We start from the raw sequence: 113,163 nt of genomic DNA, 5'->3' as shown, positions 1-113,163 counted from the left end.
CCCGGCGCCGCCGCTGCGAGCAACTGCAGCAGCCGCATGCGATCGGCCGAGCCGAGCACCTCGGTCACGAGCCGCAGGTGGTCGGTACGACGTTGGGCGCGTTGCGCCGCAGCCGCGTTCACGAGCTGCGGGAGTGCGCTGAGCACCGAGCCCGCGAGCCCCGCGAGGATCGCGTCGTCGATGCCGGCGATCAAGGCGCGCGCCGGTGCGACGCCCCAGTCGATGCGCATCGACTCGGGCGTGGCGAACAGGTCGCCGCCGGCCGGAACCGGGTCGTGCGGCGTCGCGAAGAGGTCGGCGCCCGGCGCCGCGGGCGCGGGCGCGGCGTGGGCCGCCGAGGCATCCGCCGTCGCCGGTGCCGTCGCCGACGGAGCCGGCACCGGCGAGACCGGCGCCGCAGCCGCCGCCCCTGTCGCGGGCGACGCGACGGCCCCGAGCACGCTGCGCAGCAGTTGCGCGAGCGCGTCGGGCGAGAGGGCGGATGCCTCGCCGCCGGTGCCCGACGCACCGCCGGCGCCGCCCGGGCCGAGCAGCTGCTGCAGCACGGGCCCCGCGACGCGCACGAGCGTGCCGAGCAGGTCGTCCATCGACGCAGGCCGGCTGTACGTCTCGCGTGCGCTGCAGGTCGCGACCGCGGTGCGGGCGCTGCGCGGCATCGGCGCCGCGCCCGGTGCGCCGACCGGCGCCGGCTCGCTCGACGACGCGCTCATCGCGAACCCCGATTCGGGAGCGCTGCCCCAAGCGTCGACGCGGTCGTCGTCGCCGGGCGCGTCGACGAAGGCGCCCAGCCGCACCGGCCGCGAGAATGCGGGTGCGCGACCGTCGGGCGCCGCGGCGCTCTGCACCTGCACGAGGCTGCGCGGCTCGGTGACCGCCGACCCCTCGAGACGGTACCGGGTGCGGGTGTCGAGATGACGCCCGGCGCGGGGGTTGCGACGCCATTCGCTGCGCCAGTACGGGCCGTCGAGCACGACGACCCCGTCGACGGCGCGCACCTGGGTGCCGAGCAGCACCCGGAAGTACGGGCTCGTGCCCGTGTCGATCTCGAAGACCCGTGCCTGCCCATCACCGTCCTCCTCCCGAAGCAGTGCCAGCGCCATGAGCGGTCGCCCCTATCGGCGGGCGGGGGCCGCCCCTCCCGGTGCGGCGCCGGGGGCGGCGCCCTGCCCGGGCGGCAGCGCCGCGACGCCGCCGTCGGCGTACATGGTCGCGAAGTTGTCGAGCTTGAAGTAGTCGGTCTTGAACTGGATGTTCACCTTGCCGGTGAGCTTGGCCGACAGCGTGTCGGTCGCCTCCTTCTGCGAGGTGTTCACCTGGATGTTCGTGTTCGTCATGCTCATGCTGCCGCTCGGGCCGCCGAAGAGGCCGCCGAGGGGCGGGTCGTACGACGCCTCGACGTTGACGACGTTGACGTTCTGGTCCTGGTGCGACGCCTGCGACTTGCGGTTCGCGGTGATCATGAACTCCACGCCCGCCTCGATGACGCCCTTCTCGACCACGAGCCGGGTGACGCCCATGAGCAGCACCTCGCGCAGTGCGGCGCGGTGCTCCTTGGCCATGTTGATCTTCGCCTCGAGGATGTGCCGCTTCACCTCGGAGTCCTCGGGGTCGACCTTGTCGCCCTCGGGCGTGGTGAGCGCCATCTTCTGCGAGCCGTCGGCGGCGCGCTCGGTCGTGACGCCGTACTGCGCCCCCCGCGTCTCGGCGAGTTTCAGGAACGACTCGTCGTCCTTGATCTTGGTGATGAAGTCGGCGGTCGACTTCGTCGCCTCCTTCATGAGCTTGATGTACGAGTCGGTCTGCTCCTTCATGACCTTCAGGTTCGCGTTGAACACCGCCTTCATCAGGTCGGCGACGAACTGCGGGAAGTCGACGCTGTCGACGAGTTCGTTGAACGCCTCGGTCGAGCCCTCGAATCCCGGGCGGTACCCCTCGAAGCCCATCTCCTCGCCCGAGTCGGTCGCCATCGCCTTGGCGACGTCGCGCGGGGCGAGACCCCGGCGGGCGCGTTCGCGATCGATCTCCTCCTCGACGAGGGAGAGGTAGACGCTCTGCTGGTCGGCCAGCGACATCGCCTGGAAGGGCCCGCTCGGCGCGAGCACCTCGACGGCGGTGGCTCGGGCCAGCTGCAGGATCTCCGCATCGGAGGGCCGCGTGCTCTCGTTCATGCTCTGCTCCGTTTCCGTGCCGGCTCACCCGGAGCTCAGAAGTCCCAGTCGTCGCCGGAGGCCGGTGCGCCCGCCCCGGTGCCCGGTGCGCCGGTCGGCGGCGAACCGAACGACGGCATGCCGGGCATTCCGCCGAGGTCCGGCATGCCGGGAAGGTCGGGAATCGACGGCATCCCGGGCAGCGGGCCCGACCCGCCGCCGGCCTCGGCCTCGTCGTCGCCGTGCTCCGAGGCATCCTCTTGCAGGATGCTCTGCGTCGTGATGAACGCGTCGACGTTCGAGATGAATCGCGAGAACGCCTCGTCCTGCTCGAAGGCCGACGGCGTGTACTCGGCGATCGAGGTGAGCAGTGCGTGCCCCAGCCGCGCCTTGTTGTTGAGCACGCTGGCCCGCGCCCGCTGGCCGCGGGTCGCCGCGAGCTTCTCGATGACCTTGAGCCAGGAGCCTCCGGCCGGCACGAGGTGCGAGCGGATCTCCTCGTGGCCCAGGATGCGGGTGATGACGAAGTCGAGCTCGGCGTTCATCATCGGGGTCATCACCGTCGCGAGGCCGACGCAGCTCGTCGAGAGGTTGTACTGCAGGTCCTCGACGGCCTGCATGACGTTCTGCCTCGACACGAAGTTGTCGGGGTGCGGGCTCACCTGGGCGCGCTCGAGGTAGCGGGCCGACTCGAGGATGAGGATCTTCCAGAGCCGGCCGAACTCCTCGTTCGCGGGGGCGTCGGCCGGCGTCGGCGCCTTGCCGAGGTCGAAGACCTGGCGGTAGTACGCCCGCCGCATCGGCTCGCGGGTCGCGTCGACCTTGTCGGTCGTGCCGCTGCGCGGGTCGAGCACCGGGAACCGGTTCGAGAAGACGTAGTCCTCGAGGTCCTTGCGGAGCACCGGGTCCTCGACGGCGAACCCGTCGTGGAAGAGGTACGTCGAGGTGAAGTACCGCACCGCGTCGAACACGCCGAGCTCGTCACCGAGCGTCATGACGTAGAAGAGCTGCGCCGCGCAGCGCACGGCCGCCGAGTTCACCGACTGGGCTGCGGCGTCGTCGCCGTAGAACGTCACGGCGAACGGGTCGTCGGGGCCGGCGCTCGGCATCGCGCCGCTCGTCGCCGCCTTCGCGAGGTACATGGGCACCATGTACGGCGCGTTCTCCTTCGTCACCGTGATGTGCGAGGTCTTGAGGTACTCGACGAGCGTCGGCACGAGCTCGGGCGGCACGTCCTTCACGCCCGAGGCGGCGATGAGCCCCGCGTACTTGTCGTGCTCGAGGTGGTCGCCGACCACGTCGAGCACGATGGCCTTGAACGAGTCGACCGAGAGCTTCGGCGCCCGCGCCAGGATGGCGGTGACGACCGTGCTGTCGTCGTCGTCGAGCTTCGGCACGCGAAGCTGAGCTTCCTGCACGAGGTCGCGCGCGGCTCCGACGGTGGCGTACGCGACGACGTCGCGCGCGCCGTCGCGGTGCGAGACGACGAAGTTGATGAGGCTCGTGCGCTGCCGGATGCCGTAGACGAGGTAGGCGCGGGCGAAGACCAGGTCGCGGATCCCCTCGTACGCGAGCACGGTGCGCACGTCGAAGTCGAGCGTCGACCACCGGGCGTCGAGCTCGTCGTCGAGCTCGTAGCGCAGGTCGGTGAGGTCGGTCTCGCCGTCGAGCACCTCGCCGATCGTGCGTTCGCCCGCGCCCGGCTTGTTCGCCCGCAGTGCGCTGACGAGGCTGTCCTCGGCCCACCGGCCGACGCCGATCGCCGCCGACCGGCGCGGGGTGAGCGGGCGCTCGACCCACTCGCGCACCGTGTCGAGCGCCTCGTCGCCGGGTTCGACGATCGCCTTCTGGAGGAACCCGTCGAGTTCGGCGAGCTGCGCGGCGACCTTCTGGTCGACTGCGGCCTGGTACCCTTGCACGGTCGCGAGCGTGCGCTTGATGCGGAACCCGCTCGGCGCGGACTTCCCGTCGGCGTTCAGGGAGCTGAGCGTGTACGGCATTGCGGTCTCCTCGGTGCGTGCGACCTGGCGCGGGCGGCGTTCACCGCCGGGCGCGCCCCAGCCACTTGAATGCGTCGGTCAGGTTGATGCGCCCGTAGCCCGCGTGCGGGTTGCGCGGGCGGGCGTCGATGCGGTCGGATGTCTCGCGGAGCACGCGCAGCACGGTGTCGGCGTCGAGGTCGAACCCGTGGTCGCGCGCGTACGACTTCATGAGCGCGACGGCGCCGGCCACGTGAGGTGCGGCCTGCGAGGTGCCGGAGGCGACGGCGTAGCGGCCGCTCGCGAACGAACTCAGGATCCGCACGCCCGGGGCCGTGACGGTGATGTCGGCGCCGTAGGAGCTGAAGCCGGCGACGGCCCCCGCGTCGTCGCACGCGGCGACGGCGATCACGCCCGGCAGCGCTCCCGGGTAGTACTTGGTCGGAGCCCCGTCGTTGCCGCTCGCTGCGACGACGGTCACCCCGCGGCTCTGCGCGTAGCGCACGACGTCGGCGTGCGGGAGGCCGCCACCGGTGTGCCGGATGCCGACGCTCATGTTGACGACGTCGGCGCCCCGGTCGACGCACCACTTGAGCGCCGGGTTGATGTTGTCGACGATCCCGGCGCCCTGGAACCCCGTCGCGGTGCGCATGGTCGCGAGCACTCGCACGGCCATGAGCCGGCAGTCGGGGGCGACGCCGGGCTCCATCGCCCGACCGGCCCCGGCGATGATGCCCGCGACGTGGGTGCCGTGGCCCACCTCGTCTTCGGGGTCGGCGTCGGCGTCGAGCACGTCGCCGACGAATCCGCTCGTGTCGAGCCCCTCGAGGTTCACGAAGTCGGCTGCGGCGACGATCGTGCCGCGCAGTTCGGGGTGGTCGAGGTCGACGCCGGTGTCGAGCACCGCGACGAGCACGTCGGGTCGCCCGCGGGTGATCGCGTTGGCGAACGGCACGCCGATCTGATCGCCCGCCGACAAGGTCGTGCCGAGCGCGGTCGCGGGCTGGGGCACCGGAAGGTCGGTGCCGGCGACGACGAGCTGGCTGCAGCGTTCGACCGAGCGCAGCGCGGAGAGGCGCGCGAGCACGTCGGCCGACAGCGGGGCGAGGTCGTCGAAGATGATCCGGTACGTGCGATCGAGCCCGTGCATCGTCTCGGGGGGAGTCCAGACATCCATCGCGGGCACGTACTCGTGCGTCACCCAGTACTCGCGGCGCACCTCGTGGAGGACGGCGTCGACCTCGGCGACGACCGAGGTGACGACGTGCGTCTTGTCGCCGATGAACGTGATCCAGTCGGGAATGACGGGCGGCTCGGGCAGCCGCTCGCGCATCTTCAGGATCAGGTGATGCCTCACGTTCACGATTGAACGACGGCGCCGACCGCCCGACAATACGCAGTTGTGACACTATGCCGATGCGGCCGGCGGTGGTAGCGCGGGCCGTCGCCCTTCCGCCCCCGCGATGGGCGCGCGCCCGACGGCGCCCGCTCCGAGCAGTCCGAGCGACTCGGCTCGCCGCACGGCCAGCAGCCGGTCGTGCACGCCGAGCTTCTCGTAGACGTTGCCGAGGTGCTTGTGCACGGTGCGCTCGGAGACGCCCATGCGCGCCGCGATCGTGCGGGCGAGCAGCCCGTCGCCGAGCATCTGCAGCACCTCGAGCTCGCGGGCGGTCAGCCGGCGGGCGCCCGTTTCGACAGGGTCGACGGGGTCGATGGGGTCGACGGCGGGCCGCGGCGGCTGCGGCCCCGGCGACGACCCGGCGGCGCCGAGCCCGTGGCCGGACGCCACGGCGAGCGCGGCCGACGTGCGTTCGAACACCTCGAGGTGGCGGCGCAGTTCGCCGAGCCGGGTCGCCTCGCGCTCGTCGGGTCGCCCCGCGGTCGCGACGACCACCACGACGAATCCCTCGGCATCGGCGAGCACGGGCAGCTCGGCGAGGTGCGGGGTGGCGAGCCAGTCGAGCATGAAGCGGCGCGCGGTCGAGGCGTACCAGGCGTCGTCGATGCGGGCGCCGCGGAACCGCTCGAGGAAGGCGATCTCGATCGTCGACGCGAGCTTCGGCGTCTCGCGCCGCCAGAGGCAGAGCTCCGAGCGGTCGGGCTCGACCGCCCGGCCGCCGTCGCGGGCGTAGCGCACGCGGACGTGCCCGACCGCGCGGGCGTCGAACGCGACGCCGATGCGCGCCGCCAGTCGCGGGCGCGGATCGGCGCCGCCGCCGGCTTCGATCAGCGCGTCGGCGTACAGATCGAGGAGCGATCTGGCGAAGACCGCGTCGTCATCCGCCGCGCGATCCATCGGCGTACGCCCTCGATGCCACGACGCTCCCCCCGAAGCCGTCCACCGCTCGGGGCACGTCGGCGCACCCCGGCCTTCGCCGTCGTGGCAACCTGTGCGTCGGTCATTCGTTCGGGTCGGAGGAGGCGGCGTCGCCGGTCCACATCGGTAGCGCCAGAATATGGGAGTTCCTCAGCTTCCACAGCCGTCGGCGGGCCCCGCTTTCGGGGGTCAGCGTCGGCGGCGACCCCGTGGCATCCGCCCGCCCCCTCGGTAAACTGGCGCGCATGGCAGATGCAACGTTCGACATCGTGAGCAAGGTCGACAAGATGGAGGCCGAGAACGCCGTCAACCAGGCGCGAAAAGAGGTCGAGCAGCGCTACGACTTCAAGAACGTCGGCGCCTCGGTCGAGTGGAGCGGCGAGAAGGTGCTGCTGAAGGCCCAGACCGAAGAGCGCGTCAAGGCCGTGCTCGAGGTCGTCGAGTCGAAGTTCATCAAGCGCGGCATCACCCTGCGTGCGCTCGACACGGGCGAGCCCTACCCGTCGGGCAAGGAGTTCCGCATCGAGATCGCGCTCAAGAACGGCATCGACAGCGAGAACGCGAAGAAGATCTCGAAGATCATCCGCGACGAGGCGCCGAAGAGCGTGAAGAGCCAGATCCAGGGCGACGAGCTGCGCGTCTCGTCGAAGAGCCGCGACGACCTGCAGGCGACGATGGCGCTGCTCAAGGGCAAGGACCTCGACGTCGCGCTGCAGTTCACCAACTTCCGCTGAGTCGGGTGCCCGCGCCGCGCTGAGTCGGGTTCGGCGCGCTGAGTCGGGTTCGAACCTCGTTCCGCGTGCCGAACCCGACTCAGCGGGCGCGGCTGCGCGTGGAGCGCAGGGCCGGCTCGTCGGGGCGACCGATCAGCGCACGACGGCGCCGCGTCCGCGGCACGCCCATCGCCGCCAGCCGTTGTTCGAGCGGGCGCTTGCGCACCATCTCGCCCCAGTCCCACCGGTCGAAGGCGTCGGCCCGTCGGCGCAGGGCGTTCTCGCGGTCCTTCTCCCGGATGACGCGCTGGGCAGCGGCGCCGGGGCCGACCGACTCCCGCCGATCGTCGACGGTGAGGTACTTGCCGCGTCCGTCGGCCTCGCCGATCGCGCGCACCGACGGCCACCAGAAGTCGACGTCGGCCGTCGTGCCGAGTTCGCCGAGCCAGAACCGCTGCTGCAGCACGGGCGGTTCGAAGCCGAACTCCTCGATGACGAGACGGCTGGCCGTCTCGAAGACCGTCTCGGCCCGTGCGGTCGCGCGTTCGAGCACGGCCTCGGTGCGACGGCTGCCCGGATACGGCAGCAGGCGCTCATGCTCGGCCCGCAGTCGCTCGAGGGTCGTGCGCGGACCGCCCGACGACCGACGCGGCACCCACAGCGCGGCATCCACCGCGGCGAGCGCAGCCGCAACCGTCGCGACGCGGCACACCTGGATCAGCGTGTACTCGACCGAGGTGACGACCCGGTCGCCGACCCGGACGAGTGACGGCGCCCGGCTCACCCCCACGCCGACGACCCCGCCACGGCGGAATCCGGTCGGACCCGGCGAGAGCACCGAGACCTCGTGCGGCCAGCGACCGTAGGTCGGGAGCCCGAACAGCGCGAGTGCCGAGAGCCCGGTGAACACCGGAGCATGCATCGCCTCGGCGGCGCCGTGCACGAGGTGCAGGTGGCGCAGCTCGTCGCGCCGCCAGGCGGGCGTCGTCGCGGCGGGCGCTTCGGCGTAGAACCCGCGTCGCACCCGTTCGAGGCGGCCGGCCGACACCTCGGCCGCGAGGCGCCGTTGCAGCCCGGCATCGCGCACGTCGGCGAACCTGATGAGCCCGGAGGGCAGTCGGGGAAGATCCATCGCCCCAGCTTCCGCTGACCCGTGGCCCACGGATGCCGCATCCCTCCGCCACGTGGACACCAGCCGCCGCGCTCCCCCTGTGCAGGACGAGTCGCCGCTCACCTGAGTCGGGTTCGACCCGCTGAGCATGTTTCGAGCACCGCTCAGCGCGCCGAACCCGCTTCACGCCGGCGCGTAGCCGCCGAGCCACCGGGTCATCGCGGCGTACGCGGCCGCCCGGGCGGGCTCGGCCGAGAGCATGACGTCGTGCAGCGCGCCGTCGATGCGCTCGATCGCGACGGTGGGCCCGAGCTTCGTCGCCCGCTCGGCGATCTCGTCGACGACGAGCACGCTGTCGGTCGACCGCATCGCCTCGTCCCACCGGGTGAGAATGGTCGATCGTGCCGACAGCAAGGTGAGCACGGGCGCGCCGACGTCGATGCCGGCGGCGACGGTCGCGTGCCCGGTGAGCACGGCCGAGAGCCACACCGAGTTCGTCGCGAACCCGCGGTCGGGGCGCCAGTCGTGGTCGTACTCCCACTCGCCGCCCTGCTCGCGGGCGACGGCGCGCGTGTAGAACCCGAGGTCGACGTTCGGCAGCGGCGCGAGCGGATGCACCCGGGCACCGAACTGCATCATGGGTGCGATCGCCTCGCGCCCGATGCGCGACAGCTGGAACTCGAGCCACGGGCTGTTGAGCACGATCGCCGACGCGACGCCCGGGTGCCGCGCGGCCCACAGCGACAGCGTCAATCCCCCGGTCGAGTGCCCCATGACGAGCAGGCGCCGGCCGGAGGCATCCCCGCCGTGCCCCATGGCCGCGAGCGCGGCCGCGATGTCGGCGTCGTAGTCGGAGAGGCTCGTGATGAGTCCGGGCGTCTGGCCGGGGCGCAGGCTGCGCCCGTACTTGCGCAGGTCGAGCGCGAAGAAGCGCGCGCCGAGCCCGGCCCAGTACGCGGCGAGCTCGGGGTTGAAGAAGTAGTCGCTCCAGCCGTGCACGTAGAGCACGTCGATACCGGATGCCGCGGCCCGGCGCCACCGCCACCGCCATGCCGGCCGGTGCCTGACCAGGGTCGCGACCACCTCGCCTTCGGCGTCGTCGCCGAGCGGGAGGGTCAATTGTTCGAAGCCGGGGCCGAGGATGTCGGGGCGCCACGTCGGGGTCTCGCCAGACCCCGCGGGCAGCGTCTCGGAGGGCGTCGCGTCGGCTGATGTCGGCTCGGCCACGGCTCCCCCCTCCCCAGGCGGCGTGTGTGGGGTCAGCCTATCGAGGCAGGGTGGCGAGTGATCGTGGCCCCGCTCGAACGTGCCGCTGATTCAACCGCGCCGATTAGCGATTGAATGCCTGCACAATCCCGGCGACAGCAGGTGTCATCACGATGATGAACAACACAGGTAGGAGGCAGAAGATGAGCGGGAAGAGGATCTTCACTGTCACTTTCTGGGCTTGCTCTTCGGCGCGCTGCCGACGCTTGAGACGCATCTCGCTGGCCTGAATACGCAGCACATCCCCGAGGGCGATGCCATATGCATCAGCCTGGACAACGGCGCGAGCGAACCGACGAAGGTCCGTCGAACTCGACCTCTGCTCGAGCTCGCGAAACGCATCACGACGGGTTCGCCCGATCGACATATCCTGCAGCACACGCACGAGCTCCTCGGTGAGCGGCCCGATACCGCCGCGAGCAGCCTTCGCCATCGCTGCATCGAATCCGAGGCCAGCTTCGACGGCGATCGTCATCTGATCCAACGTGTCCGGTAGCGCAACGCCGATCGCCTCCTGTCGATCGTGCGCGCGAGAGTTGATGAGCACATCGGGCAGAAAGAACGCCAGTATCGTCACGAAGAACGCAAGAAAGACGATCAGCGGTTGCGGCCCGGACCGGGAGATCACGAGCACGCTCAACAACAGCGCGACGATCGGGAGCACGATCTTCCAAACAGCCAACGCGTTCGGCGTCCAACCGCTCGGGCGGCCGGCGTAGACGATCTGTTTTTCGAGCCAGCCGATGTAGCCCTTCGGGGCGGCCGAGACGATACGAGCACCGATCGACCCCTGCTGGACCGGCCCTACGTGTGGCGCAACCGCGGGGCCCTCCTCCGTTGCAACGCGCTTCGATTCTTTGGGAAACAGCAGGAAGACGAAGAGCCCGAAGCACGCGGCAGTGATGACCGCGATGAAGATCACAACGATTGACATCTCAGAACTTCACTCTCGCTGCGAAGAACACCCAGATCGAACCGACGACGAGCAATACGAACGCTACAAACAACGCGATCCAGCCGACCACGTTCGTAAAGAAGAACGACACGTAGGTGGGATTCACCAGGAGTAGAAAAAGGAATACGCCGATCGGAAGCGCAACGAGGATGATTGCGGAGAGTCGACCCTCAGCACTCAATGCTCGAACATGGCGGCGGATCTGGTTGCGCTCGCGGATCGTCTTGCCGACTTGGTCGAGGACTTCCGCAAGATTGCCGCCCGTCTCCTGGTTGATCGCGATCGCCTGAGCGACCCACTCGAAGTCGGCGCTCTTCATTCGGAGGGCAATCGCGTGCAGGGCATCAGACAGTGGCCGACCAAGTCGAGTTTCATTGACGACACGTGCCAATTCCTCCGACACTGGAGCTTCTGCCTCGACGGCAACCGCTGCAAGGCTTCGATTGAGTCCATGACCCGCGCGAAGCCCTCCAGCGATCATCTGCACGAGGTCATCGATCTGGTCGGCGAACTTCGCACGCCGAGACGAGGTGCGCGACGCCACGATGAACTTCGCGATCACGGGGCCAAGGAAGCCGAAAAGCAGTGCAAGCCAGATCGAGGTACCGCTCGTCAGGCCGAGGAGTGCGCCGAGCAAGGCAAGCACAGCTGAGCCCGCGAATACGAAGATCGCGAACCCCGACGGCTCCGTCTTAATGCCGGCGAGCTCGAGTTCTTCCTCGCCGAAGAGCTGGCGCTTCTGCTTCGCAGCTGCATTATCGAGTGCGGCCGTCGTCGCCTGTGTCATTCGAGTGAGCGGCGAAACATACTCGGCCCCGGGGGCGAGCCGTCGGTCTCGGGCGACGCGAGGTGCCGGAGGGGCGATCACGAAGAAGATCAGAGCGAGCAACGCCAGCAGCACGACGACGAGGCCGCCAATGAGCAGCCCCGGATTCATCGAATCTCTCCCAACGGCACGTCGTCGAAGATCTGGTCTTGGAACAGCGCCATCGGCAGCGCGATCCCGGCATCGGCGATGCGCTCCGCGAAGCGAGGGCGCACCCCAGTCGGGCGAAGACGCCCGAGCAGCCGACCGTCACGGTCGTAGCCTGCCGAGTAGTCGAACGTGAACGCATCTTGGAGCGTGATGATCTCACCTTCCATGCCGTGCACCTCGGTGACGTGCGTGATGCGGCGCACACCGTCTTTATGCCGGCTGATCTGCACGATGACGTCGATCGCCGAGGCGATCTGCTCACGGATCGCACGCAAGGGCAGTTCCATGCCGGCCATCAGCACAAGCGTCTCCATGCGGGAGACCGCGTCGCGCGGCGAGTTGGCATGCAGCGTCGAGATCGACCCTTCGTGGCCGGTGTTCATGGCCTGAAGCATGTCGAGCGATTCCGCGCCACGAACCTCACCGACGACGATTCGATCGGGCCGCATACGAAGCGAGTTGCGCACGAGGTCGCGGATCGTGATCTCACCACGCCCTTCGACGTTCGCCGGGCGCGATTCGAGTCGTACGACATGCTCCTGTTGCAGTTGCAGCTCGACGGCGTCTTCGATCGTGATGATGCGCTCGTCACCAGGGATGAACGCCGAAAGCACGTTCAGCAGCGTCGTCTTACCGGTGCCCGTACCACCGGAGACAAGAATGTTCATCTTCGCCCGTACGGCCGCGTCGAGTACGGTCGCGACTTCGCGATTGAGGCTGCCGAAACTAATGAGGTCGTTGACCGTATAGGGGGTACCTGCGAACTTTCGAATCGTGAGGGAGGCTCCATCGACGGCGAGCGGCGGGATGATCGCGTTCACACGCGAACCGTCTTCGAGTCGCGCGTCGACAAGGGGCGAGGACTCGTCGATGCGCCGGCCGACCTTCGCAACGATCCGTTCGATCACGCGGCGAAGCTGCGGCTCACCCGTGAAACGGTGCGGCGATTCCTGCAACCGACCATCGCGCTCGACATAAAGCCGGTCGAAGCGATTGACCATGATTTCACTCACGGTCGGGTCGGCGAGCAGCGGCTCGAGCGGCCCGTATCCGAGCACATCCGCACCGATGTCGTCGATCAGACGATTTCGCTCGGCTGTCGAGAGTGCCAGTGGCTCGCCAGCGACGATGTCGGCGAGTTCGGCCCGAGCGAGCTGGTGCAGTTGCTCCTCGGTCAGCGAAGCGTCGTTCAGACGAGCACCGATCCTGCCGAAGAGCTCCTCTGCCGCCTTCTCCTTTACGGCAGCGAGCGGGTCAGGTACACCCGCCGAGCGGGTCTTCTGCGCCCGGGACTCAGCCGACGGTTGGAAGTACGACGATTCCGTAGCTCCGACGAAGAGTTCCGCGGTCGGCTCGGCCGACTGATCGGAGTGTTCGGGCGCTGGCTCGACGGTGGGAGCCACGAGCGGGGCAGCCAGCGGCGACTGAGCCGCTACATCGTGGTCGCCACGGAGGGCATTCAGTCGATCATTCAGGTTCATTCGATCGCCGCCTTCTCTGGATCTTGCTGCGCTTCGGGAACGCGTCGGGCGCGATGCGGAGCACGATCGATCGGATCGCCTTCGCGGCAGGGTCGCGCACATCGTCGTGGATGAGCGGCACTCCGCGGTTCGAGGCGAGCAGCACCGCCGACGACTTGGGCACCTCGATGTCAACTGGTGCGCCGATGATGCTCTCGACGTCTTTGATCGTAAGACCGCTGTTCTTGTCGGTCTGGTTCACGACGATGTGCCGGTTGCCAGGCATGAGCCCCAGCTTCGTCAGCAGTTCGAACTCGGTTCGTGTGGCACGCAGACTAGGCACCCCCATGTTGCTCACGAACACGGCATCGGTGACGTGCTCGAGGGTCACCAGCGTGTGCTCGCCGAGCCCCGGGGTCGTGTCGATGACGACATAGCGGAACGTCGCGCGCAACCTCGTGATGAGCTCGGCAAGCGCAGCCGGTGCCACTTGATCGCCGAGCTCGGGTGACGGTGCGCTCGCGACCACGAAGAAGCCGTCGTCGTGGTGGGTAAGCGTGGTCTTCAGAACGAGCTCGTCAATCGCCGCGTCGGCCACAGCATCGACGATTGTCCCTTCTGGCTTGAGTGCGAGTGCAGCTGTGATATCACCGAACTGGAGATCGGCGTCAACGAGCACCACCGAGTTCGGGGCGACCTCGGCAAGCCCAGTTGCGAGGTTGATCGCGATGGTGGTTTTGCCCTGGCCTCCTTTCGGAGCGACGACGGCGATGGCCTCGGTCGGCACACCTGCCTCGATCGGAGGGAACTCCCACTCAGGCAGCTGCGGCTCGGGTTCAGGCTCAGGTTCGGGCTCGCTGGCTATCGGAGGAACGTCCGCGACCGTCTCAAGACCCGTGTCGATTCCCTCGAGGATCTCCTCATCGATCTCCAGTGCCAACGGCGCATCGAAATCGTGCTCCCCGGCCCGCCCGTTGGCGATGAGCCATCCAGCCAAGCGATCGAGCAGGCCCACGGTCGTGTCATCGCTCGCGTCGGGGCTCAGTACCGCATGCAGCTCGAGCTCGTCCACCCAATCCTCGAGGTCGGAGCGCTGCTCCCGCACGACGATCAGGCCGAGATCGCGATGCTTCGCAGTGAGCGCTTCGACGAGGCCCTTCGTCTCCTCGTAGTTGAGCACGGGCCCGAGCAGCGCGATGCGAGGGCTGTCAGGCACCCGACTCACGACCGCCTCCGGCCCGAACGTGAGGAATTCGCCAGGGATCACGGCAAGTCGTTCGCCGAGCAGAGACCGCAGACGGGTCTCGTACTCGGCGGAGCGACTGACGAGAAGGAACGGAACCACTATCTGAAGTTGATCTCGTTGACCGGTGCGGAACCGGAGGTGTCGGTTGCATCATTCTGCAGCGTTGCCCAAATCCCGACGTACGGAATGTAGTCGCCCTGCTGTTCGTAACCTTCCATCGCCCAGACGAGGCGCTCGGCATCGTGGGTGGCGAGCGCAACCGTCAAGAGGATCGTGTCGCCGCTCGTCTCCTCTTCCGACGAGTCGCCGTCACTCACGTTCTCGCCGATCTGCGCATTGGTGACCAACACGTTGTTGAAGGAGAACTGCGTCTCAGGTACGAATGTCGGAGTCCCGTCCTTGATGTCCGCGCCGACCTCGTACTTCGTGACGACAAGCCCGATCTGACTGCCCGCTCGGACGGCGCCGCCCACCATCCGCTGCACGGGGAGGGCGAAGCTGACTTCCTGCATCCCGGCCGGCACATCGACGTCTCCGCGCGACGCCTTCACCGCTGGGTCCACGAATTGCGCCTGCAACAACTGCTCACCGACGAGCACCTTGCCGTCCGCAACCAAGCCATCAAGCTCAGAGAGTTCGGTCACCGCGTTCTCGGGGATGTTCTTCTTCGGCGCAGTATCGAGCTTGACGAAGTCGCCAACCGATTCACCCGGTGTGCCGCTCGGGATCTCTTTGGTGACCACGTAGACGTCAGCGAGCTCCGCGCCCTGCTGGGCGCGTGCATCGGCGTTGCGCACGTAGCTGATGAGGAAGAACGCACCGACGACAGTGAGGACGAGCGCGATGATCGCGCCAATGATTCGGGTCTTCATGATGTACGGGTCTTTCGGGCCGGGTCGAGCGTGCGGCTACTCGATCAAACTGACTGTGGTCGAGATGTCGGTGCCGGGGACGGACCCGACTGGTACGTATCCCTGGAATTCGACAAGGACGCCGCGGCAACTGCCAGTGCAGTTCAGGTTGTTAACGTCTCGCCGAGTCTCGTCCCAGACTTGCGGAAGGTTAGGGGTACCGCTGAACGCCCACGAGTACAGGGTGACCTTGGCGTACTCCTTGATGTGCCAGATCGCCTTGCCCCCGGGCCTGTCTCCGATCTTGTAGTCAGCGAGGGGAATGTAAACGGTGCCTCCAGAGAGAGATTCTGTGAAAGCCGCATGGCAGACCGGAATGTTCGGGATACCGGGGTTGCCAGGGTCGCTCCCAACGGAGCCGTCGGCGTCGATATCAGCGATGCAACCGACCGGGTTCCCATCGTCATCCAGCATCAGGTCGAGCCAACCAAAGCTCCCCTTTGCGGGGGGCTCTGCAGGGTCACCCTTGCACTCCTTGTTTCTGTCGTAAGTGATCCAGTGAAGGCGACCGTCACCTGCGGCCGTGATATCGAACTCGCACGTGGTAATCGCCAGCGGGAGGGTGATGTCGCCGGCAGCCCATTGCGCGGTCGCAGTCGCAGTCACAGGGCTGTCATCGGTCACTCCGATCACCGCCGCAAACGGGTGATATGGCGTCGTCGTACCGTCACCGTTCAGCGTGCTGACATCGATCCGGACAGTGCGCGCCGACCGATCGATCACCTGATCGTCGATCGCGACGGTGGCGTCCTTCGCGTTGCCATTGGCGAAGTTCGACGCAATGGTCGTATTGCCGCTCGATGGGCACCGGCTGACCGAGCACTTCGTGGCGACGGCGAGAGCCGCCGAATCGGCGGCATTCTGCAACTGCGCGCGCTCGTAGTAGAGCATGCCGGTATCGACGCCGATCGCAGCCATGCCGAAAAGCGGCACGAGCAGGATCACAATGAGCACGGCGCTTGCGCCACGCTCACGGCGAAGTCTTTCCATCAACCGCCGCATATCATCTTGCTTTCTGCGGTGAGCACCCGACCGGGTGCAATGAGCCAGTTGAGCCACCCGGTGAGTCCCGGAGCTTCGAGCGATGCGACCGCCGTGACCGAGAGGGGCGTATCGTCCGGATTCGTCGGTGCGCACTCCATTGATGAGAACGTGATCGTCGCGCCGGGAGTGAGTGGTGCTGCCGCAAGCCCCTCCGCGATCGCCTCCGAATCGGCTCCAGGTTCGGCCCAATGGATCGCCATCGTCCTCGCGGCTTCACGAGCCGCGTTGCCGAGGGAGACCTGCTGCCCAAACGCCCAACCGAACTCGACGATGCCGAATACGACCGTGAGCAGGAGCGGCAGGATCAACGCGAACTCGACGGCCGCAGCGCCACGGTCGATCGCTCGATGCTTCGCCATGCGATGCCCTCTCTACACGCATCTACGATGCGCCGGAGTGGCGAACCGCATCTTGCGGCCCGCCACTCCACGTGAATCTCGCTTAGAGCGCGTCGACGACGGTCTGGAACGCGGCCTGGATCTGCGTGCCCAGAGTCGCGACGACCGCAACGATTACTGCAGCGATGAGCGCGACGATGAGGCCGTACTCGACGCCGGTCGCGCCGTCTTCGGAACGGACCGAGTTGATGCGCGCCTGGAGACGCGTGTATGCCTTCAGCATGGTGGATCCCTTCGGGATTTGCAGGAATTCCTGCACCTCCCGCGGAGGGGTGGTGCATTCCGCATGCGGGTACATGCGGTGGAATGAAGTTATCCGCCGTTCTTCGGGTGACCTATGCCCCCCTTTGGGGGAGACATCACGGGATAGGCGCAAGAAATGGCCAAAATCCGCGGCTCTGCGCGCAAGATGCGGCCGCGTGCCCCCCGGTCTGGGGGTTCATCGGGGTACAAGAATGGGGTACAAAAGTACCCGCTCGACGGGGTACACATGTACCCCGACGCTGGTGACATAGCTCACCCTGAACGTGTTTGACCTGGTCGGCATCTGCGGTCAACCGACGCTCCACGGCCGGAGCGCATCCAGCCGCGCGGTCCACGGCGCGGCCATCATGCCGGCGTTCGGGCGGCGCTCGACCTCGGCGACGGTGACCCACTCGGCGGCCGCGACCTCGCTGACTTGCAAGACGAGTTCCATTCCGGGCACCTCAATGGAGGTGACGTAGAAGTCGAGCAGGGCCGACGCCTCGGCGAACCGACCGACGAGTTCGAGTGCATCGAGCTCGAGGCCGGTCTCCTCACGGAGTTCGCGACTTGCCGCCTCGCGACTCGTCTCGCCGGCCAGGGCGCTGCCGCCGGAGAACTCCCACGCGAGCGGGAACTCCTGCTTCTGCGCCGCGCTGGGTGAGGAGCACCCGTCCATCCTCGCGCTGCACGCAGACGGCGACGATCAAGTGGAAGCGCCCGCTCGGCCAGCCGGGCGCACCACGACGAAAGCGCTCACCGGTCGGCACGCCGTCGGCGTCGACGACGTCCCACCACTCCTCGTCGAGGTTCACGAAGGTCAGTATGCCGGTGGGTCGCCGCTGCCATGATGGGGCGATGATCCAGCGCAACGACCTGCTCGCGGTGCTCATCGACGCCGACAACGTACCGCCATCGAAGATCGGCGCAGTGCTCGCCGAGGTCGCGCGTCTTGGCACCGCATCGGTGAAGCGCGTCTACGGCGACTGGACCAAGCCGAATCTGGGGAGCTGGAAGTCCGTCGCGAGCGAGCACGTGATCCAGCCGATGCAGCAGTTCTCCAACACGACCGGCAAGAACTCCACCGACAGCGCGCTCATCATCGATGCGATGGACCTGCTCTACACCCGACGATTCCAGGGATTCTGCATCGTGTCGTCTGACAGCGACTTCACACGTCTCGCGTCTCGAATCCGGGAGGAGGGCGTGGCCGTCTACGGGTTCGGCGAACGGAAGACGCCCGAGTCGCTCCGCAACGCGTGCGATCGGTTCACGTATCTGGACGTGCTCGAAGAGCCCGAGGCTGAAAACGCAGCGGCCGTACTCACACCGGTTCCGACCCCGAAGCTGCGCACCCACGGCAAGCTCGTCTCCGGACTCCGCGCGAGCGTCGCCTCGGCATCTGGAGAGGACGGCTGGGCGAGCCTCGCCGCTGTCGGTAGCCTGATGCGCAGTCAGCAGCCCGACTTCGACTCGCGCAACTGGGGCTACGCGAAGCTCTCCGAGCTCGTGCGAGCGACGGACCTTTTCGTGGTCGCAACGTCGCCGACCGGTGTCATCCGTGTTCGAGCGAAGGGCAAGAACGGGAGCTGACGGCTCGTTTCCTTCGACGGACCCTGGCCAGAGCGGCATCCGGCCGAGCGTCAGGCTCAACGCAACGGTATCCGGAACGTCGCAAGCACAGCCCCGGTGCCTCCCATCGCCGCAGTGATGACACCGAATCCGAGCAGAGCCCAGACGATCACGATGTTCTCGGTGATGAGCCCCACCGGAAAGCAGAACGCGGGCACTGCGATCATCAACGCCTGCCACCACGGAGCGCCGAGGAACAGCGTGATGACGGCGGCCGCGGCGACGAGCCCGGCGCCCACCGCGAATGCCACGTAAGCGGTCGCCGCGCCTTCCGGCTCCACCGGCGTGACTCTGAACAGTGCTGCGAACGACTTGATGAAGATCAGCCACATCCCGTAGATGACGAACAGTATCCAGACAGCGGTGAGGATGATCCGGATCGTCCGGTGACGAACGCGGGTCGGTGCGGCTCGTCCGGCTTGTGCCGCGTTCGCGCCAGTGCGCGAGCGGTCCGTGCCCGAGGCATCCGGCATGAGCCAATTCACCTGCTAGAGCCGTCGGGCGGAGGGAACGCACGAACGAACGTGACGACGCCTCCGATCGCCAGGGTGACGAAACCGAACGCCAGCGCGATCCATACGTAGCCGGGTTCCTCGCCGCTGAGAAACCAGAGCGGCAGGCCGAGCGTAGGCAGCGCGATGAGCAGCGCCTGCCACCAACGCGCCCCGAGCACCAAGGCGATGATGGTCGCGACGACGAAGCAGCCGAAGCCGAGCGCCATCTCGCGAATCGCGAGGGCCCGCTCATCGGGCGTCGGGTACTCGCCGAAGAACACGATCGTTCGTGCCGCACCCGACCACGACTGCGCGTAGCCCAGTGGAATCAACAAGGCCCAGAGCAGAATCAGTCCGACGCGCGCCGGCCACGGCAGCCTGCCGCCTCGCGCTCGTCGAGTCGGTGCGACCCCGGTTGGTTCGCTCATAAGGCTTATGCAACTCGCGCTTCGTCGGGTTCTCTACCCCCAGTTGCGGCATCCGCGCCCAGATGCCCCGGGAACGGGGGCTGCCCTCGCCATTCGCCCGGCAGGTAGGACTGGAGCAGCAGGGCCGGCCGCTTGCGGTGCGAATTACCCGGTGCAGCGCAGCTCCCACCCAAGGGGAGCCGATGCGACGGGCTCTGCCCCTCCAACGGGGTGTACCCCTCGACCGGTCTGATGGGGGACACTCGGGGGCAGGGTGAGTCGGGGATCCGTGGCAGGGCGCCGGACCACCTCGGAGTTGCTCTCGTGGGTTGATGCCGGGTAACGCGATCCTCGCGGGTTCAACTTCCGGTCTGCGTGATTCCGCCAGTTGCGTCCGGCAAATCCGCGAGCTGAGTTCCGCGAATCCGCGAGTTAAATTCCGCGAATCCGCGAGTTGAGTTCCGCGAATCCGCGAGTTGCGACTAGGTTGGCGTCATGGAGACACTCCTCTCCCGCCATATCCGGGGTTTCGCCGCCGAGGCTCTCGGAGCGTTCCCTGCCGTCGTTCTCGAAGGCGCTCGACAGGTCGGCAAGAGCACGCTGGCGAGTCAACTCGCGACGACGCAGACTTCGTTACTGCTCACACTCGACGATGAAGATTCGCTCCGCGTCGCTCGCGACGACTCGAGAGCGTTCGCCGAGCAGCTGCCGGCCGGCACCCTCGTCATCGACGAACTGCAACGCGCGCCCGAACTCATCCTGGCGATCAAGGCTGCGATCGACCGAGACCGGCGCAACGGGCGGTTCATCATGACCGGCTCGAGCAACCTTCTGCGCCTCACCCGCACGCCCGACAGTCTCGCGGGCCGCGCGATCACCATCCAACTCCGGCCGTTCAGCCAAGGCGAGATCGAAGGGCGAGCCGATGACCTTCTCGCCGAACTTCGCGCAGGAGCCGCGCCGAACACCTTCACGACCGAGATCGACCGCACGGGATACGCGCGGATCATCGCGCGCGGCGGCTACCCCGATGCCCGGAGGCTGACCACGCGGCTTCGCAATGCGTGGTTCGACAGCTATGTCTCCCGGCTCATGGAGCGCGATGTCGCCGACCTCGCGCCACGCGTCGACCCCGGCCGGATCAGCACCGTGCTCAAGCTTGCGGCAGCGAATCAGTCTGGCGAGTTCGTCAAGGCACGCGTCGCGCGTGCAGCGAGCCTCCCCGAGACGACCATCACGAGCTACACCGACCTGCTCGAGACGATGTTCCTGCTCGAGCCGCTGCGACCGTGGGGGGCGAATCTGACGAGCCGTGCTGTGTCGCGGCCGAAGATGTTCGTCACCGACCCCGGCCTCGCGTTGCGCCTTTCACGCGTCACCGAAGACCAACTCACACCGATCGACAGCACCTTCATCGGGGCCGCGATGGAGGGGTTCGTCGTGACTGAACTCTGGAAGCAGCGCAGTTGGAGCGTTGAGGACTACGAGCTCTTCCATTACCGCGACCGCGACGGCGTCGAGGTCGACGTCATCGCCGAGTTCGCCGACGGCAGCGTCATCGCGTTCGAGGTGAAGTCCGGAAGCACGCCGAAACCCGAGCATGTCAAAGGCCTCGCGTTCTTGCGCGACCGGCTCGGGGACCGGTTCATCGGAGGATACGTGCTGAACACCGCGCGGCAGGGCGCAGTGCTCGGCGACCGATTGTGGGCACTGCCTGTGGCCGCGCTATGGGAGTTGCAGGCCGGTCGTTCCGCTGACGATTAGCGGCTATTCGTCGTGCCACGGGCGCACGGAGAGCCAGCGAGCGTGCAAGCTGCAGGGCGCCGCCGGTCGGCCTGCCAGTCTCTGACGCGATCCCTCGGGCGTGAGAACCTCGCCCAACGGTGTGTCGGTGAATCATCCGGAAGATCGTTAGCCAGCTATTCGCAGCGAAGAGCTGGCTGAATGGCAGTTGGGCTGGCGACATGGCGAGCATGACTGCTGCTTCCGCGGCGCGCCGGGCCGCGATACAAGCTCGGCGGGCAGCTGTCGACGCTGTGCTCGTGCGCTATCACGCATCGAACCCACGCGTCTTCGGTTCCGTCGCCCGAGGGGATGCGACGCCCGCCAGCGACGTGGATCTTCTCGTCGATCTCGAGGCGAACGCCGGCAACCCGCTCCTCCGCATCGCCGGAATCGGCGAGGAACTGAGTGAGCTTTTCGACTTCCGAGTCGATGTCGTCGCTGAGCAGTTGCTCAAAGACGGGGTGGCAGCAACCGCTCTGAGTGAGTTCCATATCGACCTTCTTAGCGCGGTTCCAGCCTCGATCACTCAGCCCCTCAGCCCGCCGCCAGCCACACCGCGACGAGCGCGCCCGCGAGCATCGACGGCCCGAACGGAATCGAACCCCGCAGCGTCACCCGCTTGAGCGCGAGCGCGATGAGCGAGATCACCCCGCCGATCACGAATGCGGCGAGCAGGGCGACGAGCCAGGCCGACAGGCCGAACCACCCGGCGACGAGGCCGATCACGAGGGCGAGCTTCACGTCGCCCATGCCCATCGCCGACGGCGAGATCAGGGCGAGCACGAAGTAGGCGGCGAACATCGCGGCGGCGCCCGCGAGCGCCCAGACGAGCCGCATCCACTCCCCCGTCGCCCACGTCGCAGGCACGAGCAGCACGCCCACCACGGCGAGCGCGGGGAACACGACCGCGTTCGGCAGCCGCTTCTCGGCGAGGTCGACGATCGCGAGCACCGTCGCGAACGCGGCGAATGCGACGAGCGCCGGCAGCAGCCACTCGAGGCCCACCCGCAGGGCGAGCAACCCGAACGTGACGGCGGCGGTCACGGCCGAGGCGACGCGGATCGTGCGCCGAGGCATCCGCCCGTGTTTCATCGAGTGCTCGGCCCACGCGGCCAGCGGCCACCAGCCCAGCACGAAGCCGACGACCGCCAGAACGACCGCGATGAGCAGCGCCGGGGGGTCGAGAAGCATGGTGAGCAGCGTAGCGGCAATACGGGGTGTGCGGATCGGGTGTGGATGACTCGCGCGCCGGTCATCGAGACGCGTCAGCGCTGCGCGTGGGCGCTACTCTGCCGCCGGTTGGGGGCGCCGCCGCACCGCGTTCGCGTAGACCCACACGTAGTTGTCGTGGCGGGTCGCGGGGTCGGGGTACTGCACGAGCACGGCGCCGCGCGTCCACGCGATCGCCGTACCCTCGACCTCGCGGGGCTCCTCGAACGCGACGCGATACCGGATCGTCGCCGTGACCGGCACCGCCTCGCGTGCGTCGTTGCGGCGGCCCGTGCGACGCACCTCTGAGGTCGTGAGCGACACCGGTGCGCCACGCTTCGCCTGCGCGAGCAGGAGGTCGTCGGACCGCTCGTCGGCGCGCTCGGGGTAGCGACGATTGGTGCCCATCTACGCCGCACCCGATCGACTCGTCGCGGGCACCACGTGAAGGTCGCCGGTCGCCTGCACGTGGCCGTTCACGTGTAGGTCGCTTCGACGACCCACCCGGAGGGCGCGAGCCGCAAGTCGAACACGAGCACGTCGTCGCCGTCGGAACGGCCGGTGACCCGCCAGCCCGGAGCGAGCAGCACCTCGGCCGGCGGATGGCTGATGCCCGAGGGCCACTCGGGCTGGCGCGTGAGCGGCGTCGGGGTGTCGATGACCCGATACCTCGTGCCGTGATAGACGAGCCGCGCCGGCCGATCGGAGCCGTCGAGCCAGACGGCCACCGGTTCCGCCTCACTGAGCGTGAGCATCATGACCTCCCCACGAGTTCGAACAGATATTCGAAACTGTAAGCGAGATGTCCGCGACACGCCAAGACGTACGTTCGCCTGCGGCGCCTCGGGAACCTCGCGCAGCGAACGACGCCGCCCGCATCTCAGGGGCGATACTCAGGTGCAGGTGGTGATCTCGGTGCTTGACTCGCATAGTCTGAGCAGACCCGTCACCGATGGAGGAGCCATGAGCGCATACGTCATCGCCCTTGTTTCGACCAGCGCGATCACCGCTGCCGGCGCCCTGGTCGCCCTCACCGCCGTGATGGGCCACCGTCGACGACTCGCCGCCCCGGCACGCGACCCCCGACTGCAGCAGGAGCTCGCCGAGGTCCAGCGGCAGATCGATCAGGGTCGACGCAGCTTCTGACCCGTCGACGCGCGCCGGCGTTGCCCGACCGACGATAACGTGCGCGCGCCGCTCCTCGACCGACGGTGCGGCTACGCCACCTCGTCGCGCGACACGTCGACCATCTCGTCACGGGGCACGACCTTGACCCGCACGCGCTCCTCGGCCGCGCCGAGCGCCAGCTCGTGCTCGTCGAGGCGGTGCCAGCCGTCGAGATCGGTCCAGCGGATGCCGCGCGAGTCGAGCATCTCGATCACCGACTCCTCCGACGGCGACTCGGGGTGCCACCAATTTCCGAGGTCGTTGATGACGTGCTTGATGGTCTCCATCGCGTCCGACTTGGTGTGGCCGATGAGGCCGACGGGGCCGCGCTTGATCCAGCCGGTCGCGTACACGCCGTACATCTGGCGCGCCTCGCCCGTCTCCTTGTCGCGAATGAGCACCTGGCCCTCGTGGTTCGGGATGACGCCGAACTTCTTGTCGAACGGCACCCCCGGCAGCGGCGACCCGAAGTAGCCGACGGCGCGGTACACCGCCTGGATCGGCAGCTCGCGGATCTCGCCCGTGCCGACGACCCCGCCCGCGCCATCCGACTTCGTGCGCTCCCAACGGATCGCGCCGACCTTGCCCGTGCCGTCGTCGACGATCTCGAGCGGCTTCGCGAAGAAGTGCAGGTGCAGCCGGCGCGACGCCTGGCCGACCTCTCGCTGACGCCACTGGTTCAGCACCTTGTCGATGACGAAGACCTGCTTGTTGCCCGATACGGCGGCACGCGCGGCGTCGTCGTAGTCGAAGTCCTCGTCGTAGACGATCATGTCGACGTCGCGCAGCTCGCCGAGCTCGCGCAGCTCGAGCGGCGTGAACTTCACCGACGTCGGGCCGCGACGGCCGAACACGTGCACGTCGGTCAGGGGCGAGGCGGCGAGACCAGCGGCGACGTTCGCGGGGATCTCGGTCACCATGAGGTCTTCGACGTGCTTCGCCAGCATGCGCGACACGTCGAGCGCCACGTTGCCGTTGCCGATCACGGCCACCTCGCGCGCCTCGAGCGGCCACGTGCGCGGCACGTCGGGGTGCCCGTCGAACCAGCTCACGAAGTCGGCTGCACCGTACGAGCCCTCGAGGTCGATGCCCGGAAGGTTCAGGGAGGCGTCGCGCACCGCACCGGTCGCGAAGATGACCGCGTTGTAGTGGTGCTTGAGGTCGTCGAGGGTGATGTCCTCGCCGAAGCGCACGTTGCCGAAGATGCGGATGTCTCCACGGTCGAGCACCTCGCGAAGCGCCGTGATGATGCCCTTGATGCGCGGGTGGTCGGGCGCGACGCCGTAGCGCACGAGACCGTACGGGGCCGGCAGGTGGTCGAACAGGTCGATCGAGACGTCGAAGTTGCGCTCGGCCTTCAGCAGGATGTCGGCGGCGTAGATGCCGGCGGGGCCGGCACCGACGATCGCCAGTCGCAGCTTGTTCCTCGTCACGTCTCTCCTCGTAGGTCTGTCGATGCCGCTCCAGCCGATCGGCCGGGACGGCATCGGTCTAACTCTGCCGGTCGACGACCGTCTCGGCGAACCTCGTCAGCGCCTTCTTCACGCTGCCGTCGGGCAGCGGGGCCAGCGCCGCGACCGCCTCGTGCGCCCAGCGGTGCGCCTCGGCGAGCGTCGCCTTCGTCGCCTCGTGCTCGCGCAGCTCGGCGACGATCGCGTCGACCGTCGCCCGCGACGGCACGATGCGCGACGCCATGGTGTTCGTGTCGAGCGCGTCGCCGAGCTCGGCGGGCTTCGCCGGCAGCACGTCGCGCTCGATGCGGGCGTGGAGCTCGGCGGCCGAGGCATCCGTCTTCGCCATCTCCGCCAGCCGCAGCAGCGGCAGGGTGACGACCCCGGCGCGCAGGTCGGTGCCGGGCACCTTGCCCGTCTCTTCGGGCTGGGGCGACAGGTCGATGACGTCGTCGATGAGCTGGAAGGCGACGCCGACCTTCTCGCCGAACTCGATGATGGGCGCTTCGAATGCCGGGTCGGCGCCCGAGAAGACGATGCCCGACTGCGCGGCCGCCGCGATGAGCGAGCCCGTCTTGTCGGCGAGCACCCGGATGTAGTGCTCGATCGGGTCGTCGGCGGGCGTCGGGCCGACGGTCTCGTGCAGCTGGCCCAGCACGAGCCGTTCGAACGTGTCGGCCTGCATCTTGATCGCCCGCTCGCCGAGGCTCGCCATGAGCTGGCTGGCACGTGCGAAGAGCAGGTCGCCCGTGAGGATCGCAACCGAGTTGCCCCACACCGAGTGGGCACTGGGTACGCCGCGACGCCGGTCGGAGTCGTCCATGACGTCGTCGTGGTACAGCGAGCCGAGGTGCGTGATCTCGATCGCCTCGGCGGCGGTCACGACGTCGTCGGTCACGCCGGCGCCGAGCTGCGCGGTCAGCAGGGTCAGCATGGGGCGGACCCGCTTGCCGCCCGCCTCGAGCAGGTACCGCGTCGAGACGTCGGCGATGGAGTCGGCGAACAGGACCTCGCGCACGAGACCCGCCTCGACGCGTTCGATGCCCTCGTCGATCGCTCGCGCCATGGCCTTGTCTGCGGCGGACGCGAAGACCCGCTCGCTCAGCCCGAGATTGGCGGCGAGCGCTGAGCCGCGACGTGCGACCGGGTGGCTCGGATTCACGCCTAACAGCCTACCGGTGCCGATATGCGGGCCCGTGTCACCGACGGCGAACGGATGCCTCGTGCTTCGCCGCTCAGGCGAGCGGCTTCGTCGCCCGGTGCAGTGCGACGACCCCCATCGTGAGGTTGCGCCACGCGACCTTCGTGTAGCCGGCCTCGCGGATCCAGCTCGCGAGGGCGGGCTGGTCGGGCCACGCCCTGATCGACTCGTTGAGGTACTCGTATGCGGTGTCGTTCGAGCTCGAGAGCTTCACGAGCGGGGGCATCACGTAGCGCTGGTAGACGTCGTAGCCGAGTCGCACGAACGCGACCGGCGGGTGCGAGAACTCGCAGATCACGAGGCGGCCGCCGGGCTTCGTCACGCGGAAGAACTCGTCGAGCGCGCGCTTGGGCTCGTTGACGTTGCGCAGGCCGAACGAGATCGTGACGGCGTCGAACGAGGCGTCGTCGAACGGCAGCTTCGTCGCGTCGGCCTCGACGAACACCAGGTTCGGCACGTGCGCCTGACGGCTGCGGCCGACCTCGATCATGCCGGGCGAGAAGTCGGCGGCGACGACCGAGGCCCCCGACTTCGCGAGACTCGCGCTCGAGGTGCCCGTGCCGGCGGCGACGTCGAGGATGCGCTCGCCGGGCCTCGGGTCGACCGCGCGTGTCGTGGCGACCCGCCAGAGCGGGGCGTTGCCGACCGAGAGCACGTTGTTGGTGCGGTCGTACGCGGCGGCGACGCGATCGAACATCGCCGACACCTCGCGAGGGTCCTTGCCGAGGTCTGCGCGCGTCATCCCTCGAGTCTACCGGCGGGCGTCGCGCGCCGATGAGCCCGGTGCCGGTGCCGGATATGCCGGGTGCCGGCTACCCGCCGAACGCCTCGACGATCGGACGGAACTTCATGTCGGTCTCGGCGAGCTCCTCGGCCGGCACCGAGTCGTGCACGATGCCGCAACCGGCATACGCCGTCACCGTGCCGTCGGGGTCGACCTGCGCGCAGCGCAGCGCGATCGCCCACTCGCCGTCGCCGTCGCCGTCGACCCAACCCACGGGCCCCGCGTAGCGGCCCCGGTCGAAGCCCTCGAGCTCGGCGATCGCGCGCAGCGCGACCTTGCGCGGGGTGCCGGCGACCGCGGCCGTCGGGTGCACCGCGCGCACGAGGTCGAGCGAGTTCGACCCGTCGCCGAGCGTGCCCTTGAGGTCGGTCGCGAGGTGCCACAGGTTCGGCAGCTGCAGCGTGAACGGCTCGGGACTCGTGTCGAGCCGGGTGGTGTGCGGTGCGAGCCGCTGCACGGCGCTCGCGACCGCGAGCGCGTGCTCGGCCAGGTTCTTCTCGCTCGCCGCGAGGGTGGCGGCATGATCGCGGTCGGATGCCTCGCCGGCACCGCGCGGCGCCGTGCCCGCGAGCACGCGCGCCGACACGGTGCCGTGATCGACCCGCACGAGGGTCTCGGGGCTCGCGCCGATGAGTCCGTCGACGGCGAAGGTCCACGTGTCGGGGTAGTCCTCGGCGAGCCGGTTGATCGTGGCTCGCAGGCCCGCGTCGTCGCTCAGCGTGCCGACGAGCTGCCGCGCGAGCACCGCCTTCTCGAACTCGCCGGCGTCGATGCGGCGCACCGCCTCGGCGACGGCGCCCTCGTATGCCTCGGGCGGCATCGAACCGGGCTCGAAGGCGACCCGTGGGACCTGGCGCTTCGGCGACGGCTCGGGAATCGTCACCTCGGCGGGCGTCTCGAAGCCGATGCGGGTGACCCATGCGCGGCCTTCGCGACGACCGATGACGAGCTCGGGCACGATGAGCACGCTCGTCGCCGTCGACTCGTCGGCGAATGCGAACGCACCGAACGCGACGAGCCCCGTTCCCGGCAGGCCGACCCGGTCGTCGATGTCGGCGGCCTCCGCGAGCGAGGTCCACGCCGACGCGGCATCCTCGATGCGGGTGGCGCCCGACGACTCGATGCGCAGCACTTCGCCGAGTCCGACGATGCCCTCGCCGCGACGCAGCCAGACGAGCGGATGGCGGGGGTCGGTGCGCGGAATCAGGGGTTCGGTCTCGTCGACGGCCACCGTTCTGACCACGAGGCGCGCCCTGGCGTGCGTCTGACTCACCGCACCAGCCTACGCCCGCGCCCGACCGCGCCCGCCGGTCAGCTGGCGGCGAGACGCGCGCGCTCGGTCGCGAGGTCGAAGTCGGCCAGCGGCCACGACAGGTCCATGGCCTCGAGCGCGTCGATGAGCAGGTGCTGCACCGCGAGCCGCGCGTACCACTTGCGATCCGCCGGAATCACGTACCACGGGGCATCCGGCGTCGAAGTGCGGTCGAAGACCGCTTGGTAGGCCTCCTGGTAGGCGGGGGCGAGCACTCGCTCGTCGATGTCGCCGGGGTTGAACTTCCAGTGCTTGTCGGGGCGGTCGAGCCGTTCCTGCAGGCGCTCCTTCTGCTCGTCGCCCGAGATGTGCAGCATGACCTTGATGACGGTGGCGCCGCCCGCGACCTGGCCGCGCTCGAACTCGTTGATCGCGTCGTAGCGGCGCTCGATCTCCTCGGGCGGGGCGAGTTCGCGCACCCGGCCGATGAGCACGTCCTCGTAGTGCGATCGGTCGAAGACGCCGATCATGCCCGGTCCGGGCGTCTCCTTGCTGATGCGCCAGAGGAAGTCGTGGCCGAGCTCCTCTTCGGTGGGCTTCTTGAACGATGCGAGCTGCACGCCCTGCGGGTCGACGGCGCCCATGACGTGCTTCACGATGCCGCCCTTGCCGGCGGTGTCCATCGCCTGCAGCACGAGCAGGATGCGGCGGCGGTGCCCGCCCATGCGGCTGCCGGCGAACAGCTTCTCCTGCAGCTCGGCGAGGATGCCGGCGCCTTCGTCGAGCGCGTCCTTGCCCTCGGACTTGCCGCCGTCGAAACCCGGGTGCGTGTCGGTCGGCGCATCGGCGAGGCGGAACCCCTCTCCCACGCGCAGCAGTTCGGAGGGATCGGCGGTCCAGAACGATTCGCGGCTCATGCGGCCATCCTGCCGGTGCCGCGGCGACCGCGGCAAGGGGTGGCCGAACGCCTCAGCGCGGGAGCGGCACCTCGAGGATCGTCGGCCCCTCGACCCGCTTCGCGAGCGCCTCGTCGAGCTCGCCTCGGGTCGTCGCGCGCAGGTATCCCCAGCCGTACGCGGTCGCGAGCGCGGCGACGTCGACGTGCTGCGGCGTGTACTGCACGCGGTCGAATGCGTCGGTCGGTGCCGTGCCGGCCACTTCGAGCGAATCGAAGATGGTGCCGCCGCCGTCGTTGCCGACGATCACGAGCAGCCGCGGCCGCGCCTCGCCGGCGCCGATCAGCATCGACCCGACATCGTGCAGCAGGGTCAGGTCGCCGATGAGGGCACGGGTCGTGCTCGAGTCGGCAGCACCGCCGCGGGATGCCTCGGCCGAGGCCGCGATCGACCGCTCGACCTGTTCGGCCGCGGCGAGCATGGCGGCGAGCTCTCCGCCCGCGGGCCGAGGCGCGGAATCCGAGTGGGTCGAGGAGCGAGAGGCGGGCGTCTGGGAACCCGGCTGCGGCTGGACTCGAGACGCGTCCTCCTTCGCCGGGCGCTCGTCGACCGGCTCTTCCGCCGAGGCATCCAGCTGGCTCGCGATCGCGATGCCGAGCGCGGTGGCGACCGTTCCGTCGATGCCGGCGAGCCCGCGGTTCGCATGCGCCGCGATGCGGCGGCCGGGCACCGCCCGGTCGGCGTCGCGGATCAACCGCGACGCCCCGAACACGAGTCGGTCGTGCGGCCACGTCGCAGCCCAGACCGCGTCGACGAGCATGCGGCGCGTGATCGGCGCGCGCACCCCGTCGAGCTGGGCGCGCATGAACTCGCGATGCGCCTCGAAGTCGTGCACGTGCCCCGTCTCGTCGATGCCCGGCGAGACCGGCGGCGGCGCGGTCGGCAGGCCGGCGTCGACGACGATGCGGCTCGCATGCACCCAGCGCCGGACCCAGGCGCGCTCGTCGGGGGTCGGCGATGCGGGGTCGGCGTGCACGGCGCGTTCGAAGCGGCGCACGCGACGGCCCGGGTTGAACCATTCGACGCCCGACGGAGCGACGACGATCGACTCGACGTCGTCGCGCTGCACGAGCGCCGGCACCTCGCGCGACAGCGTCGGATGCCCGAACACGACGACCCGCTGCACCTGGTCGCCGAAGCCGGGCTCGCGCAGCAGTTCGCGGTAGGCGACGACGAGGTTCGGTCCGAAGTGCGCACCGCTCGTGACCTCGGCGATGAGCGGCCAGTCGCCCGCACGTGCGAACGCCTCGGCCTCGGGGCCGGCTCCGGCGCCCGCGACGACGACGGTGCGCGGGCCGCGGGCGATGAGGGCGCCGGTGGGGCCGCCCGGGTTTCGAGACGCTCCGACGCCGCTCTCCGACCCGCTCGAGGCGGCCGGGTCTCGTGACGCTCCGTCGTCGCTCGACGACCCGCTCCACGCCGACGACAGCGGTTCGCGCAGCTGCAGGTTCACGTGCACGGGTCCGGGCCCGGGGTGCGCGATGATCCCGCCGTCGAGGTCGCGCCCGAGCGCCGCGGCGAGTGCCTCGCGCGCGAGCCGCTCGGCGGCGGCCGCCTCGCCCGGGGCCCCCTCGGGCGCGGTCACGTCGCGTTCGAGCCGGACCGCTCCCGCGAAGATGCCGGGCTGCATGGTCGTCTGGTTCGAGCGGATGCCGCGCATCTCGGCGGGGCGATCGGAGGTGACGAGCACGAGCGGAACCCCCGAGTGATGCGCCTCGAGCACCGCGGGATGCAGGTTCGCGACCGCCGTGCCCGAGGTCGTCACGACGACGGCGGGGCGGCCGCGCTCGACGGCGAGGCCGAGCGCGAGGAATCCGGCGCCGCGTTCGTCGATGCGCACATGCAGGCGCAGCCGGCCGAGCCGCTCGAACTCGGCGGCGGCGAGGGCGAGTGCCTGCGACCGCGACCCGGGTGCGACGACGACATCGGTGACCCCTGCCGCGGTCAGGGCGTCGAAGAGCGCGACCGAGTAGGCGGTGGCGGGGGCGGTCTCGAAACGCTCGCCGGCGCTCACCGCTCGACCACCGGGGCGGGCTCAGGCATTCGGGCGGCCCGTGGATCCGGGCTCCCCCGGCTTGTCGGGGTTCTCGGGGTGCGTGCCGGGTTCGGCCTGGTGGCCGGCGTTGCGGCCGTCGGCCGAGGCATCGGGCTCGCCGTCGAGGTCGGCGAGTTCCGCTTCGAGGCGACGGATCCGCTCTTCCTGTGCCGCGTCGACGCCGAGGCGACGCAGGAAGTCGGCGTCGTCGTCGGGGGCGACCGTGCGGAGTCGGCCGCTGGGCATGCGTTCGGCGCGGGCGCGGCCGACGAAGAACCAGAGCAGCCCGCCGATCACGGGAATGACGAGGATCACGACGATCCACCATCCACGGGCGATGCCCCGGATGCGGGAGCGATCGATCAGGGCGCAGTCGACGACCGCGTAGATCATGAAGATCGCCACGGCGACGACGAGTCCGAAGAGCAGCCGTGCCATGCCCCAAGTCTATGCTCGCCGGGTCACGGCAGGCTGGGAGTCGCGTGCAGTCTCCGCGCCTACACTGTCAGGGTGAAATCCGTACCCGTCTGGATCTGGTACACGGCCATTCGCGTCGTGCTGTTCGCCGCGCCGCTCGCCGTGCTGCTGATCGCGGGGGTGAACGTGTGGGTGTCGGCGATCGTCGCCGCCCTGTTCGGGCTGAGCGCATCGCTCATCTTCCTGCGCAAGCCGCGCAACGCGATGTCGAGCGACCTCTACGAGGCGCGCCACCGCGAGAAGCCGCTCGTGCGCGAGGACGACGCCGAGGAGGACGCGGCGCTCGACGCCGCTTCGCGCGACGCGGATGCCTCGGCCGACGCCGCACGCAAGCCCGAGTAGCCCGGCCCGCCGGCGTCAGAACGCGAGCACGAGCCCCAGTCCGACGCCGTAGACGAGCGCCGTCAGGCTCGTGAGCTGCAGCGCCGTGATGAGTTCGCGCGGCGTCTTCGCGGTGAGCACGATGAGGCACGCCGGCAGCAGGGCGAGCAACGCGAACTGCACGAGCCACGCCGTCGGGTAGAAGATCGCGAGGAAGCCGGCGATCGCGAACGGCACGAGCGCGAACACGACGAAGAGCACCCTGCCCGCGCGCTCGCCCACGAGCACGGCGAGGGTGCGCTTGCCGGCGAGCTTGTCCTGTGCGACGTCGCGCAGGTTGTTGGCCATGAGCACGGCGCACGCGAGCAGCCCGGTGCCGACGCCGCCGAGCCACGCCTCGAGGTTGACGGTGAGCGCCTGCACGTACGCCGAACCGGCGGTCGCGACGAGGCCGAAGAACACGAACACGAACAGCTCGCCGAGCCCGTAGTAGCCGTACGGGTGCTTGCCGCCGGTGTAGAACCAGGCTGCGACGATCGCGACCGCTCCGATCGCGAGCAGCCACCACTGCTGCGTCACGACGACGAGCGCGAGGCCCGCGAGGGCCGCGATCGCGAAGAACGCGAGGGCGACGGCGAGCACGTGCTTCGGCTTCGCCGCACCCGACCCGGTGAGTCGTGCTGGGCCGACCCGGTGGTCGTCGGTGCCGCGCACCCCGTCGGAGTAGTCGTTCGCGTAGTTGACGCCGATCTGCAGCGCGAGCGCGACGACGAGGGCGAGCAGGGCGCGGGCGGGATGCCACGGGCCTTCGGCGATCGCGAGCACGCCGGCGCCCGTGCCGAGCGCCACCGGGGCGATCGCGAGCGGAAGGGTGCGCAGGCGCGCGCCTGAGATCCAGTCGGCGGCGGTCGCGGGGCCGACCGGCTTCGCCGCCTCGACGCGGCCGGAGGCCTTCGCGGGGTTTCCCGACCGGCTGTGCGTGCGCGGGCGCTTCGCAGGCTGGTCGGCTGGGGTCATCCGTTGGGGTTTCGGGCGTGCCACACGGCCATGCTAGTTCGCGCGGCTATGGGGTCGCTCAGCGCAGGTCGGTCGAGGAGGCGTGCAGCGCCGGATCGAGACCACGCCGGCCAGGCGGCCTCGATACGCTCCTCCGTCGCTACTCGACCGACCGCCTCACCGCACGTCCTTCACGACGTCGAGGTATCGCGCGACCACCTCGAGCTCGGCGACGGTGAACCCCTCGTGCGCCCGCCGCATGCCCTCGAGGATGTCGCGGTACGGGTCGTCGTCGCCGCCCGCACCTGCACCGGCGAGCGCGCCGGGCGCGAGCTGAACGACCACGCGGCGGCGGTCGGCCGGGTCGTGCGATCGCTCGATGTAGCCCTGCTTCTCGAGGCGGTCGAGCACGCGCGTCGTCGTGCTCGTCGGCAGCTCGGTCGCCTGGCTGACCTCACCGGCCGTCATGGGTGCGCCGCTGCGGGCGATGAACCCGAGCGCCTGCAGGTCGACGACGTTGATGCCCATCGACCGCGCGATGCGCTCGTTGCTCATGACCGACGACGCGATGACGAGCTGCATGAGCTCGGAGATGCGCGCGGAGATCTCGGCCTTGCTTGACATCCCGACGGCACCCTTCTATTCTCTCCAATGTGGGATTATCCCATATCAGAACTATTCCGTTTCGGAACCAAACCCAGCATACGAAAGGACGGCCGCCATGGCCACCGCACCTCGCCGAGGACTCGCCATCGGCATCCTGCTCTTCGCCTCGTTCATGGACCTGCTCGACGTCACCATCGTGCAGGTCGCCCTGCCGACGATCGGCGCCGACCTCGAGGCATCCGAATCGCAACTCGAATGGATCGTGAGCGGCTACATGCTCGCCTTCGCGGTCGCCCTCATCACGGGCGGCCGGCTCGGCGACCTGTTCGGGCGGCGTCGCATCTTCCTCATCGGCATCGGTGGGTTCACCCTCGCCTCTGCCGCCGCGTCGCTCGCCTGGTCGGGCGACGTGCTCGTCGTCACCCGCATCCTGCAGGGGCTGTTCGCCGCGCTCATGGTGCCGCAGCTGCTCGCCTCGGTGCAGGCGCTGTTCTCGCCGCGCGAGCGCGCGCCCATGTACGGCCTCATCGGCGGCGTCAGCGGACTCGCCGCGGTCGCCGGCCCCGTGCTCGGCGGGTGGCTCATCGACGCCGACCTGTGGGGGCTCGGCTGGCGCACGGTGTTCCTCATCAACATCCCGGTCGGCATCGTCATCTTCGTGCTCGCCGCGATCTTCGTGCCCGAGACCCGCTCGTCGCGGCCGATGCGCCTCGACCTCACGGGCGTGGTGCTGCTCAGCGCCGTCGTGCTCGCGTTCATGGTGCCGCTCGTCGAGGGGCAGTCGCTCGGCTGGCCGGCGTGGCTGTGGTGGCCGGTCGCCGCCGGCGTGGCGCTGCTCGGCGTGTTCGTCGTCGTCGAGCGCCGGCGCATGCGCCGTGACGGATCGGCCCTGCTGCCGATGCCGCTCTTCGCCGATCGCGGCTTCTCGGCCGGCATCGTCACGCAGGCCGCGTTCCAGGGCGCGCTCAACGCCTTCACGCTGCCGTTCATCGTCTACCTGCAGATCGCCCTCGGCTTCGACGCGCTCACCGCAGGGCTCAACCTGCTCGCCTTCAGCCTCGGCGCGATGGTCGGCACGGGCGTCGTCATCCCGCTCGTCGCGCGGGTCGGCAAGTACCTCGTGACGCTCGGCGCAGTGACGCTCGCCGCCGGCGTGCTGTGGACGTTCGCGATCGTCGCCGACACCGGCGCCGCGTTCACGGGCTGGGCGGCGGTCTGGCCGATGCTCATCGCCGGGATCGGGCTCGCGCTGCTCGTGATCCCGCTCGTCGATGTCGCGCTCGCGACCGTGCCGGTCACCGACGCCGGGGCCGCTTCCGGGGCGTACAGCACGTTCCAGCAGCTCGGCGCGGCGGCGGGCGTGGCGATCTCGACGACCGTGTTCTTCTCGATCGTCGGCGACGACTGGAGCCGCGAGCACGTGCTCACCGCCCTGCAGGCCTCGGTCTGGGTCGCGGTCGCCGGTTTCGCGATCGCCGCCGTCGCGAGCCTGCTGCTGCCCGGGCGGGCGGCCGTGCAGGCCCACCTCGACGAGGAGCGCCGGCTCGCCGAGGGCGACGCCGCGATCGAGGCGGATGCCGCGGTCGAGGCGGATGCCGCGGTCGAGGCGGGCGCCGCGTCCGCGACGCCGATCGTCGTCGCGACGGGCCCCGCCTCGGCGGGCTGATCCCCACGCGCGGATCCCCGCGCGCGGCCCGCACCCCACCGGTGCGCGAGTCGCCGGAACGTGCGCTTCGCCGGGCCGGGAAGCGCATTTTCCGGCGAGTCGTGCGACACGAGATGGGTGGCACGTCAGCACCGCGCGGCGACTCGCCGAAAGTTGCGCTTCGCCGGGCCGGGAAGCGCACGTTTCGGCGAGTCGTGCGACACGAGGCGGGTGGCACGTCAGCACCGCGCGGCGAGTCGCCGAAAGTTGCGCATCGCCGACCCGGGAAGCGCATTTTCCGGCGAGTCGTGCGCGGGGGGACGGGTTGCGGCGGCGAGTCAGCGCGGCGCGGCGGCGAGGGCCGCGAGGGCCCGGCGGTCGGGCTTGCCCGAGGCGAGCAGGGGCCAGGGGTCGGCGACCACGAGCCGCACGGGCCGGGCGGCGGGGCCGAGGCCCGAGGCATCCGTCGCCTCGCGGAGCCGGCCGAGCTCGAACTCCTCGTCGTCGACCTCGACGCCCTCCGTGCCGGCGCCCACGACGACCGCCGCCCGCTCGCCCCACTCGGGGTCGGGCACCGCGACGACGACCGCGTCGCCGCATCCGGGCAGCCGGCGCACCGCGCGCTCGACCTCGCCGAGCACGACCTTCACGCCGCCCGAGATCATGACGTCGTCGGCGCGTCCGCGCACGCGCAGCCGGCCGGTGTCGGCATCGAACTCGCCGAGGTCGCCCGTGCGGTACCAGCGCACGCCGCGATCGACGACGAACGCCGCCGCGGTGCGCTCGGGGTCGTCGAGGTAGCCGTCGGCGAGGCTCGAGCCGCCGAGCTCGATCGAGCCGTCGTCGAAGCGGATGCGCGTGTCACCGATCGGCAGCCCGTCGTACACGCACCCGCCCGCGGTCTCGCTCGAACCGTAGGTGCGCACGATGCGCGCACCGAGCGCGTCGGCCCGGGCCGCGACCTCGGCGCCGAGCGCCTGCCCGCCGACGAGGATCGCGTCGAACGACCGCAGCGCCGCCGCGATGAACGCGTCGCGCTCGGCCGCCTCGACGACCCGGCCGAGCTGCACCGGCACGAGCGACGTGTAGTGCGGCACGTCGGGCAGCATGCGGGCGGATGCCTCGGCGAACGCCGCGGGCCTGAAGCCGCCCCCTCCCCCGTCGCCGACCACGACGGCCTCGGTACCGGCGACGATGCCGCGAACGAGCACCTGCGCCCCCGCGATGTAGTGACCCGGCAGGGCGAGCAGCCACTGCCCGGGCCCGCCGAGCGCATCGTGGGTCGCGTGCGCGCTCGCCTCGAGCGCGCCGGCCGACAGCAGCACGCGCTTCGGGCGGTCGGTCGACCCGCTCGTCTCGACCACGAGCGCGACGGCGTCGTCGACCTCGCGGCCCGCGACGCGCGCCGCCGCACGATCCGGGGGTGCATTTTGGCGGAAATCGTGGGCCATCTCATCCGCCGCCTGCGGGACTGCTCCCCCGGAAGCGGCCGGGCCGGGCACCGGCCAGACGGCGGGGCCGCCGTCGAGCGCGGCGGCGAGCGCGGCGGTCAGCGCCGAGGCATCCTCGGCCGCAACCTGCACGAGCGGTTTCATGTCACCGCCCGAGCTAGAAGTGCCACGGGTACGGCCCCCAGTCGGGGTCGCGCTTCTCGAGGAACGCGTCGCGGCCCTCGACCGCTTCATCCGTTCCGTAGGCGAGCCGGGTCGCCTCACCGGCGAAGACCTGCTGGCCGACCATGCCGTCGTCGACCGCGTTGAACGCGAACTTCAGCATGCGGATCGCCGTCGGCGACTTCGTGAGGATCGTGCGCGCCATCGCGATCGCCTCGCGCTCGAGCTCGGCGTGCGGCACGACCCGGTTCACGGCGCCCATCTCGTAGGCGCGGTCGGCCGAGTACTCCTCGGCGAGGAAGAAGACCTCGCGCGCGAACTTCTGACCGATCTGGCGGGCGAAGTACGCCGAGCCGTAACCGGCATCGAAGGAACCCACGTCGGCATCGGTCTGCTTGAAGCGCCCGTGCTCGCGCGATGCGATCGTGAGGTCGCAGACCACGTGGAGCGAGTGCCCGCCACCGGCCGCCCAGCCGGGCACGACCGCGACGACGACCTTCGGCATGAAGCGGATGAGCCGCTGCACCTCGAGGATGTGCAGGCGGCCGACCGCCGCGTGCCCGTGCGGGTCGGCGGTGCCGCCCGACCCGTCGACGATCGCGGTCTCGGCGTCGGAGTACTTGTAGCCGTCGCGTCCGCGGATGCGCTGGTCGCCGCCCGAGCAGAACGCCCAGCCGCCGTCCTTCGGGCTCGGGCCGTTGCCCGTGAGCAGCACGACGCCGATGCGCGGGTTCGTGCGGGCGTCTTCGAGGGCCCGGTACAGCTCGTCGACCGTGTGCGGGCGGAACGCGTTGCGCACCTCGGGCCGGTCGAACGCGATGCGCGCGATGCGGCCGTCGAGCGAGTGGTGGTAGGTGATGTCGGTGAACGACGCCCCGACCGGAGCCTCGGCCCACTCGCCCGGATCGAACAGTTCGGAGACCTCGGCGCTCATGCACCCAAGCCTATTGCGGCGCCCGCCGGCGGGCGGGCCGGCCCGCGAGGCGCTGCCGCGCGAGGGCTGCCGGCCGCAGCGGGCCGCCGCAGTCGCGCGGTCTCAGACGCCGGTGCCCGTCGCCCCGGCGAGCATGCCGCTCACGAGCGCATACACCGCCGTGCCCACGGTGAGGACACCCCACGTCAGCGGGATCGCCGCCGCGATGACGACGAGGATGCCGCCGACGCCGATCGCGATGTCGCGCCCGGTCGACTCGGCGCGCACCTCGGTCGCCTCGAGTCCGAACTCGTCGATTCCGTCAGCGCCCATGCGTCCCACCCTATTCCCCTGTTCGCGTCAGTCCACCGGATGCGAGACTTGGCTCATGCCGTCCGCCGAACGTCCCGCCGCCCCCGCAGCACTCCCGGCGCTCCCGGCGCTCCCCTCGCTCGACGAGCTGCTCGCCACCGCGCGCGTCGTCGCACTGCCGCTCGTGACGCGCTTCCGCGGCATCGACGTGCGCGAGGCGATGCTCGTCGAGGGGCCCGAGGGCTGGACCGAGTTCAGCCCGTTCGCCGAGTACGACGACGACGAGGCATCCGCCTGGCTGGCCGCCGCGATCGACTACGGCTGGAACGCTCCGCCGCCCGCCCTGCGCGACCGCATCCCCGTGAACGCGACGGTGCCCGCCGTCGATCCCGACAGCGTGCCCGCCGTGCTCGCCCGCTTCGCCGGGTGCCGCACGGCGAAGGTGAAGGTCGCGGGCTCCGACCAGACGCTCGCGCAGGACGTGGCGCGGGTGCGCGCCGTGCGCGAGGCGCTCGGCCCCGAGGGCCGGGTGCGAGTCGACGCGAACGGCGGCTGGAACGTCGACGAGGCCGAGCACGCCATCCATGCGCTCGCGCCGTTCGACCTCGAGTACGTCGAGCAGCCGTGCGCGACGGTCGAGGAGCTTGCCGAGATCCGTCGGCGCACGAAGTACATGGGCATTCCGATCGCGGCCGATGAGAGCGTGCGGCGCGCCGACGACCCGCTCGCGGTCGCCCAGGCGGGCGCCGCCGACCTGCTGGTGATCAAGGCGCAGCCGCTCGGCGGCATCCGCCGCGCGCTCGCCATCGTGGCCGAGGCCGGCCTGCCGGTCGTCGTGTCGAGCGCGCTCGACACGAGCGTCGGCCTCGCGATGGGCGCGCAGCTGGCCGCGTCGGTGCCGTCCCTCGAGTTCGACTGCGGGCTCGGCACGGCGTCGTTGCTGGCGGCGGATGTCTCGGCGTCGCCGCTCCTCGCCGAGGGCGGGTCGATCGCGGTCCGGCGGGTCGTGCCCGACCCCGGGCTGCTCGACCGCTACGCGGCGACCGAGGAGCGGATCGACTGGTGGATGGAACGGGTCGGCCGCTGCCACGAGGTGCTCTCCGACGCGCGGTGACCCCCGAATGCGGGCATAACCGGTCCCGTCGGTTAGGTTTGCGGAGTCTGCCGATCTCGACACGAAAGCCACTCGATGACCTCCAGAAGACGACGTTTCTCCCTGCTGTTCGCCGCCGCCGCGACGGCCGCCGCACTCGCCGGCGCGGTCGTGGGCCCCGCTGCTCCGGCCACCGCCGCGTGGACCCCGCAGGTCGAGCGCCTCGCAGGCGCCGACCGCTACCAGACCGCGATCGCGATCTCGAAGAAGTTCCCCGACACGGCCTCGCGTGTGTTCATCGCGACCGGAACGGCGTTCCCCGACGCGCTGAGCGTCTCGGCGACGGCGGCGCTGTTCGCGAGCCCCCTGCTCCTCGTGCAACCGAACGCCATTCCCGCCGGCGTCGTCAACGAGATCAAGCGCATCTCGCCGAACGAGATCGTGATCGCCGGCGGCACCGGCGCCGTCAGCAAGAACGTCGAGAGCCAGCTCGCCAAGCTCGGCGTTCCCGTGAAGCGCCTCTCCGGCGCCGACCGCTACGCCACGAGCCGTGCGATCGCCGCCTACGGCGCGTGGGAGGGCGGAACGGCCTTCGCGACCGGCCGCGACTTCCCCGACGCGCTTGCGGTCGCCCCGATCGCAGGCGTGAACGGTGCGCCGGTGCTGCTCGTCGACGGCAAGAAGTCATCGCTTGACAGCGCGACGCAGTCGGCGCTCACGAAGTACGACTCGCAGTACGCGCTCATCGCGGGTGGCACCGGTGCCGTCTCGTCGGGCATCGAGCGTCAGCTGAAGTCGACCCATGAGATGGTCACGCGCATCGCGGGCGCCGACCGCTACGCCACGGCGGCGAAGCTCAACTCCGGCGAGTACGACGTGTACTACGACGTCGCCTACCTCGCCGTCGGCACGGGCTTCGCCGACGCCCTCGCCGGCGGCGGCCTCGCCGGCCGCTTCGACGGTCCGCTCTTCCTCGTGCAGGGCAACTGCGTGCCGGGCGCCGTGCTCGACTCGCTCAACAAGGCCCAGCCCGACAAGATCGTGCTGCTGGGCGGCAAGGGCGCGCTCGGCGACGGTGTGGCGAAGCTGCGGCGCTGCGCCTGATCTCAGCTGCCGATCGAGGGGCCGCGGCGCGTTTCGCCGCGGCCCCTCCTCGTTTCGGCGCGGCCCTTCCTCGTTGCGGCGGGTGTTCCGAGGGCGGTGCTGCACGCCCCTTCGGCCGAGGGCGGCGGCTCAGCTCGTGATCGTCGCGCGGTCGAGGTACGCGGCGATCGCGTCGCGGTTCTTCGTGAGGCAGCCGATGCGCTGGTCGAGCTGTGCACGGCGTTCGGCGAGCGACTCGGCGAGCGCGCGCTGGATGACCGGCGTATCGGGATCGGCCACGCTCGCGAGGCACGGGATCATGTCGAGGATCACCGCGGTCGGGATGCCGGCGTCGATGAGGTCGCGCACCTGCCCGACCCGCTCGACGGCGCCGTCGGGGTAGTCGCGGTACCCGTTGCTCTCACGCGTCGACGAGATGAGCCCCTGGGCCTCGTAGTAGCGCAGCAGCCGGGTCGACACCCCGGTCTGCGAGGCGAGTTCACCGATGCGCATGACGCCTCCAAGAAGTCGACTTGACCTTAACACTAGTGTCAAGGTTCGACACTAGCGGCATGGCTTCTCCGATCACCGCTCCCGCACCCGTCGTCGACGCGCCGTCGCCCACGCGACTCCCCTACAACGGCCTGCTCGCCCTGGCCGCGATCGTGTTCGTCGGCGTCGTCACCGAGATCATGCCGGCCGGCCTCCTGCCGCAGATGAGCGCCGACCTCGGCGTCACCGAGGCGCAGATCGGATGGCTCGTCGCCGCGTACGCCGTGACGACGGCCGTGACGGCCATCCCGCTCACCGCGCTGACCCGCGCCGTGCCGCGAAAGCGACTGCTGCTCGCCCTGGTGGTCGGCTTCGCGCTCGTCAGCGGCGTGACCGCGATCGCCGGCGACTACACGACCATCCTCGTGGCGCGCACGATCGGCGGAATGCTCGCCGGACTCCTCTGGGCGATCGCGGCCGGCTACGCGATGCGCATGGTCGAGCCCGAGCACTCGGGCCGAGCACTCTCGATCGCCATGGTCGGCACGCCGCTCGCCTTCGCCTTCGGCCTCCCGATCGCCACGACCCTCGGCGCGGCGCTCGGCTGGCGCTCGGCGTTCGCCGTGCTCGCGGGCCTCGCGCTCGTGCTCGCCGCGTGGGCCGCGCTCGCGCTGCCCGGGTTCCCCGGCGAGAAGGCGGGCTCGCGTCCGCGGCTCGGCACCGTGCTGCGTCTGCCGGGCCTTGTCGCCGTGCTGGCGACGACCGCCGCATTCGTGCTCGCGCACAACGTCGCGTACACCTACATCGCGCCGCTCACGGTGCCGTCGGGCCTCGACGGACACCTCGACATCGTGCTGCTCGTGTTCGGCGTCTTCGCCGTCGCGGGCGTCCTCGTCTCGGGCGCGCTCGTCGACCGGCACCTGCGCGCGATGGTGCTGATCGCCGCGGTCGCACTCGGCGCGGCGATGATCGCGATCGGATGCCTCGCGGCGCAGCCGATCGCCGTGTACGCCGCGGTCGCGCTCTGGGGCATCGCGTACGGCGGAGCACCGACCCTGCTGCAGTCCGCGCCCGCGCGCATCGCCGGCAGCGCCGCCGACGTCGCCCAGTCGATGGTCGTCGCGACCTGGAACGGCTCGATCGCCGCCGGCGCCTTCATCGGCGGGATCGTGCTCGAGGCCGCCGGGGTCGCCGCCCTGCCCTGGGTCGCCCTCGTGCTCGTCGCCGTCGCGGCGCTCATCGCGTCGACCTCGCGTGCCGCCTTCGCCCCGCTCCGACACTGAGTCGCGCTGCGACTCAGTGTCGGAGGAGCGCGAACGCAACAGGATCGGCCTCGACACGTTGCATCGCGCCTCCTCGACCGACGGGCTCGGCGCGCGCTCGAGTCATCATCGGCACCGGTCGATTCCCCCCGGATTGGGGTGCAGCCTCCGGGCCGAGAACGCTTCGTCTCAGTGCGGGCACCGATGCCACCGGCGGCCCCACCGGCGACGGTGGAGACCGTGCGTGCGCACTGCGCGTCGCACGACCCGATTTCCACCCGAAGGAGACCAGATGTTCAAGAAGACCATGACCACGATCGGGGCGGGCGTCGCGCTCGCCGCGGCAGGCGTGCTCGCGAGCGGCACCGCCGCCTTCGCGCACGAGTGCTTCAACCCGAACCGCTCGGAGCAGGGCAACGCGGGCGCCTCGCACTCGCAGGCCTGGCTGACCGTGCACATCGACGAACTCACCGCGGGACTGCCCGAGGACGATGCCGAGTGCGTGCTCGACGCGTACGCCGCCACCGGCGCGCCGACGTCGTTCACGATCATGGTGAAGGGCGCGGTCGGCCAGGACGGCACGATCGCCTCGAACAACCCGCACCCCGAGAAGGCGGGCGACGGGTCGGGCATCGACGAGATCTTCGCCGCGCACGGCGCCGACATCGTTGGCAGCTTCGAGGAGTGCGGCGTCCCGATGCCGTTCTGACGCGCGTGCCTCATCCAGGCGGCTACGCCTCCGGTGCGTGTGGCGCACCGGAGGCGTAGCCGTTCGAGCTACGCGACCGGCGGAGCGATCACCAGAGCACGAGCGGCACCGGCATGGTCTGCGCGTCGGCGTAACCGTCTCCGCCGGTGAACACGCCGCGCACGAGGTGCAGGCCGGCGGGCAGCTTCGGAAGCTTGACGTTCACGCGTCCGTCGTCGCCCGCCGCGAGCTCGATCTCGGCGAGCTTCGTGTCGCCCTCGTAGATCGCGAAGCTGCCGACCGGCGCCGAGCCGTCGAGCGCGACGACCTTGCCGAGGTACTTCACGGTCGAACCGGCCTTCGCGAGCGCCTTGCTCGGAGCGCCGACGGCGATCGTCGCGACAGCCGGCGGCGGCTGCTCGTCGACGAGCACGGCGACGCTGCGAGCGGGCACCGTGACCGTGCCGGTCGAGGCATCCCACGTCGTCTGCTTGACGACCTGGTCGGAACCCGACGCCTGCGCCTCGGCGAGCGCGAAGTCGCGCCCGGCGAGCCCGCCGACCGTCTGCGCGGTCGCCGTCGGCGAGGCGTTGAAGACGACGAGCGCGCCCTCGAGCTCGGGGTCGACGTCGTCGCCGACGAGGTCGTCGACCTGCATCACGATCACGCCGGGCGTCGCGTCGGGCCCCGAGTTCGGGAACGACACCTTCTGCTCGATCAGCTCGGCAGAGCCCAGCTGCAGCAGGTCGACCGACGAGCGCACGCGCAGCAGGTCGAGGGCGGATGCCTCGGCCGCCGCCATGTCGGCCGCGGTCGGCTTCAGCGCGGGGTCGGCGAGGAGCGGCTGCATGATCGGCCACTTGTCGCCGTTGTCGGCCTCGCCCGGCAGGCCCGAGCCGAAGGTCGACTCCTGCCCGGTCCAGTCGACACGGTTGAACCAGTCGCCCGAGTCGTAGCTGTTGCGGTCGAGCGACTTCGATCGCAGCAGTTCAGTGCCCGCGTGCCAGAACGAGGGCGACTGCGAGAGCGTCACGGTCGCGAGCGACAGCGTGTTCATGCGCACGCGGTCGGCCATCGACGTCGACTGCGGCAGCTTGAACACCGAGAGGTCGAAGAGCGTCTCGTTGTCGTGGGCATCGACGTAGTTGATCACCTCGTCGGGCTCGTCGGCGTAGCCGGCGGGCGCACCGCGGTAGTCGAGCTGGTCGCCGCGCACGGTCTCGCCCGAGGCATCCTCGAGCTCGTAGTCCCGCAGGTTGCCTGCGAGGCCGAGCTTCACGAGGTCGGTCTGGTGGCCGAGGTCGGCGAGCTGGTCGGCCTGCGACGGCGTGCCGGGTCGTCCGTTCGGGTCGGTGCCGAGGCCGGTGCCGAAGCCCTGCTGGAAGGTCGATGTGCCGTCGACCGGGCTGCCGCCGTGCACGGCGTCGCGCAGCCGGTCGTTGAAGGTGCCGATGCCGGTGCCGCCGAGCTGGCCCTGCGTCGCCTGCTCGAACAGCGCGTTGTTCGCGACCTCGCCGAAGTTCCAGCCCTCGCCGTAGAGGTAGATGGCCGCACCGTCGACCCCGTCGGCCTCGAGCGTCAGCTCGTCGAGCGCGGCGCGGATCGCGAGCATGTTCTCCTTCGAGTGGTGCCCCATGAGGTCGAACCGGAACCCGTCGACCTTGTACTGCTTCGCCCACAGCACGACGGAGTCGACCATGAGCTTCTGCGCCGCCTCGTGCTCGGTCGCGACGTTCTGGCAGCACGTCGAGGTCTCGACGGCGCCGAACGCGTTGAGCCGCTGGTAATAGCCGGGCACGATGCGGTCGAGCACGCTCTTGCCGCCCTGTCCCGCCTCGGCCGTGTGGTTGTAGACCTCGTCGAGCACGACCTGCAGGCCGTCGGCGTGCAGCGCGCCGACCATCTCGCGGAACTCCTCGACGCGCGCGCCGCCCTCGGCGTCGACGGCGTACGAGCCCTCGGGCGCCTGGTAGTGGTACGGGTCGTAGCCCCAGTTGAAGCCGTCGGCGGCGCGCACCTGCTCGATGCATGCCTGCTGCTCGGCCGACGCGGGCCCGTACGACGCGAGGTCGCAGTCGGGCACGGCCTGCGCGTCGCGGCGCTCGTCGATCGTGGCGATGTCGAACGTCGGCAGCAGGTGCACGGTGTTGATGCCCGCGTCGGCGAGCTCGCGCAGCTGCTTCGTGCCGGCGGAGTCGCGCGTGAACGCGCGGTAGGTGCCGCGTTCGGCCTCGGGCACGGTCTCGTCGGTGATCGAGAAGTCGCGCACGTGCAGCTCGTAGATCGCACGGTCGACCGGGCGCTCGACCACCGGCGCCGGCGTCTCGGCCCACTGCTCGGGGGCGAGGGCCGGGTCGTCGAGGTCGACGACGACCGAGCGCGCCGAATTCGTCGTGAGGGCCACGGAGTACGGGTCGGTCACCGAGTTGGTCTCGATCTTCCCGGTCGTCGGCGCGTACACCTCGACGCGCCAGCGGTACTCGTCGCCCTTCGAGAGGGATGCCTCGGGCACCGCCCACGTTCCGGTCTCGGCGTCGAAGGCCGCATCGACGAGCTCGGGGTCACCGGTCGCGCCGGCCGCCCACCGCTCGAGCTTCACCGACTGCGCCGTCGGCGCCCAGACGGCCGCCGTCGCCGCGACGGCGTCGCCGCTGCCCGACCAGCTCGTGCCGAGCGGTGTCGACGCGAGCGCGTCGGCGTAGAGGTCGTCGAGCACGCCCGGCACCTGCACGCCCGTGAAGGCGGTGAGCTCGTCGCCGACCCGCTGCGCGACCGCGAGCTGCTCGGTGAGCAGCCCGGCGACCTCGGCGCGGTCGAGCCCGACCGGGTGCAATGCGAGGTAGCCCTCGAGCGCCGGGAAGCGCTCGAGCTGGCCGTCGCTGAGCCCGGCGGGGTCGAGCTCGAGCTCGACGGCGTCGCCGCCGCCCGTCACCGCGCCGTCGTCGACCGCGAGGCCGGCGTCGGCCGCGTGCTCGATCGACCACGAGGCATCCCCGGCCGCCGTGCCGCCGAGCAGGTCGGCCGGCCAGGCGAGCGTGTCCTCGTCGACCCAGTGCGCACGCGACTGGCCGGTGCCGGCGAGCGGCGGGTCGGTCACGACGATCTCGAGCGCGTGCGTGGCGAGCGTGTAGCGGAACTCGACGAGCTTGCCGCCCGTCGCGGTGAACGTGTGGTTCGCGCCGCCCGGGGCTCCGCCGGCACCGTAGTTCTCGTCCCAGCTGAGGCCGTGCGCGACCTTCACCTCGTACGAGCCGTCGGGGATCGCGGTGGTCGCGAACGTGTAGACGCCGTCCTTGTCGCCGTCCTGCATGAGCGAGGCGAGGCAGTCGGGCGCCCAGTCGCCCGCGCAGCCGATCTCCTGCTGGAAGCTGCCGGGCAGCGTCACGACCGGGCCCTCGGCCGTCGAGGAGACGACCTTCGTGGCGGGGTTCCAGTAGAAGGTGACGGGCTTCGATCCGTCGGTCGAGTAGGCGATGTTGCCGCCGTTCTGCTCGCCGTCGGCGCCGTAGTTGACGTCCCAGTTGCCGTTGAGGGCGACCTTGTACTCGTAGTCGCCGGCCGGCACGTCGAAGGTGCCGGCGTAGATGCCGTCGGCGCGCAGCGTCAGCTTCGCCGCCTCGCAGCCCGGCGCCCAGTCGCCCGCGCAGCCCATCTCGCTGTTGTGCGAACCGGGCACCGTGACGAGGTCGATCGGCTGCTCGGGCTCCGTACCGCCGTCGGCGAGGTTCACGGCGTTGCCGACCGACGCGTAGGTCGAGGCCGCCGAGCGGTTTCCCGCCGCGTCGGTCGAGATCGCGCGGTACTCGATGAGCGTGCCCTTCGCGAGCCCCGCGGTGTCGTGGAACACACGGGGGCTCGTGTCCTCAGCGGTGCCGAGCGCATGCCATGCGTCGTCGCCGGTCGCGCCGGCGACGCGCCACGCGAAGCTCGTCTCCTGCCACGTCGCGTCGTCGACGTCGGCGGCGACGGCGCTCACGCCGGTCACGCCGGCGCCCGCGGCGGGCGTCGCGACGGTGATCGCGGGCGCCGCGTCGGGGGCGCTCACCCCGCGGTCGGCGCGGAGCACGACGGTGCCGCGCGCGGGCACGGCGACCGAGGCCACGCCGTCGGCGTCGGCGGTGACCGCCGGGCCGTCGGTGCCGTAGAGGGGCGCGAACTCGCCGCCCTTCGTGAGCGTCGGCACGTTCACCGTGCGGGCCTCGTTCGCGTTGTTCGCGGCGACGAGGTACTCGACCTTCTCCGTGCGGTCGACCCGGCTGAAGGCGTAGACGCCCGCGCCGTCGTCGACGTAGCGCTCGATCTGCGCACCGCTCGAGAGGGCGGGGTGCGCCTCGCGCAGCTCCGCGAGCGCGGCGATGTGCGCGTAGAGCGGGGCATCCGTGCCGTAGCGGTCGACGCTGCCGGCCTGCTCGCCCGTCACGAGCTGCTGGTTCTGGTACTCGGCGACCTGGCTCGCGAAGAGCGACTGGCGGGCGTCCTTGTCGCCGCCGGTGCCGGCGAAGCCCTGCTCGTCGCCGTAGTAGACGACGGGCTGGCCGCGGGTGAGGAACATCAGGTCGTGCGCGAGCTCGTCGCGCTCGAGCGGAGCGTCGGTCGACTGCAGGAAGTGGCCGACACGACCCATGTCGTGGTTGCCGAGGAACGTCGGCAGCGCCGTCGCCGACGAGTCGGGCGTCGTGTAGTAGTCGTCGCCCGCGAACAGCGACTGCAGGTTCTTCGCCGAGTTGCCCGCCGCGAAGCTCACCGCCTGCGACTGGAACGTGAAGTCGAGCACCGAGCTCATGTCGGTCTTGCGCACGTAGGGGCTCAGCTTCTTCGGGTCGGCGTCGTAGACCTCGCCGAACATGAAGAAGTCGTCCTTGCCGGCGGCGTGCGCGTAGTCCTGCACCTCGGTCGCCCACTGCTGCCAGAACTCGAAGTTCACGTGCTTCGCGGTGTCGATGCGGAAGCCGTCGATGCCGAGGTCGATCCACGTGTCGTACACGTCGACGAAGCCGTTCACGACGGTCGGGTGCTCGGTCATGAGGTCGTCCAGGCCCGAGAAGTCGCCGTAGGTGACCGACTCGCCCTCCCAGGTCGAGTCGCCGCGGTTGTGGTACAGCGTGGGGTCGTTGAGCCAGGCCGGCACCTTGAGGTTCGCGTCGGCCTCGGAGAGCTTCGGGGTGTACGGGAAGCTCGTCGCCGCGTCGAGCTCGGGGAAGTCCGCGCCCGTGTCGGCCCCGGCGAAGTCGGAGGGCTTGAACGCGGTGCCGTCGGCGTCGAGGTACGGGCTCGTCGCCTGGTCGATGTACGAGTACTGCCCCTCCTCGTAGTCGATGACGTCGGCCGTGTGGTTCGTGATGATGTCGAAGTACACCTTGATGCCGCGCTCGTGCGCGTCGGCGATGAACGCCTCGAGCTCGGCGTTCGTGCCGAGGTGCGGGTCGATCTGGGTGAAGTCGGTGACCCAGTAGCCGTGGTAGCCGGCGCTCGCGTTCGCACCCTCGCCCTGCACCGGGCGGTTCTTGAAGCTCGGGGTCAGCCAGATCGCGGTCGTGCCGAGGCCCTCGACGTAGTCGAGCTTCGAGCGGAGGCCCGCGAGGTCGCCGCCCTCGTAGAAGCCCTTGTCGGTCGGGTCGAAGCCCGTCGTGAGCCGGTCGCCGGTCAGCCCGCCCTCGTCGTTGGCGGGGTCGCCGTTCGCGAAGCGGTCGGTCATCACGAAGTAGAAGGTCTCGTCACTGCCGGGCTGGCGCACCGGCGCGGCGACGAGGGTCGCATCGGATGCCTCGTCGTAGGCGCCGGCCATCGCCGCCTGCGTCAGCTCGAGGCCGACCTTCTTGAGGTTGTCGTCGAACACGACCCGCACGGTCGTGTCGCCCGCGACCGTCAGCGGGATGTTGTCGCCTCCGCCGTTCAGTCCGTACGCCTCGTCCCACGAGTCGTTCACGGCGACCTTGTACTCCCACGCGCCTGCCGGCACGGTGAACTCGGCGGCGTAGACGCCTGCGGTCGCGGTCGGCACGAGCTCGGTCTCGGCGCAGTCGGGCGCCCAGTCGCCGGCGCAGCCGAGTTCGGACTGCAGGCTGCCGACGAGGGCGAAGCTGCGGTCGTCGGCCGCCGCCGCGCTCAGGCCGAGCCCGGGGGCGAAGCTCAGCGCCGTGACGGCGAGCCCTCCCACCAGCGCTGAGGCGAACCACCTGCGAGCGAGCGCGCGTTGCGTCATCCTTGACTCCCGATTCCCGGCACGACTCCGTGCCACCGACACTGCTCGCGAAGGTAGCAGCGCCGCGCACCTAAATGCAAGCGTTTACAACATGGATGCCTCGGCGCGACCTGATCGCTGATTTCACGCACCCCGCTCCCATGCAAGCGCTGCCAAGATCGGTCGTTCTTCGGGGGTCGAGGACTCGCCCGACCAGACCATGCCCCCTCGAGAGCAGTCGCACCGGGTCTCCATATGGGCCGCCCGTTCCGATGAGCTCCCCGCCCGCATGGGCACCGCTCCCCATCGCTCCCCGCCCGTGCAGCGCCTAGGCTGCGTGCGGCGCGATCGACGAACCGGCATCTCGGGCGTCGCGGGGCGGACGCCGAATCTCGACGATCGGGTGCGCCCCGAGCCATCCATATCCAGACGAGAGAACCCGATGACCCGATTCCGTTCCGCCCTGCTCGCCACGGCTGCCGCAGCAAGCCTTCTCTTCGTCGGTATCGCACCCGCGAATGCCGCGACCTACGCCCCCGAGATCGAACGCATCGCGGGCGCCGACCGCTACCAGACCGCGGTCGAGATCTCGCAGGAGTTCGCGCCCGGCGTCTCGCACGTGTTCATCGCCACCGGCGCCGACTTCCCCGACGCACTCGGTGCCGCCGCCGTCGCCGGGGCGATGCAGAGCCCGATCCTGCTAGTGACCCGCAACTCGGTGCCCTCGAGCGTGATCGCCGAGATCAAGCGCCTGAAGCCCGGCAAGATCGTCATCGTGGGCGGCACCGGCGTCGTCGGATCGTCGGTAGCGACCACGCTCTCGAAGCTCGGTTCGGTGCAGCGCATCGCAGGCAGCGACCGGTACGACACCAACCGCCGCCTCGTGCGCGCCTTCTTCGAGGCCGACGGCTACTCCGCCGACGTCGCCGCGATCGCCACGGGGCGCGACTACCCCGACGCCCTCGCAGCGAGCGCCGCCGCCGGCGACATGACGATGCCGATCGTGCTCGTCGACGGCAAGGCGAGGTCGGTCGGCACGGCCACGAAGCAGCTCTTCGCCGACTCGGGCGTCACGTACGGCGTGTTCATCGTCGGAGGCACCGGCGCCGTGTCGTCGTCGATCGAGAAGGAGCTGGCGACCGCGTACCCGCGGCTCCACCCCCGGCTCGCCGGCGTCGACCGCTACGCGACGGGGGCAGCGGTGAACGAGGAGTTCTTCGGCAACATCGATTATTCGACGGCCTACCTGGCGGTCGGCACGGGCTTCGCCGACGCGCTCGCCGGCGGGCCGCTCGCCGCGAACCTCGACGACGGCTCGGCCGGGCCGCTCTACCTCGTTCAGCGCGACTGCGTGCCGGCGAAGGTGAAGCAGGCGCTTCTCGAGGCACAGCCCCAGCGCATCGTGCTGCTCGGCGGCAAGGGCGTGCTCACCGACCGCGTCGCGAAGCTGCAGGCCTGCAGCTGACGCGTCCGGCGCAGCACCCCGCACCAGCGCAGAGAACGGCGCCGCCCTCCCGGGGGCGGCGCCGTTCGCCGTCGACGTGACGAGCCTCGACCCGATCGGTCGATGCTCGTACTCGTCAGAGGAGGCGGGCGAATGCTCCTGCACGGAACTGCTCCTCGCGCAGGCGTCGTGCCTCCTGCCGCAGCTCGTGACGCCGTGCGGCCTCGTCGCGGTCGAGCTCGATCACGGTTCGGCGTCCACCCGCCGTGCGGATGCCCGCGAGGCGGCGTGCCATCCATCCGAGCAGCATCGGGCGGCGGGCCGGGCTGAGCGCCGTCGATGCGGGTGCGAGTGCGGTGTTCATGGTGATCCCCTGTCGTTCACGGTTCCCGCCATCGCGGGCCGTGAGTCCATCCCACCGCGATGCGATCGTCGGGGAATCGGCAAGCACTACCGAGATCACCGGTAGGCGCTACCGAGATCATTCCGACAGCAGATTCCGCTCCTCCGCGATGCGCACGGCGTCCTGCCTGGACGCGACGCCGAGCTTCGCGAGCACGGCGGCGACGTGGCTGTCGACCGTGCGCACCGACACCACGAGCCGGTCGGCGATCTCGGCGTTCGTGAGTCCCTCCGCGAGAAGCCGGAGCACCCCGAGCTGCCGCTCGGTGAGTCCCTCCGGGTTGGCGCGGGTGAGGCTCGACGGCCCGCGCGGGATGCTCCGGGCGCCCCGGTCCCGGAGCTCCGCCCTGACCCGCCGGGCGAGCGGCACGGCGCCGATGCGATCGAGGATGGCGATCGCCTCGATGAGATCCGCCTCGTCGGGGCTCTCGGCGAGTGCGGCCGCCTCGTGGTACGGCGCACCCGACGCTCGCCACAGCTCGGCGGCGCGACGCCACTCGCCGCGGGCCTGCACGGCGAACGGGTGGGGATCGTCGTCGGCCACCTCGACCTCGTCGCCCGCCCTGCGCAGCAGCCAGGCCAGCTCGGCGCGGAGGGCGCGGGCTTCCCTGCGCTCGGCCTCGTCGAACTCGGGGCGAGCGATCGCACGCGCCGCGTCGGCGTCACCGCGCAGCAGCGCCGCCTCGGCCCTGGCCGCCGCGACCGGACCGCGGCGCTGCAGTTCGGCGAGCTCGACGGCCAGCCGGTGCGCCTCGTCGAGGGTCTCGTCGGCGCCGTCGTCGCCGCGCCGGAGGCGCACGGTGCCAGCCACCGTGAGGGCGACGCAACGGGCGTGCGGCATGTCGGGTGGCGGCTCGACGAGTGCGAGTGCGTCGTCCCAGCGGGCCCTCGCGAGGTCGAGCCGCGCCTGCTCCATCCGCTGGTAGGTGGCGAAGCCGATGAACTCCGACCGCTCGGTCAGCTCGAGCGCCCGGGCGAGGTGCTGCTCGGCCTCGTCGAGCCGGTACTGGTCGAGCAGCGCCCAGACCAGGTTCACGAACGCGCGCGCCGCGTCTTCGATGTCGTCGATCGACAGCGCCGCATCGGCGGCCTCGAGCAGTTCGCCGACGCCCTCCTCGAGGCCGATGAAGAGCAACCCGGTGCCGTGGTTGTTGAGGGCATGCGACAGCACCCGCCGGTCGCCCGTCTCGCGCGAGATCGCGATCGCACGCGCGGCGAGGTCGAGGGCCCGGTGCGTGTCGTGGGCGAGCAGCGCGAGCTGCGCCTCGTTGCTGAGTGCCATCGCGTGAAGGCTCGGGTCGCCCGCCTCGGCGAGCACCGCGGAGGCCTCGCGGGCGGCGGCCTCGGCGTCGGATCGGTGACCGTCGAACCAGTCGAACCGGGAGAGCCACCGCAGGCTCGCCCCGAGCCTGCGGGCATCGCCGAGCTCACGACGGAGCGCGACCGCCCGCTTCTGCGCGGTCACCGCCGCACTCGCCGCCCCGATCGTGTACGACTCGATCGCGAGCTCCTCGTAGAGCTCGACGAGGTCGGCCGGGCGGTACCGATCGGCGAGGCCGAGCGCCGCGCGGAAGTGCGCGGCCGACTGCCGATGCGCGCCCGAGGCCGCGGCATCGCGGGCCGCGCGCGGCGCCCACTCGACGAGCGCGTCGACATCGCCCGCCGCAGCCGCGTGGTGCACGAGCCGCGCGGGATCGTCGATCCCCACGTCGAGCAGTGCGACGAGCGCCGCGTGCTCGAGCTCGATGCGACGCGACGCCGGCAGTCCGTCGACGACCGCCCGACGGGTGAGCTCGTGGCGGAATCGCACGCCGTCGGGGCTGACGTCGAGCAGGCCGCCCTCCTCGGCTGCACGAAGCGCCCCGGCGCCGCCGGGAACGAGCGGCGCGAGCAGCGTCGGGTCGACGGAGGACGGCACCACGGCCAGCTGCTCGACATGCTCCTGCGTCAGCGCGTCGAGCCGCCGCAGGCGACCGGTGACGGCGTCGACGACCGTCCGCGGCACGCCCGATTCGTCGGCCGACGCGACCACCTCGCGCACGAAGTAGGGGTTGCCGGCAGTCGTCTCGAACACGCGGTCGGCGTCGAGTCCGCTGCCGGCGATGAGCTCGCCCACGGCGCCCGAGCTGAGCCGGCGGGGCGCGAGCCTCCCGACCCGGTCGCCGTGGCCGAGGTCGCCGAGCAACCGGCCCAGCGGGTGGTCGCGTTCGATCTCGTCGCGATAGGTGATGACGAGCGCCGCGGGCAGTTCGTCGATGCGTCGCGCGAGGTAGCGCAGCGCATCGAGGGTCGCCTCGTCGGCCCAGTGCACGTCCTCGACGACGAGCACCGTGCCCGAGGCATCCGAGAGCTCGTCGCGCAGGGCCGCGAACACTTCCTCGCGGTCGCCAGCGCGCAGTGCCTCGCCGAGTCGCGGGCCGACCGCGTGCTCGAGGTCGCGCAGCGGCCCGAGCGGCCGGGGTGTCGACATCGCGTCGCACGCGCCGAGCAGCACCCGCACGCCTCCGGGCGGATCAGCCCGGAGCGCGTTCACGAGACTCGACTTGCCGATGCCGGCCTCGCCGTGCAGCAGCACCACCCGGCCGTGCCCCATCGACGCGTCGCTCGCGGCGCCGCGCAGTTCGTCGAGTTCTCGATCCCGCTCGAGCAGGTCCCTGCCCATGGGGTGATCGTGCCCGCAGGCGGCCGACTCCGCAACAGGGGCGGCCCTGACTCACCCCTGCCTGCCCCTCGAGCCCGAGCCCGCTCGCGCGGGTCCGCGCCACAGTCGCCCGCCGCCTGTCGCCCCGCTCCCTGCGCCGAGTTGCCGAAAAGCGCTGCTCGTGGCGCGATGAGCAGCGTTTTTCGGCAACTCGCCGCTGAGAGGGAGAGGCGGGGAGGGGCGGAGGGAGAGGCGGGGAGGCCGGAGGGCGGAGGCGTTGAGGGGGAGGCGGGGATCAGAGACCCGAGTACGCGTGCAGCCCCTTGAAGAACAGGTTGACCACGGTGAAGTTGAACAGCACCGTCGAGAAGCCGATGATCGCGAGCCAGGCCGAGCGCGAACCGCGCCAGCCGCGCGTCGCGCGCGCGTGGATGTAGCCGGCGTAGACCACCCAGATGATGAAGGTCCACACCTCCTTGGTGTCCCAGCCCCAGTAGCGGCCCCAGGCGCGCTCGGCCCAGATCGCGCCGGCCATGAGGGTGAACGTCCAGAGGATGAAGCCGATGATCGTGACCCGGTAGGCGAGGGTCTCGAGCGTGACCGAGTCGGGCAGCGTCGCGAGGAAGCTCTTCTTCACGGCCTGCGCGCTCGCCACGAGCGACTCGCGTCGCGCCTGCATGAGCTGCACGACCGAGAGCGCGAAGCTCAGCGCGAAGAAGCCGACCGACGTCGTCGCCACGAACACGTGGATCACGAGCCACGCCGACTGCAGTGCCGGCGGCAGCGGCACGACCGAGACGTAGAAGTTCACCGTCGCGACGCCGAGCAGGATGAGCACGAGCCCCGTGACGAACGTGCCGAGGAATCGCAGGTCGTGCTTCGCGACCAGCAGCACGACGAGATAGACCGTCGTGATCACGAGCGTGCCGGTGAGCGCGAACTCGTACATGTTGGCCCACGGCACGCGCTCGGCGGCGATGCCGCGCAGCACGTCGGCGGTGAGGTGCAGCAGCCAGGCGACGACCGTCATCGCGACCGCGACGCGCAGCGCCGGCGAACGCCCGTAGTCGACGGTCGCACCGTCGTCGACGGCGCTCTTCCAGCGCGAGCGACGGCCTGCGGCGGGCGACTCGGTCGAACCGGATGCCGCGACCGGGGCCGCACCGGCCGTCGACGCCTTCGCCGCGGCGGCCGCCTGCAGCACGCCGACACGTTCGCCCGTGCTCTCTGCCGAGGCATCCACCGCCGCGTCTGCCGCCGCCGCGGCCGCAGCACCGCGCTTCGCGAGGTCGATCGCGTACGCGATGAACGCGATCGCGTACACGGCCATCGCCGAGTAGACGCAGAGGACCGAGATTTCGTCGAGGGAGGGCACGTGACTACCTTACGTCGTGGGTTTCGCGGTGTCGTCTGGGGATTCGGCGGCGGCCGCCGGCACCGGCGCGGCGTCGTCGGCCGCTTCGGGAACCGGCCCGGCGAGCCGGTCGGCGAACGCGGCGACGGCCTGTTCGAGGTTCGGGTCCTCGCCGCGCGCGAGGCCGGCGAACTCGAGCACGCGGGTGCCGTCGCGGCGCGTGGCGACCTTCACCCACATGCGGCGGCGCGGCACGAAGAGCGAGAGCAGCAGTCCGCCGAGGATGAGGATCGCGAACACCAGCACCCAGCCCTGCGTCGGGTCGTGGTGGATGTCGAACGACGCGAACCGCTTGACCGACTGGTCGAACGAGCGGTCGTCGGTCGGCGCCGCGTCGGCCCGGTCGGCCGCGACCTCGACCGCGGGAGCCGCATCGGTGCTGTCGTCGACGAACTCGACCGTGCCGCGTCCGCCGGGCAGTTCGGTCACCTGCCCGGGCATGAGCTCGATCGAGGCGACGTCGGTGTTGCGACCGTTCAGCTGCGTCATGTCCGACGGGTCGAGCGTGTAGACCGACGTGGGCTTGCCCGCGTCGATGCCGAGGTCGCCCTCGTAGACCGTGAGCGACAGCACCGGGTAGACGAGGTCGGGATACGTCGAGGCCGACGCGCCGTTGTCCATCGTCTCCTGCGTCGGGTAGAACAGGCCGATCATGCCGAGCTGTTCGTCGAGCCCGTCGGTGACCTTGATGACGCCGATCGAGAACAGGTTCGCGTCCTGCGGCAGGAACGGCACCGCGTCGTCGAACACGACCTCGCCCGACGGGTCGCGGACGACGACGTGCGGTGCGTAGCCGTTGCCGAGCAGGTAGACGTCGGTGCCGTGGGTTCGCAGCGGGTCGTTGACCTTGACCGCGCCCTCTTCGAGGGTGCCGTCGCGGTCGGTCACGGTGACGTGCGCGGTGAAGTCGACGGGCTGGCCGAGCGCGTCCTGGTTCTCGGTCTCGTACACCGCGTCGAGCTCGCCCAGCGAGAGCTTGTACGGGTCGAGCTCGGCGTCGCTGAAGAACCGGCCGGGGTTGAACGAGTCGAACGCGGCGAGCGTGTTGACGAACGACTGCCCCTCGACGACGACGCGCTGGCCGGCGAAGCCGAACCCGCCGCCGACGCCGACGGCGACGAGCACGCCGAGCATCGCCGTGTGGAACACGAGGTTGCCGGTCTCGCGCAGGTACCCGCGTTCGGCCGACACGCTCGGGTCGCCCCGCAGTTCGTACGGTTCGACGCGGTACCCCTGCTGCTTCAGCAGCTTGGATGCCTCGGCCACCGCCGTCTCGGCGTCGACGCCGTCGGGCAGGGCGCGCTCGGTGTAGCCCGCAAGGCGGTTCAGCCGGGCCGGCGTGCGCGGCGGCCGGGCGCGCAGCGCCTCGAAGTGGTGCTTCGTGCGCGGGATGATGCAGCCGATGAGCGACACGAACAGCAGCAGGTACACGGCCGAGAACCAGGCCGACGTGTAGACGTCGAACATCTGGAACCGGTCGAGCACCGGCGCGAGGTCGGGGTTGTCGGTGAAGTACTGGGTGACGCCGTTCGGGTCGCTCGAGCGCTGCGGCACGAGCGAGCCCGGCACCGCGGCGATCGCGAGGAGCAGCAGCAGCAGGATCGCCGTGCGCATGCTCGTGAGCTGTCGCCAGCCGAACCGCAGCCAGCCGACGAAGCCCAGCTTCGGCTGGGCGATGCCGTCGCCGCCGTCGCCCGGGGCGGGCGCCTTGGGCTCGGGCGAGTCGAAGTGATCGGCGGGGCGCAGCGGATCGACGCCGTGCGTGTCGTGAGCCGGTCGAGGGCCCTTCCGATCAGAGGACGAGGTCGATGCCACTCATCACTCCCTGCAGGTCGCTCATCCACGCGGTCCAGAGGCCCGACACCATGATCAGTCCGATCACGATGAGCAGGCCGCCGCCGATGAGGTTGATGGTGCGGACATGTCGGCGCAGGAACGCCATCGACCCCGTCACCCAGCCGAACCCGAGAGCGACGAGGAGGAAGGGGATGCCGAGGCCGATGCAGTACGCGAGGCCGAGCAGCACGCCGCGCCAGACCGACTCGCTGTTGAGGCTCAGCGCGGACACGGCGACGAGGGCCGGGCCCATGCACGGGGTCCAGCCGAGGCCGAACACGACGCCGAGCAGCGGTGCCCCCGCGAGCCCCGTCGCGGGGCGCCAGCTCGGCTTGAACTGGCGCTGCATGAAGGTGAACTGGCCGATGAACACGAGGCCCATGCCGATGAGCACGACGCCGAGCACGCGCGTGATCGGGTCCTGCCAGGCGCGCAGCCACGCGCCCGCCGCGCCCGCGAGCGCGGAGTAGATGAGGAAGATCGCCGTGAATCCGGCGATGAAGAGCAGCACGCCGAGCAACAGGCGACGGCGGTTGCGTCGTTCGATCGCGGCATCGGCCGAGGCATCCGTGAACCCGCCGATGTAGCCGAGGTAGCCCGGAACCAGCGGGAGCACGCACGGCGAGAGGAACGAGATGACGCCGGCCGCGAGGGCGATCGGCACCGCGATGAGGAGTTGGCCGCTGAAGACGATCTCGCCGGGCGACACGTCAGTTCTCCTCGAGCAGGCTGTCGACGAGCCCGCGGAGGATCGACGCGTCCTCGAGCTGGCCGAGCACCCGGGCCGCGACGCGGCCCTGCTTGTCGAGCACCAGCGTCGTCGGCACTGCGGCGGGCGGAACGTCGCCCGCGAACGCGAGCTGCACGTCGCCGTCGTCGACGTCGAGGATCGAGGGGTACTCGACGCCGTAGGTCTTCTCGAAGGCGTTGGCGTTGCCGGCCTGGTCGCGCACGTTCACGCCGACGAATGCGACATCCTCTTCGCCCGAGCCGTAGTGATCGTAGACCTCTTCGAGGATGGGCGCCTCGACCCGGCACGGCGCGCAGCCCGCGTACCAGAAGTTCACGACCGTGACCTGGCCCTCGGTGTCGGCCGAGTCGAACTCGTCGCCGTCGGCCGTCTCGCCCGAGAACGCGACGGGCTCGCCGCGCGAGCCCTCGTCGAACTCCGAGATGCTGCCGTCACCGGCGATGTAGTTCTTGCCGCTGCCCTCGCGGAACTGGTCGGCGAGCGGGTCGCTCGTGCAGCCCGTCAACAGCAGCGCGGTCGCCGCGGCGATCGCGACGATCCCGACCGTCGGTCGAATAGCGCCGCGCGCAGCGCGACGCGTATCGAGACCACGTGCACGAACACGCATCACACCGCACCCACATCCGTCGCCTGCGCGGCGAGTCCCGCCGCGGGATCCGTGTACCCGACCTCGACGAAGCGGCGTCCGGCGGCACTGCCTGCGGCGCCCTGCATCTCGAGGGTCGTGATGCTCGACAGCGCGCAGCGTCGTCGCCGCGGGTCGTGCGAGAGTCGGGCGCCGGCGAGGTGGCGGTGCACCATCCAGATCGGGAGCTGGTGGCTCACGATCACGACGTCGCCGCCGTCGGCCGCGTTCCACGCGTCCTCGATGGCGGCCATCATGCGCGCCGCGATCGAGCCGAACGGCTCGCCCCAGCTCGGCTCCCAGGGGTTCACGAGCAGCCCCCAGTTGCGGATGTCTCGGAGCGCGCCGCCGGGGCCGCGCATGCGTTTGCCCTCGAAGCGGTTCTCGGGTTCGATGACCCGGTCGTCGAGCGTCGGGGTGAGGCCGAACGCCGCCGCGATGGGCTCGCCGGACTGCTGGGTGCGCTGCAGCGGCGACGTGATGAGCGAGGTGACGGGGCGTCCACGCGCGACGAGGTCGTCGGCGGCGGTCTTCGCCATCTCGCGGCCGAGATCGCTGAGCCCGTAGCCGGGAAGACGGCCGTAGAGCACGCCCTGCGGGTTGAACACCTCGCCATGGCGCACGAGATGTATCTGCTCGGCCGGCACGGGTTCCAGTCTAGAGAGCCGCATCCTTTGAATCCGCCGAGACCTCCGTCGGTCGAGAAGTGGGTTGAGTAGGGGCGAAGCGCCGTATCGAAACCTAGCGCCCGACGGAAGAGGACGCGTTTCGAGGCCACCCGGCCCGCGGAGACCCGATTCGGAGAACGCGACCAGATGACCGCATGACCACACGGCGGCGTGGGGGAACGCCCTGGAGCGGGTTCTACGAGGTGGTCAACCCATCAGCGATCCCCTCCAGCAACTGCAGCGACGGCACGAAGAACGTCGCGCCGGTCACGGCGGACGAGACGTCGAGGATCCGGTCGTGGAACCCCGGTGGATCTCCGAGGAACATGCGCTGCAGCATCCGCTCGATCACCCACAGGCGGCGGGTGTAGCCGATGAAGTAGGTGCCGTACTCGCCGGCCGCGGGACTCCCGAAGGGCATGTTGTCGCGCAGGATGTCGAACTCGTTGCCGTCGTCGTCGGTGATCGTCGCGAGCGTCTTGTGCGCGCGCTGCGGCTCGGTGTCGTCGAGTTCGAGGTCGTCGGCCTTGCGGCGGCCGATCACCGCCTCCTGCTGTTCGGTCGTCATCGCGTTCCACGTGCCGAGGTCGTGCAGGTACTTCTGCACGACGACGTAGCTGCCGCCGGCGAACGCCTCGTCCTCGTCGCCGATGAGGGTCGCGTCGGCCATGCCGCGCCCCGTCGGGTTCGCGGTGCCGTCGACGAAGCCGAGCAGGTCGCGGGCGTCGAAGTAGCGGAATCCGTTGACCTCGTCGACGACCTCGACCGAGTCGCCGAGCTGCTCGAACAGCAGCCGCTCGAACTCGAAGCAGAAGTCGGGGCGTTCGGCGCGGATGTGGAACAGCAGATCGCCCGGCGTCGACGGCGCCGTGTGCTTCGGGCCTGCGATCGCGGCGAAGGGATGCAGCTCCGCGGGTCGGTCACTGCGGCCGAGCCGATCCCAGGCGCCGGATCCGATGCCGACGATGCACGAGAGGTTCGCCCCGAGGTCGCGGAAGCCGACCGACTTGACGAGGTCGTCGATGCCGGCCACGACCTCGAGTGCGGTCTTCAGCTGCTCCGGTGTCGGGCCGATCGTCACGGTGAGGAAGACGGCCGAACGCGACAGCGGCGCGTCGACCTGTTGCGCGTCGAACGGGACTCGGCGGCCTGCGGCATCCATCGTGTGCTCCCCTCGTCAGCGACAGTCCTGCCGCCACCCTAGAGCGGGGCCGCGCCGTACGCACTTACAGGATGAGCGGACCACCACTCTCGCATGCGGGGGTGGTGGTCCGCTCATCCTGTAAGTCGTGCGATCGACTGAGGATTCGATAGGCGTCGACTTCGTCGGCGCTGCTCAACCGACGGGAAACCGGCCGAATCGGGCGATCGCCCTGCTCAAGTAGACTTTCCCGCTGTGAACAACCGCACCCTCGTCAAGAACCTCGCCGCCCTGCCCGACGGCCCCGTCACCGTGTCCGGATGGGTCGAGACGGTTCGCGATCAGAAGAAGGTGCAGTTCGTCATCCTGCGCGACGAGACGGGCGCCGTGCAGCTGGTGAACCCGGCCACGCGCGAGCTCGACGAGAGCCAGCAGGGCGACGCCGAGGCATCCGCCCGCCTGGCGACGACCGAGGCGATCTCGGCCCTCGCGCACGGCTCGTTCATCACCGTGACCGGCGAGCTCAAGCACGACGAGCGCGTCAAGCTCGGCGGCATCGAGGTGAAGCTCGCCACGCTCGACGTCGTCGCGGCCGCGAACCCCGAGACGCCCATCGCAGCAGACTCGAGCCTCGACAAGCGCATGGACTGGCGCTTCCTCGACCTGCGCCACCCGAAGCAGAACCTCATCTTCCGCATCCAGACGACGTTCCTGCACGCGCTGCGCGGCGTCTGGGTCGAGAAGGGCCTCATCGAGATCCAGACCCCGAAGCTCATGGCATCGGCCTCCGAGTCGCGCGCCGAGCTGTTCGAGGTCGAGTACTTCGAGGGCAAGGCGTACCTCGCGCAGAGCCCGCAGTTCTTCAAGCAGATGGCGCAGGCCGCCGGCTTCGGCGGCGTGTTCGAGGTCGGCCCCGCGTTCCGCGCCGACCCCTCGTTCACGAGCCGCCACGCGACCGAGTTCACCTCGATCGACACCGAGATCAGCTGGATCGATTCGCACGAAGACGTCATGAACCTCCATGAGGAGCTCATGGTCGCGGGCTTCCAGGCCGTCGTCGACAAGCACGGCGCCGAGATCAAGGAGCTCTTCGACCTCGAGATCCAGGTGCCGTCGCGGCCGTTCCCGCGCATCCCCCTCGCCGAGGCGAAGCAGATCGTCGCCGACCGCGGCTACGTCATCCCCCGCGCCGACGCCGACATGGACCCCGAGGGCGAGCGCCAGATCTCGGCGTACGTCAAGGAGACGTACGGCCACGACTTCGTCTTCCTGACCGACTACGCGGCGAGCATCCGGCCGTTCTACCACATGCGGCACGCGGATGACTCGGAGCTGACGAACTCGTACGACCTCATCTACAACGGCGTCGAGATCTCGACGGGCGCGCAGCGCGAGCACCGCATCGACGTGCTCGTCGAGCAGGCGCGCGACAAGGGCATGGACCCGGAGGAGCTCGAGTTCTACCTCGACTTCTTCCGCTACGGCGTGCCGCCGCACGGCGGCTTCGGCATGGGCCTCGCCCGCGTGCTGATGCTCATGCTCGACGAGCACTCGATCCGCGAGACGACGTACCTGTTCCGCGGCCCGACGCGCCTGCTGCCGTAGTCCCGCGGCGGGCCATCGGCCGGCCGGCGCCGAGGTCGCGCATCCCCGCGAGCCCGTAGGCTCGAGTCATGGTCGACCTCACCCCGCTCATCCGCATCGAGGGCGGCACGTTCCGCATGGGCTCGAACGAGTTCTACGCCGACGAGACGCCCGTGCACGAACGGCAGGTCGACGCGTTCGAGCTCGAGCAGCACCCCGTGACGACCGAGCAGTTCGCGGCCTTCGTCGAGGCGACCGGCTACGTGACCGTCGCCGAGCGACCGCTCGACCCCGCCGACTTCCCGGGTGCCGACCCCGCCGACCTCGTGCCGGGCGGCCTCGTGTTCACGCCCACCTCGGGCCGGGTCGACCTGCGCGACTGGCGCCAGTGGTGGCGGTGGGGCGCGAGCGCGAGCTGGCGGCATCCCTTCGGCGCCGACGGCCCCGACGCGCTCGCCGAACACCCGACGCACCCCGTCGTGCAGGTCAGCTTCGAGGATGCCTCGGCCTACGCCGAGTGGGCCGGCCGACGCCTGCCCACCGAGGCCGAGCTCGAGTACGCCCACCGGGGTGGCCTCGACGGCGCGCGCTTCGCATGGGGCGACGACGAGACTCCCGACGGCGAGGTCATGGTGAACCGCTGGCAGGGGCACTTCCCCTACGAGACGAGCGTGGGCTGGGCCGGCACCTCGCCCGTGAAGACGTTCGCGCCGAACGGCTACGGCCTCTTCGACGTGGCCGGCAACGTGTGGGAGTGGACGACCGACTACTACACCCCCCGCCACATCGTGCCGGGCACCGAGGCCGACGCGGTGGACGCTGGGGCCCGGCCGAACCTGCTCGCCGCGGCGTCGGCCGAGCCCGGTTCGCGCATCCCGCGGCGCGTGCTCAAGGGCGGCTCGCACCTCTGCTCGCCCGAGTACTGCCTGCGCTACCGCCCCGCCGCCCGCTCGCCGCAGGCCGACGACACGGCCACGACGCACATCGGCTTCCGCTGCGCCCGCACCGCCGGCTGATTCGATCGACCGCGCCCGGCGGGCGTCGTCAGCTGCCCGAACCCTCCGACGACCGCGCCGAGACCGCTTCGTCGAGCGTCGGGTAGACGCGGCCCGCCGCCTCGAGCCCGGCGAACCAGCGCCCGCGGCGTGCCGCGGCGGCGCCGTCCTCGGGCACGTCCGCGACGCGCAGCTCGACGCCGTCGCCGGCGAGTTCACGGTCGAGCTCGGCGAGCCCGTCGAGCACGGTCACCGACACCACGTCGAGCCGGGTGAGCTCGAGGGCGACCGCGGTGACGCCGGCGCGCGCCCGCACCGCGTCGAGCACGGCGTTCTCGTAGGCGAGCACGTTCGCGGTGTACATCGGCCCGAGCAGGCGCACCGGCAGCACGCCGTCGCGCGCCTCCCCCACGCGCACCCGCACCCGGTTGAGCTCGCGCAGGATGACGACCATCGTCGCGATGATGCCGACGGCGACCGCGAGCAGCAGGCCCGCGGTGAGGCCGACGACGGCCGTCGACACCGCGATCCAGAAGTCGTTGTGGCTGATCCGCCAGAACCTGGCCAGCGAGCCGAAATCGATCAGGCCGACCACCGCGACGAACACGAGCGAGGCGAGCGTCGCCTGCGGCAGCAGGCTCAGCACCGGGCCGAGGAAGAGCGCGACGAGCACCGCGAGCACGACCGTCACGAGCGTCGACAGCTGGGTTCGCGCGCCCGCCCCCTGGTTCACGGCGCTCTGCGAGAACCCGCCGGCGGACGGCAGCACCTGGAAGAACGATCCCACGGTGTTCGCCGCCGCCGTCGCGAACAGCTCTTGGTTGCTGTCGATCTGCGGCTCGCCCTGTCGGCGGATGCCGCGCGCCACCGCCGCCGACTCGAGGAACGCCATGATCGCGATCGCGCAGGCGCCCGGCAGCATCGGCAGCACGTTCGCGAACGTCGGCAGCTCGAAGGGCGGGAAGCCCTGCGGCACGGGGGCGATGAGCTCCACGCCCTGCTGTTCGATGCCGGTGAACGCGACGAGCAGGATGCCGGCGGCCACCACGATGAGCGGCGCCGGCACCCTCGGCAGGAACGCCTTCATGAGGAACATCGCCGTGATCGAGGCGACCGAGAGCAGCACGGTCGTCACGTGCGCCGAAGGCAGCGCCTCGAGGGCGGCGAGGAACGAACTGAAGAATCCCTCGCCCGACACGTCGGAGGTCTCGCCGAGCAGCTTCGGCAGCTGCCCGACCGCGACCGTCGCCCCGACGCCGATCTGGATGCCGACGATCGTCGCCTGCGAGATGTTCTCGACGAGCGAGCCGAGCTTCGCCGCACGGGCGATCAGCAGGATCAGCCCGACCATCAGCGTCAGCGCGATGAGGTCGGGCACCGGGTCGTCCGAGCCGGCTGCGACCCCCGCCGACACGAGCGTCGTCGCCGTGAGCGTCGCGATCGTCGACGTCGTCGACACGCTCATCGCCCGCGATCCGCCGAGCATCGCGTACACGAACATCGGCACCATGCAGGTGTAGAGGCCGAGCTGCACCGGCAGGTTCGCGATCGTGGCGTAGGCCATCGCCTGCGGCACGACGACGGCGCCCGCCGAGAGCCCGGCGATGAGGTCGGCGCCGAGCCAGCGGCGCTGATACCCGGCGAGCGTCGGGAAGAGCCGGAACCGTCGGGTCGCGTGGGCGGTCGTGCTCACGTGTTCAGCCCTGGGGGAAGATGCGGGTCCAGTCGCGCTTCACGCTGACGACCGCGTACCCGTTGGCGGATGCCTCGGCGAGCACCTTCTCGGCGCCCTTGTCGTACGGGATGTCGCCGCGATCGGTGTCGTCGTCGTGGTGCACGACGAGGGCGAACCCGCCGCCCTTGCGGGTGAAGTCGAGCATCGCCTGGTCGCCGTTCGAGTTGCCGCCGGCGAACAGCGGGCGGCGGCCGATGCGGCTCCAGATGCGCACCGGCTTCTCGGGGCCGTCGTCGAAGACGTCGAGACCGGCGGCGTAGCGGACCTCGTGCGTCTCGGGGTCGTACGAGAGCCCGAACGCCGAGCCGACGACCCGCTCGGGCGGGATGCCGTAGTTCTGCTGCGTCATCGGGCGCATGAAGTCGCGCTCGCCGCCCGAGACGATGTACACCGAGAACCCGTGCGCCTCGAGGTAGCGCAGCAGCTCGACCATCGGCGCATAGACGGCGTCGGCGTACGGGGTGCCGAGGGTGAGGTGCTTCGCCGTCGCGTAGAACTCGGTGACCGAGGTCGCGTAGTCGTCGACGCTCATGCCGGCGGTCACGCCGACGAGCGCGCCGATGAGGACCTTCAGGTCGCGGTCGTCGCCCGCGTAGTGCTTGTCGATCGCGCCGCCGAGCCACGCGAAGTCACCGGTCACCGCCGCCTTGTACGGCTGCTCGTCGGCGAGCGACGGGTCGGCCGCAGCCTGGGTGCGCCACTGCTCGACGATGTAGTGCAGCTGCGTCGGCATGGGCTTCTCGCTCCACAGCGTGCCGTCGTTGTCGAAGACGGCGACGCGCTCCGACTCGGGCACCGCGTCGGGGCCGGTGGTGACGCGTTCGACGAAGTCCACGATCGCCGCACGGGTCGGAGTGTCGGCCCACGAGGGCAGTTCGTTCGGCATGGGAATCCTCTCGAAACGCGGAACGGGGGCGCGAGGCATCCGCACCCCCGTTCCGCCATTCTGGCAGCGGGCCGCTCAGTCGCTCGCGAGCTTCGCCGCGAATTCCTTCTCGACATCGATGTAGTGATCGTCGGCCACGTCGTACACGACCTCGTGGATCGTGCCGCCCGTGAATTCGAACCGGTTCGGGTACGACGCGGTGACGGTGTCGCCCGAGTCGTAGCCGACGCTCAGGCCCTCGCCGGTCAGTGCGTACCGACCGAGCTGGGTGCGGATCTGTCGTGAGCCGACGGCCTGGTCGTCGACGTAGAGCGTCAGCTCCCCGAGCGCCTCGCCGTGCTCGCCGTTGCCCTGCTTCTCGAACCCGACGCCGACGAGGTGCCGGCCTGCCGCGGGCAGATCGGTCGAGAGGCGCTGCTCGGGCGGAATCCCGAGGAAGTTGTACACGAACGACAGCTTGCCGTCCTGCGCGTAGAGGCTGTACCCGCCGAACCGCGACCCCTGCGCGACGATCACGCCTTCGGTCTCGCCGGTGAGATCGACGTCGGCGATGATCTTGAACGACACCTGCTGGGTGCGGGCGGCGAGCTGCTCCTGCACCTCGGTGGTGCCCGGGTAGTAGGTGTACCGGCCGTCGACCGGCACCGGGCGGTGGTACTCGTGCTCGATCAAGTCGGCGACACCGAGGTCGTTCAGCGGCAGCACGTCGTACTTCTTCGCCTCCGACAGCCAGAGCGCCTTCAGCTCCTCGAGCTTCTCGGGGTACTGCCCGGCGAGGTCGTGCGCCTCGGCACGATCCTCGTCGACGTGGAACAGCTGCCAGCGGTCCTCGTCGAAGTGCCCGAGGCCGATCGGGATGGGACCGTGCTCGGCGACCGCCTTCCACCCCTTGTGCCAGATCCCGCGGGTGCCGAGCATCTCGTAGTACTGCGTCTCCTTCGCGGTCGGCGTGTCGGGGGCATCGAAGGAGTAGTTCATCGCGACGCCGGGCATCGGCGTCTGCTCGACCCCGTCGACGACCGCGGGGGCCTCGACGCCGCATGCCTCGAGGATCGTCGGAACGATGTCGATGCAGTGGTGGTACTGGCTGCGCACCTCGCCTTTGGCGGCGATGCGTGCGGGCCAGCTGATGACCAGGGGGTCGGCGGAGCCGCCCGCGTACGAGTAGCGCTTGAACATGCGGAACGGGGTGGAGAACGCGGCCGCCCAACCGGTCGGATAGTGGTTGTAGGCCTCGGGTCCGCCGAGCTTGTCGATCATGGAGAGGTTCTGCTCGATGTCCTCGGGGTAGCCGTTGAAGAACAGGTTCTCGTTGATCGATCCGTTCGGGCTTCCCTCACCGGAGGCGCCGTTGTCGGCGGCGTAGATGATGAGCGTGTTCTCGAGCTGGCCCGACTGCTCGAGGTGGTCGATGACCCGGCCGATCTGGGCGTCGGTGTACTCGGAGAACCCGGCGTACACCTCGGCAGTGCGCGAGAAGAGCGCCTTCTCGGCGTCGCTGAGCTCGCTCCACGGACGCACGGAATCACCGGGCGAGAAGGTGCCCTCGGTCATCGGGTTGAGCTCGGTGAGCTCGGTGCCCTCGGGCAGGATGCCGCGCTCGACCATGCGCGGCAGCACCCACTCGCGGTACGCCTCGTACCCGTCGTCGAACTTGCCCTTGTACTTGTCGATGTACTCCTGGGGCGCGTGGTGCGGCGCGTGGTTCGCGCCGGGGCAGAACCACAGGTACCACGGCTTGTCGGGGTCGGACTGCTTCGTGTCGCGGAGCATCCGGATCGCCTGGTCGGCGAGGTCCCTCGAGAGGTGGTAGCCCTCTTCGGGCGGATAGGGCTGGTCGATGTAGTGGTTGTCGACCGCGAGGTCGGGGTACCACTGGTTCGTCTCGCCACCGATGAAGCCGTAGAACCGGTCGAAGCCATGGCCGAGCGGCCACTCGCTGCGGTTCGAGCCGCTCGAGATCGCGTTGACCGGCACGTTGTGGTTCTTGCCGACCCAGAACGTCGACCATCCGGCGTCGCGGAGGATGCGCGCGATCGACGCGTTCGACTTCGGGATGTGGCCGTTGTAGCCGGGGAACCCGACCGCTGATTCGGAGATGGTCGCGAAGGCATTCTGGTGATGGGTCCGCCCGGTGAGGAAGCTCGACCTCGTGGGCGAGCACAGTGCGGTCGTGTGCCACTGCGAGTAGGTCAGCCCGTTCGCCGCCAGCCGGTCGAGCGTCGGCATCTCGATGCGACCGCCGTACGGCGACCACGCCGCGAGGCCGGTGTCGTCGAACAGGATGACGAGGACGTTCGGGGCACCGTCTGGCGCCTTCTGCTCCTCGTACGCCTCCCAGTCGGGTGTCGAGTCCCGGATGTCGAGTTCGATCCTGCCCCTGAATTCTCGTGCCACGACGTGCTCCCCTCCGAACGGTGGGGAGCAGACCCGTGCCCCCCGCTCGTCACCCTAGCCACGGGCACCACGGTGCGCCACAGAATCGCGGCGGACTCGGAGTGATGAGGCACGCTCAACACGGCGCCCCGCGATCTGGGTGCGCTCAGGCCTTCGCGCAGATCGCCGTCTTCAACCGCACGGGGTCGACGCGCCAGTAGTCGTGCACCTCGCCGTCGATGAGCAGCACCGGGATCTCCTCCGCGTACCGGTTGCGCAGCGCCTCGTCGTCGAGGATCGACTGCTCGTCGAGGGCCACGTTGCGCGAGGCATCCTTCTCGAACTCGGCCATGACCGCCTGCACGACCTCGCGCGCGTCGTCGCAGAGGTGGCAGCCGGGCTTGCCGATGAGGGTGAGGTGGATGTCTCGGGCCATGGCTCGATCGTACGTCGCCGAAGACAGCGAAAAGCGCCGAACCCCGAAGGGCTCGACGCTCAGCTGCAGTCGCGAGCGACTACTTCTTGTTGCGACGCTGGTGGCGCGTCTTGCGAAGAAGCTTGCGGTGCTTCTTCTTCGCCATGCGCTTGCGACGCTTCTTGATGACGGAACCCATCAGAACCTCACAGAGAAAGATCGTGCCGGCCGCGCGTGCCGCAGCCGAAGGCAGAAAGCCTCGGAGTAGTCTAGCCGATTCCCGAAGCGTTCTCGTTCACGCGCTACCGTCGAGTGATGCACAGCCCCGACTTCGTGATCCGTTCGACGACCGCCGACGACTGGCAGGCGGTGCGCGCACTGCGCCTCGAGATGCTGCGCGACTTCCCGATCGCGTACGGCGAGACGCTCGAGCACGCGCTCGACGTCGACGAGGCGGGGTGGCGGCTGCGCGCGGCACGCGGCGAGCACACCGACCAGGCGGTGCGGGTCGCGATCGACGGAGCCAGGTGGGTGGGCACGATGGCCGGCTACATTCCGGATGCCGCGACCGGGCCTATGCTCGTCGGCGTCTACGTCGCTCCCGGGTACCGCGGCGACGCCGCGGGCGTCTCGCGGGCGCTGCTCGAATCGGTCGAGCGGTGGGCGCTCGGCTTCGCCGACACCCTGCGGCTCGAGGTGCACGAGACGAACGCGCGGGCCATCCGCTTCTACGAGAAGCTCGGCTTCACGTTCACCGGCCGCGACCGCCCGTACGAGCTCGCCCCCGGCGGCCTCGAGCTCGAGATGATCAAGCCGCTCCGCTGACGCCGAGCACGCCCATCCTCAGCCGGCGAGTCGCCGAAAAGTGCTCCTCAGCGCTCGCCGAAGAGCGTCTTTTGGCGACTCGATCGTGTGGGGGGGCGTGGGCGGGGCCGGGACGGACCTAGGGGGCGACGAGGGGAACGACGAGGGGAACGACGAGGCCCGCGCACGCGGCGGCGGAGGCGAGCCAGCGCACGTGGTTCCAGGCGAGCCACGCCGCGCGAAACTCGTGCCAGGCCGCGGCGAGAGCTGCGGCATCCGCCTCGGGAACGGCGGCCAGGCGGTTGTTTCGCGGAACGTTCGCGCCCGCGGTGACGCCGACCGCACCGACGACATAGACGATTGCAGCCGCGGTCACCCACCACGTCGTGTCGGCGAGCTGGCCGACGAACCCGAGCACGACGAGCACCACGAGCACGAGCCCCGTGCCGAAGAGCGCGAGCATGAGCGGCGGGCGCGGCGCGGTCACGTTGATCTCGCGCATCGCCCGGGCGGCGTCGGCGGGCGGCAGTCGATCGAGCCCCTGCACGACGAATCCCGAGAATGCGAAGAAGACGCCCGAGACGGTTCCGGTGCCGACGATGCCGACGACGATGAGGACGGTGGCGACGATGCTCATCGGGACAGTCTGGCGGAAGTTGCCCGAATCCCGGGCCTTGCGACGCGCGCCGGCGCACGTTGCACGACCGCCGGGGTCGGGAGGCTACGGCTACTTGCGCTTGACGACGGCGGTGACCTGGTGCGCGGTCTCGGCGAACGCCTTGCCGATCTTCGAGGCGAAGGCGAGCTGATCGTCGTTCAGCGCCACCTCGTGCGAGTCGGCGCCGGCCAGGGTCGCGGCATCGGCCGCGGCATCGGATGCCGTGAACGGAATGAGCCAGTCTTCGATCGTCTCGAGCGGCGCGCGGTCGAGGCGGTAGTACCGGTGCTGGCCCTCTTCGCGCACCGCGACGAGGCCCGACTCGCGCAGCACCTTGAGGTGCTTCGAGACCGTGGGCTGGCTCGTGCCGAGCGCGGCGACGATCTCGGAGACGCTGATCTCCCCGCCGGACTGCGGCACCGTCGTCTCGCGCTCGAGCAGCACGGCGAGGATGTCTCGCCTGGTCGCGTCCGCCACGACGTCGAAGATGTCAGCCATGCCCCAAGGGTAGTCATTCGGGGCGGGGAGTACCATGACACTCGCGCCGGGTAGGGCTGACGAGGGGGGTCGATGCGCGCACAGCGGGTGAGCCGCCTCGGTCGAGTCGACCGGCGTTCGTGGCTCGGGCGTCTTCGCGACGGCGTCGACGCGTTCATGAAGAGCTCGCCGTCGCGCTTCGCGATCGTCGTGTTCGCGGCGCTCATCCTGCTGTTCACGGTGCTCTTCTCACTGCCGATCGCGCGTGCCGGCGAGGCATCCTCGGCGCCGCTCTACGATGCGCTCTTCACGGCCGTCTCGGTCATCTGCGTGACCGGCCTCGCGACGGTCGACATGGCGACCTACTGGTCGCCGTTCGGCCACGCGCTCGTCTACATCGGCGTCAACATCGGCGGTGTCGGCGTGCTGACGCTCGCGACGACGCTCGGCTTCGTGATCTCGCGCCGGCTCGGGCTGCGGGCGAAGCTGATGGCCGCGAGCGACACCAACCCGTCGCGCATCCACGTCGGCCCGGTCGCCGAGCGGCAGGCGGTGCGACTCGGCGAGGTCGGCGGACTGCTCTTCACCGTCGCGGTCAGCGCGTTGGTCATCGAGGGCGTCATCGCCGTCGCGCTGCTGCCGAGCATGCTCGCGGCGGGCTACGACGGCTGGCATTCGATCTGGTACAGCCTCTACTACTCGGCGATGGCGTTCACGAACACGGGCTTCTCGCCAAACCCCGGCGGGCTCGAGCCCTTCGTCGACGACTACTGGATGCAGACGATGCTCATGCTCGGGGTGTTCCTCGGCGCGCTCGGCTTCCCGGTGATCTTCGCGCTCGCCCGCGCCTGGCGCACCCCGCGCAAGTGGAGCGTGCACGTCAAGCTCACCCTCACCACGACGACGATCCTCCTCGTCGCCGGCGCGGCGATGTTCCTGCTGCTCGAGCACGCCAACCCGAAGACGTACGGTCACCTCGACGCGGGGCCGACGATCTTCCAGTCCCTCTTCATGTCGATGATGACGCGGTCGGGCGGCTTCGCGACGATCGACATGCACGACCTGTACGGGTCGAGCCAGCTCGTCAGCAGCATGCTCATGTTCATCGGCGGCGGCTCGGCGTCGACCGCGGGCGGCATCAAGGTGACGACGCTCGCCGTGCTGTTCCTCGCCGCCTTCGCCGAGGCGCGCGGCGCCCCCTCGATGGAGGCGTTCGGCCGGCGCATCCCCCGCGACATGCTGCGCCTGTCGGTGAGCGTCGTGCTGTGGGGCGCCACGATCGTGGCGGTCGCGTCGATCGCGATCCTGCAGATCACGAAGGCGCCGTTCGAGAACGTGCTCTTCGACGTCATCTCCGCGTTCGCGACGTGCGGCCTGTCGACGGGGCTCACCGCCGACCTGCCGCCCGAAGGCGTCTACGTCATGGCCGCGACGATGTTCATGGGCCGTGTCGGCACCGTGACCCTCGCCGCGGCACTCGCCGCGAGCCAGCGCCGCCAACTGTTCAAACGACCGGAAGAGAGGCCCATCGTTGGTTGACAAGATCAGGCACGACGCCCCGGTGCTCGTGATCGGCCTCGGCCGGTTCGGCGCCGCCACCGCCGGCCAGCTCGACCGGCTCGGCCGCGAGGTGCTCGCCGTCGACACCGACGAGAACCTCGTGCAGAAGTGGTCGGAGCGGGTCACCCACGCCGTGGTCGCCGACGCGAAGTCGATCGACGCCCTCAAGCAGATCGGCGCGCAGGACTTCTCGATCGCCGTCTGCGCGGTCGGGTCGTCGATCGAGGCGTCCGTGCTCATCACCGCGAACCTCGTCGACCTCAAGATCCCCCAGATCTGGGCGAAGGCGATCTCGGCGTCGCACGGCAAGATCCTGCAGCGCATCGGCGCGAACCACGTCATCTACCCCGAGCGCGAGGCCGGCGAGCGCACCGCCCACCTCGTGTCGGGCCGCATGCTCGACTTCATCGAGTTCGACGACGACTTCGCGCTCGTGAAGATGTACCCGCCGAAGCCGATCCGCGGCAAGAACCTCACCGAGTCGGGCGTGCGCTCGAAGTACCGCGTGACGGTGGTCGGCGTGAAGAGCCCGGGCAAGCCGTTCACGTACGCGACCGAGAACACGGTCGTGTCGAACCACGACCTGATCATCGTGTCGGGCACCGAGGGCGACATCGAGAAGTTCGCGGCGCTCGAGTAGGCGGGGGCGGATGCCTCGGAGTGGGACCGCGCGGCGACAGGGCGGTGGTCTCGATACGGCGCTTCGCGCCTCCTCGGCCGACCGGGAACCCTCCCGTTAGTGTTCCGTTAGGGAGATTCACAAATTTGTGAATCAGGCGTAGCATCGCGCTCATGACGACAGTGATCAGCGCCAGCGGCCTCGAGAAGCGATTCGGCCGCACCGTCGCGCTCGACGGTCTCGACCTCCAGGTCGACGCCGGCGAAGTGCACGGATTCCTCGGCCCGAACGGCGCAGGCAAGTCCACCACCATCCGCATCATCCTCGGCCTCGCCCGGGCGTCGGGCGGCTCGGCCGCGCTCTTCGGGCAGGACCCGTGGAAGCACGCCGGCGAGCTGCACCGGCGCGTCGCGTACGTGCCGGGCGACGTCAGCCTCTGGCCGAACCTCACAGGCGGCGAGGCGATCGACCTGCTCGCCCGCCTCCGCGGCGGCACGCACGACAAGGCCGGCTACGCCGCCCGCAAGCAGCGCCTGCTCGAGGTGTTCGACTTCGACCCGCGCAAGAAGGGCCGCGCCTACTCGAAGGGCAACCGGCAGAAGGTCGCCCTCATCGCCGCGTTCGCGACATCGGCCGAGCTGTACATCCTCGACGAGCCGACGAGCGGCCTCGACCCGCTCATGGAGCAGGTGTTCAACCGCGAGATCGCGCGCGTCTCCGCCGAGGGCGCGACCGTGCTGCTCTCGAGCCACATCCTCTCCGAGGTCGAGGAGCTCTGCGACCGGGTGAGCATCATCCGTGCGGGCAAGACCGTCGAGTCGGGCACGCTCGCAGAGCTGCGCCACCTCACCCGCACCGAGATCGCGTTCGCGGCCGACGGCGTCGACCCCGCGACCCTCGCCGCCGAGGTCGACCGCATCCCCGACGCGCACGACCTCCTCATCGATCACGGGCGGGTGAGCTTCACGGTCGACAGCGACCGGGTGACCTCGGTGCTGCCCGAGCTCGCCCGCCTCGACGTGCACGGCCTGACCGTCTCGCCGCCGTCGCTCGAAGAGCTCTTCCTGCGCCACTACGGCGACGAACTCCGCGAGCGCACGGATGTCTCGGAGGAGGCGCTGGCATGAGCACCCTCGGCACGCTGCTCAGGCAGCGACTGCGCCGCGACCGCCTGCAGCTCGCCCTCTGGATCATCGGCATCGGCGTGCTCGCCTACGGCTCGATCGCCGCCGTGCTCGACACCTACGGCGACGAGGCGGAGCGCACGCAGATCCTGCAGCTCGCGACCGCGAGCCGCACGATCCTCGTGTTCCGCGGCACGCCGAACGGTACCGATCTCGGCGCCTTCAGCTTCTTCGAGCTGTTCGCCTGGCTCGCCCTCATGGGCGGGCTCATGAGCACCTTCCTCGTCACCCGGCACACCCGCGCGGAAGAGGAGCAGGGTCGAGCCGAGCTCATCGCCGCGACCCCTGCCGGCCGGGTGAAGCCGACCGTCGCGACGCTCATCCACGGCGTGGTCGCCAATCTCGTGCTCGGCGTCGTCGTCGCACTCGCGTTGATCGGCGCGGGGCTCGAAGCCGAGGGCTCGTGGGTGACGGGCGCGGCGATGGCAGCGACGGGCATCGCGTTCGTCGCGATCGGGCTGTTCGCCGCCCAGCTGTTCCGCACGTCGCGCGGGGCGAACGGCGCGGGCGTCGCGGTCGTCGTGGGGGCGTACCTGCTGCGCGGCATCGGGGATGCCGCCGGCACGCCGTCCGACGACCTGCTGCACGTCACCCCGGCCTGGCCGAGCTGGCTCTCGCCCATCGGCTGGGGGCAGGCGACGGGCGCGTTCGTCGAGAACGAGCTGTGGCCGCTCCTGCTCGCGCTCGGCGTCTCGGTGGTGCTCGTCGCGATCGTGTTCGCGCTGCAGTCGGTGCGCGACCAGGGCGCGAGCCTGCTGCCCGGCCGCAAGGGGCGCGCGTCGGCGAGCTGGGCCCTGTCGAGCTCGTTCGGGCTCGCCTGGCGGCTCAACGTCTCGACGCTCATCGCGTGGGCCGTCGGCGCGGCCGTCGCCGGGCTCACCGCGAGCTCGCTGTCGGGGCTCATCGACGAAGTCAGCGGCGACGTCCCGCAGGTCGTCGACACCCTGCAGGCCGCCCTCGGCGGCGGGGCGACGCTCGAGCAGGCGTTCATCGCGATGTTCTTCAGCATCATCGGCATCCTCGCCGCGTGCTGCGCCGTGCAGGTCGCGATCCGCGCCCGCCAGGAGGAGGCGCACGGCACCGCCGAACAGGTGCTCGCGACGCCGGTGCCGCGCATGCGATGGCTGCTCGAGTACTGGCTCGTCGGCGTGATCGTGATCGTGGTCGTGCTCGCCGCGGCCTGGCTCGGCGGGCTCGCCGGTTCCGGTGCGTCGAACACCCCGTCGGACCTGGTGCCGCTCATCTCGCAGGCCGCCCTCGCGCAGCTGCCGGTCTCGCTCGTCTTCCTCGGCCTGACCCTGCTCGTGTTCGCGCTGCTGCCGCGGTGGACGATCGGCCTCGGCTGGTCCATCGTCGGCGTCGCCGCGATCGTCGGCGTCTTCGGTCCGCTGCTCGGCGCACCCGACTGGATGGTCGACCTCTCGCCGTTCACCCACTCGCCGGTGCCGACCGGCGACGACATCGACTGGTCGGGCGGGTTCTGGATGATCGCGATCGGACTCGTCGCCGCGGCGCTCGCGGTCGTGTCGATGCGGCGGCGCGAGCTCGCCTCGGGCGCCTGACCCGACCTTGGACTGGAAGAATCGAAGGATGGCACGCGACGAGCAGGCACTGAGCACGGCGGTCGAGCAATCGGCCGCCGTGCTCACGGCCGCCGGCTTCCCGAAGATGCCGGCGCGCGTGCTGATGGCGCTCCTCGTCGCCGACGAGGGCGGGCTCACCGCCGCCGAACTCGGCGAGTCGCTCGGCGTGAGCGCCGCCGCGATCTCCGGCGCGGTCAGGTACCTGCGCTCCCTCGGCATCATCCACCGGATGCCGCATCCGGGCAGCCGACGCGAGCGCTGGGAGATCTTCGACGACGCGTGGTACACGGCGCTCGCCGGCAAGAACTCGGTCTACGGCACCTTCGCCGAGACCGCCGCGCAGGCGATCGACGCGATCGGCGACCCCGATTCCGCCGGTGCCCGGCGCACGGGCGAGATGGTCGCGTTCTTCCGCTTCATCGAGGGCAAGATGCCCGAGCTCCTCACCGAATGGGAGGCGCTGCGCGCCGCGTCCGCTTCGGCCCCGGTCGAGTAAGCAGGGCGTAGGCACCGCGCGGGGCGGGCGTTAGGGGTCCGTGAGGATCGGCCGCGAGGCATCCCGGGCGGTGTTGCATCGGGGGTGCAGCGCAGGGGCGCTGCCCGCCGCCGCGTGAGCGGGGCGGATCCCGAACCCTGGAGTCTCCGTGCTCGACATCGTCTACCTCCTCGGCATCCTGGCCGTGTTCGTGGTCGTCGGCCTCATCGCCAAGGGGGTCGAGAAGCTGTGATCGTGTTCGAGCTCCTCGCCGCCGCGCTGGGCGTCGCCGCCGTCGTCTACCTCGTGGTCGCACTCGTGAAACCCGAGCGCTTCTGATGGCGGCCCTCCTCGCCGTCGCGCAGGCGGCGACCCTCGCACTCGTCCTCGGCCTGCTGTACCGCCCGCTCGGCGACTACATGGCCCGCATCTACATGAGCGACCGCGACCTGAAGGTCGAGCGCGGCCTGTACCGCCTGATCGGGGTCGACCCCCGCGGCGAGCAGTCGTGGCCCGCGTACCTGCGCGGGGTGCTCGCGTTCTCGCTCGTCGGGCTGCTGCTCGTCTACGCGCTGCAGCGCATGCAGGCCGTGCTGCCGTACTCGCTCGGCCTGCCGGCCGTGCCCGAGGGGCTCGCCTTCAACACCGCCGCGTCGTTCGTCGCGAACACGAACTGGCAGTCGTACTCGCCCGAGCTGACGATGGGCTACACCGTGCAGCTCGCGGGCCTCGCGGTGCAGAACTTCGTCTCGGCCGCCGTCGGCATCGCAGTCGCCGTCGCCCTCGTGCGCGGCTTCGCGCGACGCGGCTCGGCGACGATCGGCAACTTCTGGGTCGACCTCGTGCGCGGCGCGTTCCGGCTGCTGCTGCCCCTCTCGATCGTGGGCGCGATCGTGCTCGTCGTCGGTGGCGTCGTGCAGAACTTCAACGGGTTCACCGAGGTCTCGACCCTCGCCGGAGGCACTCAGCAGCTGCCCGGCGGCCCCGTCGCGAGCCAGGAGGTCATCAAGCTCCTCGGCACGAACGGCGGCGGCTTCTTCAACGCGAACTCGGCGCACCCGTTCGAGAACCCGACCGCGTGGACCAACCTCTTCGAGGTCGTGCTCATGCTCGCGATCCCGTTCGCGCTCCCCCGCACATTCGGCCGCATGGTCGGCTCGAACCGGCAGGGCTACGCGATCCTCGCGGTCATGGCGACGCTCTACGTGGTCTCGCTCGTGACCCTCAGCGCGCTCGAGGCGGCCGGCAACGGCACGGCGCCGCAGCTCGCCGGCGCCGCGATGGAGGGCAAGGAGGCGCGCTTCGGCATCTTCGGATCGACCCTGTTCGGCACGACCTCGACGCTCACCTCGACCGGCGCCGTCAACTCGATGCACGACTCGTTCACCGCCCTCGGCGGCATGATGCCGATGCTCAACATGATGCTCGGCGAGGTCGCCCCCGGCGGCGTCGGCTCGGGCCTCTACGGCATGCTCGTGCTCGCGGTCATCGCGGTGTTCATCGCCGGCCTGCTCGTCGGCCGCACCCCCGAGTACCTCGGCAAGAAGATCGGCCCGCGCGAGATCAAGCTCGCGAGCCTCTACATCCTCGTGACGCCGACGCTCGTGCTCGCGGGCACCGCGCTGAGCTTCGCGATCCCCGGCGTGCGGGAGGACGTCGAACACGTCTCGATCTGGAACCCCGGCGTGCACGGCATGAGCGAGGTGCTCTACGCCTTCACGAGCGCGTCGAACAACAACGGTTCGGCCTTCGCGGGACTCACCGCGAACACGCCGTGGCTGAACACCGCGCTCGGCGTCGCGATGCTGCTCGGCCGGTTCGTGCCGATCGTGTTCGTGCTCGCGCTCGCCGGCTCGCTCGCCGCGCAGCGGAAGGTGCCCGAGACCGCCGGCACCCTGCCGACCTACAAGCCGCAGTTCGTCGGTCTGCTGGTCGGCGTCACCGTGCTCATCACGGCCCTCACCTACTTCCCCGTGCTCACGCTCGGACCCCTCGCAGAAGGACTCAGCTAGTCATGTCGCTCACCACCGCCTCGCACGGTTCGGATGCCTCGGCCTCCGCCGGCGCGACCGAAGAGCACCACCCGCACCCGCACCCGAGGCCGAAGGCCCCGTTCGGTCTGCGCCAGCTCGTCACCGCCCTGCCGGGCGTGCTGCGCAAGCTCGACCCGCGGCAGATGTGGCGCAACCCCGTCATGTTCCTCGTCGAGGCCGGCGCCGTGCTGACGACGGCGCTCGCGATCGCCGAGCCCTTCCTCGGGGGGCCGGGCACCTCGGGCGGCAGCGCCGTGCCGCCGAGCTTCACCTGGGCGATCGCCGCCTGGCTGTGGCTGACCGTGATCTTCGCGAACGTCGCCGAGGCGGTCGCCGAGGGCCGGGGCAAGGCGCAGGCCGACACCCTGCGCAAGACCCGCATGTCGACGATCGCACACCGCGTCGACGCGTACGACGAGGTGTCCGACGCCCTGGCCGAACGCAGCGCCCCGACCGACGTCTCGTCGGCGGACCTGTGGCTCGGCGACCTCGTCGTCGTCTCGGCCGGCGAGCTCATCCCGGGCGACGGCGACATCGTGCAGGGCATCGCCTCGGTCGACGAGTCGGCCATCACGGGCGAGTCGGCACCGGTCGTGCGCGAGTCGGGCGGCGACCGCTCTGCCGTGACGGGCGGCACCCGGGTGCTCAGCGACCGCATCGTCGTGCGCATCACCTCGAAGCCCGGCGAGACCTTCGTCGACCGCATGATCGCCCTCGTCGAGGGCGCCGCCCGGCAGAAGACGCCGAACGAGATCGCGCTGAACATCCTGCTCGCGAGCCTGTCGATCGTGTTCGTCGTGGTCGTGCTCACGCTCAACCCGATCGCCTCGTACGCGGCGTCGCCGGTCAGCATCACCGTGCTGGTCGCCCTGCTCGTGTGCCTCATCCCGACGACGATCGGCGCCCTGCTCTCGGCGATCGGCATCGCCGGCATGGACCGCCTCGTGCAGCGCAACGTGCTCGCGATGTCTGGCCGCGCGGTCGAGGCCGCGGGCGACGTCACCACGCTGCTGCTCGACAAGACCGGCACGATCACCTACGGCAACCGCCGGGCGAGCGAGTTCGTGCCGATGCCCGGCATCGACGAGGCCGAGCTCGTGCGGGCGGCGGCGCTCGCCTCGCTCGCCGACCCCACCCCCGAGGGGTCGTCGATCGTCGAGCTCGCCGCAAGCCGCGGCTGGGCCCCCGCGCCCCGAGGCTCCGCGCAGCGCGCCAGCGATGCGTGGAGTGGGCGTGGGGACCGGTTCGAAGCGGCGCCCGAGGGCGAGGTCGTGCCGTTCACCGCGCAGACCCGCATGTCGGGGCTCGACCTGGCCGACGGCACGATCCTGCGCAAGGGCGCGGGCTCGGCCGTGACGGCCTGGGTCGAGGCATCCGCCCCGATCGACCGTGCGACGGCCGGCGAACTCGCCCGGCGCGTCGACGCGATCTCGGCCGGCGGCGGCACCCCGCTCGTCGTCGCGGTGCACGAGCCGGGGTCGGCACCGCGTCTGCTCGGCGTCGTGCACCTCAAGGACATCGTGAAGGACGGCCTCGTCGAGCGGTTCGCCGAGCTGCGCGCGATGGGCATCCGCACCGTCATGATCACGGGCGACAACCCGCTGACCGCGAAGGCCATCGCCGCCGAGGCGGGCGTCGACGACTACCTCGCAGAGGCCACCCCCGAGGACAAGCTCGCGCTGATCCGCCGCGAACAGGAGGGCGGCAACCTCGTCGCGATGACCGGCGACGGCACGAACGACGCTCCCGCGCTCGCGCAGGCCGACGTCGGCGTCGCGATGAACACGGGCACGTCGGCCGCGAAGGAGGCCGGCAACATGGTCGACCTCGACAGCGACCCGACGAAGCTCATCGACATCGTGCGCATCGGCAAGCAGCTGCTCATCACGCGCGGTGCGCTCACGACGTTCTCGATCGCGAACGACGTCGCGAAGTACTTCGCGATCATCCCGGCGATGTTCGCGGGCGTGTTCCCGGGACTCGAGGCGCTCAACCTCATGCAGCTGCACTCCCCCGCGTCGGCGGTGCTGTCGGCGATCGTGTTCAACGCGATCGTGATCGTCTTCCTCATCCCGCTCGCACTGCGCGGCGTGAAGTACCGGCCCGGCGACGCGAGCTCGATCCTCAGCCGCAACCTGCTCGTCTACGGACTCGGCGGCATCATCGCCCCGTTCATCGGCATCAAGCTCATCGACCTCGTCATCAGCCTCATCCCGGGCTTCTAGGCCGAAAGGAACATTCGCATGGCCTCCACCCGCACCATCCTCCGCACCCACTGGGTCGCGCTCCGCGCGATGCTCGTCTTCACGCTCGTGCTCGGCGTCGCGTACACCGCCCTCGTCACCGCGATCGGCCAGCTCGCCCTGCCCGCCCGGGCGAACGGCTCGCTCGTGCACGACGCCGCCGGCGAGGTCGTCGGCTCGTCGCTCATCGGGCAATCGTTCGCGGATGCCTCGGGCGCGCCCCTGCCCGGGTGGTTCCAGCCCCGACCGTCGGCGGCCGGAGACGGCTACGACGGCGGCGCGTCGAGCGGCAGCAACCTCGGCCCCGAGAACCCCGACCTCGTCTCGGCGATCGGCGAGCGCCGTTCGCGGGTCGCCGCGGCCGACGGCGTCTCGCCCGACGCGGTGCCCGCCGACGCCCTCACGGCCTCGGGCTCGGGCCTCGACCCGCACATCAGTCCCGAGTACGCGCGCCGGCAGGTCGCCCGCGTGGCCGAGGTGCGCGGTCTGCCCGAGGCCGAGGTCGCGAAGCTCGTCGACGCCCACGTGCAGGGGCGCGACCTCGGCTACCTCGGCGACGAGACCGTGAACGTGCTCGAGCTCAACCTCGCGCTCGCAGCGCTGGTGGGAGACTGACCACATGAAGCGGGGGCGATTGCGGGTGCTGCTGGGTGCCGCTCCCGGCGTCGGCAAGACCTACACCATGCTCGAGGAGGGCAGGCGACTCGTCGGCGAGGGGCACGACGTCGTCGTCGGCTTCGTCGAGACGCACGGGCGGCGCGCGACCGCCGACATGGCCGAGGGGCTCGAGATCGTGCCCCGACGCGCGATCGAGCACCGGGGCGTGACCCTCGACGAGATGGACCTCGACGCGGTGCTCGCGCGCCGGCCCGAGGTCGCCCTCGTCGACGAGCTCGCCCACACGAACGCCCCCGGCTCGCGCCACGCGAAGCGCTGGCAGGACGTCGAGGAGCTGCTCGACGCCGGCATCGACGTCGTCTCGACCGTGAACACGCAGCACATCGAGTCGCTCGGCGACGTCGTGCTGCAGATCACGGGAGTGCCGCAGCGCGAGACCATCCCCGACCGGGTGCTGCGCGCCGCCGACCAGGTCGAGGTCGTCGACCTGTCGCCGCAGGCCCTGCGCGACCGGCTCTCGGGCGGCCTCGTCTACCCCGCCGAGCGCATCGACGCCGCGCTGTCGAACTACTTCCGGCTCGGCAACCTCACCGCGCTCCGCGAGATCGCGCTGCTGTGGCTCGCCGACGAGGTCGACCAGGCGCTCAAGAAGTACCGGGCCGAGCACGGCATCGACCGCAAGTGGGAGGCGCGCGAGCGCGTCGTCGTCGCGCTCACGGGCGGACCCGAGGGCGAGACCCTGCTGCGCCGCGGCGCCCGCATCGCCGCCCGCGCGTCGGGCGGCGAGCTCATCGCCGTGCACGTGACGAACCCCGACGGCATGCGGGCGAGGCATCCCGGCGCGCTCGACGCCCAGCGCACGCTCGTCGAGCAGCTGGGCGGCACGTTCCACCAGGTGGTCGGCGAGGACGTGCCGCGTGCGCTCGTCGAGTTCGCGCGGTCGATGGACGCGACGCAGCTCGTCATCGGCGTCAGCCGCCGGTCGCGCCTCGCGGCCGCGTTCTCACCGCCGGGCATCGGCGCGACGGTGATCCGCGAGTCCGGCGACATCGACGTGCACATCGTGACCCACGCCGCAGCCGGTGCTGCGGTCTCGCTGCCCCGGCTCGCGCGCGGCGCGCTCGGCCGCACGCGGCTCGTGATGGGATTCGTCGTGGCGCTCGTCGCGGGGCCGCTGCTCAGCTGGGTGCTGACGCGCTTCCACACCGAGTCGTCGATCACGAGCGACGTGCTCGCGTACCAGCTGCTCGTCATCGTCGTCGCACTCATCGGCGGCATCTGGCCGGCCCTGTTCGCGGCCGTGCTCTCGGGCCTCACGCTGAACTTCCTCTTCATCGAACCGCTCTACACGCTCACGATCGCCGAGCCGCGCCAACTGCTGGCCCTCGTCTTCTACGTCGCCAACGCGCTGCTCGTGAGCTACGTCGTCGACCAGGCCGCCCGCCGCACCCGAGAGGCGCGGCGAGCGGCCGCCGAGTCGCAGATGCTCGCGACCATGGCCGGCAGCGTGCTGCGCGGCGAGGACGCCCTGCAGGCGATGGTCACCCGCACGCGCGAGGCGTTCGGTCTGACGGGCGTGCGGCTCCTGGTCGACGGCGAGCCGGTCGTCGCCGACGGCGAGCCCTCGAACGACGACCGCGTCACGCTGCTGCCCATCGCCGACCGCGCCGTGCTCGAGCTGCACGGACACGACCCCGATACCTCGGAGCGGCGCCTGCTGCAGGTCATCGCCACCCAGATGGATGCGGCCCTCGAGCACGGCGCGCTCGCCCGTGCCGCCGAGACCGCCGACGCGCTCGCCGAGACCGACCGGGTGCGCTCGGCGCTGCTCGCCGCGGTCGGGCACGACCTGCGACGACCGCTCACCTCTGCCTCGGCCGCCATCAGCGCGCTGAGGTCGGCCGAGGTACGGCTGCCCGACGACGAGCGGCAGGAGCTGCTCGACACGGCCGCCGAGAGCCTCGACTCGCTCGCCGAGCTCGTCACGAACCTGCTCGACGTGAGCCGCGTGCAGGCCGGGGCGCTCGCGGTGCGGCTCGCACCGATGGAGGCGGCCGACGTCGTGTTCCCCGCACTCGACGAGCTCGGGCTCGGGCCGGGCGAGGTCGAACTCGATCTCGCCGACGATGCGCCGCAACTGCTCGCCGACGCGGGCCTGCTGCAGCGCGTCGTCGTGAACCTGCTCGCGAACGCGGTGCGGCACTCCCCCGTGGGCGAGCGGGTGCGGCTCGCGGCGTCCGGATTCCGCGGTCACGTGCAGTTGCGCATCGTCGACCGGGGTCCGGGCATCCCGCCCGAGCGCCGCGACGAGGTGTTCACCCCGTTCCAGCGGCTCGGCGACACCGACAACGAGACCGGGCTGGGACTCGGACTCGCCCTGTCGAAGGGGTTCGTCGAGGGCATGGACGGCACACTGGAGGTCGAGGACACACCGGGCGGTGGACTCACGATGGTGGTCACCCTGCCGGCCGTGACCGCCGACCGCGACGCCCGCCCACCCGCGACACCCGAGGAGGCGCGATGAGGATCCTCCTCGCCGACGACGACGAGCAGCTGCAGCGCGCCCTGCGCATCACGCTCGCCGCGAGGGGGTACGACGTGCTGCACGCGCGCGACGGCGCCGAGGCCATCGACCAGGCGGCCAACGGGCACCCCGATCTCATCCTGCTCGACCTGGGCATGCCGAAGGTCGACGGCATCGACGTGATCCGGGCCGTTCGGGCGTGGTCGAGCGTGCCGATCCTCGTGCTGTCCGGGCGCACCGACTCGGGCGAGAAGGTCGAGGCGCTCGACGCCGGTGCCGACGACTACGTCACGAAGCCGTTCGCGATGGACGAGCTCCTCGCCCGCATCCGTGCGCGCTCGCGCCGGCCGGCCGACGACGGCGACGGGGCGGCCGTGCATCGGGTCGGCGAGCTGGAGGTCGACCTCGCCGCCCGGGTCGTGCGGCCCGTCGCATCCGAGGGCGGCGGCCGCGAGGCATCCGTTCGCCTGACGCCGACCGAGTGGCGGCTCCTCGAGCTGTTCCTCAAGCACCCCGGGCGGCTGCTCACGCGCGAGATGCTGCTGAGCGAGGTGTGGGGCCCGTATCACGCGAACGACGCCGGATACCTGCGGCTCTACGTCGCGCAGCTGCGGCGCAAGCTCGAGCCGGTGCCGTCGGAGCCCCGCCACTTCCTCAACGAACCGGGCCTCGGGTACCGCTTCGAGCCGTAGGCGACGTCGGGTCGTCGGCAGCGCACGCGCCGGATCGCGCGTTGATCCCCGCCCGACCAGCTGGGATCGTCCCTCCGGTGAACCCGACCACACGGCCACACGGCCACACGGCCACACGGCCACACGGCCACACGACCAGTGATGCGAACCCGCCGCCGCTCGTCACCCGCGCCCTACCTCCGACGGAGTACGCGCAGTGTCGCCGCCGGGCGGATGTGCGGCCGGCGCGGCTCGCGCAGGATCGAGGCATGACCCACCACTCCTTCCGATTCGGCGCCGTCGTCGGGCGACGCGGCACGGCGGCCGTCTGGGGCGCCACTGCGCGCGAGCTCGAGCAGGCGGGCTTCTCGTCGCTGCTCGTGCCCGACACGCTCGGTACCGCCTCCCCGTTCCTCGCACTCGCGGCCGCCGCGACGACGACCGAGCGGCTGCACCTCGGCACGTGGGTGCTCGCCGCGCCCCTGCGGTCGGCGGCTGCCGTCGCACGCGAGGCGTCGACCCTGCACGAGCTCGCGGGCGGGCGATTCGAGCTCGGCCTCGGCGCGGGGCGCCCCGGCGGCGAGCACGACGCCCTCCGGCTCGGCGTCGACTGGGGTGCGCCCGGCCGGCGCGTCGACGCGGTCGAGCGGGCGCTGATCGCCGTGCACGCCGAGCTGCCGGACCTGCCGGTCGTGATCGCGGGCAACGGCGACCGGATGCTGCGCCTCGCCGGCGCCCATGCGCGCACGCTCGCCCTCGCCGTGCCGCCGACCGCGACGGTCGACGAGGTGGCCGCGCTCGCGACCCGCGCCCGGGATCGGGCGGGCGCCGACCTCGAGATCGCGCTGCAGATCGCCGGCGTGGGCGAGTCCCTGCCCGAGTGGCTGTCGACGCGGCTCGGGCTGACGCCCGAAGGGCTGCGCGAGGCCGACGCGGCGGCCCTCCTCTCGGGCGACGTCGACCGCGACGCCGCCCACCTCGAGCGGCTGCGGGAGGTCGCCGGCGTCTCGTACGTCACGATGTCGCACGAGCACGCCGCCGTGCTCGGCCCGCTCGTCGCGAGGCTCGCCGGCCGCTGACGGCTGCCGACGTCCGCCGCGGCGCTATCCGAACGCGGGCAGTGCGGCGAGCGCGGCGAACCACGCCGCCGCGGTCGCGCCGTCGAACGGCGGTTCGCGGCGCCGCACCGCCCCGAGCACCCCGTCGGCGTCGGCACGCACCCGCGCCACGAGCTCGGAGAGGTAGCCGAAGCGCACCGAATGCTCGGCGAATTCCTCCTCGTCGTCGATGAACGCAGCCTCGCCGTCGCGTTCGACCACGTCGAGGTCGAGGTCGACGTACGCGACCGTGAAGCCCGAGGCATCCGCACGCCATTCGGGCACCGTGGCGAGGTCGACGTAGGTGCCGAGTCCGCGCGGATGCCCGAGGTTGAAGGCCGGCACCCAGCCCGCCGGCGTGACGAGCGTGAGCGACGGCCAGTCGGCCGTGAACTCCGCGCCCGGCCGCGCGAATCGCGTGCCCGGCGGGAAGCCGATCCATTCGCCGTGCTCGTCGGCGCCGAGCCAGACGCCGTCGAACGCCCAGTGCGGCGAGCCGTCCCACTTCGTTGCACGCACGCGCACGGTGTCGCCCGACCGGCGCCCGGTCATCGATGGGACGTCCATCCGACCACCGTAGCGCCGGGGAGAACCCGGGCGGCGGCGCCGCCGACGCCATGTCCGGAACTCGCCGGACACCCGGTGCGCGGCCCGCGAGGCTGGAGTCCCAGACCAGGAAGGCCGCCCATGGGAACCGTGACCTCGCTCGACGCCCACGCGCATGGCACCCGGCATGCGTCGATCGCGCCCGCGATCCTCTACTTCGGCAGCCAGGTGTCGCTGCTCTCGACCGTCGACGAGGAGGGGCATCCGAATCTCGCGCCGAACTCGTCGGTGTGGTGGCTCGGCCAGACCGCGATGCTCGGCGTCGCGGCGCGCAGCCAGACGGGCCGCAATCTCCTGGCGAACGGCGAGGCGGTGATCAACCTGCCCTCGATCGCCGGCGTCGACGCGGTCGACCGGCTCGCCCTCACGACCGGCCGCAGTCCGGTCCCCGACCGAAAGGCTGCGGCGGGCTACCGGCACGTGCGCGACAAGTTCGCCGAAGCGGGTGTGCGGCCGATCGCGGCCGAGACGGTCGCGCCCCCGCGCGTGGCCGAGTTCCCCGTGCACCTGGAGGGGCGGGTCGTCACGATCCACCCGATGGGCGGCACGGCGACCCCGGCGGAGGCGAGCCTGCTGGCGGTCGAACTCGGCATCACCCGTGTGCACGTGGTCGAGTCGCTGCGGATGCCCGGCCACGCCAACCGCATCGACCCCGGGCGCTGGCGGCCCCTCATGATGAACTTCCAGCGGTTCTTCGGACTCGGCGACGAGACGATGCCGTCGCGCCTCGCGAGCATCGACGAGGAGTGGTACCGCGGCTGAGCCCGCCGGCGCGCACCGGCGGGCTCAGCCGCGAGGCATCCCGTCAGCTCAGCTCGGCGACCGCGCGGCTCGCCTCGTCGACGGCGGCGTGCGTGTAGCCGAACGCCTGGGCGTCGGAGTTCGCGATCGTGATGTTGCCGTGCCGACGACGCGCGGCCTGGAACGGCTGCTGCTCGAGCGGGCCGAAGATCGCGGGGTCGGCGATCGAGTTGTACTCGTAGGCGTAGCCGTGCGACCAGCGGTTCACGGTGATCGCAGCGATGTCGCGCTTCGCCTCGAACCCGAAGCCGCCGAGCGAGCGCTGCATGAGATCGCGGATGTCTCGTTCGAAGTCCGCGAACGTCACCTGCAGCAGCTCGCGGCGACCGGCCTTGTGCTGGTCGCGGGTGATGCGCTCGCCCGGCAGGTTCGGCGTCTTCGACAGCGTGACGACGATCGGCTCCTCGGGGTCGCGCGCCGACCGGTAGCCGCCCTGGTCGGTCGGGGTGGCGAGGCCGAGGCTGTCCCAGAAGTGGTTGTACGGCGTGACCCGCGAGACGCCGGCGTCGGCGAACGCGGTCCAGTTCTTCACCGCGACGCGGGCGTAGACGAGCGGCACCTTCACGCCGTAGCGCATCGCCTCGACCTGCTCGGCGGGCAACCCGTCGACGATGTACGACGAGACCGCGTTCCAGCACGCCATGACGACGTGCTTCGCCTCGACCCGGTACCCCGTGCCGCCGTTGACGTAGTCGACGTCGATCGGCCCGCTCGTCCCGGCGCGGTGGCGCACGGCGGTCGCCATGCTGTTGAGGCGGATGCGGACCGGCGACTTCGGGTGGTCGAGCAGCGCGTAGTTGGCCGAGGCGCCGATGATGCTCTCCTGCGTCTGCACGCCGCCGAACGCCTGCGGGACGAGCCGAGAGACGAGCAGTCGCGACACGGTCGCGCCGCCGTCGGGGAAGTAGTACAGCTCCTCGTCGGTCGTCGTGAGCGACATCGCCGGCGTCCGGCCGATGCCGGGATACGGTTCGGGGCTCAGCCCGAGGCCGCCGAAGCCCGGATAGCCGACGCCCCAGCAGTCGCCGGCGGGCACGGCCTCGATACCGGCGCCCCACAGGCCGTGCGGGCGCTTCTGGTAGTAGACGAGGGCCTCGTCGCCGACGCCGACGAGGTTCTGCAGGTACTCGCGGTAGGTCATGCGGGCGAGCGCCTGCTTCTTCTCGGCATCGCTGAGCCCGGGCAGCACGTCGTCGTCGAACGTCTCGATGCGCATGATGTCGTCGCGGGCCTGCTGCGAGAGCGGCAGGCGTGACACGAGCGACGCGGTCGACTCTCCCGGCGCCCGCCGCAGGAAGGTGTCGGCGCCGAACGACTCCTCGGGGAAGAAGTAGCCGTTCGTGAGCCCCATCGATCCGTAGAGGCCGGTGTCGACGCCCTCCGCGAGCTCCGCGAAGTCGATGCCGAGGTCGTCCATGAGCTCGAGCGACGGCGCGTTCCAGGTGTCGGGGCTGTCGAGGTTCACCATTCCGCCGTTGCTGAGCAGGGTGCGCCCGCGCACCGAGAACTCGTTGCGGTGCTGGTGGCCGCCGAAGTCGGCGAGCGCCTCGACCACGAGGATGCGCGCCTCGGCACCGAACCGCTTGCGGTAGAAGTGGGCGGCCGCGAGCCCGCTCACCCCGCCGCCCACGACGACGAGGTCGTACGCCTCCCCCGTGCGCTTGGGCGTGCCGAAGTCGGCGCCGCCGAACGTCGCGCCGTGCCCGGCCTGTCGAGCCGAGTCGGTCTGCCCCACGAGCCCCGTCTGCCGCGGCCGGCTCGCCGCCGCATGCCCGCCACCCGCCTGGGCGTGCGCCGCCCCGCCGGGCACCGCGGTCAGCGCCGCCGCGCCGGCCGCGACGGCCATGCCGTTGAGCAGGTCGCGCCGGCTGATGCCCGCCGACATCCCGAGTTCTTCATCTCCGTGCTTCGCCATGTCAGACCCCTTCGTCGTCCACTTCGTCTGCGTCGTCCGATGTCCGCGAGCCCGTGGCCCCGCGTGTCCGCAGGCTAACGAGCGGGTTCGACGAGGGTCAAGGATTTCGTTGAACAATCTGCGAAGTCGGTCGAACTCGTCTGTCGCCGACCGACGATCCGACGGAATCCGCAGCGGCGACGCAGCCGCGATGCCGCGCGGATCGTCGTCGCCCGCATGTCCCGTCCGTTCGCTCGACATCCCGGCGCGGCGGGCCGGATGCGAGGATTGAACCCGTGGACTGTTCGTACTTCGACGCCGGGCGCTGTACCTCGTGCGCGCTCATGGGCCGACGGTACGACCTCCAACTCGCCGACAAGCAGGCGCACGCCGAAGCGCTGCTCGCGCCGTTCGGCGTCGGCCACTGGGAGCCGCCGGTCGCCAGTCGCGAGGACGCCTACCGCAACAAGGCGAAGATGGTCGTCGGCGGCACGGTCGACGCTCCCACGATCGGCATCCTCGACGCCGACGGCTACGGCATCGACCTGCAGGCGTGCGGCATCTGCTCCGACGGCCACCGGGCGGCTTTCCCCGTGCTCGCCCGCTTCATCACCCTCGCCCGTATCACTCCGTACGACGTACGCCGTCGCTCGGGCGAGCTCAAGCACCTCATCGTCACCGAGTCGCCCGACGGCGAGCTCATGGTGCGCTTCGTGCTGCGCTCGACCGAGCCGGTCGCCCGCATCCGCAAGCACCTGCCGACGCTCCTCGCCGAGCTGCCGAACGCGCGCGTCGTGACCGCGAACGTGCTGCCCGAGCACAAGGCGGTGCTCGAGGGCGAGCACGAGATCGTGCTCACCGAGGCCGAGACACTGCCGATGCGACTCAACGACGTGACGATGCACCTGCGCCCGCAGAGCTTCTTCCAGACCAACACCGCGATCGCGGCCGCGCTCTACGCCGAGGCCCGCACCTGGATCCGCGACCTCGCCCCCGACTCGGCGTGGGACCTCTACTCGGGCGTCGGCGGGTTCGCCCTGCACATCGCCGGCGCAGCCGGCTCGGCGAGCACCGCGGGCTCGGCCGACGGCGCGGGCCCTGCGGTCACGGGCATCGAGACGAGCGTCGAGGCGGTCGCGAGCGCCGAGTTGAGCAGAACGGATGCCGCGCTCTCACGCCTCCGGTTCGCCGCGGGCGACGCGACCGACTTCGCGCTTCGCGCGCGGCCCGCCGACGCCCCCGACCTCGTCATCGTCAATCCGCCCCGGCGCGGCATCGGCCCCGAGCTCGCGCACTGGCTCGAGGCATCCGACGTGTCGCACGTGCTGTACTCGAGCTGCAACGCCGCCTCGCTCGCGAAGGACCTCGCGGCGATGCCGTCGCTGCGGCCGGTGCGGGCGCGCGTGTTCGACATGTTCCCGCAGACGACGCACTTCGAGGTGATGGTGCTGCTCGGGCGGCGCTGACCGGATGCCGCCGGTCTCGCGCCGCGACCGCGTCACTTCGAGGTCGAGTGGCCGCCGGGCGGACTCGGCATCGAGGCCCGATCCCTGGCCTCCGCGATCGCGACGATCAGGTTCTGCATGCCGGCGAAGATGATGCCGTGGAACGGGAGGATCGCCCACCAGTAGAGGCGTCCGGTCAGGCCCTTGGGGAAGTACACGGCCCGCTGGGTGTACCGGGAACCGCCGCCGTTGGGTTCGCAACGCAATTCCAGCCACGCGCGGCCCGGCAGCTTCATCTCGGCGCGGAGCCTGAGCAGGCGTTCTTCCTCGCAGGCCTCGACCCGCCAGAAGTCGATCGCGTCGCCGACGGCGACACGCGTTCGGCTGCGACGCCCGCGCGCGAGGCCGACACCGCCGACGAGCCGGTCGGCCCAGCCTCTGAGCGACCAGAGCAGCGGCGTCGAGTACCACCCGTTCTCGCCGCCGATGCCGGCGATCACCGACCACAGCGCCGCGACGCTCGCGGAGGTCTCTCGCGATCGATCGTCGGTGTACACGGTGCGACCCGCCCAGTCGGGGTCGCTGGGCAACGGGTCGCTCGGCGCCTCGGGCACCTTGGCATCGAGCCAACTCGTCTCGACCTCGTCGTTCTCGACGCGGCCGAGCGCCAACGACACCGCCTCCCGATACGGCGTGAGCCCGCCCGGCGGCGGCGGGATGAGCGCATCGATGTCGTGGTTCTGCATGACGCAGTCGTTCTGCAGCGACTCGACCAGCGGTCGTGCCAGCGCACGAGGTATCGGGGTCACGAGGTCGACCCAGTGCGATGCGAGGCTCGGCGTGAGGACCGGGAGTGCGGCGATCCCGCGCTGCGGCAGGCCCGCTTCGATCGCATAGCCGTTCATCATCTGGCCGTACCGCCACACGTCCGGGCCGCCGATGTCGAGCGTCCGGTTCACCACGGCCGGGAGGTGCGCAGCTGCGAGGAGGTAGTAGAGCACGTCGCGTACCGCGATGGGCTGGATGAAGTTCCTGACCCATCGGGGGGCGGGCATGTACGGAAGCACCTCGGTGAGATGGCGGATCATCTCGAAGGATGCCGACCCCGACCCGATCACGACCCCCGCTTGCAGGGCCACGGTCGGCACTCCGGAACCGAGCAGGATCTCTCCGACCTCCACTCGGGAACGCAGGTGGTCGGAGAGCTCCGCGCCCGGCGGGTGCAGACCACCCAGGTACACGATGCGGCGGACGTTCGCGTGACGTGCCGCCCGTGAGGCGACCAGCGCCACCCTGCGATCGAGGTCCGCGAATCGCCGGCCGCTCGTCATCGAGTGGATGAGGTACCACACGACGTCGACGTCCTGCATCGCACGACCGACGACGTCGGCGTCGCGGGCGTCACCGACGACCACGTCCACGTCGGAGCCCCACGCGAAAGCCGCCAACCGCTCGGGGCTGCGCACGAGGACCCGCACGCCGTAACCGGCCGCGAGAAGTCGCGGCACGAGCCTCCCGCCGATGTACCCCGTCGAGCCCAGGACCAGCACCCGCTCGGCGGTGCCGTCGCCGCGCAGGCGTGACCGCAGTGCGGGTTCGCGCCCCGTCGGTGCCGTCAGGGCGTCAACGCTCATTCCCCAACACCTCCCGGAGCACGGCTCTCAGCGTCTCGCGAAGCCGTCGACACCCGGCGGACTCCGCGTCCTGCCCGCTCGATGCCCATCATCCACCTTCATCCGGGCGCAGCCAACCGAGCTCGGCGTCTGCGGAAGGATGGCGAAGCGACGTGCACCCGGCGCGCGCCCCGGCGGCGTCGGCCCCGCAATCCATTCCGGCGAATTCACCCCTGTTCAGGTGTTTCATTCCGAATCTGCTATACTGGAAGGTCACGCGAAAGGAGGTGACATGCGAAGGATCGGAATCATCCCCACGACCGTCATCGTCGCGGTATGGGTGTTCTTCATCGGCTTCACGTTCGGCTACCTGAACGAGCTCGAGGCCGGCACGACGACGGCGACGAACGCCGGGCTGCTCTCCGGAGCTGCCGCCCTCGCGCTCGGTGCCGCCACGTACCTCGTGGTCAAGCTCGTGCGCGCCGTGACCCACGCACGCCGCGGGCACGACGCGAAGCACGCGGGCTGAGGCCCGGGCGGTCGACGGCGCTGAGCGCCCGACCGCGCCTCATCGGCCGGGGAGCGATGGTCGCTTCCCGGCCGATCTGCGTCTCGGGGTGCTCAGCGGGTCGCGCCCGCCCGCGCCAGGCAGAACCGCCGCACCGGCTCGGTCGGCACGAGCCCGGCGAGCTCGGCGTACTGCGCCGACGCCTCGGCGCGACGCCCGGTGCGCCAGTCGAGGTCGGCGAGCGCGAGCCTCGCGTCGACCGCCGCATACGGTGCCGAGCCCTCGGCGAGCGCGCGCAACTCGCTCGACACCCTCCGCAGCACGGCCGTGCGCTCCCCCGACGGCGAGGCGAGCAGCGCCCGGTGCAGTTCGGCCGACAGCCGCGCGACCGTCACCGACGGCGCACCCCACACCCGTTCCAGCGCGCGGTAGAAGCCGACGACCCGGTCCCAGTCGGTGGCGGCGAAGCTCGGCGCAGTGCTGTGCAGGCCCGCGATGGCGGCCTCGAGCACGAACCTCCCGTCGCCGCGATCGGCCGCGGCCGCCGCGTCGTCGAGGCCGGCCTCGATGAGCCGGCGATCCCACAGCCGGCGGTCGACCTCGTCGAGCGGCAGGGCCGCGCCCGCCTCGTCGAGTCGCCCCGGCCGGCGGGCGAGGCCCAGTCGGATCACCGCTCGCAGCCCCCGCACCTCGGCGTCGTCGGGATACTCGGCGACGAGCGCGTCGGCGATCGACAGCGCCTGCCGGCCGAGGTCGTCGAACGGCGTCTGCGGGTCGAGCACGTCGCGGTGCGCGACCGTGAACATGCCCGCGACGCTCGCGAGCACGACGGGCAGCCGCACCCGCCGCTCGGGCGCCTCGGGAACGTGGAACCGCCCGCGCGCCTCGGCGAGCGCGTGCTTCGCGCGCGTCAGCCGGGCGGCCGCGGCGGAGGGCTGCACACCGAGGTGGGCGGCGATGCGCGGCACGTCGAGCCCGCAGACCAGCCGCAGCGCGAGCACGAGCCGCGCCTGCTCGGTGAGTGCGGGATCGCACGCCACGAACAGGAGGGCGAGGCGGTCGTCGAGCGCGCCGCTCGAGAGCGGCCCGTCGATCGAGGATGCCTCCGCCGAGGCATCCTCGTCGGTGGCCGTCGCCTGTTCGGCGGCGACCCGCTCGGCGTGGCGCTGCTCGGTCGCGGCGCGACGGCGATCGTCGATGAAGGCGCGCTTGCCGACCGCGATGCACCACGCGGCGAGCGAGCCGAGCGGCGGACCGTCGCCGGCCCGGGCGACGGCCCTCGCGACGGCCTCGGCGGCGTACTCCTGCGCGTCGTCCACGCTGCCCGTGTAGGCGGCGAGGGCGCGCACGATCCGCGGCCAGGCGTCGACGAAGTCCTCGCCGAGGCCGGCGACCGACTCGCTCACGAGACGGGGAACACCTTGCGCCACTCGATGTGCCCGCCGGTGGGCACGAGGGCGGCGATCTGCCGGGCGAGCTGCTCGTCGTCGGTCTCGACGAGGTAGTAGCCCGAGACCACCTCGGTCGTGTCGGGGTAGGGCCCGTCGGAGTAGACCGCGTCGTCGAGCACCCGGTCGCCGTCGCCGGGGGTGACCCGCCCGCCGTGCCGCGCGTTCTGCAGGGCGGCACCGCCGACGAGGCGGGCGCCGAGCTTCACGACGGCCTCCTGGAAGGCCTTGTGCGCGGGGAAGTTGTTCTCGGGGTCGCCGCCGGGCACGCCGCCGCCCCCGTTCAGGAACGCGTCCGAGTCCCAGTCGGGCTCGTGGATGAGGTACATGTACGTGTCGGTCATGGCGTCTCCTTCGTCGGCCCTTTCGGGCACGTGACGACGTTCGTCACACCATGGTGACGAACTCGGCCGCTCGAAATCGACACCCGGCCGTGAAACTCAGAGGTTCGCCGTGAGGCGCGCGAGCTCGGCGAGCCGGTCGGCCCGGTCGCGCGGCGCACCCGGCACACCCGGCCGCTGCTGGTCGGGCCGCGGCCCCGAGGGCGGCCGGTAGGCGACACCCCGCGCATCGAGCCAGGCGAGATACCCGGGCAGCCGGGCGGCGAAGTCGTCGGGGTCGACGGGCCCGCCGTTCCAGGCGACCTCGGCGAACGCCCCGAGCCGCGGGAACACCGCGTAGTCGAGCCGATCGCGACCGTCGAGATGCTCGCACCAGACGTTCGCCTGCACGCCCGCCACGCGGTCGGCGAACCAGGCCGGCGACTCGGCGGGCACGGGGTCGAAGGTGCCGACGTCCTCGACCGACAGCACGGTGCCGACCGGGATCGGCTCCTCGGGCAGGTCGGACTGCCGGTAGTCGAGGTAGGTCCAGAGGTCGGGGCACAGCACGACGTCGTGCCGGAGCCGCGCGCCCAGCTCGGCGCCGACCGGCCCGCGCCACGACGCCACGATCGCGTCGGGTGCGGGGTCGCGGCCCTCGAGCATCTCGTCCCAGCCGACGACCCGGCGGCCGTGGCCGCGTACGCGGTCGGCGATGCGCGCGAGGAACCACGACTGCAGCTCCTCCTCGGTCGTGAGCCCGCGCTCGGCCATGAGCTCCTGCGTGCGCGGGTCGGCCCGCCAGCGATCCTTGCGCACCTCGTCGCCGCCGATGCCGATGAACTCGGAGTCGAACACCTCGCACAGCTCGTCGAACACGGTGCCGACGAACTCGAGCGTCGCGTCGTCGACGTTCAGCACCTCGTCGCTGATGCCGAACCGCGGCCACGGCTCGGCGACGCGCTCGCTCACGGCCTCGGCGCCGCCGACCCCGAACTCGGGATACGCGGCGAGGATCGCCTGCGCGTGCCCCGGCACGTCGATCTCGGGCACGATGCGGATGCCTCGCGCCGCCGCGAATCGCACGAGCCCGCGCAGTTCGCCATGGGTGTACCAGCCCTCGTGCGGAACCCCGTCGAGCGTCGAGTGCGGCCCGTGGCCGAGCTGGGTCTGCGAACGCCGTCCGCCGACCTCGGTGAGGCGCGGGTAGGCGCGGACCTCGAACCGCCAGCCCTGGTCGTCGGTGAGGTGCAGCTGGAGCACGTTGATGCGGTGCGCGGCGAGCAGGTCGATGAACCGCTCGAGATCGGCCACCGGCCGGAAGCGCCGGGCGACGTCGAGCATGACGCCGCGCCACGCGAAGCGCGGCTCACCCTCGAGGCGGAGGCCGGCGGCGGTCGAGTCGGCGCGCAGCGCCGTCTCGAGACCCTCCCCGACGTGGTCTCGAAACGCTCCTCCGTCGCTCCTCGACCGACGCCCCACGGTCACGCGCCGGCCGCCAGCTCGCGGGCACGTGCGAGCGCGGCGTCGGTCGCGCGGTCGAACGTCTGCTTGAGCGACGCCTCCTCGAGCACGGCGACCGCGCGCTCGGTGGTGCCCTTCGGGCTGGTCACCCGGCGACGCAGCTCGGCCGGCTCCTCGCCCGCGTCGGCGAGCAGCTCGCTCGCACCGCGGAACGTGCCCTGCACCATGGTCGCGGCCTGCTCGGGCGTGAAGCCCTTGTCGATCGCCGTCGCCGTGAGCTGCTCGATGAGGTAGAAGACGTACGCCGGCCCCGAGCCCGAGATCGTCGACAGCGCGTCGAGCTGCGACTCGGGCACGACGAGCACGTCGCCGACGGTCTCGAAGAGCGCGACCGCGAGGGCGAGGTCGTCGTCGCTCGAGCGGGTGCCGGGCGAGACGCCGGTCACGGCGCGCCCGACGACGGCCGGGGTGTTCGGCATCGTGCGGATGACGCTGACCGTGTCGGGCAGCAGCGACTCGTACGTCGCGACCGTGACGCCCGCGGCGACCGACACGACGACCGTCCCGGGCTCGAGCGCGTCGGCGATCTCGCGGAGCAGGCCGGGCACCATCGCCGGCTTCACCCCGACGACCACGACCTTCGCGCCGGCGACCGCGCGGCGGTTCGCCGAGGCATCCTCGTCGGTGGAAGAGCTCGTGACGCCGGGCAGCGCGGCGAGCGCGGCGGCCTTCGCCGCCGACCGGTTCGTCGCGCGGATGCCCTCGGCCTCCACACCCGGCCGGAGGAGCCCCGAGAGGATCGCCCCCGACATCGAACCGGCCCCGAGGAAGGCGATGACGGGCAGCTTCACGACGGCGTCGGCACTCATGCGACCATCCTAGGTTTCGTGAACGCGGGCGATCGCGGGCCTCCGTAGGATTGACGCCATGAGTGCATCGGGCGGTACCAAAGCCATCATCGCGGCGTTCCTCGCGAACCTCGGCATCGCGATCACGAAGCTCATCGCATGGGCGGTCTCGGGTTCGGCCTCGATGCTCGCCGAGGCGGTGCACTCGCTCGCCGACTCGGGCAACCAGGTGCTGCTCATCTTCGGCGGCCGCAAGGCGCGCAAGGTCGCCGACAAGGAGCACCCGTTCGGCTACGGCCGCGAGCGCTACGTCTACGCGTTCATCGTGTCGATCATCCTGTTCTCGGTCGGCGGCGTGTTCTCGATCTACGAGGGCGTCGACAAGCTGCAGCACCCGCACGAGCTGACGAACATCTGGGTGCCGATCGCCGTGCTCGTGATCGCGATCGTGCTCGAGTCGTTCTCGCTGCGCACCGCGGTGAAGGAGTCGAACCAGGTGCGCGGCCGGCAGAGCTGGGTGCAGTTCGTGCGACGCGCGAAGGCGCCCGAGCTGCCCGTGGTGCTGCTCGAGGACGTCGCGGCGCTCATCGGTCTGGTCTTCGCCCTCCTCGGCGTCGGCCTCACCGCGATCACGCACAACCCCGTGTTCGACGCGGTCAGCACGCTCATGATCGGCACGCTGCTCGTCGTCGTCGCGATCGTGCTCGGCATCGAGACGAAGTCGCTGCTCGTCGGCGAGGGCGCCGGCGAGGACGACGTGCAGAAGATCGAGCAGGCGATCCTCGCCGGTCCCGAGGCCGAGCGCATCATCCACATGAAGACCCTCTACCTCGGTCCCGACGAGCTGCTCGTGGCCGCGAAGCTCGGCTTCGCCTCCGACCAGCGCCTGCTCGAGGTGGCCGCCGCGACGAACGTCATCGAGCAGCGCATCCGGCATGCGGTGCCCGCGGCCCGGGTCATCTACATCGAGCCCGACGTCTACGTCGACCCGAACCAGACGGCGCCGCCGACCGACGCGATCGTCATCAAGGGCCTCGAGTGACGGCTGGTCCGCGGGCCGGTTCCGCGGCGCCGGCGATCGCGCGCACCGCGCTCGTGCTGCGGCACGACTCGGCGATCGGCCTCGGCAACCTCGGCCCGGTGCTCGAGGCGAACGGCTACGAGATCGTGACGGTCGACACCCCGACCGCGGACGTCTCGGGGCTCGACCCGCTCGGCGCCGACCTCGTCGTCGTGCTCGGCGGTGACGAGGCGGTCTACGAGACCGACCGCTACCCGTACCTCGCCGACGAGGTCGAGCTGCTGCGCGAACGCATCGCGGCCGAGGCCCCCGTCTTCGGGGTGTGCCTCGGTGCGCAGCTGCTCGCCGCATCGCTCGGCGGGCGGGCGTACCGGGGCGAGCGCAAGGAGGTCGGCTGGCTCGAGGTCGAGCCGACCGAGGCGGGCGCGGCGTCGCCGCTGCGTCACTTCGCCGGGGTGCCGACGGTGCAGTGGCACGGCGACACCTTCGAGCTGCCGGCCGATTCCGGGGTCGTGCGACTCGCCTCGTCGCCGCAGTACGAGAACCAGGCGTTCGCGAAGGGCCACTGGCTGCTCGCCGTGCAGTTCCACCCCGAGGTCGACGACGTCATCCACGACGAGTGGCTCGACGCGTGGGGCGACGAGCTGCCCGAGCACGGCACGAGTCGCGACGAACTGCGCGCCGGGCACGCCGAGCACGGCCGGCGCGCGCAGGAGGCATCCGCGCTGCTGTTCGGCGAGTACCTCGCGGGGCTCGACGCCCGCGCCACGACAGCGGCGGCCGAGTAGGCGCGACCGCCCGCCCGGCCACCGCGCCGGGTCAGGAGTGCGCGCCGCCGTCGATGCGCGACGCCTCCCGAGGAGTGGGAGGACCGGCGAGATCGCGCACGAGCGCGAGCACGTCGTCGACCGACTGGGCCGGGTCGGTCACGGGTGCCTGGATGTGCCGCACGACGCCCTCGGGGTCGACGAGCAGGGTGACGCGCTTCAGCCGATCGGCACCGCCGGCGCGGAACACGGGGAGCCGCAGCGCTGACGCTGCGAGGCCGTCCTGGTCGGAGGCGAGCAGGTAGGGCAGGTCGGCGTGCGCCGCGAAGGCTGCGAGCTGCTCGGGATGCTGCGTGCTCACGCCGAGCACCCGTGCGCCGGCCTCGGCGAGCGCCGCGTGGCGCCGGCCGTACGTGACGCACTCGAGCGTGCAGCCGGTCGTGCCGGGCACCTCGCCCCAGTGCGGCGGGTAGCCGTGCGTGCCGGGCGCGTAGGCGCCGGGGAAGAAGAACAGCGCCGTCCACCGGTCGGGGTCGACGAGACGGGCGGCGGACCCGTCGTGCGCCGCGAGCTCGACGTCGGGTACGTGCGCTCCCTCGAGGGCGCGGACCCGCGCGAGGTCGCCGTCGCCGAGCGCGCCGCTCAGCGTGCCGTCGCCCATGACGAACCGCGAGCCCCACTCCTGCAGCGCGAGCAGCACCGGCAGCAACCCCTCGCCGCTCGCCGTCAGGCGGTAGTCGTGCCGCGGCGGCCGTTCCGAGTACGGCACCTTCTCGAGCACCCCGTGCTCGACGAGCGCGCCGAGTCGCTCGGCGAGCGCGCGACGCGAGAGGCCGAGCTCGCGGGCGAACCCGTCGAACCGGGTGACCCCCGCGGCGGCCTCGCGCACGATCAGCAGGCTCTGCCAGTCGCCGACGATCGCAAGCGACTGCGCGATGCCGCACGAGCTGTCGGTGAGGTCCTCGCGGCGCATGCCGTCCATTCTCTCCTGCCCGCCGCTGATGCGCCGGGGTTCGTCCATACTGTAAGTTCCAATATGGAACTTACCTGATCCCGTCCCGATCGAGGAGGTCGCCGGTGGCCACGAGTGCACGGCCGTTCTGGATCTACTGGACCGCGAGCACGACGAGCGGCGTCGGCACCGCGGTCACCGCCGTCGCGCTGCCGCTGACGGCCGTCACCGTGCTCCATGCCGGTCCGGTCGAGACGGGTCTGCTCGCCGCGTCGTCGTACCTCGCCTGGGTGGTGCTCGGCCTGCCGGCGGGAGCGATCGTGCATCGGCTGCCGCTGCGCGCGACGCAGGTCGTCGCCGACCTGGTGCGCGCCGCGGCGATCGTCATGGTGCCGCTCGTCTGGTGGCTGGGCGAGCTCTCGCTCGTGCACCTCGTCCTCACGGCGCTCGCGGTGAACGTGGCCGAGGTGTTCTACTTCACGGCCAACACGACGTTCCTGCCGTCCGTCGTACCGAAGCACGAGCTGACGAGCCGGAACAGCCTCGTCTCCGGCACCCAGGCCGCGACCCAGCTCGGCGGGCCCTCGCTCGCCGGCCTGCTCGTGCAGGCGGTCGGCGCGGTGCCCGCGCTGCTCGTCGACGTCGCCTCCTACGTCACGTCGGCGCTGCTCCTGCGCCGGCTGCCCGAGCGGCGCGAACCCGCCCCGGCCGACGGCGCCGCCCGCGCCGGGATGGGGGCGATGATCGCCGAGGGGTGGCGGTTCGTGGTGCGGCACCCGGTGATGGCGCCCGCCACCTGGTGGGCGTGCGTCGTCAACCTCGTCTGCGGCGTGCAGGCCGGACTGTTCGCGGTGTACCTGGTGCGCGACCTCGAGGCGCCGCCCGCCATGGTGGGAGTGCTGCTCGCCGCCGACGGCGTCGGTTCACTGCTCGCCGCGGCGGCCACACCCTGGCTCGTCCGCCGCTTCGGGTCGGCACGGGTACTGCTCGTCGACGGGCTGGTCGGGTTCGCCGGGGCCGCGCTCATTCCCCTCGGCGCCGGGGCGGCCGGCTGGCTGTGCTTCGCGATCGGCACCCTCGTGTTCGGCGCCGCGGTCGTGCCCGGCAGCGTCGTGACGCGCACGTACCGGCAGGTGGCCAGCCCGCCCGAGCTGCTCTCGCGCGTCATGGCGACGGTGCGCTTCGTCTCGTGGAGCATGATTCCGGTCGGCGCCGTCGTCGCGGGCCTGCTCGCCGCGCAGGTGGGCAGCCGGTCGGTGCTGCTCGGGTCCGCGTTCATCCTGCTGCTCGGCCCGTTCATCGTGTGGTTCAGCCCGGTGCGCAGGCTCCGCAACCTCGAGGACTACGACGAGGGGCGGCGCAGCGGGTCCTCGAAGAACTCGAGCAGCAGCGCCGCGGATGCCTCGGCCTCGACGCCCGCATAGACCTCGACCCGATGGTTGAGCCGGCGGTCGCGCAGCACGTCGTAGAGCGACCCGGCGGCGCCGGCCTTCTCGTCCCATGCGCCGAACACCACGGTCGGCACCCGCGCGGCGAGGATCGCGCCCGCGCACATCACGCACGGCTCGAGCGTGACGACGAGCGTGCAGCCCTCGAGCCGCCAGTCGCCGGTCGCCTCGGCGGCGCGGCGCAGCGCGATCACCTCGGCGTGCGCCGTGGGGTCGCCGTGCAGCTCGCGCTCGTTGCGGCTCGAGGCGACGACGCGGCCCTCGCGGTCGATCACGACGGCGCCGACCGGCACGTCGCGGGTCGCGGGCGCCCGGGCGGCCTCGGCGAGCGCGAGGCGCATCCACTCGCGGTGGATCGCCGGCCCCGAAGCATCCATGCCGTTCACCCCTTCGCCGAACTCCCCTGACGGAAGAAGACCCCCGCAACCTAGAATCGAGCCTATGCGAGTCCACGTTGCCGACCACCCGCTCATCACCCACAAACTGACGGTGCTCCGCGACGAGAACACGCCGTCGCCGGTGTTCCGCTCGCTCGTCGAAGAGCTCATGACCCTGCTCGCGTACGAGGGCACCCGCGGCGTCCGGGTCGAGCCGGTCGACATCGTGACCCCGGTCGCCCCGACCACGGGCGTGCGCATCGCCGACCCGAAGCCGCTCATCGTGCCGATCCTGCGCGCGGGTCTCGGCATGCTCGAGGGCATGGTGAAGCTCCTGCCGAGCGCCGAGGTCGGCTTCCTCGGCATGGCCCGCGACGAAGAGACCCTGCAGCCGACGACGTACGCCGAGCGGCTGCCCGACGACCTCTCCGACCGCCAGTGCTTCGTGCTCGACCCGATGCTCGCGACGGGCGGCTCGCTCAGCGCCGCGATCGAGTTCCTGCTCGCGCGCGGCGCGACCGACGTGACCGCGATCTGCATCCTCGCGACGCCCGAGGGGCTCGCTGCGGTCGAGAAGGCGCTGCACGGGCGCGAGGTCTCGCTCGTGCTCGGCGCGATCGACGAGCGCCTCAACGAGCACGGCTTCATCGTGCCCGGCCTCGGCGACGCGGGCGACCGCCTCTACGGCACGGTATAAGCGCACCGCCGATTCCACCGGCTCGAAGGATCTGCGAGGTCCGCCGCGCCGTGGCGCAGCTCCCTTGACGAAGATTTTACAGATTCGCTATTCGTCGCAGATTCTTTCACGCGAGGCATCCGGCCGTCTGAATCCTCCGGATGCCTCGCGCTGACGCGCACCCGCTGCGACGTCACACCCCGTCATCCGGGGGTCACGAATTGACACACGCTCGACTCTCGGATTTACTCGCACCCATGACTGACAACGCACGCACCCTGACCACCCGCGAGGTGAACAGGACGACCGGCATCATGATGTCGGCGCGTGCGCCCATGTGTTGTCGAATGTGCCGCTGACCGCGACTCGACCGCCGAGTTCCGCAGCCGACCCGCATCCAGGTCGGCACGGACTCCACTGAACCCACCGGCTCTCGGGGGTTCGCCGGCCGTATCGGCCTCTCGTTTCCGACCCCGCAGATCGGGGTCGTCTGCAGCACCCTTCGACTCACAAGGATTCCCGTCATGTCTCTCGCACTCGCCACCGCTCCCGTCGCCCCGGCCGTCCGCCCGGTGCAGGCCCGCACGGCCCCGTCGCTCTCCGCCGCCCCGTCGGCGGCGCCGCTCCGCTCGCTCTCCTCGGCCGTCGCCGCCGAGGGCGCCGCCGTCGCCCGGCCCGCCGCCGCGACGCCCGCCGCACCCCGGGTCCGCGCCGTGCCCGAAGGCACCGAGGCCCGCGGCTTCGTGCTCTACGTCGGCATCGACGAGGCCAAGGCCGCCGAAGACGGCACCACGCTCCACCGCATCGTCGAGGCGCTCCGCGCCCTGACCGCCGAGGTCGCCCCGTCGTCGGAGACCTACGCCGCCGTGGCCCTCGCCCCCGAGGGCGCCGGCGGCCGCGACGTCGACGTCGTGCGCCTCGCCCTGCAGGACCCGGCCGCCCTCGCGAAGCAGCGCGAGGGCAAGGGTACCCGCAACGACGCCGACCGTCACCCGAACGGCGTCATCATCGACATCTCGCGCAAGCGCGTGCTGCTCGACGGCGAGGCCGCCGGCCTCACCTACAAGGAGTTCGAGCTGCTGCAGTACCTCGTGCTGCGCGAGGGCCGCACGATCGACCGCCACGAGCTCATCGAGAACCTGTGGGACGCCGACGACGAGGCGCCGAGCGAGCGCACGATCGACGTGCACGTGCGGCGCCTGCGCTCGAAGCTCGCCCACTACCAGGACATCGTGCGCACCGTGCGCGGCGTCGGCTACCGCTTCGACCGTCACGCGGACGTCTCCATCCGCCAGGCTTCGACGCCGTCGCCCGACCTCTACTGAGCGCCCTGCGGTGCCGAGGCGAGCTCGCGCACCGCATGCGCAGGATCAGGCGTCGAGCGGGCTCGAATACTGCGGTACCGGCCGGCTCATCCTGCAAGTCGCAGCCGGATGCCGCACGGCAGGCACTCCGCCAGCCGTGTCTCGCACGCGATTGCAGGACATTCCATCCGGCAAGCCCGGATAGGGCGGCGCCGGCCGGCTCATCCTGCAAGTTGCGCGCGAGTGCCCCTCCGGTGGCCGATCACCCGTCTCGAGACGCATGATCCTTCGTCGCGCGCTACTCGGCCACCGGGTGCGCCCGCGCGACGTGGCTGCGGGCGTGCGCGACCGCGAGGCCGAGGTCGTCGAACAGGTGGTTCTGGTGACGCAGCGACGACACGACGCCGACCCGCGTCGCGACGCCGAGGTGATCGGCGCGGATGCCCTTCACGAGCACCGTGACCCCACGGCGCTCGAGCGCCGTGATGAGCTCGGTGATGACCTGGGCGCCCGTGGCGTCGAGCAGCTGCAGCTGCGACATGCGGATGATCACGACCTCGATGCCGCGGATGTCGCCGACGCGTTCGAGCATGCGCTCGGCCGCGCCGAAGAAGAGGGCGCCCTCGAGCCGGAACAGGGCGATGCGCTCGTCGCCGGGCTCGGCCGGCGGCGGCAGCTCCTCGCGGTGCACGCCGCTCGAGCGCGACAGTGCGCGCAGCGCGAAGAACGCCGCGACGGCGATGCCGATGAGCACGGCGTAGATGAGGTCGAAGCTCACCGTGATGACGGCCGTGACGACGAACACGACCGCATCCGACCGGGTCGAGCCGAGCACGGTGCGCACCGTCGCGAACGAGATCATGCGGGTCGCCGTGACCATCAGCACCCCGGCGAGCGCCGCGAGCGGGATGACGGCGACGACCGCGCCCCCGACGAGCACGATCGCGAGCAGCAGCAGCGCGTGCACCACGGCGGCGAGCCGTGTGCGTCCGCCCGAGCGCACGTTGACGGCCGTGCGTGCGATCGCCCCGGTGGCCGGCATGCCGCCGAAGAGCCCGGCCGCGACCGAGGCGAGCCCCTGCCCGACGAGCTCGCGGTCGGCGTCGTACGGGCCGGTGTCGGAGATCGACGCCGCGACGCGCGCCGAGAGCAGCGACTCGATGGCCGCGAGGGCGGCCACCGTGAGCGCCGCACCTGCGAGCCCGCTCATGGCCGCCCAGTCGGCCGTCGGCAGCGCCGGCGCCGGCAGCCCTGCGGGCAGTTCGCCGATCGTGGCGACGGGGGCCTGCACGAGCACGGCGACGGCGCTCACGACGATGATCGCGATGATCGAGCCGGGCAGCTTCGGATGCAGCCGCGGTGCGACGAGCATGATCGCGGCGACGACCGCGACGATGCCGATCGACCACGCGGCATCCGGCCATTCGACCGCCGCGAGCGACTGCACGGCCGCGACCGCGGCGTTCGTGCTCTCGCCGGGCGCCGAGCCGACCGCGGCCGGCACCTGCTGCAGGAAGATGATGATCGCGATCCCGAGCGTGAACCCCTCGATGACCGGCCACGGGATGTAGCTCACCGCACGGCCGAGCCGCAGCACGCCGGCCACGACGACGATCACTCCGGCGAGCACGCCCACGAGCGCGAGCACGCCGGCGCCGTGCGACGCGACGATGGGGGCGAGCACGACGACCATCGCACCGGTCGGCCCCGACACCTGCACGTTCGAGCCGCCGAACACCGCCGCCACGATGCCCGCGACGATCGCGGTGACGAGGCCCGCCTCGGCCCCGGCGCCCGAGCTGACGCCGAACGCGAGCGCGAGCGGCAGCGCGACGATCCCGACCGTGATGCCCGCGATCACGTCGCCCCGCCAGGTGCGGCGGAGGTCGCGGTAGTCGGCCGGGCTCGGCAGCAGCGCGAGCGCCGCACGCCCGAGGCGGGCGAGGGCGCCGGCGCGTGCCGTGCGCTCGGCGGCCGCCGGCGTCGGCCCGGTCACGAGCCCACGACCGCGGCGGGCGGGATCTCGGGCAGCCCGGTGCGCTCGATGAGCTGCCGCTCGGTCGTCTGCAGGATCTCGCCGAGCAGCGCCCGGGCGACGCGCAGCAGGTCGGCGACCTGCGGGTAGGCGAGCCGGTAGAACACCTGGTTGCCGCGGCGCTCGGCGACCACGAGCAGGTTGCGCTTGAGCACGGCGAGGTGCTGCGAGAGGTGCGAGGCCTCGAGGCCGGTGGCGTCGAGCAGCTCCGAGACGGATGCCTCGGGGCTGGCCGAGAGCACCTCGAGCACTCGCACCCGCAGGGGATGCGCGAGCCCCTTGAAGAGGTTCGCCTTCACCTCGTAGAGCGGCCGGTGGGCGTCGGGGTGCGGCACGAGACATCCTTCGTTTGATGGATTGATGAATCCATCATCCGCTGGAATCGGCTCTCGGAAAAATCACAGAACGATAACTAGCGCCTGTTACCGATCCGTTATATATTCGGAAGTGCGCCGGCTGTTTGCTGTGGCGGACGGCGCGGAATGTGATTGCAGGACACTCTTGGTGCAAGGGCGAGGGCCGGTCGTCAGCCTCTACGACCGGCCCTCAACCGTTCCCTCCTGCGCCGCCTCTCGCGGTTCCCTATTGTTGGATGCGTCCGATCGACGAAGGGGGCCGGCATGGCCGATCGCGCGACCACCGTCGCGGCGTGGGAGTCGCTCTTCCGTGCACAGGTGACCATCATGCGAGCGCTCGCGGCCGAGTTCCCGAGCGACGTGATCTCGCTCAACGAGTACGACGTGCTGTTCAACATCTCGCGCGCACCCGGTCGGCGACTGCGCCTGAAAGACCTCAACCGCAGCGTCCTCATCACGCAGCCGAGCGTGAGCCGACTCGTCGACCGTCTGGCCGCGCGCGGCTGCGTCACGAAGGCACCCGACCCCGCCGACGGGCGCGGCACGATCGTCGGCATCACCGAAGAGGGGTTCGCCCTGTTCCGCCGCGTCGCGATCTCGCACATGGACGCCATCAACCGGCAGTTCGGCGACGCGCTCTCCGACGACGAGCTGCACACCCTCACCGAGCTCTGCAACCGGCTGCGGGCCGACCCGCAGTAGCGCCCCCCGAACGGGACTAGACGCAGGGCGCCTTCGAGCAATACTCTCAGCCTCAAGAAGAGGTCCAGGGGTCGGGGCTTGGGGAGGCCGCCATGGAGATCGCGCTCGTCGTTCTGCAAGCCTGCGTCGTCATCGGGGCCATCGTGCTCGGCGTCCGGACCGGGGGCCTCGGCCTCGGGCTCTGGGGCGTCGTCGGCACGGTCATCCTGGTGTTCGTCTTCCAACTGCCGCCGGGCTCGATCCCGGTCGACGCCTTCTTCATCATCATCGCGGTGATCACTGCGTCGTCGGCGATGCAGGCGGCGGGCGGCATCGACTACCTCGTCGCGATCGCGTCGAAGATCATCCAGGCGAACCCGAAGCGGCTCACCTACGTCGCGCCGCTCGTCGCGTTCGTGTTCACGGTGCTCTCGGGCACGTCGAACATCTTCTTCGCCCTGATCCCGGTGATCTACGAGACGGCGTACCGCAACGGGCAGCGACCCGAGCGGGCGCTCGCGTCGTCGACGGTCACCTCGGGACTCGGCATCACCGCGAGCCCGGTGTCGGCGGCCATGGCCGCCTACCTCGTGCTCATGGACGGCACGGGCTACGGCCTGCCGCAGATCCTGCTCATCACGGTCCCGGCCGCGATCGTCGCGTGCATCGTGACGTCGATCGTGCAGCAGCGGGTCGGCAAGGACCTGCTCGACGACCCGGTGTTCCTCAAGCGCGTCGAGGCGGGCACCGTCGAGGTCCCCGAGGCGCTGAAGGCCCGCTACGCGGCGAAGGCCGGCTCCGGCACGACGGCCACGGCCGTGAAGACCGGCGGGTCGGATGCCTCGGCCGCGGCACCCGGTGACGCGAAGCCCGTGCGCATCGAGCACCCCGTGCCCCCGGGCGGCGCGATCTCGGCGTGGATCTTCGTCGCCGGCACGATGCTCATCGTGCTGCTCGGGCTGTTCCCGGGGCTCCGCCCCGCGTTCCCCGACGAGGAGGGGAACCTCGAGCCCATCGGCATGTCGACCGTCATCGAGATGATCATGTTCACGGTCGCCCTGGTCATCATCCTCGTGCGCAAGGTCAAGCCGTCGGCGGTCGTCGAACAGCCGCTGCTCAAGGCCGGCTTCGTCGCGGCCGTCGCGCTCTTCGGTATCGCGTGGATGGCCGACACGTTCATCTCGGCGAACGAGGAGACGATCATCGAGCCGCTCGGCGCGATGATCGAGGCCAACCCGCTGCTGCTCGCGGTCGCCCTCTTCATCGTCTGCGGCCTGACGACGAGCCAGTCGGCGACGACGAACACGATGATCCCGATCGCGCTGGCCGCCGGGCTGGCCCCGGGCATCATCACGGCGATGTGGCCGTCGCTCATCGGCGTCTGGCTCTTCCCGGCCAACGGCTCGCAGATCGCCGCGGTCGAGACCGACCTCACCGGGTCGACGAAGCTCACCCAGGTGCCGGTCTGGCACTCGTTCACGATCCCGATGCTGGTGTCGTGGGTCGCCGTCGTGCTCGCCGGCCTGCTGATCCAGCTCGTCGTCCCGGCCTGACCCGACGTCGCGCACCGCGGGCTGCCCCGCTCCGTTCGGCACACCTCGGACTTCCGTCAGAAGCGTCCATCGAAGGAGAGACCATGCCAGACACCGACGACCTGAAGCGTGCCGCCGCCGACCTCATGCCCGAGGTGATCGAACGGCTCGAGGCCCTCGTGCGCATCCCGTCCGTGGCCTTCCCGGGATTCGACCCCGAACCCGTGCACCGCATGGGCGAGGCCGTGGTCGAGCTGTTCGAGGCGGTCGGCGCCGAGGGCGTGCGCCTCCTCGACGTGCCCGGCGGCTACCCGTGCGTCTACGCCGACCTGCCCGGGCCGGAGGGCTCGCCGACCGTGCTGCTCTACGCGCACTACGACGTGCAGCCGGCGCCCGAGAGCCAGGGCTGGTCGAGCACGCCGTTCGAGCCCGTGACGAAGGACGACGGCCGCATCTACGGTCGCGGCGCGGCCGACGACAAGTCGGGCCTCGTCATCCACTACGGCACGCTGAAGCTCATCGGGCCCGACCGGCCGTGCCGCATCAAGATCCTCGTCGAGGGCGAGGAGGAGACCATCTCGCATCTCGAGGGCTTCGTCGAGGCGAACCCCGAGCTGTTCGCGGCCGACGCCTACGTCATCGGCGACATCGGCCCGCAGAAGGTGGGCCGCCCCGGGCTCACGACCGCGCTCCGCGGCGATGTCGCGTGCACCGTGACGGTGCGCACGCTCGCGAACCCCGTGCACTCCGGCATGTTCGGCGGTGCGGCGCCCGACGCGATGACGGCGATGATCCGCATCCTCGACACCCTGCACGACGAGCACGGCGACACGGTCATCCCCGGCGTCGACAGCTCGGCGTGGAGCGGCGCCGACATGGACGAGGACGTCTACCGCGAGGGCTCGGCGATCCTGCCCGGCGTCGACTTCCTCGGCACGGGTTCACTCTCCGACCGCGTCTGGGCGAAGCCGTCGGTGACGGTGCTCGGCATGGACCTGCCGAACACGGCGGAGGCGTCGAACGTGCTGCTGCCCTCGGTCACCGCGAAGCTCTCGATGCGCATCGTGCCGGGCTCCGACGGCGACGCGCAGCTCGAGGCGCTCATGTCGCACCTGCGATCGCAGCGGCCGTGGAACTGCGAGGTCGAGGTCGAGAAGGTGAAGGTGGGTCACGCGTTCGCGGTGGATGCCTCGCATCCGGCGATCGTCGCCGCCGAGAGCGCCCTCGCCGACGCCTACGGCGCGCCCGTCGAGAACATCGGCAGCGGGGCGTCGATCCCGCTCGTCGCCTCCCTGCAGAAGGTCTCGCCCGGATCGGCGATCGTCCTCTGGGGCGCTGAGGACACCGCGCAGTCCCGCATCCACGCGTCCGACGAGTCGGTCGACCCCGGAGAGATCGAGCGCATGATCGCGGCGCAGACGCTCTTCATCCGGGGTGTCGCGGCGTCGGCGCGGTCCTGAGCACCGGCGGGTCCGAGAAGGGGTGGGGGTCTCATGACCGCGGACGAGCCGACGCCGGACCAGCCGCCGGCGAACGTGCCGGAGAAGCGCATGACGGTGCTGCAGGCGACCTTCATCGGCGTCGGCTCGATGGTCGGCGCGGGCATCTTCGCGCTGCTCGGCGCCGCCGGCGCCGTCGCGGGCTCGGCCGTGTGGGTGTCGTTCCTCGTCGCCGGCATCATCGCCGCCCTGCAGGGCTACTCGTTCGCGAAGCTCGGTGCGAAGTACCCGTCGGGCGGCGGCATCCTCACCTACCTGTCGAAGGGGCTCGGCGAGGGCCATCTCACGGGCATCGGCTCGTGGCTCTTCTTCACGGCCGGATCGATCGTCGTCGCGATGATCGCCTCGTCGTTCGGCGGCTACGCGAGCTCGGTGGTCGCGGGCGGCGACCCGGGGTGGGCGAAGGCGCTCGGGGTACTGCTCATCGTGGTCATGTCGTGCCTGAACGCGGTCGGCTCACAGGTCGTCGCGCGGGTGCAGTCGGTCATCGTCGTCGTCGTGCTCGCCATCCTCGTCGTCTTCGCCGCCGTGACGATCGCGAACTGGGATCCGGCGCTGCTCGACCCGGCCGGCTACCCGGGCCTGCAGCAGATCATCGCGAGCGTCGCGCTCACCTTCTTCGCATTCCTCGGCTTCGGTGTCATCACCTTCACCGCGAAGGACCTGCCGAACCCGTCGCGCCAGTTGCCGAAGGCGATCTACTTCGCACTCGCGATCGCGACGACGATCTACGTCGCCGTCTCGCTCGGCGTCTTCGGCACGCTGACGGCCGAGCAGGTCGTCGAGTACGGCACGACGGCGCTCGCGGAGGCGGCGAAACCCACGCTCGGGCAGGCGGGCTACGTGCTGATGGTCGTCACGGCGCTGTTCTCGACGACGGGCGCGGTGAACGCCGGCCTGTACCCCTCGATCGGCATGACCCAGCACCTCGCCTCGGTCGGGCAGTTCCCGCCGGTGTTCGGCCGGTCGTTCGCCCGGTTCCCGTTCGGCCTCATCGTGATGGCGGTGCTCGCCATCGTGCTCGTCGTCGGGTTCGACCTGAACAAGATCGCCTCGATCGGCAGCGCGGTCGCGCTGCTCGTCTTCTCGGCGGTGACGGTCGCGCACTTCCGCATCTACCGCGAGACGGGTGCGAACATCGTGGTGCTCGTCATCGCGCTCGTCGCGACGCTCGGCACATTCGTCGTCTTCTGCACGACGACGCTCGTGAACGAGCCGGCGACCGCGATCGCCCTGGTCGCGATCATCGTGCTCGCCACGGTCGTGGACTTCGCCTGGAAGGCCGCGGCGGAACGGCGCACGACCGCCGCGCGCTGAGTCGCGACCGCGCACGACGATGGGGTGGGAACCCTACCTCCCACCCCATCGCGGTCTCGCATGGAGACCGTCCCGCCGAGCGACCCGAACTGAGCTCGGCGAGCTTGACCCGAGCGGTCGAGAGGGACATTCCGATCGCTCGGCACGTCGAGGTGCAACGGGCCGGTCCGGTCGGGTACGGACTCGGGTTGTGCTCGAATCGTAACCGCCAGCCCGAGTACGCCGCATCGCCCCGAACGGGGGGATTCCGACGGTCAGGCGGGCGACGGCCGGTTCGCGGGCTCAGGGCCAGTCGACGGATGCCTCGTAACCGGGGTGCTCGCGCAGGTACGCCGCGATGAACGGGCACTGGGGCACGATGCGGTCGCCACGGGAGACCGCGTCGTCGAGCACGTACTTCGCGAGGCGACTGCCGAGGCCGCGGCCCCCGAACTCGGGCTTGATCACGGTGTGGGTGAACACGATCGCCCCCGGCTCGAGCCGGAACTGCGCGAACCCCGCCCGCTCGCCGTCGACGACCAGCTGGTACCGCTGCCGGTCGTCGAGGCGAGTGATCTCCACGAGGGCGGCGGGCTCGGCCGCGCGGGCGTCGCTCACTGCTCGACCGGCTCGACGCGGTCGTCGCCGGCCGCCTGGCCGACGGCCGTGGTCGAGGCATCCCCCTGCTCGACCGCGATCTTGCGCGGCTTCGCCTTCTCACTGACGGGGATCGTGACGCTCAGCACGCCGTTCGTGTAGCTCGCGGAGATGCGGTCGGTGTCGACGCCCTGGCCGAGGTTGAGCTGCCGCAGGAACGAGGCGGCCTCGCGCTCGCGCGTGATCCACTTCACGCCGTCGCCGGTCGTCAGGGTGCGCTCGGCTCGGATGGTGAGCAGCTGGCCGTCGACGTCGATGTCGACCGAGCCGGGGTCGATCCCCGGCAGGTCGGCGGTCAGCACGTAGTGGTCGCCGTCGCGGTAGAGATCCATCGGCATGCGGCGCGGGCCGCGCCGGGTGTCGAAGAGGGCGGACGCGACCCGGTCGAGGTCGCGGAACGGGTCGTAGGCGGTGGCCATGATTCCTCCTGGTCGATGATGTTGAGTCGATCTGACTCAACTCTCTATCGAACATAACGCCGGCCCGCGCGGAGGATTCCGGGTCGGCGTGCGCCGACAGCGAACGGCCACGGGCGACATGGTGGATGCCTCGGCTCGAGCCCGCGGCATCCGCCTGCTGCTCGTGGTGACGGTGACCGGAGGTGGTCGCGACGAGGGCGATCAACCATGCGAAGACGAGCGTGAACGCGACGATCTCGAACACCGTCAGGTTGAACCACCCCAGCAGGTCGTAGCCCGCCATCGCCGCAACCTCGACGGCGAGCGCGACGTACGAGAAGCAGACGAACCCGCGCGGCATGCGCTCCGCGTACCAGCGGGTGCCGAGGCAGAGCGACGCGAACGCCGCCGCGGCGAGGAGGGCGAACGCGTTGTGCAGCACGGGCACCCGGTCGATCGGCACGGCGCCGACGCCCATGAGCCCGAAGCCGACGAGGCCGATGTGCACCCGCATCGTGGTGCGGGCGCCACGACGGATGCCGAACCGTCCGACCGCGAGTGCGCGGGTCAGCGCTCCGGAGAGGCCCGCCATTCCGGCGCCCGACACGACGACCGCGACGTTGAAGCACAGCGCGGCGAGGTCGTTCGACGTGCCCAGGGTCGAGAAGTTGCGGGTCCACCAGTCGCCCGTGGGCGTGATGCTCATGCTCGCGAGGCTGCCCGCGGCGAGCAGCATGGCGACGAGGTTGAAGGTGCGATATGCCTCGTGGTCGAGCGCGTGCCGGTGCAGTCGGTAGGTGCCGATGCCGAAGACGCCACCGAGCAGCAGCCCGTACAGTCCGTGCCCGCCCGGCAGGGGGTCGAACGCGGCCGCCGTGAAGTGCACGGCGAGCAGGGCGAGCGACGCCCAGGCGAGTCCGTTCGCGATCGCCCGCGGACGCGCGCCGAGGCCCGGCAGCCGCAGGTGTGCGATCGCCGCCAGGCTCGTGCGCGACGCCGAGGCGACGAGCAGCGCAGCGCACACGGCGGCGCCGCCCGCGATCGCGGGCACGAGACCCGCCGGGTCGAGCGATCGATGGCCGAGGACCCCGCCGTCGAACGTCGCGTCGTGCACGAATGCGCGATACAGCACGATCGAGACGGCAGCCGCGATGAGCAGTGCGTAGACGCGTCGCACGATCGACGCGAAGCGGGCCTGGGGCACCGCGAAGGCCGCGGCGGTGTCGCCGGCGGCGGGCAGCGCGACCGGCCGGCCGTGCTGATCACGGTCGGCATCGCCCGGGTCGCTCGCTCCGAGAGAAGTCGCGAGCGCCCGGCCGTATGAGGCGGAGATCGTCCCCGCGCGTTCACCCCACATCGGTCGATGTCCTTCACCGGAATCAGACGTCACACGAGCCTAACCGCGAGATTCCGGCGCTGCCATCGTACGGATCGAATGGAATCGGCCGACCGAGGCGCCGACGAGGGCCTCGACGGCCGCGTCGAGCCGGTCTCATCCCGTGTTCGATACACTACGGGGGTATCCCATCTTTCCGGAGGTGACCGCCCGATGCTCGACCGGATCGGTGGTGCGGCACTGCCGGCCTCGCGCACCGCGCGGGCGACGCTCCTGAGCGTGGTCGCGATGGCGGCCCTCATCGTCGGCCTGCTCGCGATGCATGCGACGGGATCGAGCCCGGAGCACTCGACGCACGTCGCGCCGACCTCCGCCGCACACCATGCGAACCCGGCGACGGACGCCCGCCACGCGGCCCGCGCCGAGCCCGAGGCATCCATCGCGGGTGCCGGTCACGCACCGGCCGACCTGGGCGACTGCGCGCTCATGATGCTCGGGTGCGTCATGCTCGTCGCCGCGGTCGCCGTGCTCATCGTCGCCGCCCCCGGAGCGGCCCGGGCCGTCGCGCGCGCCGTCGACGACACGCGTGCGCTGCTGCGGAGCAGCGCACCGCCGCGACCACCGAGCCTCATCGCACTCTCCATCAGTCGGACCTGAGTCGACCTCGACCCGCGACCGCGGAAGCGGCCTCCCGTGCACCCCGTGCATGCCGAGCGACCGCACCGCGTGCCGCTGCGGCGCCCCCTCGGGAGCCGCATCGCATCGAATCCACGACTCACGACTCCGACGGAAGAAGCAACCCATGAACACGACCCAGACCCTGCGCGCCGCCGCCGCGGCCGCCATCGCCGTGACCGCAGCGCTCGCCTTCGCGGCCTGCTCCGCCGCAGGCGGCGGCACCGGCACGAGCGCCGGCACCGACCCCGGCTCCGCGAACGACGCCGACGTGATGTTCGCCCAGATGATGATCCCGCACCACGAACAGGCGGTCGAGATGAGCGACGACCTGCTCGCGAAGGGCGGCATCGACCCGGCCGTGCGCGACCTCGCGACGCAGATCAAGGACGCCCAGCAACCCGAGATCGACCAGCTGAACACCTGGCTCGAGGAGTGGGGCGCCGTCGACGACGCGATGCCGGGCATGGACCACGGCGACGGCGGCGGCATGGATCACGGATCGTCAGGCGACGGCATGATGTCGGACGACGACATGGCGGCCCTCGCCGAGGCCACCGGCGACGAGGCATCCCGCCTGTTCCTCGAGCAGATGATCGTGCACCACGAGGGCGCGATCGAGATGGCCGAGGCCGAGCTCGCCGACGGGGCGCACCCCGGCGCCCTCGAGATGGCGCAGGCGATCGCCGACACCCAGGCCGACGAGATCGCGACGATGCAGGAGCTGCTCGGCGAGGGCTGACCCGCGCGCGAGCCCCGGCGTTCGCCCATCGCTCGAACGTCGAAGCGGGCCCCCCCCCCCCGGCGGGGGCCCGGGCCGGGGGGGGGGGGGGCCCCCCCCCCGGCCCCCCGCCCCGGCGCGGGGGCGGGCGGGGGCGGCCCGCGCCGGGCCGGCCCCCCCACGCCGAGGAGGGGAGGCAGCCGTG

General features: G+C 70.9%; 105 protein-coding genes (1 of these 105 cut by a window edge). 42 read left to right on the top strand and 63 right to left on the bottom strand.

What is annotated here, in order from left to right; all coding sequences use genetic code 11:
• The 5 genes in view from ACFWGP_RS10030 to ACFWGP_RS10010 are tightly spaced (at most 51 nt apart) and all read right to left on the bottom strand, a layout consistent with a single transcriptional unit that may run on beyond the window.
• Positions 1-1,100: the start of a hypothetical protein gene (locus ACFWGP_RS10030; RefSeq protein WP_376930824.1), read on the bottom strand. Its footprint begins 1,372 nt before the window's first position; 1,100 of the gene's 2,472 nt are visible here — the first part of the coding sequence; it begins with the start codon at positions 1,098-1,100; its stop codon lies beyond the left edge, outside the window.
• 12 nt (positions 1,101-1,112) lie between these two features.
• Positions 1,113-2,168 (bottom strand): hypothetical protein, encoded by a 1,056-nt coding sequence (locus ACFWGP_RS10025; RefSeq protein WP_231428790.1) that lies wholly within the window; start codon positions 2,166-2,168, stop codon positions 1,113-1,115.
• Positions 2,169-2,203: 35 nt separating this feature from the next.
• Positions 2,204-4,147, bottom strand: a complete 1,944-nt coding sequence (locus ACFWGP_RS10020; protein ID WP_376930823.1) for a hypothetical protein — start codon at positions 4,145-4,147, stop codon at positions 2,204-2,206.
• A 40-nt stretch (positions 4,148-4,187) separates the two neighbouring features.
• A complete protein-coding gene (locus ACFWGP_RS10015) occupies positions 4,188-5,483 on the bottom strand; it encodes a S8 family serine peptidase (RefSeq protein WP_376930822.1) in 1,296 nt (431 codons plus the stop codon).
• A 51-nt stretch (positions 5,484-5,534) separates the two neighbouring features.
• Positions 5,535-6,422, bottom strand: coding sequence for a LuxR C-terminal-related transcriptional regulator (locus ACFWGP_RS10010; RefSeq protein ID WP_376930821.1), 888 nt, complete (start codon positions 6,420-6,422; stop codon positions 5,535-5,537).
• Between the two features lie 266 nt (positions 6,423-6,688).
• Between ACFWGP_RS10010 and ACFWGP_RS10005 the strand changes: the two genes are divergently transcribed.
• The gene (locus ACFWGP_RS10005) at positions 6,689-7,177 is read left to right on the top strand and encodes a YajQ family cyclic di-GMP-binding protein (protein ID WP_231428794.1); all 489 of its coding nucleotides are present in this window, start codon (positions 6,689-6,691) and stop codon (positions 7,175-7,177) included.
• Positions 7,178-7,256: 79 nt separating this feature from the next.
• Here the strand turns inward: ACFWGP_RS10005 and ACFWGP_RS10000 are convergent, their stop codons facing one another.
• From ACFWGP_RS10000 to ACFWGP_RS09950, 11 genes are all read right to left on the bottom strand, one after another.
• Entirely contained in the window at positions 7,257-8,288 is a 1,032-nt protein-coding gene (locus ACFWGP_RS10000) for a hypothetical protein (protein WP_275506155.1), read from the bottom strand.
• 162 nt (positions 8,289-8,450) lie between these two features.
• Positions 8,451-9,452, bottom strand: coding sequence for an alpha/beta hydrolase (locus ACFWGP_RS09995; protein ID WP_376931047.1), 1,002 nt, complete (start codon positions 9,450-9,452; stop codon positions 8,451-8,453).
• Between the two features lie 145 nt (positions 9,453-9,597).
• Positions 9,598-10,467 (bottom strand): type II secretion system F family protein, encoded by an 870-nt coding sequence (locus ACFWGP_RS09990; RefSeq protein WP_376930820.1) that lies wholly within the window; start codon positions 10,465-10,467, stop codon positions 9,598-9,600.
• Between the two features lies 1 nt (position 10,468).
• Positions 10,469-11,425 carry a type II secretion system F family protein gene (locus ACFWGP_RS09985; RefSeq protein ID WP_376930819.1) on the bottom strand — a complete coding sequence of 319 codons (957 nt, stop codon included), beginning with the start codon at positions 11,423-11,425 and terminating at the stop codon, positions 10,469-10,471.
• Positions 11,422-12,945, bottom strand: coding sequence for a CpaF family protein (locus ACFWGP_RS09980; protein ID WP_376930818.1), 1,524 nt, complete (start codon positions 12,943-12,945; stop codon positions 11,422-11,424). Before ACFWGP_RS09980 ends, ACFWGP_RS09985 begins: the two co-directional genes overlap by 4 nt.
• Complete coding sequence (locus tag ACFWGP_RS09975; RefSeq protein ID WP_376930817.1) at positions 12,932-14,269, bottom strand: CpaE family protein; 1,338 nt, start codon at positions 14,267-14,269, stop codon at positions 12,932-12,934. The genes ACFWGP_RS09980 and ACFWGP_RS09975 overlap by 14 nt, the downstream gene beginning before the upstream one ends.
• The gene (locus ACFWGP_RS09970) at positions 14,269-15,042 is read right to left on the bottom strand and encodes a Flp pilus assembly protein CpaB (protein WP_376930816.1); all 774 of its coding nucleotides are present in this window, start codon (positions 15,040-15,042) and stop codon (positions 14,269-14,271) included. The genes ACFWGP_RS09975 and ACFWGP_RS09970 overlap by 1 nt, the downstream gene beginning before the upstream one ends.
• Before the next feature lie 36 nt (positions 15,043-15,078).
• On the bottom strand, positions 15,079-16,083 hold the full coding sequence (locus ACFWGP_RS09965) for a pilus assembly protein TadG-related protein (protein WP_376930815.1): 1,005 nt from the start codon (positions 16,081-16,083) through the stop codon (positions 15,079-15,081).
• Positions 16,071-16,484, bottom strand: coding sequence for a TadE/TadG family type IV pilus assembly protein (locus tag ACFWGP_RS09960; RefSeq protein WP_376930814.1), 414 nt, complete (start codon positions 16,482-16,484; stop codon positions 16,071-16,073). Before ACFWGP_RS09960 ends, ACFWGP_RS09965 begins: the two co-directional genes overlap by 13 nt.
• A gap of 82 nt (positions 16,485-16,566) precedes the next feature.
• Positions 16,567-16,746, bottom strand: a complete 180-nt coding sequence (locus ACFWGP_RS09955) for a Flp family type IVb pilin (RefSeq protein WP_376930813.1) — start codon at positions 16,744-16,746, stop codon at positions 16,567-16,569.
• A 330-nt stretch (positions 16,747-17,076) separates the two neighbouring features.
• Positions 17,077-17,445, bottom strand: coding sequence for an NUDIX domain-containing protein (locus ACFWGP_RS09950; protein ID WP_376930812.1), 369 nt, complete (start codon positions 17,443-17,445; stop codon positions 17,077-17,079).
• A gap of 179 nt (positions 17,446-17,624) precedes the next feature.
• Between ACFWGP_RS09950 and ACFWGP_RS09945 the strand changes: the two genes are divergently transcribed.
• On the top strand, positions 17,625-18,359 hold the full coding sequence (locus tag ACFWGP_RS09945; RefSeq protein ID WP_376930811.1) for an NYN domain-containing protein: 735 nt from the start codon (positions 17,625-17,627) through the stop codon (positions 18,357-18,359).
• 56 nt (positions 18,360-18,415) lie between these two features.
• Here the strand turns inward: ACFWGP_RS09945 and ACFWGP_RS09940 are convergent, their stop codons facing one another.
• Both ACFWGP_RS09940 and ACFWGP_RS09935 read right to left on the bottom strand, forming a co-directional pair.
• Complete coding sequence (locus ACFWGP_RS09940) at positions 18,416-18,871, bottom strand: hypothetical protein (RefSeq protein ID WP_376930810.1); 456 nt, start codon at positions 18,869-18,871, stop codon at positions 18,416-18,418.
• 8 nt (positions 18,872-18,879) lie between these two features.
• The gene (locus ACFWGP_RS09935; protein WP_376930809.1) at positions 18,880-19,173 is read right to left on the bottom strand and encodes a hypothetical protein; all 294 of its coding nucleotides are present in this window, start codon (positions 19,171-19,173) and stop codon (positions 18,880-18,882) included.
• A 621-nt stretch (positions 19,174-19,794) separates the two neighbouring features.
• Between ACFWGP_RS09935 and ACFWGP_RS09930 the strand changes: the two genes are divergently transcribed.
• Both ACFWGP_RS09930 and ACFWGP_RS09925 read left to right on the top strand, forming a co-directional pair.
• Entirely contained in the window at positions 19,795-21,063 is a 1,269-nt protein-coding gene (locus tag ACFWGP_RS09930; RefSeq protein ID WP_376930808.1) for an ATP-binding protein, read from the top strand.
• Positions 21,064-21,263: 200 nt separating this feature from the next.
• On the top strand, positions 21,264-21,707 hold the full coding sequence (locus tag ACFWGP_RS09925; RefSeq protein WP_376930807.1) for a nucleotidyltransferase family protein: 444 nt from the start codon (positions 21,264-21,266) through the stop codon (positions 21,705-21,707).
• Here ACFWGP_RS09925 and ACFWGP_RS09920 read toward each other — a convergent pair.
• The 3 genes from ACFWGP_RS09920 to ACFWGP_RS09910 all read right to left on the bottom strand — a co-directional run bounded on the left by ACFWGP_RS09920 (position 21,619) and on the right by ACFWGP_RS09910 (position 23,048).
• Positions 21,619-22,275 (bottom strand): prepilin peptidase, encoded by a 657-nt coding sequence (locus ACFWGP_RS09920; RefSeq protein WP_376930806.1) that lies wholly within the window; start codon positions 22,273-22,275, stop codon positions 21,619-21,621. The two genes, ACFWGP_RS09925 and ACFWGP_RS09920, sit on opposite strands and share 89 nt — an antisense overlap.
• A gap of 93 nt (positions 22,276-22,368) precedes the next feature.
• A complete protein-coding gene (locus ACFWGP_RS09915) occupies positions 22,369-22,701 on the bottom strand; it encodes a hypothetical protein (protein WP_376930805.1) in 333 nt (110 codons plus the stop codon).
• 68 nt (positions 22,702-22,769) lie between these two features.
• Complete coding sequence (locus ACFWGP_RS09910; RefSeq protein ID WP_231428812.1) at positions 22,770-23,048, bottom strand: hypothetical protein; 279 nt, start codon at positions 23,046-23,048, stop codon at positions 22,770-22,772.
• Between the two features lie 208 nt (positions 23,049-23,256).
• Here ACFWGP_RS09910 and ACFWGP_RS09905 point away from each other — a divergent pair, with 208 nt between their 5' ends.
• Positions 23,257-23,439 carry a hypothetical protein gene (locus ACFWGP_RS09905; RefSeq protein WP_231428813.1) on the top strand — a complete coding sequence of 61 codons (183 nt, stop codon included), beginning with the start codon at positions 23,257-23,259 and terminating at the stop codon, positions 23,437-23,439.
• 71 nt (positions 23,440-23,510) lie between these two features.
• Here the strand turns inward: ACFWGP_RS09905 and ACFWGP_RS09900 are convergent, their stop codons facing one another.
• The 7 genes from ACFWGP_RS09900 to ACFWGP_RS09870 form a co-directional block, all read right to left on the bottom strand.
• Entirely contained in the window at positions 23,511-24,947 is a 1,437-nt protein-coding gene (locus ACFWGP_RS09900) for an FAD-dependent oxidoreductase (protein ID WP_376930804.1), read from the bottom strand.
• Between the two features lie 4 nt (positions 24,948-24,951).
• Complete coding sequence (locus ACFWGP_RS09895) at positions 24,952-26,073, bottom strand: polyprenyl synthetase family protein (protein ID WP_275506142.1); 1,122 nt, start codon at positions 26,071-26,073, stop codon at positions 24,952-24,954.
• Positions 26,074-26,146: 73 nt separating this feature from the next.
• The gene (locus tag ACFWGP_RS09890) at positions 26,147-26,854 is read right to left on the bottom strand and encodes a class I SAM-dependent methyltransferase (RefSeq protein WP_231428816.1); all 708 of its coding nucleotides are present in this window, start codon (positions 26,852-26,854) and stop codon (positions 26,147-26,149) included.
• A 70-nt stretch (positions 26,855-26,924) separates the two neighbouring features.
• Complete coding sequence (locus tag ACFWGP_RS09885) at positions 26,925-28,169, bottom strand: isochorismate synthase MenF (protein WP_376930803.1); 1,245 nt, start codon at positions 28,167-28,169, stop codon at positions 26,925-26,927.
• A 38-nt stretch (positions 28,170-28,207) separates the two neighbouring features.
• Positions 28,208-29,065, bottom strand: coding sequence for a polyphosphate kinase 2 family protein (locus ACFWGP_RS09880; protein WP_231428818.1), 858 nt, complete (start codon positions 29,063-29,065; stop codon positions 28,208-28,210).
• Positions 29,066-29,117: 52 nt separating this feature from the next.
• Positions 29,118-31,118, bottom strand: a complete 2,001-nt coding sequence (gene menD / locus ACFWGP_RS09875; protein ID WP_376930802.1) for a 2-succinyl-5-enolpyruvyl-6-hydroxy-3-cyclohexene-1-carboxylic-acid synthase — start codon at positions 31,116-31,118, stop codon at positions 29,118-29,120.
• A gap of 21 nt (positions 31,119-31,139) precedes the next feature.
• Entirely contained in the window at positions 31,140-31,577 is a 438-nt protein-coding gene (locus ACFWGP_RS09870; protein WP_231428820.1) for a PLDc N-terminal domain-containing protein, read from the bottom strand.
• 72 nt (positions 31,578-31,649) lie between these two features.
• Here ACFWGP_RS09870 and ACFWGP_RS09865 point away from each other — a divergent pair, with 72 nt between their 5' ends.
• Complete coding sequence (locus ACFWGP_RS09865) at positions 31,650-31,958, top strand: DUF4229 domain-containing protein (RefSeq protein WP_231428821.1); 309 nt, start codon at positions 31,650-31,652, stop codon at positions 31,956-31,958.
• 15 nt (positions 31,959-31,973) lie between these two features.
• On the opposite strand, the gene ACFWGP_RS09860 is transcribed toward ACFWGP_RS09865, so the two are convergent.
• Both ACFWGP_RS09860 and ACFWGP_RS09855 read right to left on the bottom strand, forming a co-directional pair.
• Positions 31,974-32,954, bottom strand: a complete 981-nt coding sequence (locus ACFWGP_RS09860) for a 1,4-dihydroxy-2-naphthoate polyprenyltransferase (protein WP_231428822.1) — start codon at positions 32,952-32,954, stop codon at positions 31,974-31,976.
• A gap of 156 nt (positions 32,955-33,110) precedes the next feature.
• A complete protein-coding gene (locus ACFWGP_RS09855) occupies positions 33,111-33,557 on the bottom strand; it encodes a MarR family winged helix-turn-helix transcriptional regulator (protein ID WP_231428823.1) in 447 nt (148 codons plus the stop codon).
• A 97-nt stretch (positions 33,558-33,654) separates the two neighbouring features.
• On the opposite strand from ACFWGP_RS09855, the gene ACFWGP_RS09850 reads away from it, so the two are divergent.
• Complete coding sequence (locus ACFWGP_RS09850) at positions 33,655-35,205, top strand: MFS transporter (RefSeq protein ID WP_376930801.1); 1,551 nt, start codon at positions 33,655-33,657, stop codon at positions 35,203-35,205.
• 317 nt (positions 35,206-35,522) lie between these two features.
• Here ACFWGP_RS09850 and ACFWGP_RS09845 read toward each other — a convergent pair whose 3' ends face one another.
• The 3 genes from ACFWGP_RS09845 to ACFWGP_RS09835 form a co-directional block, all read right to left on the bottom strand.
• Positions 35,523-36,779, bottom strand: coding sequence for an AMP-binding protein (locus tag ACFWGP_RS09845; RefSeq protein WP_376930800.1), 1,257 nt, complete (start codon positions 36,777-36,779; stop codon positions 35,523-35,525).
• A 13-nt stretch (positions 36,780-36,792) separates the two neighbouring features.
• A complete protein-coding gene (locus tag ACFWGP_RS09840) occupies positions 36,793-37,731 on the bottom strand; it encodes a 1,4-dihydroxy-2-naphthoyl-CoA synthase (protein ID WP_275506135.1) in 939 nt (312 codons plus the stop codon).
• A gap of 102 nt (positions 37,732-37,833) precedes the next feature.
• Positions 37,834-38,043 (bottom strand): hypothetical protein, encoded by a 210-nt coding sequence (locus tag ACFWGP_RS09835; protein ID WP_376930799.1) that lies wholly within the window; start codon positions 38,041-38,043, stop codon positions 37,834-37,836.
• 55 nt (positions 38,044-38,098) lie between these two features.
• On the opposite strand from ACFWGP_RS09835, the gene ACFWGP_RS09830 reads away from it, so the two are divergent.
• Positions 38,099-39,136 (top strand): o-succinylbenzoate synthase, encoded by a 1,038-nt coding sequence (locus ACFWGP_RS09830; protein ID WP_376930798.1) that lies wholly within the window; start codon positions 38,099-38,101, stop codon positions 39,134-39,136.
• A gap of 75 nt (positions 39,137-39,211) precedes the next feature.
• The gene (locus tag ACFWGP_RS09825; protein ID WP_376930797.1) at positions 39,212-40,219 is read left to right on the top strand and encodes a cell wall-binding repeat-containing protein; all 1,008 of its coding nucleotides are present in this window, start codon (positions 39,212-39,214) and stop codon (positions 40,217-40,219) included.
• Positions 40,220-40,348: 129 nt separating this feature from the next.
• Here ACFWGP_RS09825 and ACFWGP_RS09820 read toward each other — a convergent pair whose 3' ends face one another.
• Positions 40,349-40,711 (bottom strand): MerR family transcriptional regulator, encoded by a 363-nt coding sequence (locus tag ACFWGP_RS09820; RefSeq protein ID WP_376930796.1) that lies wholly within the window; start codon positions 40,709-40,711, stop codon positions 40,349-40,351.
• Between the two features lie 59 nt (positions 40,712-40,770).
• On the opposite strand from ACFWGP_RS09820, the gene ACFWGP_RS09815 reads away from it, so the two are divergent.
• Together ACFWGP_RS09815 and ACFWGP_RS09810 are read left to right on the top strand one after the other, a co-directional pair.
• Positions 40,771-41,973 carry an MFS transporter gene (locus ACFWGP_RS09815; RefSeq protein WP_376930795.1) on the top strand — a complete coding sequence of 401 codons (1,203 nt, stop codon included), beginning with the start codon at positions 40,771-40,773 and terminating at the stop codon, positions 41,971-41,973.
• A 271-nt stretch (positions 41,974-42,244) separates the two neighbouring features.
• On the top strand, positions 42,245-42,661 hold the full coding sequence (locus ACFWGP_RS09810; RefSeq protein WP_376930794.1) for a hypothetical protein: 417 nt from the start codon (positions 42,245-42,247) through the stop codon (positions 42,659-42,661).
• A gap of 88 nt (positions 42,662-42,749) precedes the next feature.
• On the opposite strand, the gene pulA is transcribed toward ACFWGP_RS09810, so the two are convergent.
• Positions 42,750-48,842, bottom strand: a complete 6,093-nt coding sequence (pulA, locus tag ACFWGP_RS09805; RefSeq protein ID WP_376930793.1) for a pullulanase-type alpha-1,6-glucosidase — start codon at positions 48,840-48,842, stop codon at positions 42,750-42,752.
• Positions 48,843-49,263: 421 nt separating this feature from the next.
• Here pulA and ACFWGP_RS09800 point away from each other — a divergent pair, with 421 nt between their 5' ends.
• The gene (locus ACFWGP_RS09800; RefSeq protein WP_376930792.1) at positions 49,264-50,286 is read left to right on the top strand and encodes a cell wall-binding repeat-containing protein; all 1,023 of its coding nucleotides are present in this window, start codon (positions 49,264-49,266) and stop codon (positions 50,284-50,286) included.
• A gap of 115 nt (positions 50,287-50,401) precedes the next feature.
• Here ACFWGP_RS09800 and ACFWGP_RS09795 read toward each other — a convergent pair whose 3' ends face one another.
• The 8 genes from ACFWGP_RS09795 to ACFWGP_RS09760 all read right to left on the bottom strand — a co-directional run bounded on the left by ACFWGP_RS09795 (position 50,402) and on the right by ACFWGP_RS09760 (position 59,764).
• Entirely contained in the window at positions 50,402-50,629 is a 228-nt protein-coding gene (locus ACFWGP_RS09795) for a hypothetical protein (RefSeq protein WP_376930791.1), read from the bottom strand.
• A gap of 117 nt (positions 50,630-50,746) precedes the next feature.
• A complete protein-coding gene (locus ACFWGP_RS09790) occupies positions 50,747-53,329 on the bottom strand; it encodes an ATP-binding protein (protein ID WP_376930790.1) in 2,583 nt (860 codons plus the stop codon).
• A 274-nt stretch (positions 53,330-53,603) separates the two neighbouring features.
• Positions 53,604-54,638: a c-type cytochrome biogenesis protein CcsB gene (gene ccsB, locus ACFWGP_RS09785; protein ID WP_275506780.1), complete on the bottom strand. Its 1,035-nt coding sequence runs from the start codon at positions 54,636-54,638 to the stop codon at positions 53,604-53,606.
• A 54-nt stretch (positions 54,639-54,692) separates the two neighbouring features.
• Positions 54,693-56,468 (bottom strand): cytochrome c biogenesis protein ResB, encoded by a 1,776-nt coding sequence (locus ACFWGP_RS09780; RefSeq protein WP_376931046.1) that lies wholly within the window; start codon positions 56,466-56,468, stop codon positions 54,693-54,695.
• A 46-nt stretch (positions 56,469-56,514) separates the two neighbouring features.
• Positions 56,515-57,267: a cytochrome c biogenesis CcdA family protein gene (locus ACFWGP_RS09775; RefSeq protein ID WP_231428835.1), complete on the bottom strand. Its 753-nt coding sequence runs from the start codon at positions 57,265-57,267 to the stop codon at positions 56,515-56,517.
• 1 nt (position 57,268) lies between these two features.
• Complete coding sequence (locus ACFWGP_RS09770) at positions 57,269-57,916, bottom strand: TlpA family protein disulfide reductase (RefSeq protein ID WP_376930789.1); 648 nt, start codon at positions 57,914-57,916, stop codon at positions 57,269-57,271.
• Positions 57,916-58,581, bottom strand: coding sequence for a histidine phosphatase family protein (locus ACFWGP_RS09765; RefSeq protein ID WP_376930788.1), 666 nt, complete (start codon positions 58,579-58,581; stop codon positions 57,916-57,918). Before ACFWGP_RS09765 ends, ACFWGP_RS09770 begins: the two co-directional genes overlap by 1 nt.
• Before the next feature lie 217 nt (positions 58,582-58,798).
• A complete protein-coding gene (locus ACFWGP_RS09760; protein WP_376930787.1) occupies positions 58,799-59,764 on the bottom strand; it encodes a Dyp-type peroxidase in 966 nt (321 codons plus the stop codon).
• 234 nt (positions 59,765-59,998) lie between these two features.
• Between ACFWGP_RS09760 and aspS the strand changes: the two genes are divergently transcribed.
• Positions 59,999-61,348, top strand: a complete 1,350-nt coding sequence (aspS, locus tag ACFWGP_RS09755; protein ID WP_231428841.1) for an aspartate--tRNA(Asn) ligase — start codon at positions 59,999-60,001, stop codon at positions 61,346-61,348.
• Between the two features lie 68 nt (positions 61,349-61,416).
• On the top strand, positions 61,417-62,343 hold the full coding sequence (locus tag ACFWGP_RS09750) for a formylglycine-generating enzyme family protein (RefSeq protein ID WP_376930786.1): 927 nt from the start codon (positions 61,417-61,419) through the stop codon (positions 62,341-62,343).
• A gap of 28 nt (positions 62,344-62,371) precedes the next feature.
• Here ACFWGP_RS09750 and ACFWGP_RS09745 read toward each other — a convergent pair whose 3' ends face one another.
• From ACFWGP_RS09745 to ACFWGP_RS09725, 5 genes are all read right to left on the bottom strand, one after another.
• Positions 62,372-64,015: a SulP family inorganic anion transporter gene (locus tag ACFWGP_RS09745; RefSeq protein WP_231428843.1), complete on the bottom strand. Its 1,644-nt coding sequence runs from the start codon at positions 64,013-64,015 to the stop codon at positions 62,372-62,374.
• 4 nt (positions 64,016-64,019) lie between these two features.
• The gene (locus tag ACFWGP_RS09740; protein ID WP_231428844.1) at positions 64,020-64,943 is read right to left on the bottom strand and encodes an HAD family phosphatase; all 924 of its coding nucleotides are present in this window, start codon (positions 64,941-64,943) and stop codon (positions 64,020-64,022) included.
• 75 nt (positions 64,944-65,018) lie between these two features.
• Positions 65,019-67,340: a sulfatase-like hydrolase/transferase gene (locus tag ACFWGP_RS09735; protein WP_376930785.1), complete on the bottom strand. Its 2,322-nt coding sequence runs from the start codon at positions 67,338-67,340 to the stop codon at positions 65,019-65,021.
• Between the two features lie 145 nt (positions 67,341-67,485).
• Positions 67,486-67,755 (bottom strand): glutaredoxin family protein, encoded by a 270-nt coding sequence (locus tag ACFWGP_RS09730; protein ID WP_376930784.1) that lies wholly within the window; start codon positions 67,753-67,755, stop codon positions 67,486-67,488.
• Positions 67,756-67,834: 79 nt separating this feature from the next.
• The gene (locus ACFWGP_RS09725) at positions 67,835-67,933 is read right to left on the bottom strand and encodes a 30S ribosomal protein bS22 (protein WP_003792170.1); all 99 of its coding nucleotides are present in this window, start codon (positions 67,931-67,933) and stop codon (positions 67,835-67,837) included.
• 116 nt (positions 67,934-68,049) lie between these two features.
• On the opposite strand from ACFWGP_RS09725, the gene ACFWGP_RS09720 reads away from it, so the two are divergent.
• On the top strand, positions 68,050-68,559 hold the full coding sequence (locus tag ACFWGP_RS09720) for an N-acetyltransferase (RefSeq protein WP_231428847.1): 510 nt from the start codon (positions 68,050-68,052) through the stop codon (positions 68,557-68,559).
• 118 nt (positions 68,560-68,677) lie between these two features.
• Here ACFWGP_RS09720 and ACFWGP_RS09715 read toward each other — a convergent pair whose 3' ends face one another.
• Together ACFWGP_RS09715 and ACFWGP_RS09710 are read right to left on the bottom strand one after the other, a co-directional pair.
• Positions 68,678-69,175, bottom strand: a complete 498-nt coding sequence (locus tag ACFWGP_RS09715; protein WP_376930783.1) for a DUF1772 domain-containing protein — start codon at positions 69,173-69,175, stop codon at positions 68,678-68,680.
• Between the two features lie 90 nt (positions 69,176-69,265).
• Positions 69,266-69,694 (bottom strand): helix-turn-helix transcriptional regulator, encoded by a 429-nt coding sequence (locus ACFWGP_RS09710; protein ID WP_231428849.1) that lies wholly within the window; start codon positions 69,692-69,694, stop codon positions 69,266-69,268.
• 72 nt (positions 69,695-69,766) lie between these two features.
• On the opposite strand from ACFWGP_RS09710, the gene ACFWGP_RS09705 reads away from it, so the two are divergent.
• The 12 genes from ACFWGP_RS09705 to ACFWGP_RS09650 all read left to right on the top strand — a co-directional run bounded on the left by ACFWGP_RS09705 (position 69,767) and on the right by ACFWGP_RS09650 (position 84,262).
• Entirely contained in the window at positions 69,767-71,212 is a 1,446-nt protein-coding gene (locus ACFWGP_RS09705; RefSeq protein ID WP_374201060.1) for a TrkH family potassium uptake protein, read from the top strand.
• On the top strand, positions 71,205-71,873 hold the full coding sequence (locus tag ACFWGP_RS09700; RefSeq protein ID WP_231428850.1) for a TrkA family potassium uptake protein: 669 nt from the start codon (positions 71,205-71,207) through the stop codon (positions 71,871-71,873). Before ACFWGP_RS09705 ends, ACFWGP_RS09700 begins: the two co-directional genes overlap by 8 nt.
• A 152-nt stretch (positions 71,874-72,025) precedes the next feature.
• The gene (locus ACFWGP_RS09695) at positions 72,026-72,979 is read left to right on the top strand and encodes an ABC transporter ATP-binding protein (RefSeq protein WP_231428851.1); all 954 of its coding nucleotides are present in this window, start codon (positions 72,026-72,028) and stop codon (positions 72,977-72,979) included.
• Complete coding sequence (locus ACFWGP_RS09690; RefSeq protein ID WP_376930782.1) at positions 72,976-74,598, top strand: ABC transporter permease; 1,623 nt, start codon at positions 72,976-72,978, stop codon at positions 74,596-74,598. The genes ACFWGP_RS09695 and ACFWGP_RS09690 overlap by 4 nt, the downstream gene beginning before the upstream one ends.
• 28 nt (positions 74,599-74,626) lie before the next feature.
• Positions 74,627-75,115, top strand: a complete 489-nt coding sequence (locus tag ACFWGP_RS09685; protein ID WP_376930781.1) for a GbsR/MarR family transcriptional regulator — start codon at positions 74,627-74,629, stop codon at positions 75,113-75,115.
• A gap of 228 nt (positions 75,116-75,343) precedes the next feature.
• Complete coding sequence (locus tag ACFWGP_RS09680; RefSeq protein WP_122936024.1) at positions 75,344-75,433, top strand: potassium-transporting ATPase subunit F; 90 nt, start codon at positions 75,344-75,346, stop codon at positions 75,431-75,433.
• On the top strand, positions 75,433-77,106 hold the full coding sequence (kdpA, locus tag ACFWGP_RS09675; RefSeq protein ID WP_376930780.1) for a potassium-transporting ATPase subunit KdpA: 1,674 nt from the start codon (positions 75,433-75,435) through the stop codon (positions 77,104-77,106). Before ACFWGP_RS09680 ends, kdpA begins: the two co-directional genes overlap by 1 nt.
• Positions 77,107-77,108: 2 nt before the next feature.
• Entirely contained in the window at positions 77,109-79,352 is a 2,244-nt protein-coding gene (kdpB, locus tag ACFWGP_RS09670; RefSeq protein WP_376930779.1) for a potassium-transporting ATPase subunit KdpB, read from the top strand.
• Positions 79,353-79,370: 18 nt separating this feature from the next.
• Entirely contained in the window at positions 79,371-79,985 is a 615-nt protein-coding gene (gene kdpC / locus ACFWGP_RS09665) for a potassium-transporting ATPase subunit KdpC (protein ID WP_376930778.1), read from the top strand.
• Between the two features lie 4 nt (positions 79,986-79,989).
• On the top strand, positions 79,990-82,512 hold the full coding sequence (locus tag ACFWGP_RS09660; RefSeq protein WP_376930777.1) for an ATP-binding protein: 2,523 nt from the start codon (positions 79,990-79,992) through the stop codon (positions 82,510-82,512).
• Entirely contained in the window at positions 82,509-83,204 is a 696-nt protein-coding gene (locus ACFWGP_RS09655) for a response regulator transcription factor (protein ID WP_275506114.1), read from the top strand. The genes ACFWGP_RS09660 and ACFWGP_RS09655 overlap by 4 nt, the downstream gene beginning before the upstream one ends.
• 248 nt (positions 83,205-83,452) lie before the next feature.
• Positions 83,453-84,262 (top strand): LLM class flavin-dependent oxidoreductase, encoded by an 810-nt coding sequence (locus ACFWGP_RS09650; RefSeq protein ID WP_376930776.1) that lies wholly within the window; start codon positions 83,453-83,455, stop codon positions 84,260-84,262.
• A gap of 24 nt (positions 84,263-84,286) precedes the next feature.
• On the opposite strand, the gene ACFWGP_RS09645 is transcribed toward ACFWGP_RS09650, so the two are convergent.
• Entirely contained in the window at positions 84,287-84,847 is a 561-nt protein-coding gene (locus ACFWGP_RS09645; protein ID WP_376930775.1) for a DUF402 domain-containing protein, read from the bottom strand.
• A gap of 120 nt (positions 84,848-84,967) precedes the next feature.
• Between ACFWGP_RS09645 and ACFWGP_RS09640 the strand changes: the two genes are divergently transcribed.
• On the top strand, positions 84,968-85,648 hold the full coding sequence (locus ACFWGP_RS09640) for a flavin reductase family protein (RefSeq protein ID WP_376930774.1): 681 nt from the start codon (positions 84,968-84,970) through the stop codon (positions 85,646-85,648).
• Between the two features lie 43 nt (positions 85,649-85,691).
• On the opposite strand, the gene ACFWGP_RS09635 is transcribed toward ACFWGP_RS09640, so the two are convergent.
• On the bottom strand, positions 85,692-87,602 hold the full coding sequence (locus tag ACFWGP_RS09635; RefSeq protein WP_376930773.1) for an NAD(P)-binding protein: 1,911 nt from the start codon (positions 87,600-87,602) through the stop codon (positions 85,692-85,694).
• Between the two features lie 275 nt (positions 87,603-87,877).
• On the opposite strand from ACFWGP_RS09635, the gene rlmC reads away from it, so the two are divergent.
• Positions 87,878-89,047: a 23S rRNA (uracil(747)-C(5))-methyltransferase RlmC gene (gene rlmC / locus ACFWGP_RS09630; RefSeq protein WP_231428863.1), complete on the top strand. Its 1,170-nt coding sequence runs from the start codon at positions 87,878-87,880 to the stop codon at positions 89,045-89,047.
• A gap of 32 nt (positions 89,048-89,079) precedes the next feature.
• Here the strand turns inward: rlmC and ACFWGP_RS09625 are convergent, their stop codons facing one another.
• Positions 89,080-90,660 carry an SDR family oxidoreductase gene (locus tag ACFWGP_RS09625; protein WP_231428864.1) on the bottom strand — a complete coding sequence of 527 codons (1,581 nt, stop codon included), beginning with the start codon at positions 90,658-90,660 and terminating at the stop codon, positions 89,080-89,082.
• A 271-nt stretch (positions 90,661-90,931) separates the two neighbouring features.
• On the opposite strand from ACFWGP_RS09625, the gene ACFWGP_RS09620 reads away from it, so the two are divergent.
• Positions 90,932-91,168, top strand: coding sequence for a hypothetical protein (locus ACFWGP_RS09620; RefSeq protein ID WP_231428865.1), 237 nt, complete (start codon positions 90,932-90,934; stop codon positions 91,166-91,168).
• Between the two features lie 92 nt (positions 91,169-91,260).
• Here ACFWGP_RS09620 and ACFWGP_RS09615 read toward each other — a convergent pair whose 3' ends face one another.
• From ACFWGP_RS09615 to proC, 4 genes are all read right to left on the bottom strand, one after another.
• On the bottom strand, positions 91,261-92,553 hold the full coding sequence (locus tag ACFWGP_RS09615) for a DUF6596 domain-containing protein (RefSeq protein ID WP_231428866.1): 1,293 nt from the start codon (positions 92,551-92,553) through the stop codon (positions 91,261-91,263).
• Positions 92,550-92,939: a YciI family protein gene (locus tag ACFWGP_RS09610; RefSeq protein WP_231428867.1), complete on the bottom strand. Its 390-nt coding sequence runs from the start codon at positions 92,937-92,939 to the stop codon at positions 92,550-92,552. The genes ACFWGP_RS09615 and ACFWGP_RS09610 overlap by 4 nt, the downstream gene beginning before the upstream one ends.
• 96 nt (positions 92,940-93,035) lie before the next feature.
• Positions 93,036-94,403: a beta-N-acetylhexosaminidase gene (locus ACFWGP_RS09605; RefSeq protein WP_376930772.1), complete on the bottom strand. Its 1,368-nt coding sequence runs from the start codon at positions 94,401-94,403 to the stop codon at positions 93,036-93,038.
• Complete coding sequence (gene proC, locus ACFWGP_RS09600; protein WP_376930771.1) at positions 94,400-95,248, bottom strand: pyrroline-5-carboxylate reductase; 849 nt, start codon at positions 95,246-95,248, stop codon at positions 94,400-94,402. Before proC ends, ACFWGP_RS09605 begins: the two co-directional genes overlap by 4 nt.
• 58 nt (positions 95,249-95,306) lie before the next feature.
• On the opposite strand from proC, the gene ACFWGP_RS09595 reads away from it, so the two are divergent.
• Together ACFWGP_RS09595 and ACFWGP_RS09590 are read left to right on the top strand one after the other, a co-directional pair.
• Positions 95,307-96,269, top strand: a complete 963-nt coding sequence (locus ACFWGP_RS09595) for a cation diffusion facilitator family transporter (protein ID WP_376930770.1) — start codon at positions 95,307-95,309, stop codon at positions 96,267-96,269.
• Complete coding sequence (locus tag ACFWGP_RS09590) at positions 96,266-97,036, top strand: gamma-glutamyl-gamma-aminobutyrate hydrolase family protein (protein ID WP_275506106.1); 771 nt, start codon at positions 96,266-96,268, stop codon at positions 97,034-97,036. Before ACFWGP_RS09595 ends, ACFWGP_RS09590 begins: the two co-directional genes overlap by 4 nt.
• A 31-nt stretch (positions 97,037-97,067) precedes the next feature.
• On the opposite strand, the gene ACFWGP_RS09585 is transcribed toward ACFWGP_RS09590, so the two are convergent.
• Complete coding sequence (locus ACFWGP_RS09585) at positions 97,068-97,988, bottom strand: winged helix-turn-helix transcriptional regulator (protein ID WP_231428872.1); 921 nt, start codon at positions 97,986-97,988, stop codon at positions 97,068-97,070.
• A 104-nt stretch (positions 97,989-98,092) separates the two neighbouring features.
• Here ACFWGP_RS09585 and ACFWGP_RS09580 point away from each other — a divergent pair, with 104 nt between their 5' ends.
• On the top strand, positions 98,093-99,391 hold the full coding sequence (locus ACFWGP_RS09580; RefSeq protein ID WP_231428873.1) for an MFS transporter: 1,299 nt from the start codon (positions 98,093-98,095) through the stop codon (positions 99,389-99,391).
• Here the strand turns inward: ACFWGP_RS09580 and tadA are convergent.
• The gene (gene tadA / locus ACFWGP_RS09575) at positions 99,310-99,792 is read right to left on the bottom strand and encodes a tRNA adenosine(34) deaminase TadA (protein WP_231428874.1); all 483 of its coding nucleotides are present in this window, start codon (positions 99,790-99,792) and stop codon (positions 99,310-99,312) included. The genes ACFWGP_RS09580 and tadA overlap by 82 nt on opposite strands.
• A gap of 64 nt (positions 99,793-99,856) precedes the next feature.
• Here tadA and upp point away from each other — a divergent pair, with 64 nt between their 5' ends.
• Positions 99,857-100,489 carry a uracil phosphoribosyltransferase gene (gene upp / locus ACFWGP_RS09570; RefSeq protein WP_231428875.1) on the top strand — a complete coding sequence of 211 codons (633 nt, stop codon included), beginning with the start codon at positions 99,857-99,859 and terminating at the stop codon, positions 100,487-100,489.
• 503 nt (positions 100,490-100,992) lie between these two features.
• Positions 100,993-101,793: a winged helix-turn-helix domain-containing protein gene (locus tag ACFWGP_RS09565; RefSeq protein ID WP_376930769.1), complete on the top strand. Its 801-nt coding sequence runs from the start codon at positions 100,993-100,995 to the stop codon at positions 101,791-101,793.
• A 277-nt stretch (positions 101,794-102,070) separates the two neighbouring features.
• On the opposite strand, the gene ACFWGP_RS09560 is transcribed toward ACFWGP_RS09565, so the two are convergent.
• Together ACFWGP_RS09560 and ACFWGP_RS09555 are read right to left on the bottom strand one after the other, a co-directional pair.
• Entirely contained in the window at positions 102,071-103,687 is a 1,617-nt protein-coding gene (locus ACFWGP_RS09560) for a SulP family inorganic anion transporter (RefSeq protein WP_231432192.1), read from the bottom strand.
• Positions 103,688-103,764: 77 nt separating this feature from the next.
• Positions 103,765-104,142, bottom strand: coding sequence for a metalloregulator ArsR/SmtB family transcription factor (locus tag ACFWGP_RS09555; protein WP_231428877.1), 378 nt, complete (start codon positions 104,140-104,142; stop codon positions 103,765-103,767).
• 285 nt (positions 104,143-104,427) lie between these two features.
• Here ACFWGP_RS09555 and ACFWGP_RS09550 point away from each other — a divergent pair, with 285 nt between their 5' ends.
• From ACFWGP_RS09550 to ACFWGP_RS09535, 4 genes are all read left to right on the top strand, one after another.
• A complete protein-coding gene (locus tag ACFWGP_RS09550; RefSeq protein WP_231428878.1) occupies positions 104,428-104,865 on the top strand; it encodes a MarR family winged helix-turn-helix transcriptional regulator in 438 nt (145 codons plus the stop codon).
• Positions 104,866-104,957: 92 nt separating this feature from the next.
• Positions 104,958-106,397 (top strand): SLC13 family permease, encoded by a 1,440-nt coding sequence (locus ACFWGP_RS09545; protein ID WP_231428879.1) that lies wholly within the window; start codon positions 104,958-104,960, stop codon positions 106,395-106,397.
• A gap of 83 nt (positions 106,398-106,480) precedes the next feature.
• Entirely contained in the window at positions 106,481-107,836 is a 1,356-nt protein-coding gene (locus ACFWGP_RS09540) for a M20/M25/M40 family metallo-hydrolase (RefSeq protein ID WP_376930768.1), read from the top strand.
• A gap of 33 nt (positions 107,837-107,869) precedes the next feature.
• Entirely contained in the window at positions 107,870-109,192 is a 1,323-nt protein-coding gene (locus ACFWGP_RS09535) for an APC family permease (protein WP_231428881.1), read from the top strand.
• A gap of 282 nt (positions 109,193-109,474) precedes the next feature.
• On the opposite strand, the gene ACFWGP_RS09530 is transcribed toward ACFWGP_RS09535, so the two are convergent.
• Together ACFWGP_RS09530 and ACFWGP_RS09525 are read right to left on the bottom strand one after the other, a co-directional pair.
• The gene (locus ACFWGP_RS09530; RefSeq protein ID WP_376930767.1) at positions 109,475-109,789 is read right to left on the bottom strand and encodes a GNAT family N-acetyltransferase; all 315 of its coding nucleotides are present in this window, start codon (positions 109,787-109,789) and stop codon (positions 109,475-109,477) included.
• The gene (locus ACFWGP_RS09525; RefSeq protein ID WP_376930766.1) at positions 109,786-110,247 is read right to left on the bottom strand and encodes an Hsp20/alpha crystallin family protein; all 462 of its coding nucleotides are present in this window, start codon (positions 110,245-110,247) and stop codon (positions 109,786-109,788) included. The genes ACFWGP_RS09530 and ACFWGP_RS09525 overlap by 4 nt, the downstream gene beginning before the upstream one ends.
• A gap of 88 nt (positions 110,248-110,335) precedes the next feature.
• Between ACFWGP_RS09525 and ACFWGP_RS09520 the strand changes: the two genes are divergently transcribed.
• From ACFWGP_RS09520 to ACFWGP_RS09510, 3 genes are all read left to right on the top strand, one after another.
• Entirely contained in the window at positions 110,336-111,550 is a 1,215-nt protein-coding gene (locus ACFWGP_RS09520) for a hypothetical protein (protein ID WP_376930765.1), read from the top strand.
• Between the two features lie 225 nt (positions 111,551-111,775).
• A complete protein-coding gene (locus ACFWGP_RS09515; protein ID WP_376930764.1) occupies positions 111,776-112,219 on the top strand; it encodes a DUF6153 family protein in 444 nt (147 codons plus the stop codon).
• A 145-nt stretch (positions 112,220-112,364) separates the two neighbouring features.
• Complete coding sequence (locus ACFWGP_RS09510; RefSeq protein ID WP_376930763.1) at positions 112,365-112,979, top strand: DUF305 domain-containing protein; 615 nt, start codon at positions 112,365-112,367, stop codon at positions 112,977-112,979.
• Positions 112,980-113,163 lie beyond the last annotated feature (184 nt).

The organism is Agromyces sp. NPDC127015 (genome assembly GCF_042725165.1).
GTDB classification, from domain to species: domain Bacteria; phylum Actinomycetota; class Actinomycetes; order Actinomycetales; family Microbacteriaceae; genus Agromyces; species Agromyces chromiiresistens.
This window is presented reverse-complemented; position numbering and strand designations above follow the sequence as displayed.

Coding starts and splice junctions, on each gene's coding strand:
- ACFWGP_RS09880 (WP_231428818.1), bottom strand. CDS start 29,065: ATGAGCCGCGAATCGTTCTGGACCGCCGATCCCTCCGAACTGCTGCGC.
- ACFWGP_RS09850 (WP_376930801.1), top strand. CDS start 33,655: ATGGCCACCGCACCTCGCCGAGGACTCGCCATCGGCATCCTGCTCTTC.
- kdpA (WP_376930780.1), top strand. CDS start 75,433: ATGGCGGCCCTCCTCGCCGTCGCGCAGGCGGCGACCCTCGCACTCGTC.
- ACFWGP_RS09655 (WP_275506114.1), top strand. CDS start 82,509: ATGAGGATCCTCCTCGCCGACGACGACGAGCAGCTGCAGCGCGCCCTG.
- ACFWGP_RS09830 (WP_376930798.1), top strand. CDS start 38,099: ATGCCGTCCGCCGAACGTCCCGCCGCCCCCGCAGCACTCCCGGCGCTC.
- ACFWGP_RS09650 (WP_376930776.1), top strand. CDS start 83,453: ATGACCCACCACTCCTTCCGATTCGGCGCCGTCGTCGGGCGACGCGGC.
- ACFWGP_RS09795 (WP_376930791.1), bottom strand. CDS start 50,629: ATGAACACCGCACTCGCACCCGCATCGACGGCGCTCAGCCCGGCCCGC.
- proC (WP_376930771.1), bottom strand. CDS start 95,248: ATGAGTGCCGACGCCGTCGTGAAGCTGCCCGTCATCGCCTTCCTCGGG.
- ACFWGP_RS10010 (WP_376930821.1), bottom strand. CDS start 6,422: ATGGATCGCGCGGCGGATGACGACGCGGTCTTCGCCAGATCGCTCCTC.
- ACFWGP_RS09625 (WP_231428864.1), bottom strand. CDS start 90,660: ATGAGCGTTGACGCCCTGACGGCACCGACGGGGCGCGAACCCGCACTG.
- ACFWGP_RS10020 (WP_376930823.1), bottom strand. CDS start 4,147: ATGCCGTACACGCTCAGCTCCCTGAACGCCGACGGGAAGTCCGCGCCG.
- ACFWGP_RS09940 (WP_376930810.1), bottom strand. CDS start 18,871: ATGCCGGATGCCTCGGGCACGGACCGCTCGCGCACTGGCGCGAACGCG.
- ACFWGP_RS09690 (WP_376930782.1), top strand. CDS start 72,976: ATGAGCACCCTCGGCACGCTGCTCAGGCAGCGACTGCGCCGCGACCGC.
- ACFWGP_RS09715 (WP_376930783.1), bottom strand. CDS start 69,175: ATGAGCATCGTCGCCACCGTCCTCATCGTCGTCGGCATCGTCGGCACC.
- pulA (WP_376930793.1), bottom strand. CDS start 48,842: ATGACGCAACGCGCGCTCGCTCGCAGGTGGTTCGCCTCAGCGCTGGTG.
- tadA (WP_231428874.1), bottom strand. CDS start 99,792: ATGGATGCTTCGGGGCCGGCGATCCACCGCGAGTGGATGCGCCTCGCG.
- ACFWGP_RS09645 (WP_376930775.1), bottom strand. CDS start 84,847: ATGGACGTCCCATCGATGACCGGGCGCCGGTCGGGCGACACCGTGCGC.
- ACFWGP_RS09710 (WP_231428849.1), bottom strand. CDS start 69,694: ATGGCTGACATCTTCGACGTCGTGGCGGACGCGACCAGGCGAGACATC.
- ACFWGP_RS09810 (WP_376930794.1), top strand. CDS start 42,245: ATGTTCAAGAAGACCATGACCACGATCGGGGCGGGCGTCGCGCTCGCC.
- ACFWGP_RS09510 (WP_376930763.1), top strand. CDS start 112,365: ATGAACACGACCCAGACCCTGCGCGCCGCCGCCGCGGCCGCCATCGCC.
- ccsB (WP_275506780.1), bottom strand. CDS start 54,638: ATGGCCGTGTACGCGATCGCGTTCATCGCGTACGCGATCGACCTCGCG.
- ACFWGP_RS09515 (WP_376930764.1), top strand. CDS start 111,776: ATGCTCGACCGGATCGGTGGTGCGGCACTGCCGGCCTCGCGCACCGCG.
- ACFWGP_RS09950 (WP_376930812.1), bottom strand. CDS start 17,445: ATGGACGGGTGCTCCTCACCCAGCGCGGCGCAGAAGCAGGAGTTCCCG.
- ACFWGP_RS09915 (WP_376930805.1), bottom strand. CDS start 22,701: ATGGGCACCAATCGTCGCTACCCCGAGCGCGCCGACGAGCGGTCCGAC.
- ACFWGP_RS09860 (WP_231428822.1), bottom strand. CDS start 32,954: ATGACCCCAGCCGACCAGCCTGCGAAGCGCCCGCGCACGCACAGCCGG.
- ACFWGP_RS09565 (WP_376930769.1), top strand. CDS start 100,993: ATGTCTCTCGCACTCGCCACCGCTCCCGTCGCCCCGGCCGTCCGCCCG.
- ACFWGP_RS09770 (WP_376930789.1), bottom strand. CDS start 57,916: ATGCGTGTTCGTGCACGTGGTCTCGATACGCGTCGCGCTGCGCGCGGC.
- ACFWGP_RS10005 (WP_231428794.1), top strand. CDS start 6,689: ATGGCAGATGCAACGTTCGACATCGTGAGCAAGGTCGACAAGATGGAG.
- ACFWGP_RS09635 (WP_376930773.1), bottom strand. CDS start 87,602: ATGGCGAAGCACGGAGATGAAGAACTCGGGATGTCGGCGGGCATCAGC.
- ACFWGP_RS09980 (WP_376930818.1), bottom strand. CDS start 12,945: ATGAACCTGAATGATCGACTGAATGCCCTCCGTGGCGACCACGATGTA.
- ACFWGP_RS09990 (WP_376930820.1), bottom strand. CDS start 10,467: ATGTCAATCGTTGTGATCTTCATCGCGGTCATCACTGCCGCGTGCTTC.
- kdpC (WP_376930778.1), top strand. CDS start 79,371: ATGGCCTCCACCCGCACCATCCTCCGCACCCACTGGGTCGCGCTCCGC.
- ACFWGP_RS09870 (WP_231428820.1), bottom strand. CDS start 31,577: ATGGCACGGCTGCTCTTCGGACTCGTCGTCGCCGTGGCGATCTTCATG.
- ACFWGP_RS09955 (WP_376930813.1), bottom strand. CDS start 16,746: ATGCTGAAGGCATACACGCGTCTCCAGGCGCGCATCAACTCGGTCCGT.
- ACFWGP_RS09965 (WP_376930815.1), bottom strand. CDS start 16,083: ATGCGGCGGTTGATGGAAAGACTTCGCCGTGAGCGTGGCGCAAGCGCC.
- upp (WP_231428875.1), top strand. CDS start 99,857: ATGCGAGTCCACGTTGCCGACCACCCGCTCATCACCCACAAACTGACG.
- ACFWGP_RS09970 (WP_376930816.1), bottom strand. CDS start 15,042: ATGAAGACCCGAATCATTGGCGCGATCATCGCGCTCGTCCTCACTGTC.
- ACFWGP_RS09595 (WP_376930770.1), top strand. CDS start 95,307: ATGAGTGCATCGGGCGGTACCAAAGCCATCATCGCGGCGTTCCTCGCG.
- ACFWGP_RS09905 (WP_231428813.1), top strand. CDS start 23,257: ATGAGCGCATACGTCATCGCCCTTGTTTCGACCAGCGCGATCACCGCT.
- ACFWGP_RS09740 (WP_231428844.1), bottom strand. CDS start 64,943: ATGCCGAACGAACTGCCCTCGTGGGCCGACACTCCGACCCGTGCGGCG.
- ACFWGP_RS09930 (WP_376930808.1), top strand. CDS start 19,795: ATGGAGACACTCCTCTCCCGCCATATCCGGGGTTTCGCCGCCGAGGCT.
- ACFWGP_RS09720 (WP_231428847.1), top strand. CDS start 68,050: ATGCACAGCCCCGACTTCGTGATCCGTTCGACGACCGCCGACGACTGG.
- ACFWGP_RS09750 (WP_376930786.1), top strand. CDS start 61,417: ATGGTCGACCTCACCCCGCTCATCCGCATCGAGGGCGGCACGTTCCGC.
- ACFWGP_RS09705 (WP_374201060.1), top strand. CDS start 69,767: ATGCGCGCACAGCGGGTGAGCCGCCTCGGTCGAGTCGACCGGCGTTCG.
- ACFWGP_RS09695 (WP_231428851.1), top strand. CDS start 72,026: ATGACGACAGTGATCAGCGCCAGCGGCCTCGAGAAGCGATTCGGCCGC.
- ACFWGP_RS09730 (WP_376930784.1), bottom strand. CDS start 67,755: ATGGCCCGAGACATCCACCTCACCCTCATCGGCAAGCCCGGCTGCCAC.
- ACFWGP_RS09900 (WP_376930804.1), bottom strand. CDS start 24,947: ATGCCGTCCCGGCCGATCGGCTGGAGCGGCATCGACAGACCTACGAGG.
- ACFWGP_RS09685 (WP_376930781.1), top strand. CDS start 74,627: ATGGCACGCGACGAGCAGGCACTGAGCACGGCGGTCGAGCAATCGGCC.
- ACFWGP_RS09550 (WP_231428878.1), top strand. CDS start 104,428: ATGGCCGATCGCGCGACCACCGTCGCGGCGTGGGAGTCGCTCTTCCGT.
- ACFWGP_RS09760 (WP_376930787.1), bottom strand. CDS start 59,764: ATGGATGCCGCAGGCCGCCGAGTCCCGTTCGACGCGCAACAGGTCGAC.
- ACFWGP_RS09835 (WP_376930799.1), bottom strand. CDS start 38,043: ATGGGCGCTGACGGAATCGACGAGTTCGGACTCGAGGCGACCGAGGTG.
- ACFWGP_RS09920 (WP_376930806.1), bottom strand. CDS start 22,275: ATGCTTCTCGACCCCCCGGCGCTGCTCATCGCGGTCGTTCTGGCGGTC.
- ACFWGP_RS09845 (WP_376930800.1), bottom strand. CDS start 36,779: ATGAAACCGCTCGTGCAGGTTGCGGCCGAGGATGCCTCGGCGCTGACC.
- ACFWGP_RS09890 (WP_231428816.1), bottom strand. CDS start 26,854: ATGACGCGCGCAGACCTCGGCAAGGACCCTCGCGAGGTGTCGGCGATG.
- ACFWGP_RS09815 (WP_376930795.1), top strand. CDS start 40,771: ATGGCTTCTCCGATCACCGCTCCCGCACCCGTCGTCGACGCGCCGTCG.
- ACFWGP_RS09620 (WP_231428865.1), top strand. CDS start 90,932: ATGCGAAGGATCGGAATCATCCCCACGACCGTCATCGTCGCGGTATGG.
- ACFWGP_RS10025 (WP_231428790.1), bottom strand. CDS start 2,168: ATGAACGAGAGCACGCGGCCCTCCGATGCGGAGATCCTGCAGCTGGCC.
- ACFWGP_RS09925 (WP_376930807.1), top strand. CDS start 21,264: ATGGCGAGCATGACTGCTGCTTCCGCGGCGCGCCGGGCCGCGATACAA.
- ACFWGP_RS09610 (WP_231428867.1), bottom strand. CDS start 92,939: ATGACCGACACGTACATGTACCTCATCCACGAGCCCGACTGGGACTCG.
- ACFWGP_RS09545 (WP_231428879.1), top strand. CDS start 104,958: ATGGAGATCGCGCTCGTCGTTCTGCAAGCCTGCGTCGTCATCGGGGCC.
- ACFWGP_RS09840 (WP_275506135.1), bottom strand. CDS start 37,731: ATGAGCGCCGAGGTCTCCGAACTGTTCGATCCGGGCGAGTGGGCCGAG.
- ACFWGP_RS09585 (WP_231428872.1), bottom strand. CDS start 97,988: ATGCGCCGCGAGGACCTCACCGACAGCTCGTGCGGCATCGCGCAGTCG.
- ACFWGP_RS09985 (WP_376930819.1), bottom strand. CDS start 11,425: ATGAATCCGGGGCTGCTCATTGGCGGCCTCGTCGTCGTGCTGCTGGCG.
- ACFWGP_RS09910 (WP_231428812.1), bottom strand. CDS start 23,048: ATGCTCACGCTCAGTGAGGCGGAACCGGTGGCCGTCTGGCTCGACGGC.
- ACFWGP_RS09800 (WP_376930792.1), top strand. CDS start 49,264: ATGACCCGATTCCGTTCCGCCCTGCTCGCCACGGCTGCCGCAGCAAGC.
- ACFWGP_RS09535 (WP_231428881.1), top strand. CDS start 107,870: ATGACCGCGGACGAGCCGACGCCGGACCAGCCGCCGGCGAACGTGCCG.
- ACFWGP_RS10000 (WP_275506155.1), bottom strand. CDS start 8,288: ATGGATCTTCCCCGACTGCCCTCCGGGCTCATCAGGTTCGCCGACGTG.
- ACFWGP_RS09640 (WP_376930774.1), top strand. CDS start 84,968: ATGGGAACCGTGACCTCGCTCGACGCCCACGCGCATGGCACCCGGCAT.
- ACFWGP_RS09660 (WP_376930777.1), top strand. CDS start 79,990: ATGAAGCGGGGGCGATTGCGGGTGCTGCTGGGTGCCGCTCCCGGCGTC.
- ACFWGP_RS09855 (WP_231428823.1), bottom strand. CDS start 33,557: ATGTCAAGCAAGGCCGAGATCTCCGCGCGCATCTCCGAGCTCATGCAG.
- ACFWGP_RS09945 (WP_376930811.1), top strand. CDS start 17,625: ATGATCCAGCGCAACGACCTGCTCGCGGTGCTCATCGACGCCGACAAC.
- ACFWGP_RS09960 (WP_376930814.1), bottom strand. CDS start 16,484: ATGGCGAAGCATCGAGCGATCGACCGTGGCGCTGCGGCCGTCGAGTTC.
- ACFWGP_RS09725 (WP_003792170.1), bottom strand. CDS start 67,933: ATGGGTTCCGTCATCAAGAAGCGTCGCAAGCGCATGGCGAAGAAGAAG.
- ACFWGP_RS09525 (WP_376930766.1), bottom strand. CDS start 110,247: ATGGCCACCGCCTACGACCCGTTCCGCGACCTCGACCGGGTCGCGTCC.
- ACFWGP_RS09825 (WP_376930797.1), top strand. CDS start 39,212: ATGACCTCCAGAAGACGACGTTTCTCCCTGCTGTTCGCCGCCGCCGCG.
- kdpB (WP_376930779.1), top strand. CDS start 77,109: ATGTCGCTCACCACCGCCTCGCACGGTTCGGATGCCTCGGCCTCCGCC.
- ACFWGP_RS09820 (WP_376930796.1), bottom strand. CDS start 40,711: ATGCGCATCGGTGAACTCGCCTCGCAGACCGGGGTGTCGACCCGGCTG.
- ACFWGP_RS09540 (WP_376930768.1), top strand. CDS start 106,481: ATGCCAGACACCGACGACCTGAAGCGTGCCGCCGCCGACCTCATGCCC.
- ACFWGP_RS09790 (WP_376930790.1), bottom strand. CDS start 53,329: ATGGGCAGGGACCTGCTCGAGCGGGATCGAGAACTCGACGAACTGCGC.